Consider the following 113452-nt stretch of genomic DNA (forward strand, 5'->3'; position numbering starts at 1 on the left):
GGCCCAGGCGGGGCCGCTGCCCATCCCCCCCCGGACCGCCCGCGGCCGCCACCCCGGGCCCCAACGCCCCTGCATGGCCCACCCGCCCGGCCCCTGACAGTTTCCTGCGCGGCCCGCCACGGATTGGAAGAAGAAGATCAAAGGCAACAGCGGGTCGCGCGCTGCGCTTGCTCCTGCTCATGCTCCTGCGCTCGTGGGGTCAGATCCCTTTTCCAATGGAAAAGGGATCTGACCCCATCGGACAAACGAAAGAGGGACGCGGCGAAGCCGCGTCCCTCTTTCAAATTCCGTCCCGACAACCCAACCCGCCCCGCCAAGCGAGGCAATAACCCAGAGCCGCCTTTGACGTTGCAGTTGCAGTTAAGCCTGCCGCAGGCAGCGCCCGCGGCCGCCGCCGCAAGCAAACCCCTTAAATCTTCTTCGCCAGCGACTCCGCCAGGCCGGTGTAGCTGCCCGGGGTCATCTCCAGCAGACGCTGCTTCGCATCGGCCGGCAGCTCCAGTCCCTGCACGAACGCGCGCATCGACTCGGCAGTGATGCCCTGGCCACGGGTCAGCGCCTTCAGCTGCTCGTACGGGTTCGGCAGGCCGTGGCGGCGCATCACCGTCTGCACGGCTTCGGCCAGCACTTCCCAGGCCGCGTCCAGATCGGCGTCCAGGCGCTGCGGGTTTACTTCCAGCTTGCCCAGGCCCTTGGCCAGCGAATCCAGCGCCACCTGGCTGTGGCCGAACGCGGTGCCCAGTGCGCGCAGCACGGTGGAATCGGTCAGGTCACGCTGCCAGCGGCTGATCGGCAGCTTCGCGCTGAAGTGCTCGAACAGCGCGTTGGCGATGCCGAAGTTGCCTTCGGCATTCTCGAAATCGATCGGGTTGACCTTGTGCGGCATCGTCGACGAACCGACTTCGCCTTCCTTGAGCCGCTGCTTGAAATAACCCAGCGAGACATAGCCCCAGATGTCGCGGGCCAGATCGATCAGGATGATGTTGGCGCGACGGGCCGCGTCGCCGATCTCGGCAATGTTGTCGTGCGGCTCGATCTGCGTGGTGTACGGGTTGAACACCAGGCCCAGGCCGGTGACGAAGCGCTCGGCGAAGGCCGGCCAGTCCACGTCCGGGTAGCTGGCGATGTGGGCGTTGTAGTTGCCGACCGCACCGTTGATCTTGCCGGTCAGTTCGACCGCGGCGATCTGCCTGCGCTGGCGCTCCAGGCGCGCGACCACGTTGGCCAGCTCCTTGCCCAGCGTGGTCGGCGAGGCGGTCTGGCCATGGGTGCGCGAGAGCATCGGCTGGCCGGCCTGGGCGTGGGCGAGGGTGCGCAGGGCGTTGGCGATGCCGTCCAGTGTCGGCAGCAGCACCTCGCGGCGGGCCTGTTCCAGCATCAGGCCGTAGCTGAGGTTGTTGATGTCTTCGCTGGTGCAGGCGAAATGCACGAACTCCAGTGCCGGGGCCAGTTCGGCATCGTCCTTCAGCTGTTCCTTGATGAAGTATTCCACCGCCTTGACGTCATGGTTGGTGGTGCGCTCGATCTCCTTCACGCGCGCGGCCTGGGCCGGGCTGAAGTCGGCGGCCAGTGCACGCAGGCGGGCGATGGCGGCGCTGGAGAACGGGGCCAGTTCGACGATGCCCGGCTCGGCGGCCAGCGCCAGCAGCCATTCCACCTCGACCACGATGCGGGCCTTGATCAGGCCGTATTCGGAGAAGATCGGGCGCAGGGCGTCGACCTTGCCGGCGTAGCGGCCATCGAGCGGGGACAGGGCGAGCAGGGCGGAATCGGACATGTCGGCAGGGCTGGGACGAGCGGCGGGGCCGATATTCTACGACGTGCCGGTGAGGTAGTGCCGGCCGCTGGCCGGCAACCCATGGAATCGCGGGCGCGGCGCCGTTGGCGGCCAGCGGCCGGCACTACCCTTGCGCGCGCAACGGCCGTGCAGACGGAATGATCTGGCCCGTCCTCGTCATCCCATGCTGCGGGCAAGGGAGTATCGTTACCGCAGCCGCCAGCCCCGGGAAGCGACACCCTGCCAGCCGCCGCTTCCCTTTCCCCAACTGAAGTAGTGCGGAGTCGATGCAATGAGCAAAGCTGCAAGCAAGGGTGGAACCCCGGGGTTCCGGATCGAACATGACAGCATGGGCGAGCTGCAGGTGCCTGCCGACGCCCTCTGGGGCGCACAGACCCAGCGTGCCGTACAGAATTTCCCGGTGTCGGGCCAACGCATGCCGCGCGGTTTCATCCGTGCGCTGGGCCTGGTCAAAGGCGCCGCGGCCGGTGTCAACGCCGAGCTGGGGCATCTGCCCAAGACCGTGGCCAAGGCCATCCAGACCGCCGCCGCTGAAGTGGCTGCCGGTGACTGGGATGCGCATTTCCCGATCGACGTCTACCAGACCGGATCGGGCACCTCCTCGAACATGAATGCCAACGAGGTCATCGCGACCCTGGCCAACCGCGCCGGCAAGGCCGGCAAGACCACGGTCCACCCCAACGACCACGTCAACCAGGGGCAGAGCTCCAATGACGTGATTCCGACCGCGCTGCGTGTGTCGGCGGTGCTGGCGACGCATGAGCAGCTGCTGCCGGCGCTGGTGCATCTGCGCAAGACCCTGGACAAGAAGGGCCGTAGCCTGCGCAAGGTGGTCAAGACCGGCCGCACCCACCTGATGGATGCGATGCCGCTGACCTTCGAACAGGAATTCGGCGCGTGGTCAGCGCAGCTGGCCTCGGCCCAGGAGCGCATCGAGGACAGCCTCAAGCGCGTGCGCCGCCTGCCGCTGGGTGGCACCGCGATCGGCACCGGCATCAACGCTGATCCGCGTTTTGGCACGCAGGTGGCCAAGGCGTTGAAGCAGCAGACGTCCTTCAAGTTCGACAGTGCCGACAACAAGTTCGAAGGCCTGGCTGCGCAGGACGATGCCGTCGAATTGTCCGGCCAGCTCAATGCGCTGGCGGTGGCCCTGATCAAGATCGCCAATGACCTTCGCTGGATGAACGCCGGTCCGCTGGCCGGGCTGGGTGAGATCGAACTGCCGGCGCTGCAGCCGGGCAGCTCGATCATGCCGGGCAAGGTCAATCCGGTGATTCCGGAAGCGACCGTGATGGCCTGCGCGCAGGTGATCGGCCACCACACCGCGATCACGGTGGCCGGCCAGACCGGCAACTTCCAGCTCAACGTCACCCTGCCGTTGATCGCGGTGAACCTGCTCGATGGCATCGGCCTGCTGGCCAACGTGTCCACGCTGCTGGCCGACAGCGCCATCGCTGGGCTGAAGGTGCGCGAGGACCGCGTGGCCGAGGCGTTGGCGCGCAACCCGATCCTGGTCACCGCGCTGAACCCGATCATCGGCTACGAGAAGGCTGCGGCCATCGCCAAGCGTGCCTACAAGGAACAGCGCCCGGTGCTGGATGTGGCGCTGGAAGACAGTGGCCTGGATGAAGCCGAACTGCGTCGCCTGCTGGATCCGACCGCACTGACTGCTGGCGGCATCCATGCCGGCGGTGGCGGCGGTGGTTGACCGGTCGGTTGGGTAGCGCCGGGCCATACCCGGCGGATTGCCGGATGGCCGCGCGCTGCGCTCGCCGGGCGTGGCCAGGCGCTACCGGATCAACAAGAAACGCCGCCCTTGAGGCGGCGTTTTTTCAGCGACGGTCGGCGACGATGTTGCCGAAGGTGTCGGTGTAGTCCTTGAACTCGGGGATGCGCTGGATCAGGTCCGCCGGGATCACCTCCATGCCGTCCGGCGGCTGGATCTTCACCGGCTGCATGTTGGGATCGGCCGGTGCGGCGACCAGGGTGTTCTGGCGCAGCACCTGCAGCTTGCCGAACATCGTCTGCAGCATCTGCTTCTGGGCGTCGTCCAGCGGGATCTGGATCTCGTCCATCTTCATCGTGCCATCGCCGAGGATGATGATGTTCGGCGCGGGCGGACGACGCACGGTGACCATGCCTTCGCTGACGGAAATCTTGGGCTTGCCGCGCTCGGCGCGGTGGTTGCGGTAATCCTTGTCACAGCCGACCAGGCCCAGGCAGAGCAGGGCGGCCAGCAGCAGGAACAACTTCTTCATGGCGTTCGGTTCGGGGCATCCGGGGCGGTCATTGTAAGCCGGCCGGCGCGCGCCGGCCGGCAGCGCGATGCCACTGCCGGCCGGGTGCGCTGAAGTGTCACAGGCCTAGCGCAGAACCACGGTGTCCTTGCCGCAGTCGTCCACATCGCTCTGGTCCATCGTGGCGTAAGGCTTGAATGCCGGCAGCTCGCGCGCCAGCGCCTGCTGGCTGGCCAGCATCGCCGGCAACCGCTCGCAGATGCGCTTGGCCTGGGCCTCGATCTTGGCGGCTTCGGCGTTGATGCGCTTTTCAACCCCTTCGCTGTCGCCGCTGAAAATGCCCTTCAGGGCTTCGCCCGCTGCGTTGGCGCCAAGTTTGGCACCCGCCAGACCGACATCCATGCCGTCCAGTGCGATGGCCACCACATGGCCCCGGTAGGTCAGCAGCTGGCGGCGCTGCGCATCGTTGGCTGGCACATCCTTGCCGTCGATCAGCAGATGGCCATCCGGAGTGATCTCCGCGCGCGGCTGCTTGTCGGCGGAGACCTTGATGTTGCCTTGGGCGATGTCCCTGCGGGCCTCGTCCATGGTTTCCTTGACCTTCGTGCCGACGCCGCTGGTGGCGTCAGCCACGCTCTTGCCGACCGAGGTGTCGGGGGTGGACGAGGTGCCGCCGCAGGCGATCAGCGGCAGGCACAGCAGGGTGGCGGGCAGCAGGCGCAACAGCTTCATGGCATTCCCCTCGAATCGGTTGGATGGGCGTTACTTGTTGCGCGGCAGGGTGACCCTGCCGCTGACATTGCGGTGCCCCACATCACCGCTGCCGCTGTGGTCGACGGTCAGGCTGCCACGCACGCCATTGACCTGGATGTCGCCCGAGCCATGGCTGCGCACATGCACGCTGCCTCCGATATCGGCCAGATCAACACCGCCGGAGCCGACCACGCCGACCTCGACGTTGCCCTGCACGCGCTTGAACTCGATGTCGCCCGAGCCGACCGTCTCCAGCCGGGCGTTGCCACGGACATCGCTGATCTTCAGGTCGCCGGAGCCGACGGTGCCGGTGGTCGCGTCGCCGCCGATGTTGCGGGCCTTGACGTCGCCCGAGCCCAGCGACAGCAGGTCCAGCGAGGCACCGCCGTCGATGTCGAGGTCGCCCGAGCCCACCGCGGCGTGGACGCTGCCGCGGGTGCCGCGGGCGATGGCATCACCGGAACCGACGTCCACGCTGAGCGACTGGGCGTTTTCCACGCTGGCATCGCCGGAGCCGACCTTGAGCTGCAACGGCAGGTTGTCCGGCACGCTGCCGCGGATGTCCAGCCAGGCGTAGCTGTTGCCCAGGTTGATGCCGCTGTGGCGACCCTCGCGGCGCAGGCTCACCACCAGCTTGTCGCCGACCCGCCGCTGGTCCAGCACCAGCTGCTCCAGCCATTCCTGGCTGGAGGCGCAGGCGCGGCCATCAAGCTGGCCGCCCCCCTTGCTGGCGACGACCTTCAGGTCATGCTGATTCACTTCGAAGACCACCGCCTTGGCCCCCGCCACGTCCAGCTTCAACGCGCGCGCAGCAGTGAACTTGCAGTTCGGTGCATCGGCGGCGAGCGCCGACAGTGGCAACAGCAACAACGCAGAACAAGCGAGCAGGGAACGCATGGGTGGTGCCTCCGGGTGGATGGGGTCAGATCTCGCCGGCGCGCTTGCGCAGGCGGATGGCAAGGAAGATGAACACTGCGCCGACGGCGGCGCCGATCCACAGTTCCGGCATCGCCAGCGACTTCAGCTGCGAGGCCGGCGACATCAGGCTGACCACCGATTCGAGATCGCGGCGCGAGCCTTCCTCGGCGCTGAGGCGATACACCAGGTCCGTGCCCGGTACGCCGCCCAGCAGCAGCCGGCCGACGATGTTCTGCCAGAACCAGCCCGTGGTCAGTCCGATCAGCGGCATCACCTTGGTGGTGCTGACAATGACGCCGGCGAACAGCGGCAGCATCACTGCCCACAGGAACGGCTTGGTACGGGCCCAGGCCGAGCACAGCAGCAGCCAGCCGGCGGTGGGCAGGGCCCACAGGGCGTAGACCGGAATCCAGGCCAGGTGACCGGCGGCCAGGGTCAGCGGGCTGGCCGGGCCCCAGATCAGGGTCATCGGGCTGCCGCCATGCATCAGCGCGACGATGCTGATGACCAGCATGAAGCCGAACATGGTGATGATGCCGGCGATCACCGCGATCAACGGGGCCACGATCAGTGCACTGATCACCTTGGACAGCACGGTCTGGGTGTCCGACAGCGGCAGCGATTTCCAGAACAGGATGCTGCGGTCACGGCGATCGTCGTACAACGCGCCCAGGCAGTAGAAGAACACCACGAAGGCCAGTACCAGGAACGGCCAGGCTGAGCTGAGCACCAGGGTCAGGTCGAGGCCGTTGCCCAGGTCGGACAGGTCCTTGGCGCTGATGTCGCGGGTCAGCAGGGCCAGGTCCAGGCCGTTGATGTTCACATTGTCGCCGTCAACGCGAAGGCCGCCATCGCGTGCGGCACGATGCAGGGCGAACAGGCCGAAGGCGATGCCGACGGTGCTCATCACCAGCGAGATCAGGCCGGCGATCAGCGGGGCATACAGGAATCCGCCGCGGTTCTCCCAGTACTCGCGCTTGAGCAGCCAGCGCAGGGTGCCCATCGGGCTGACGGGATGGTTGACGGCGTTCATGCGTAGGTCCCCTTCATGATGGCGACGAACAGGTCGGCCAGGCCCGGGCTGCGGGTCTCGCCAAGGGTGGAGAGCTGGGCGCGCGGCACGCCATCGAACAGCATCACGGTCTTGCCGAAGGCCAGGCTGCGCTCGTCGATCGGCTTCAGCGCGCGGGCGGTGTCCAGCTGGTCGGCGTTGACCAGCAGTTCGGTGTAGCGCTGGCCGACGTCGTCCATTTCCGCATCGAGGACGATGCGGCCGTCGCGGATGAACATCACGTCGCTGAGGATGTGCTCGATTTCCTCCACCTGGTGGGTGGTGACGATGATGGTCTTCTGCTCGTCGAAGTAGTCCTCGAGCAGACGCTGGTAGAACTCCTTGCGGTACAGGATGTCCAGGCCCAGGGTCGGCTCGTCCAGCACCAGGATACGGGCATCGATGGCCATCACCAGCGCCAGGTGCAGCTGCACGATCATGCCCTTGGACAGTTCGCGCACGCGCTGCTTCGGCTGCAGCTTGGTGTTGGCCAGGAAGCGCTCGCAGCGGGCGCGGTCGAAACGCGGGTGGACGCCGGCGACGAAATCGATCGCCTCGCGCACCTTCAGCCAGCGCGGCAGCACGGCGACGTCGGCGATGAAACAGATATCGTTCATCAGCTCGTCGCGGTGCAGGCGTGGGTCGCGACCCAGCACGCTCAGCTCACCTTCCACCGAAGTCAGGCCGAGGATGGCCTTCAACGCCGTGGTCTTGCCGGCGCCGTTGGGCCCGATCAGGCCAACAATGCGTCCGCTCGGAATGCTGAAGCTGGCATTGTCGAGGGCGACCGTGGTCTTGTAGGCCTTGCGCAGGCCGCGGGCAGTGATGACCGCTTCGCTTGCAGTGCTATTCATCAGACTTTCCCCTGGGGCAGCAATTCGTCGAGGCTCAGGCCCAGGCGCTGGATGCGCTCCAGCACCGCCGGCCATTCTTCGTTGAGGAAGCGCTCGCGCTCGCTGCTGCGCAGCTGCGTGGCCGCCTGCTCGGTCATGAACATGCCCAGGCCGCGGCGCTTCTCGACCAGGCCTTCGTCAGCCAGTTCCTGGTAAGCGCGCGAAACGGTGATGGGGTTGAGTTGATAATCGGCGGCCACCTGGCGCACCGAGGGCAGGGCATCGCCCGGCTTGAGGATTCCGTCGAGCATCATGGCGATCACGCGCTCCTTCAACTGACGGTAGATGGGAGCGCCGTCGCTCCACTGGATGTCGCTCATATTCAGCTCCGTGGGGTCAGCGGCTGGGCGAACGAGAAGTACGGCATGGACAGGGAGCTGTGCAGCCGACGCGGGGGAGGGGGGGGAGGATCGGCGATGCTTGCCGGTGAAACGGTCGCGTCCTGCGCACTGTCCGCCGAGGCCGGGGAGGTTGGCATGGCCAGCCAGGCGACCACGAGCAGGGTCGAGACGGCAGTGACCGCAGGTGCGGTGAGCGTGCGACGCATCCGGGTGTTCATGGCTTCCCCCTGTCTCAGGTGACTGGTGTTGTATGCAACTATAACACCGGCACGCCGGCGTGCAACCCCTTGCCGGCCCCAACTGATGGCAGGGGTGGTCATGACACCGAAATATCCATCTAATTGATTGATTTTCATTGGAAATAAATCTGTCGTCCGGGCGGATCCGGGCGCATGGTCCATTCAGTGTTGTCCACGTTTTGTCATCACTGCGCCGCTGCCGCTGGGGGGCGGGAAACGCCACGCCCTGCAAAGCCGGCATCGCCCGCCGCGGGAGGGCCGGCCAAGGCCCGGTGCTATAGTTCGGCCGATGCCCGGCCGGAACCGGTCGGCCCCTGTGAATGGCTACTGCGGACTGCTCCCGATGCCCCTGCCGACCGTTTCTCCGCGCCGTCTGCGCGGCCTGTCCCTGCTCACCCTGCTGGTCGCCGGCCTGGCCGGTTCGGCCCATGTGCTGGCTGCGGACCTTCTCGACCTGGACTACCGCCCGCTCGCCGGCAAGCAGCAGGTCAACCTGCAGCAGCGCTATCACGGGCAGGTGCTGCTGGTGGTCAATACCGCCAGCAAGTGTGGCTACACCCCCCAATACGAAGGGCTGGAGGCGCTGCAGAAGCGCTACGCCGGCCGGGGATTCGCCGTGCTCGGTTTCCCGTCCAACGACTTCAAGGGCCAGGAGCCGGGTGACGAGAAGCAGATCCAGGATTTCTGCACGCTCACCTACGGCGTCAAGTTCCCGATGTTCGAGAAGGTGCACGTCATCGGCGCCGAAGCGACGCCGCTGTACCAGCGGCTGACCGCGGCCACCGGCGTGGCGCCGGGCTGGAACTTCCACAAGTACCTGGTCGGCCGCGATGGCAAGGTCATCGCCCAGTTCGCCAGCAAGGTGACGCCGGACGATCCGCAGCTGACCGCTGCCATCGACAAGGCGCTGGCAGCTGCCGCCACGCATTGATATCCGGCACGGATGCCTCGACATCGTCGGCATGCGTGCGACAATGTTTCTTTTCGCGCCGACGTCGGCGCCCAGACACTTCCAGGAATGCAGCGAATGAAGATGGGAATGCGCGGCGCAGCGGCGTCGGTTCTGATTCTGGCGATGGGCACTTCGGGTGTCGCTCTGTCGCAACAACCGGCTGCCCCCGCAGCCGCCAAGGAGACCGCAACCTTGAATTCCCCCAAGCAGAAGCTCGGCTACGCCATCGGCCTGGACGTGGCCAAGTCGTTCGCCCCGATCGCCGATGAGATCGATGTGGCTGCGCTGCGTACCGCCGTGGAGCGTTCGTTCGAAGGCCTGCAGCCGCAGATCACCCAGGAACAGGCCAAGGCCACCGATGCCGCGCTGCGTCAGGTCGTGATGGCCCGCAGTGGCCAGCAGGTGCCGGGCATGGCGCCGGGTTCGCAGCCGGCGAAGGTTGATCGCGTCAAGGTGTCGCAGATGATCGGTTCCTACTCGGTGGGTCCGTCGCTGACGCAGCTGAAGGACGATATCGATGTCGCCTCGCTGTTTGACGCGATCAGCACCGGCCTGAGCAAGGGCCAGCCGAAGATGACGGAAGCTGACGCGACCGCCACCATCCAGGCCTTCATGGGCAGCAAGCAGGCCGAAATGCAGGCCAAGGCCGCCCAGGCCGCGCAGACCAACCGCCAGGAAGGCAATGCGTTCCTGTCCAAGAACAAGACCCAGCCGGGCGTGGTGACCACCGCGTCGGGCCTGCAGTACCAGGTAATCCGCCCGGGCAGCGGCGAGCGTCCGCTGCCGAGCAGCAAGGTGCGCGTGAACTACGAAGGCAAGCTGCTCAACGGCACCGTGTTCGACAGTTCCTATGGCCGTCAGCCGGCCGAGTTCGGCCTGGACCAGGTGATCAAGGGTTGGACCGAAGGCGTTGCGCTGATGCCGGTCGGTTCCAAGTACCGCTTCTGGATTCCGGGCGAGCTCGCCTACGGCGAGAACGGCACCCCGGGTGGCCCGATTGGCCCGAACGCGACTCTGACGTTCGACGTCGAGCTGCTGGGCGTCCTGCCGTAAGCGACCACGGAGCCTGCACGGACATGCGCGTTGCGATTTTCGGTACCGGTTATGTGGGATTGGTGACCGGTACCTGCCTGGCCGACGTTGGCCATCAGGTGGTCTGCGTCGATATCGACCAGGCCAAGGTCGATGGCCTCAACCAGGGCATCATCCCGATCTATGAGCCGGGTCTGGAGCCGATGGTGAAGGCCAACCATGCCGCCTCGCGGCTGGCGTTCACCACCGATGCCGCGGCCGCGATCGGTCACGGCCAGGTGCTGTTCATCGCCGTCGGCACGCCGCCGGACGAGGATGGCAGCGCCGACCTGCAGTACGTGCTGGCCGTGGCCCGCACCATCGGCCGGCACATGAGCGTGCCGACCGTGGTGGTCAACAAATCGACGGTGCCGGTCGGCACCGCCGACAAGGTGCGTGCGGCGATTGCCGCAGAGCTGGCCGCACGTGGCGAGGACATCGCCTTCGACGTGGTGTCCAACCCGGAGTTCCTGAAGGAAGGCGACGCGGTGGCCGACTGCATGCGTCCGGACCGGATCATCATCGGTGCCACCAGCGATGAGTCGGTGGCAGTGATGCGGCGCCTGTACGCACCGTTCAACCGCAACCACGACCGCGTGGTGGAAATGGACGTGCGTTCGGCCGAACTGACCAAATACGCCGCCAACGCGATGCTGGCGACCAAGATTTCGTTCATGAACGAAATTGCCAACATTGCCGAGCGCGTGGGTGCCGATGTCGAGCAGGTCCGTCAGGGTATCGGCTCGGATCCGCGTATCGGCTGGCATTTCATCTACCCGGGCGCTGGATACGGCGGTTCGTGTTTCCCCAAGGATGTGCAGGCATTGGCCCGCACCGCGCAGCAGGCCGGCTTCGAGCCGAAACTGCTGAATGCGGTGGAAGCCGTCAATGACGCACAGAAGGGTCACCTGTTTGCCCTGATCCAGCGTCATTACGACAAGGGCGAGGACGAAGGCGTGCGTGGCAAGACGTTTGCCGTGTGGGGCCTGGCGTTCAAGCCGAACACCGACGACATGCGCGAAGCCTCCAGCCGCCGCCTGCTGGCGCAGCTGTGGGAAGGCGGTGCGACGGTGCGCGCGTATGATCCGGAGGCGATGCACGAATCGCAGCGCATCTTCGGCGAGCGCGATGACCTGGTGTTCTGCAGCAATGCCAGCGAGGCGCTGCAGGGCGCTGACGCACTGGTGGTGGTGACCGAGTGGAAGCAGTTCCGCAGCCCCGATTTCCAGAAGCTGCGGGAGCAGTTGAAGGATGCGGTGGTGTTTGACGGTCGCAATCTGTATGACCCGGCTGAAGTGGAAGCTGCAGGCCTGGCCTACTACGGGATCGGCCGGGGGCGCTCGCTGCATGTCTGATCTGCTGCCCACCGAACGCGAGCAGGCGCTGGAAGCGCGCCTGGTCGAGCTGGAAATGCGTGTGTCCTTCCAGGAACACGCATTGGCCGAACTGAGCGATGCGCTGGCCGATGCCCGCATGCAGGGCATGCGCAATGCCGATGTGCTGGGCGTGCTGCTGGAAGACCTGGGCAAGGTCCGCAACGCACTGAATTCTTCCGATCCGGCGAGCGAACCGCCGCCGCCGCACTACTGATCCGAATCCTATGAGCGATACCCTCCGCGACCAGCTGATGGGCCTGGGCTTCAAGCCCGTACCCAAGCCCGAGCGCAAGAATGATGCCCCCCGCCGTGATGGTCGCCCGCAGGGCAAGGGTGGCAATGGCAATGGAAGGCCGCAGGGCGCTGGCAAGGGCGAACACACGCCCGGCGGACGTCGTGGGCAGGGTCCCGCTGGCCCGGGCAAGCCCGGCGGCCCGTCGCGTGGCCACGGCCAGCAGGGCCCGCGCAAGCCGCGCAGTGCCGAAGAGATGGATCTGGCCAAGGCCTATGCCATCCGTGCGCAGAAGGAAAAGGAAGAGCGCATCGAGACCGAGCGCCTGAAGCAGGAAGAGGCGCGCGTGCGTCGCGAGGCCAAGGCCAAGCTGGAAACACTGCTGAAGGACAAGGGCCTGAACGCGGAGGCGGCCGATATCGCCCGCCACTTCCCCTATGGCGGCAAGATCAAGCGCATCTATGTGACGGCCGAACAGCTGACCGCGCTCAACGCCGGTGAGCTGGGCGTGGTCCAGCTCAATGGCCGCTACCTGCTGGTGACCGCCGAAGTGCTGGCACAGTCTGAAGCGGTGTTTGCCGCGTCGGTGGCGCTGAAGGTCGATCCGAACGCACCGGCCGAAGAAGATCCGTACGCCGATCCGCAGTTCCAGGTGCCGGACGACCTGGTCTGGTAAACGTGTGACCGCCACGGCCCCCTGCCGTTGCGGCAGGGGGGGGGATGACCGCTGATCCGAGCCGCGGCTACGTGCCGCACATCGACGGCCTGCGCGCGATCGCCGTGCTGGCCGTCATCGTGTTCCATCTGGACCCAGCCTGGCTGCCAGGTGGATTCACCGGCGTGGACGTGTTCTTCGTCATCTCCGGTTTCGTGGTCAGCGCGTCTGTGCACCGGCTGCCGCCATTGTCACTGGGGCAGTCGATGCTGCGCTTCTATGCGCGCCGTATCCGCCGCATCGCGCCGGCGCTGCTGACGTGCCTGTTGCTGACTGCCCTGGCCAGCGTGCTGTTCATCCCCGAGTCCTGGCTCAGCGAAGCCAGCGACAAGACCGGGTTGATGGCCTTCTTCGGTTTCAGCAACTGGGTGCTGGCGGCCATCGGCAACGATTACTTCGCGCCCAAGGCCGAGTTCAATCCGTATACGCATACCTGGTCGTTGGGCGTGGAAGAGCAGTTCTACCTGCTGTTCCCGCTGCTGTTCCTGGCCTGGGCGCGAGGGGTGCGCGGGCGCTGGATCAGCCTGGGCCTGTTTGCGCTGGTGAGCGTCGCGTCGCTGCTGCATGCCGCTGTGCTCGGCATGCGTGATGCGCCTCCGTCGTGGGCGTTCTATGCCACCAGCACCCGCCTGTGGCAGCTGGGCGTGGGCGTACTGTTGTTCCAGCTGCTGCATGTGCGCGACACACAGGATGCAGCGACCGCGCAGGCACTGAAGCGCGCTGCACCGGCGTTCTCCCTGCTGGCAGTCGGGGCGCTGGCCCTGCTGGGCTGGGCACTGTGGTCCGCACGCGCTGGCCGCTCACCCTGGCCCGACGGCCTGTTGCCGGCCTTCGCCACCGCTGGCCTGCTGTGGTCGCTGCATCACCACCCGCAGGCGTGGGTGGCGCGCCTGCTGGCCAGTGCGCCGATGCGCCGCGTCGGCCTGCTCTCCTATTCGCTGTACCTGTGGCATTGGCCGGTGTTCGTGTTGATGCGTTGGACGGTGGGGCTGGATACGCCGTGGCAGATGACCTTCGCAATGGCGATGGTGTTGTCGCTGTCCTGGGCGTCATGGCGCTGGGTGGAACAACCGTTCCGTGGACCATTGGCGCAGCGCCTGCGTCCAGGGCGTTGGGTGCTGGCGGGCGCAGCCGTGCTGCTGCTCGCAGCCGGTACCCAGGCATTGCTCTATCTGCAGGCGCCGCGGCTGTCGCTGAGCACGGTCAGCCGGCATCCGGCTGATTGGTACCCCAACGGCAAGAGCGTGGCCGGTGACTATCCCGGTTGTGCACTGGTGGCTGCCAAGCACCGTTTTGAAGGTGGCAGTGCACGCACCTATGCCCGGGGAAGCTGCGATCGCCCGTTGCCGGCCGGTGCGCCGAAGCGGGTGTTCGTTGCCGGTGATTCTCATGCGATGGCCTACATCGAGCTGCTGCAGCGGCTCGCATTGGAAACCGGCTCGGAGGTGTCCCTCTATGGCCGTGGTGGATGCCCGCAGGTGAGCCTGCAGAAGTGGCGTGGTGCAGGTGCCGGGTGTGCCGATTTCGACGCAGCAGTGTTCGCCGACATCACGCGGCGTGCGCAGCCGGGTGATGCCGTGGTACTGGTCTCGCTGCGGGTTCCGCGCCTGTCTGATCAGTTCGTGTTGTTCGATGCGCAGACGCAGCTGGCGGGCGAACTGACCGCGGAAGCCGCAGCGGGGCGTGAGGTTGAAGTGGCAGAGGCGATCTCGCAGTGGCGGCCACTGGCCGAGCGCGGCGTGCGCATCGTGCTGGAGGCTCCCAAGCCGGTGCTGCCGGCCCCGCCCTATCGGTGCTCGGATCGCTTCAATGCGCGCAACGATGTCTGCCGGAACGGTCTGGACAGCACGCGCGAGGCAATGGAAACACTGCGCGCACCGATGCTGGGCAGCCTGCGGCAGGTGGCCGATGGCCTGCCGGGCGGCGTGCTGTGGGACCCGATGCCGGTGCTGTGCGACGAAGTGCTCTGTCCGGCGCAGCGTGATGGCCGCCCACTGTTCTTCGATGGAGACCACCTGAGCGCGCACGGCAACCGTGTGCTGCTGCCGTCGCTGCAGCAGGTGCTGCTGCAGCGCTGAGCCGACATGTGTTCAGTGTGTGCGGCCGTTCCGCCGCGCACGGATCAACGGCAGACTGAGTGCGAAGAAGCACAGCAGGGCGCCCACCAGGGCGAAGCCACTCCCGGCCAGGAACGCGGTGCGGCCGTCATCGATCTTCCAGAGCTGGCCGGCGATGAGCGCACCCAACACGCCGCCGACGCCGGACGAGAATCCGTACAGCAGCCCCTGACCATGCCCGTTGAGCCGGCCCGGGAAATAAGTGGCCAGCATCTGCATCGCAGCTGCGAAGAACGCGGCAAAGCCCAACGCATGGGCGGTCTGCGCCACCAGCATCACCGGCAGGTTCTCCGGGAACAGTGCGGTCACCGCCCAGCGCAGGCAGGAACTGATCAGCGCGATCAGCAGCATCCAGCTGGCGTCGTAGCGGCGGAAAAAGCGACCGATGGTGAAGAACACGCCCACCTCGAACACCACGCCGATGGTCCACAGCAGGCCGAGGGTGGAGGTGCGGTAGCCGTGGTGATCCATGTAGACCGAGAAGAACGTGTAGTACGGCCCGAACGACAGCTGTTCCATGAACGCGGCCAGGAAGAACGCCAGTACCGGAGGCCGGCGCACGATCTGCCAGAAACCGCTGGCATCGCCCGCGGTCTTGCCGATATCGCGTGCGTAGTGATTGCTGAAGGCAGAGGCCACCATCAAGGCGAACAGCGGCAGCATCATCCACGGCAGCAGTCCGGCGCGGCTGGCCGTGCCGTCGCCTTCGATCAGCCAGCCGAACAGGGTGACCACGGCGATGAAGCCAAGTGAGCCCCAGACCCGGATCAACCCGTAACGATGGCTGTCATTGCCGAGATGGGTCAGGGTGATCGACTCGAACTGCGGCATCACCGCGTTGTAGAAGAAGCAGAACACCACCATCGCCGGGTACATCCACGGCAGTGGCAAGGGCAGCAGGAACACCGCGAAACTGAGCAGGGCCAGCACGCAGCCCAGGCGCAGCAGCCGGATGGGGCGCGGCGAGGCGGCTGCCAGCGAGGTCCAGGTACTGGGGGCGATCACGCGGGTGGCATACCACAAGCCCATCATCACGCTGATCGCGGTCACGCTCATGCCGCGCGCGGTCAGGAACAGGCTCCAGTACGGGGTGAATGCACCGAGCGCTGCGTAATAGAACAGGTAGAAGCTTGAGAGGCGGGCAACAGGAACGGTCATCGCGGGAATAGTGCACGGTAGCGCCGGGCCATGCCCGGCGAAAGGGAGTTTACGCCGGCATGGCCCGTCGCTACCGCCTCATTCGGGGTCGTAGTCGAGGTTGGAGGCCAGCCAGCGTTCGGCCTGGGCACGATCCACGCCCTTGCGCCGGGCGTAGTCGCTGACCTGTTCGCGGCTGAGGCGGCCGACCACGAAGTACTGGCTCTGCGGATGGCTGAAGTAGTAGCCCGAGACAGCGGCCGTGGGCAGCATTGCGAAGCTCTCGGTCAACTCCATGCCGGCGTTCGCTTCGGCCTGCAGCAGGTCGAACAGGCGGCGCTTTTCGCTGTGCTCCGGGCAGGCGGGATAGCCTGGAGCCGGACGGATGCCGCGGTACTGCTCGTCGATCAGTGCCTCGTTGTCCAAGGTCTCGGCATGGTCAAAGCCCCAGAATTCAGTGCGCACGCGCTGGTGCAGGCGTTCGGCCAGAGCTTCAGCGAAGCGGTCGGCCAGCGCCTTCAGCAGGATCGCGTTGTAATCGTCGTGCTCGGCCTCGAAGCGTGCCACATGTGCATCGATGCCGATGCCGGCGGTGACCGCGAACGCACCGATCCAGTCCTGGCGGCCGCTGTCGACCGGGGCGATGAAGTCGGCCAGGCAGAAGTCCGGGCGCTCGGCCGGCTTGTCCACCTGCTGGCGAAGGAAGTGCAGGGTGGTTTCACCCTGCGGGTGTTGTACGCGCACGTCGTCGCCAACGCTGTTGGCCGGCCACAGGCCGAACACCGCCTTGGCGGTCAGCCACTTGTCGCCGACGATGCGATCGAGCATCGCGCGGGCATCCTTGTACAGCTCGCTGGCCTGGGTGCCGACGATGTCGTCGGTGAGGATGGCCGGGTACTTGCCGGCCAGCTCCCAGGCCTGGAAGAACGGCGTCCAGTCGATGTAGTCGACCAGTTCGGCCAGCGGGTAATCGTCGAGCACGTGCAGGCCGGGCTGGTTCGGCACTGGAGGGGTGTAGCTGTCCCAGCCGCCCTGGAACTTCTGCCCGCGCGCGTGCTCCAGAGTCACCAGGCGCTTGGCATCGCCACGGTTGCGGTGGCGCGCGCGGATCTCGGCATAGTCGGCTTCATTGGCGGCGACGAAGGCCCCGCGCAGGTCGCGGGAGATCAGCGACTGCGCCACGCCGACCGCGCGCGAGGCGTCCTTCACCCATACTGTGGGTGCGTGATAGTGCGGATCGATCTTCAGCGCAGTATGCGCACGTGAGGTGGTGGCGCCGCCGATCAGCAACGGCATGTCGAAGCCCTGGCGCTGCATCTCGCGGGCGACGTGGCTCATTTCTTCCAGCGACGGTGTGATCAACCCGGACAGGCCGATCAGGTCGGCGTTGTGCTCGCGCGCGGCGTCGAGAATCTTCTGCGCCGGCACCATCACGCCCAGGTCGATCACTTCGAAGTTGTTGCAGGCCAGGACCACGCCGACGATGTTCTTGCCGATGTCATGCACGTCGCCTTTCACCGTGGCCATGATGATGCGGCCGTTGCTCTTGGCGGTGTCGCCGCTGCGCGCCTTCTCCGCTTCGATCCAGGGCAGCAGGTAGGCCACCGCCTTCTTCATCACGCGCGCGGACTTCACCACCTGCGGCAGGAACATCTTGCCGGCGCCGAACAGGTCACCGACCACGTTCATGCCGTCCATCAGCGGGCCTTCGATCACATCCAGCGGACGGCTGGAGGCCTGCCGGGCCAGCTCGGTATCTTCCTCGACATAAGCGTCCAGGCCGTGAACCAGTGCATGCGCCAGGCGCTGTGCGACCGGCTTCTCGCGCCAGGCAAGGTCTTCGGTCTTCGCCGCACCCTTCTTGCCCTTGTAGCGCTCGGCGATCTCCAGCAGGCGCTCGGTGGCATCGCTGCGGCGGTTGAGGGTCACGTCTTCAACGCGCTCGCGCAGTTCTGGATCGAGCTCGTCGTAGATCGGCATGGCGCCGGCGTTGACGATGCCCATGTCCATACCGGCCGCGATGGCGTGGTAGAGGAATACCGAATGGATGGCCTGGCGCACCGTTTCGTTGCCGCGGAACGAGAACGATACGTTGGAGACGCCACCAGAGACATGACAGTGCGGCAGGGTCTGCTTGATGATGCGGGTGGCTTCGATGAAGTCCACCGCGTAGTTGTCGTGCTCCTCGATGCCGGTGGCAACGGCGAAGATGTTCGGATCGAAGATGATGTCCTGCGGCGGGAAACCGATCTCGTCAACGAGGATGCGGTAGGCACGTGTGCAGATCTCGACCTTGCGCGCACACGTGTCGGCCTGGCCGCTTTCGTCGAAGGCCATCACCACCGCGGCGGCGCCATAGCGCAGCACCTTGCGTGCGTGTTCGCGGAACAGCGCCTCGCCTTCCTTCAGCGAGATCGAATTGACCACGCTCTTGCCCTGCAGGCACTTCAACCCGGCCTCGATCACGCTCCACTTGGAGGAGTCGACCATCACCGGTATACGGGCGATGTCCGGCTCGGACATGATCAGGTTGAGGTAGCGGGTCATCGCCGCTTCCGAATCGATCAGGCCCTCGTCCATGTTGACGTCGAGGATCTGCGCGCCGCTGGCCACCTGCTGGCGGGCCACATCCACCGCCTCTTCGTAGCGCCCTTCCTTGACCAGCTTGCGGAACTGCGCGCTGCCGGTGACGTTGGTGCGCTCGCCGACGTTGATGAACAGCAGGTCCGGGGTGATGACCAGAGGTTCCAGGCCGGACAGGCGGGTAGGGCGGACAGGCGTCATGGCAGGCGGCGGCTCAGCGGCAATAGGGTGGGACGTGCGGAACGGTGGCGGCGACGTTCATGCGGCCCGCACCTGGGCGCCGGGCAGCGCACGCGGTGGCAGTCCGGCCACTGCCTGGGCGATCGCGCGGATGTGGTCGGGCGTGGAGCCGCAGCAGCCGCCGACCAGGTTCAACAGGCCATCGGCGGCGAAGCCGCGCAGGGTGCTGGCCATTTCCTCGGGGGTCTCGTCGTACTCGCCGAAGGCATTGGGCAGGCCCGCGTTGGGATGCGCGCTGACGTAACAGTCGGCGACCTGCGAAAGGGTTTCCACATGCGGGCGCATCGCATTGGCGCCCAGTGCGCAGTTCAGGCCGATCGACAACGGCCGCGCATGCGCCAGCGAGGCATGGAAGGCCTCGGCGGTCTGCCCGGACAAGGTACGCCCGGAGGCATCGGTGATGGTGCCGGAGATCATCACCGGCAACCGCGCACCGCGCGCATCGAAGGCTTCTTCCAGCGCGTACAGCGCGGCCTTGGCGTTGAGCGTGTCGAAGATGGTCTCGACCATGAGGGTGTCTGCGCCACCGTCGATCAGGCCCTCGATGGCTTCGCGGTAGGTGTCGCGCAGCTCGTCGAAGCTGGTGTTGCGGAAGCCTGGATCATTGACGTCGGGGCTGATCGAAGCGGTGCGGCTTGTTGGGCCGATCACCCCGATCACGAAGCGTGGTTTGCCCGGCGTGGCTGCGGCGGCCGCATCGCAACAGCTGCGTGCAACCGCAGCACCGGCCTTGTTCAGTTCGTACACCAGGTGTTCGAGGTGGTAATCGGCCTGGCTGACCGAAGTGGCATTGAAGGTGTTGGTCTCCACCAGGTCCGCGCCGGCCTCCAGGTAGGCGGTGTGGATATCGGCGATGATCTGCGGCCGGGTCAGCAGCAGCAGATCGTTGTTGCCCTTGAGGTCATGCCCTTCTGGCGTTGCGTGATCGCAGCCAGGGCCATGTGCATGGTCGTAGCCCCCGACGAAGCGCTCGCCGCGATAGTCGTCTTCCTGCAGGCCATGGCGCTGGATCATCGTGCCCATCGCACCGTCGATGATCAGGATCCGCTCACGCAGGGCGTCGAGCAGGGCGTTGGCACGATCAGGATGCAACCAGGGCAGGGCGGTCATGGCGGACTCGGGCTCAGGGCTTGTTGGCGATCAGCGAGATCACTTCGAAATGCGGCGGGCGCTTTTCGCGCGTGACCGTCTCCAGGCTGGACACCTGCAGGCCCGCCTTGTCGACGAACTTGCGCAGTTCCTTGTCGCTGAAGCCGAGGTTGACGTGGCCGAAGGCCTCCACGGCGGCCTTGTGCTCGTGCCGGGCCAGGCTGCACAGCAGCAGGCGGCCGCCCGGACGCAGCACGCGTGCCGCCTCGGTCACTGCCTGCGCCGGCTTGCTGGCGTAGGTCAGCGCATGCATCAGCACCACCAGGTCGAAGCTGCGGTCCTTGAACGGCAGCGCGTGCATGTCGCCCTCGCGCACTTCCACGTTCGGCAGGCGGCGCAGGCGTTCGCTGGCCGCGGCGACCACGCGGGCACTGGTATCGATGCAGACGTAGCGATGCGCGTGCGGAGCGACCAGTTCGGCCAGCACGCCATCACCGGAGGCGATGTCGAGCACGTCGCCGGTTTCCAGCAGCGGCAGCGCGGTGCGCGCGAGCGCCTCCCAGGTACGGCCCGGGGAGTAGTGGCGCTCCATGTCGCCGGCCACGCTGTCAGCCCAGTTCTGGTCGGAGGCGCGGTGGGCCAGCACGGAGGCGACCCGTTCGGCATCCTGCCGAAGCAGCGGATCGTCACTCCCGTTGCTCAAGGCATGCCACAATGCGCGCTGCGCCGGGTCCAGCTGGGCCTCGTCGAAGCGGTAGTAGGCCGAAACGCCGGCACGGCGGTCGCGGACCAGACCGGCTTCCTTCAGGCGCGCCAGGTGGGTCGACACGCGCGGCTGCGCCAACCGTGTGATCGCCGACAGTTCGGCCACGGTCAGTTCCTCCTGCTCCAGCAGCGCCAGCAGGCGCACACGGGTAGCGTCGGCGAACACCTTCAGTCGGGTCGACCAGTCTTCCAGATCCATAAATATCTACCTATCGCGATATAGAGATATATTCGCCGAGAAGGCCTGCCGGGGTCAAGTCGCTGGCGTACGGAAGCCCTTGGGCCCCGGTACAATCGGGACACCTGGGCGCGCGGTGCGCGGCCCATAACCTCATGTACCCGGGAGGGTGTTGTGGATTTCAGCTTTACCGAAGAGCAGTTGATGCTGCAGGACGTGGCGCGGCGCATCGCGCAGGAAAAGATCGCCCCGAGCGCGGAGCACCATGACCGCACCGGCGAATTCCCTCTGGAGAACATCCGCCTGCTGGGCGAGAACGGCCTGATGGGCATCGAAGTGCCGACTGAATACGGTGGCGCGGGCATGGACCCGGTGGCGTACGTGCTGGCGATGGTGGAGGTCGCCGCCGCTGACGCTGCGCACTCGACCATCATGTCGGTCAACAACTCGCTGTTCTGCAACGGCATCCTCACCCACGGCAGCGAGGCACAGAAGCAGAAGTATGTGCGCGCCATCGCCGAAGGCGAGGCCATCGGCGCGTTCGCGCTGACCGAGCCGCAGTCCGGCTCCGATGCCACCGCCATGCGATGCCGCGCGGTGAAGCAGGCCGATGGCAGCTTCATCATCAACGGCAAGAAGAGCTGGATCACCTCCGGCCCGGTGGCCAAGTACATCGTGCTGTTCGCGATGAGCGAGCCGGACAAGGGTGCGCGTGGCATCAGCGCCTTCCTGATCGACACCGACAAGGCCGGTTTCGGCCGCGGCAAGACCGAGCCGAAGCTGGGCATCCGTGCCTCGGCCACCTGCGAGATCGAATTCAACGATTATGTGGCGCAGGCGGACGACGTGCTGGGCCAGGAAGGTGAAGGCTTCAAGATCGCGATGGGCGTGCTGGACGCCGGTCGCATCGGTATTGCTTCGCAGGCGATCGGCATTGCCCGTGCCGCCTATGAAGCGACGATCGAGTACGTGAAGGAGCGCAAGGCGTTCGGCGCGGCCATTGGTACCTTCCAGATGACCCAGGCCAAGATCGCCGACATGAAGTGCAAGCTGGACGCAGCGCTGCTGCTGACCCTGCGCGCGGCGTGGGTGAAGGGCGAGGGCAAGCGTTTCAGCAACGAAGCGGCCATTGCCAAGCTGACCGCCTCGGAAGCGGCGATGTGGATCACCCACCAGGCCGTGCAGATCCATGGCGGCATGGGCTATTCGAAGGAAATGCCGCTGGAGCGCTACTTCCGTGATGCCAAGATCACCGAGATCTACGAGGGTACCTCGGAGATCCAGCGTCTGGTGATCGCGCGCAACGAGACCGGGCTGCGCTGAGTCCGACCGGCCGCGTCGCTGCAACGGCGGCGCGGCCAGTAGATCCACGCCATGCGTGGATGCGCTGTTCTCTGGTCGGCTGTGGCGCCGAGCCCACGCTCGGCTCCGGCAGAAGCAGCCGAGCATGGCTCGGCTTTACAGAAAGCAGAAAAAAAGGCCCCGGATCGCTCCGGGGCCTTTCTCGTTTCAGTGCACCACCGGATCAGCGGTCCGGACGGTGTGCGGCATCCGCGTCACGCTGGCGTTCGGTGAACTCCTTGGAGGGTTCATCCAGCTTGTCACCCAGCATGCGGCGCACGACCACGAAGAACACCGGAATCATCAGCAGGCCGAGCAGGGTGGCGAACAGCATGCCGCCGATCACGCCGGTACCGATGGCGTGACGGGAGTTGGCGCCGGCACCGGAGGAGATCGCCATCGGAATCACGCCCATGATGAACGCGAACGACGTCATCAGGATCGGGCGGAAGCGCAGGCGGGCTGCTTCGATGGTGGCATCGCGCAGGGTCTTGCCCGCCGCACGTTGCTCCACCGCGAACTCGACGATCAGGATCGCGTTCTTCGCCGCCAGGCCGATCACGGTGATCAGGCCGATCTTGAAGAACAGGTCGTTGGGCAGGCCACGCAGCATCGACAGGCCGAGGGCACCCAGCACGCCCAGCGGAACCACCAGCAGCACCGCCACCGGGATCGACCAGCTTTCATACAGGGCTGCCAGGCACAGGAACACCACCACGATGGACAGCACCAGCAGCAGGGTCGCGGCGTTGCCGGCCAGGATTTCCTGGTAGGACATGCCGGACCAGTCGTAGCCGAAGCCGGCCGGCAGGTCGTCGTTGACGATTGCTTCCATGGTCTGCATCGCCTCACCGGAGCTGGTGCCCGGCGCCTGCGAGCCGACGATGTTGATCGCCGAGTAGCCGTTGTAACGGCTCAGTGACGGCGGAGCAGACACCCACTCGGACTTGACCACCGTGTTGAGCGGGATCATCGCACTGGTGCCATCGGCATTGGTGGTGAGGCTGGACGGGCTGTAGAAGCTCTTCAGCGACTCCTGGCCGGTGCGGTATGGACCATCGGCCTGCATGGTCACGCGCTTGATGCGGCCTTCGTAGAAGAAGTCGTTGACATACACCGGCGCCAGCATCAGCTGGATGGTGCTGTACACGTCCGACACCGACATGCCCATCGACTGCGCCTGCACGCGGTCCACGTGCAGCTGCAGCTGTGGTGCGTTCTCCAGGCCGTTCGGACGTACGCCAACCAGGTGATCCGGCTTCTGTGCGGCCTGGCCGAGCAGGATGTTGCGCGCCTGGGTCAGCTGTTCGTAGCCGGCACCACTACGGTCCTGCAGCCACATGTCGAAGCCGCCGAACTGGCCAAGACCCTGCACCGTGGGAAGGTTGACCACGAAGATCTGCGCTTCCTTGATGCCGTAGAACGCGCCGTTCATGTTCTGGATGAACTCCGGCGCGGTGAACTTGCGTTCTTCCCACGGCTTCAGGCGGATGAAGCCCATGCCCACGTTCTCGCCGGAACCGACGAAGCTGAAGCCGGCCACCTGCAGCATGCCTTCATAGCCGTCCTGCTTTTCCAGGATGCCACGCATCTGCGCGAAGGCTTCGTTGGTCTGGCCCTTGGTCGAACCCGGCGGCAGCTGCACGATCGCCAGCGCATAGCCCTGGTCTTCTTCGGGCAGGAAGCTGCCGGGCATGCGGGTGAACAGGAAGCCGCACAGCACGGTGAGCACCACGAACAGGATCATCCAGCGCGGCGCATGGCGCACCGCCGAGGTGATGTGGCCCACATAGGTGTGGCTGATCTTGTCGTAGTACTTGTTGAAGGTGCGGTAGATGATGTTCGGGTTGTCGTTGTGCGTCGGCTTGAGGAACGTCGCGCACAGCGCCGGGGTGAAGCCCAGCGCCAGGAACGCCGAGAACGCCATCGAGATGGCGATGGTCAGCGCGAACTGCTTGTAGATCTCACCGGCCGCACCGCCCTGCAGGGCGGACGGAATGAACACCGCGGCCAGCACGACGGTGATGGCCACCACCGCGCCGGTGATCTGGGTCATCGCCTTCTGCGTGGCCGGCTTCGGCGCCAGGCCTTCCTCGGTCATGATGCGTTCGACGTTCTCGATCACCACGATCGCGTCATCGACCACGATGCCGATCGCCAGCACCATCGCAAACAGTGTCAGCTGGTTGATCGTGAAGCCGATCATCCACATGCCCAGGAAGGTACCCAGCAGAGCCACCGGGATGACCAGGGTCGGGATCAGGGTGGCGCGGAAGTTCTGCAGGAAGATCAGCATCACCAGGAACACCAGCAACACCGCTTCGAACAAGGTCTTGACCACTTCCTGGATCGAGATCTTGACGAAGGTGGTGCTGTCATACGGCGAGAACCAGGTCACGCCGGACGGGAAGCTGGGCTGCAGCTCGTCCATCTTGGCGCGCACGGCATCGGCCACGTTCAGGGCGTTGGCACCCGGCAGCAGCTGGATGGCGAAGGCGCCGGTCGGCTTCCCGTTGTACTGGGTATCGAAGCCGTAGTTGTTGGCACCGAAGGCGACCCGGGCGATGTCCTTGAGCAGCACGCGCGAGCCGTCAGCATTGGCGCGCAGGATGATGTTCTCGAACTCCTGCGGCGAGCTGAAGCGGCCTTCGGCCGAGACCGTGGCGGTGAAGTGCTGGCCTTCCGGCGAGGGGTCGGAACCCAGCGCACCGGCAGCGAACTGCACGTTCTGCGCACGCACCGCCGCCAGCACCTGGCTGGCCGACAGGCCGTAGCCCTGCATCTTTTCCGGGTTCAGCCAGATGTTCATGGCGTACTCGGAACCGAACTGCTGGGTGCTGCCGACGCCGGGGATACGCGAGACCTGGTCGAGCACGCGCGAACCGACGATGTCGTTCAGGGCGTCACGGTTGATGGCCGGCGTATCGGACTGCAGCGCGATCACCATCAGGAAGCCGGCGTTGGCCTTGGCCACCACCACACCCTGCTGGGTCACTTCCGAAGGCAATCGTGGCGTCGCCAGCGAGACCTTGTTCTGCACCTGCACCTGGGCGATGTCCGGATCGGTACCGGTCTCGAAGGTCAGGGTGATCGAGGCACGGCCGTTGGATGCGGACGAGGAGCTGAAGTACAGCAGGTGATCGATACCGGTCAGCTGCTGCTCGATCACCTGGGTGACCGATTTTTCGGTGGTGTCGGCACTGGCGCCCGGGTAGGTCGCCGACACGGTGACCTGCGGTGGGGCGATGTTGGGATAGGACTCCACGCCCAGGTTGAGGATCGCGATCACGCCGCTGAGCGAGATCAGGATCGCTACCACCCAGGCGAAGACTGGATGTTCGATGAAAAATTTAGGCATGACGGAAGGTTCCCGTTACTGCTTGTTCGAATCGGTGGCCGCCGGCTTGGCCGCATCGGCCTGCCCCGTCTTGGCCGCATCAGCCGGCGCCTTGCCTGCTGCCGGGGCCGCCGCGGCGCCCGCCGGAGCGGTGCCGCCTGCGGCAGGCTTGCCGTTGGCGTCCTGGCCCGGGGTCCACGGCTTGGCCACCGCCGGCGTGCCTTCCTTGACCTTCTGCACCCCGGCCACGATGACCTTGTCACCGGCGGCCAGGCCGTCGCTGACCAGCCAGTTGCCGTTCTGCGCGCCATCGGTGGTCACGTTCTTGCGCGCGACCTTGCCGTCGGCGCCGACCACCATCACGTAACCGCCGGTGGTGTCGCGCAACAGAGCCTGCTGCGGCACCAGGTAGGCATTGTTGCGCTCGCCCAGGTTGGCCTGGAAGCTGACGAAGGCGCCTGGCAGCAGGATCTGCTGCGGGTTGGGCAGCAACGCACGCAGTGATACCGCGCCGGTGGCCGGATCGACCGTGGTCGAGGAGAAGTCGAGCGTGCCTGGCTCGCTGTAGGTGCTGCCGTCGGCGAGCTTGACGTTCACCGTGGCCTTGCCATCGCCGGACAGCGCCAGTGCGCCCTTGGCCTGCTGCGCGCGCAGCTGGGTCAGCTCATCCACGCTGAGCGAGAAGTTCACGTAGAGCGGGTCGAGCTGGTCGACAGTGGTCAGCAGGGTCACATCGCCCTGGCCGACCAGCGCACCTTCGGTGACCTGCTGCTTGTTGGCCACGCCACTGATCGGCGCGGTCACTTCGGTGTAGCCCAGGTTGATGCGGGCGGAGGTGACCGCCGCTTCGGCCTGCTTGACCGCGGCCAGCGCGGTGCGCTCGGCCGACTCGGCGTTGTCCAGGTCGGCCTTGGAGACGAACTGCTGCGGCGCCAGCGAACGGGCGCGGTCGGCAGCGACCTTGGCATTGGCGTAGGTCGCGCGCGAGGAGGCCAGCTGCGCCTCGGAGGCGTTGAGCGAGGCACGCAACGGCGCCGGGTCGATCAGGAACAGGGTCTGGCCCTGCTTGACCTGCGAGCCTTCCTGGTAGACGCGCTTGAGCAGCACGCCCGGCACGCGCGCACGCACGTCGGCGCTGCGGAACGGCGACAGGCGGCCGACCAGCTCACGCTGCAGCGGCAGGGTCTGCGGCTTGGCGTCGATCACGCCCACCTCCGGCGGCGGGGGCATCTGCTGTTCCGGCTTCTTGCAGGCAGCCAGCGCGACAGCAACGGCGCACGTCAAGGCAAGGGTGCGGAGTGGGGCGGTCATCAGGAGGAACTCCGGGGTTGGTTTGTAGGCGGGGCCGGCGACGGCGGAGGCGCGAACGCGCGCAGGAAGCTGTCAACGGAGAACTCTGCCCAGCGCCGACGCAGGAGCGCGTCATCACGATGGGGGGTATGAAAGCGCTGTTTGTCGAAATCCTGACCGGCAATCATGCTCAGCAGCAGCTCGGCCATGAAGTGCGGGTCGTCATGGCGAAGCTGGCCCTGCATGCAAACGGTTTCAATCCATTCAGCAAGATGAAGCGTCAGCGCGCCGGCACCATGCCGGTACAGCGTACGCGCCTCTTCAGGAAACTGCGCGGCGTCGGCGGCGATCAGCCGGCAGGCCTGTCCCACGTGCGGTTGGTTGAAATGCTCCAGGAAGTCGATGGCGAACTGGAGCAGGCTGGCACGCAGGTCGTCACTGCGGAGTGCACGCAGCATGGCGCCGGTGGCGTGGCCGACATGGCGCTGCATCACCCGGCGCAGCAGTTCCTGCTTGTTGCCGTAGCGCGAGTACAGGGTCTGCTTGGAGCAGCCGGCATGCTGGGCCACCGCGTCCATGCTCATCTGCATGCCCTGCTGGGCCAGCAGTTCACGCACGGCATCGAATACGCGCTCATCGCGCGCGTCGAGGGCAACGGGGAGGTAGGCCGGGTTCACGCGGTGGACTATACCGTCCAGTTCAGGATTGTGGAATCGCATTGGCGTCGCCGTGTGTGTCTTCCGGTAACACGCTTTGCCGATCCTGTCGGCAGCGCTGCGCGCCACGTCCGTTCCATACCGGAGCGAACTGAATAGGCGTCTAAACCGCAGCAAACCCGAATCTACTTATTCCGTCCTGCAGCAAGGCCTTTTCGTGCGGTGGGGCTACAATTTCATTTTCCCAACTGAGCAAGCGCATCGCTCTGCCATGAAACCGCAAAAAACCGCAGCCAAGACCGTGAAAAACAAGACCAAACCAGCAGAGTCGGAGGTCGCAGTGACCGCTGGTTTCTCCCTGGAGCCGGTGTACACGGCTTTGCGCAAGCGCTACCCCGCGGCCGCACAGGCCGAAGCAGTGGCCTTCGCCACTGGCTTCTACAAGCGCATGGAGTCGGACGAGTTCCCGCACCACAGCGCTGAAGAGTGGGCCGCTCTCGCGGCTGAGACGCTGGAATTTGCCCGTGCCCGCAAGGCCGGCAAGGCCAACGTCCGCGTGTTCAATCCGACTGCGAAGGCCAACGGTTGGGAATCGCCGCATACCGTGCTGCAGATCGTCAACGACGACATGCCGTTCCTCGTCGATACCGTCACCATGTCGCTGGCCGAGCAGGGCGTGGGCGTCCACGTGCTGGGCCACCCGGTGCTGCGCTTCAGCCGCGACAAGGCCGGCAAGCTGGTCAAGGTCGGTGAGGGTGATGCCGAGTCGGTGATGCTGCTGGAGATCGACCGCCAGCCGGCCGAAGCCATGGCCGCCATCGAGCAGGCCATCAACAAGGCGCTGGATGAAGTGCGTGCGATCGTGCGCGACTGGCAGCCGATGAAGGACAAGGCGCTGGCACTGGCCGACGACCTGGGCAGCCGCCAGCTGCCGGTCGACGATGCCTCGCGCAAGGAAGCACAGGAATTCCTGCGCTGGGCCGCCGACAACCACTTCACCTTCTTCGGCTACCGCGAGTACCGCGTCGAGAAGCAGGGCAAGGAAGAGGTGCTGGCGCCGCTGAACGATACCGGCCTGGGCCTGATGCGCGGCAAGGACAAGTCCGCCGCCCGTCCGGTCAAGACCCTGGCCGCACAGGGCCTGAATACCACGTCCGGGCTGAAGGACGCGCTGATCCTGACCAAGACCAATGCCCGTTCGCGTGTGCATCGCGCCGGCTACATGGACTACATCGGCGTGCTGGAATTCGACGCCAAGGGCAAGATCATCGGCGAGCAGCGCTTCCTTGGCCTGTTCACCTCCAGCGCCTACAACCGTCGCCCGTGGGAAATCCCGCTGGTGCGCCAGCGCCATGAGCACGTGATGAAGCAGTCGGGCCTGGCCCCGGCCAGCCACAGCGGCAAGGCCCTGCGCCACATCCTGGAAACCCTGCCGCGCGAAGAACTGTTCCAGTCCAGCGAGGACGAACTGCTGCGCACCGCGATGGGCGTGCTGGGCCTGCAGGAGCGCGTGCGCAGCCGCCTGTTCCTGCGCCGCGACAAGTACAGCCGTTTCATCTCCGCGCTGGTCTACCTGCCGCGCGAGCGCTTCAACACCGACGTGCGTCTGCGCATCGAAGCGATGCTGAAGGACGCGCTGCACGGCGAGTACGTCGACAGCTCTGTGGTGCTGGGCGAATCGCCGCTGGCCCAGGTGCACCTGATCGTGCGTCCGAAGCCGGGTGAAATGCTCGACGTCGATACCGCCGAACTGGAGCAGAAGCTGGCCCAGGTGCTGCGCAACTGGCAGGACGACCTGCGCGAAGCGCTGGTGTCCCGCCACGGCGAGACCGAAGGCCTGCGCATCGCCGCCCGCATCGGCAAGGCGCTGCCGGCCGGCTACATCGAAGACAACAGCACTGCCGTTGCCGCCAACGATGTCAGCCAGCTCGACGCGCTGACCGGTCCGGACGACCTGCGCCTGAGCCTGCAGGCCGTGCCGCGCGAAAGCGGCGATGGCCTGCGCCTGAAGCTGTATCGCCAGCTGGACGACATTCCGCTGTCGGACGCGCTGCCGATGATGGAAAACATGGGCCTGCGCGTGATCGCCGAGCGTCCGTACCGCCTGTCGGTCGACAACGCCCCGGTGTACGTGCAGGACTTCGAGGTCGAATCGACCGCCGGCGCGATCGATGCCGCCAGCGTCGATGAAGCGTTCGGCGAGACCTTCGCCCGCGTCTGGCACGGCGATGCCGAGAACGACGGCTTCAACCGACTGGTGCTGGCTGCCGGTCTGCACTGGCGTCAGGTCGCCATGCTGCGTGGCTACTGCAAGTACCTGCTGCAGACCGGCGTGCCGTTCTCGCAGGCCTATGTGGAAGGCACGTTCGCCCGCTACCCGCTGCTGGCCCGCTTGCTGGTCGAGCTGTTCGAAGCCCGCTTCGATCCGGCCACCGGCCACGAAGGCAAGGATGACATCGCTGCCGGCCAGGCCCAGCTGAAGGCTCACTTCGATGTGCTGGCCGCCGGTGATGACGCCACCCTGAAGGTGCTCAAGACCGTGGTCGACGCCCGCAAGGGTGACCGCGATGCGCAGATGCAGGCCGCGCGCGATGCGCTGCTGAAGCTGATGGACCGCGTGTCCAGCCTGGACGAAGACCGCATCCTGCGTTCGTTCATGGGCGTGATCGACGCGACCCTGCGTACCAGCTACTACCAGACCGATGCCAACGGCCAGCACGGCCATGTCATCAGCTTCAAGTTTGATTCGGCGCTGGTGCCGGACCTGCCGAAGCCGCGCCCGTACCGCGAAATCTTCGTCTACGGCCCGCGCGTGGAAGGTACCCACCTGCGCTTCGGCGCGGTGGCCCGTGGCGGCCTGCGCTGGTCGGATCGTCGCGAAGACTTCCGTACCGAAGTGCTGGGCCTGGTCAAGGCGCAGATGGTCAAGAACACCGTCATCGTGCCGGTCGGCGCCAAGGGCGGCTTCTTCGCCAAGACCCCGCCGGTGAACGGCGACCGCGACGCGGTCTTCGCCAACGGCGTGGCCTGCTACAAGCTGTTCATCCAGGGCCTGCTGGACATCACCGACAACATCGTCAACAACAAGATCGTGCCGCCGGTGGATGTCGTGCGCCACGACATGGACGATCCGTACCTGGTGGTGGCCGCTGACAAGGGCACCGCGACCTTCTCCGACATCGCCAACGGCCTGGCCATCGCGCACGGCTTCTGGATGGGTGATGCGTTCGCCTCCGGTGGTTCGGTCGGTTACGACCACAAGGGCATGGGCATCACCGCACGCGGTGCGTGGGAGTCGGTCAAGCGCCACTTCCGTGCGCTGGGCCGTGACAGCCAGAGCCAGGACTTCACCGCGGTCGGTGTCGGCGACATGTCCGGCGACGTGTTCGGCAATGGCATGCTGCTGTCGCGCCACATCCGCCTGCTGGCTGCGTTCGACCACCGCCATATCTTCCTGGACCCGAACCCGGATGCGGCCACCACGTTCGTCGAGCGTGAGCGCCTGTTCACCGTGCCGCGTTCGAGCTGGGCGGACTACGATGCCAAGCTCATCAGCAAGGGCGGCGGCGTGTACCCGCGCAGCCTGAAGTCGATCGAGATCACCCCGCAGGTGCGTGAAGCGCTGGGCCTGGACGACAACGTCAAGGCGCTGTCGCCGAACGATCTGATGAGCGCGATCCTGAAGGCGCCGGTCGACCTGCTGTGGAACGGCGGCATCGGCACCTACGTCAAGGCCGCCAGCGAGCAGCACAGCGATGTCGGCGATCGTGCCAACAACGCGCTGCGCGTGAACGGTGGCGAGCTGCGCTGCAAGGTGGTGGGCGAGGGCGGCAACCTGGGCATGACCCAGCTGGGCCGCATCGAAGCCGCCCAGGCCGGCGTGCTGCTCAACACCGACTTCATCGACAACTCGGCCGGTGTCGACACCTCCGACCATGAAGTCAACATCAAGATCCTGCTCAACGATGTGGTGCGGGCCAAGAAGCTGACCGTCGAGCAGCGCAACAAGCTGCTGGCCTCGATGACCGATGAAGTCGCCGAGCTGGTGCTCAACGACAACTACCGCCAGAACCAGGCGCTGAGCCTGATGGAGCGGATGGCGGTCAAGCGCCTGGGTTCCAAGCAGCACTTCATCCGCACCCTGGAACAGCAGGGCCTGCTTGATCGCCAGATCGAGTTCCTGCCGTCCGATGCCGAGCTGTCGCAGCGCAAGGCACGTGGCCAGGGCCTGACCCGTCCGGAACTGTCGGTGCTGTTGTCGTACTCCAAGCTGGTGGCGTTCGCCCAGCTGCTGGATTCGGACATCCCGGAAGATCCGTACCTGTCCAAGGAGCTGCAGCGCTACTTCCCGACCCCGCTGCAGAAGAAGTACGCCGACGCGATGGAGCGTCACCGCCTGAAGCGCGAAATCATCGCCACGGCCGTGACCAACCAGACCATTAACCGCATGGGTGCCACCTTCCTGATGCGCATGCAGGAAGACACCGGCCGTTCCATCGCCGAGGTCGCCAAGGCCTACACCATCAGCCGCGAAACGCTGGATGCGCGTGCGCTGTGGGCGCAGATCGATGCCCTCGACGGCAAGGTGCCGGAGTCGGTGCAGATCGACGCACTGGAAGTGATCTGGAAGCTGCAGCGTTCGTTCGTGCGCTGGCTGCTGTCGCGCCCGGGCGCGATGCCGGGCATCACCGAAGCGGTCAACCGCTACCAGGGTCCGTTCAACGACATCCGCGTTGCCTCGGGTGTGCTGCCGGATTCGCAGCGTCCGACCTACGAAGCCCTGGTGGCCGAGTGGAAGGAAAAGGGTCTGCCGTCCGCCCTGGCGCAGCAGCTGGCCGAACTGCACTTCCTGGAGCCGGCGTTCGACATCATCGAACTGGCGCGCACCCGCAAGCTGAAGCCGGTCGACGTGTCCAAGGTCCACTTCCGCCTGGGCGATGCTCTGCAGCTGCCGTGGCTGTTCGAGCAGGTCGACGCGCTGGAGGTCAACGGCCGCTGGCACGCGGTGGCACGTGGCGTGCTGCGTGACGAACTGGCGGGCAACCACCGCAACCTGGCGGGCCAGGTGCTGGGCACCAAGGGCACCAGCGCTGAAGCCAAGGTGGCGGCCTGGATGGGCCGTGACGACAACAGCCTGCGCTTCACCCTGGCGATGCTGGCCGAACTGGCCGAGCAGAAGACCCTGGACTACCCGACCGTCTCGGTCGCGGTGCAGCGCCTGGGCCAGCTGGCGGCACACGGTGCGTAAGTGATGTAGTGCCGGGCCATGCCCGGCATGCGTGAACCGGAACGGCCCCGCGCAAGCGGGGCCGTTCTGGTTTTTGGCCGCGCTCGCCGGGCGTGGCCCGGCGAGCGCAGCGGCGCTCGGTTATGCTCTTGACCAGTTCCCCCCGGATCCACCGATGAGCGACTCCCCCCGTATCGCTTTCCTGGCCAGCAGCACCGAACCGGCGCAGATGGCGCGCGCGGCGATGGTCTCGCGCTACGGCGACTACGCGCCCGAGCAGGCCGACGTGCTGTGCCCGCTGGGCGGTGATGGCTTCATGCTGCAGACCCTGCATCGGCACGGACACCTGGGCAAGCCGGTGTTCGGCATGAAGCTGGGCACCGTTGGCTTCCTGATGAACCAGTACCGTGGCGACGATGACGTGCAGGCCCGCATCGCCCGTGCCGAACCGGCCAACCTGCGCCCGCTGGAAATGGTGGCGCTGACCGAGTCCGGCACCAGTACCGGGTCGCTGGCCTACAACGATGTCTCGCTGCTGCGCCAGACCCGCCAGGCGGCGCATATCGGCATCGACCTCAACGGCCAGGAACGCGTGGCCGAACTGATCGGTGATGGCGTGCTGGTGGCGACCCCGGCCGGCAGCACGGCCTACAACTATTCCGCGCACGGTCCGGTGCTGCCGCTGGGCTCGCACACCATCGCATTGACGCCGTTGGCCCCGTATCGACCCCGGCGCTGGCGCGGCGCCATCCTCAAGGCCGACACCGAAGTGCGCTTCCGCGTGCTCGATCCGTACAAGCGCCCGGTCAGCGTCACCGCCGATTCGCACGAGACCCGTGACGTGGTCGAGGTGACCATCCGCGAATCCAAGGACCGCCGGGTCACCCTGCTGTTCGACCCGGAGCACAACCTGGAAGACCGTATCCTGAGCGAACAGTTCGTTTTTTGAGGACAATAGGCCGCCGGCCCCGCCGATCGCTTGAAGGACCCCACCGATGGGCGACAATTCCCCCCGTTTGCTGACCGTCGCGGTGACCTCGCGCGCCCTGTTCGACCTGGAAGAAAGCCACGCGCTGTTCGAGAGCGATGGCGTGGCCGCCTATGCCGAATTCCAGCGCCAGCACGAGGACGACATCCTCGGTCCCGGCGTGGCGTTTCCTGTGGTGCGCAAGCTGTTGGCGCTGAACCAGGGGGCCAGCCCGGAGAATCCGCGGGTCGAGGTGATCCTGCTGTCGCGCAATTCGGCCGATACCGGCCTGCGCATCTTCAACTCGATCCAGCACTACGGCCTGGGCATCATCCGCGCCACGTTCACTGCGGGCGAGCCGACCTGGCCCTATGTGAAGCCGTTCGGCACCGACCTGTTCCTCTCGGCCAACCCGGAATCGGTGCGCAGCGCGCTGCGCCATGGCATCGCCGCAGCGACCATCCTGCCCAAGCCGCCCGGCGAGACCGCCGCTGCGGCGGCCGACCAGATCGACACCGGTCGCCCGGCGGGCCAGCTGCGCATCGCGTTCGACGGAGACGCGGTGATCTTCGGCGACGAGAGCGAGCGCATCTCGCGCGAGCAGGGGGTGGAAGCGTTCGGCCGCCACGAGCGGGAGCGCGCCCGCGAGCCGCTCAGCGGCGGTCCGTTCCGTGGTTTCCTGTCGGCCCTGCACACACTGCAGGAAGTGTTCCCGGCCGGCGAGAGTGCGCCGATCCGCACCGCGCTGGTCACCGCGCGTTCGGCGCCGGCACACGAGCGGGTGATCCGCACCCTGCGCGAGTGGGGGGTACGCCTGGACGAGGCGCTGTTCCTGGGCGGACGGCACAAGGGGCCGTTCCTGCAGGCGTTCGGTGCCGACATCTTTTTCGACGATTCACAGCACAACATCGACAGCGCCCGCGAGCATGTGGCGGCGGGGCATGTCCCGCACGGCGTCGCCAACGAAGGGTAGGGTCTGGTAGTCGCCAACCGTGGTTGGCACCGCGGTGAAACCGCGCCCACCAAGGTGGGCGTCTACCGGAGCGTGGCTACGGGCTGTCCGACATCCCCAGCTGCAGGTCGACCACCTTCCAGCGCAGGCCCTGCGGTTCCAGCACCACCTTCAATGGCGGCTGGCCGGGGCCGCGATCGACATCGACCACGAAGCGGTCCAACGCCTCGAAATGATGCTCGGCGTTCTTCAACGGCCGCGCCGGTTCGGTCGCGCCGAAGGCATCGTCGCCCTGCAGCTCATTGCGGCCACGCTTCCACAATACGTGGCCTTGCAGCATCGCGCCGATCCCGGTGGGCGTCACCATCGTGTCCACCGCCGCACCACCGAGCTGGTCGCCCAGGCCATACAACAGGGCGCCGAACGGGCTGGCCGCCATCTCCGGGCCGGCCTGGCGGACCAGGTAGTCGTTGAGCTGGGCGCGCAGACTGCTGCGCACACGCGGGAAATCGACGTAACGCTCCATGCGGGCGGTGTCGCGCTGCTCAATGGCCTTGGATAGGCCATTGATGGTCAGGTACGGACCGCCGAACCACCAGGCCGCCAAGGCCAGGATCAGCAGCGCGGCAAGTGCAATGAGTTTCTTCATGCCGACCAGACTGCCGCAGCGGCGGCCTTGGCGGGTGAAGACTTACTGACTGGGCGAGCCGCGGCCATCACCGAAGGCCTCGACCAGCTGCTGCCGCTCGGCCGCACTCAAGGCCTGCAGCTGCGTGGCCAGCACCTCGTCCAGGCTGCGGATGCGGGTGGTGCCGAGGATGCCACTGGCCACGCCAGGATGGCCCAGCGTGTAAGCGAAGGCGGTCTGGGCGGGGCGTTGGCTGCTGATCGCGGCCACCGCCTGGCGCATCTGGCGGGCACTGCGCATCAGCTGCCGGCTGCTGGGCTTGAGCCAGGCACGCGCCAGGTACCAGCCGTCGGCCAGCCGTGGCAGGCGAGGGCGCGCGGGCAGCAGATGGCCTTGTGCCAGCACGGTGCCAGCCAGCACACCAATGCCGACCGCCTGCAGCTGGTCGATCAGCGGTTCGCGGTCCTGCTGCAGGGCGTTGTAGTCCAGCAGCACCACATCGAAGGCGTCGGGATGGGCGATCATCCAGCGCAGGGTCGAGGCCGAGTGGGTGTTGATGCCGGTGTGCCGGATCAGCCCACGCTCGCGCAGGCGTTGCAGCGCGGCCAGCAGATCATCGTTGATGTCGTGTTCGCTGGCGCCATGCAGCTGGTAGATGTCCAGATGGTCCAGGCCGAGGTTGCGCAGCGAGGCTTCGCAGCTGGCGGTGATCGCCGCCGCCGAGAAGTTGCGCTGTTCGGCACCGCTGATGCCGGCCTGGCCGGTCAGCGTGCCGCCCTTGCTGGAGATCACCAGCGCGTCGCGCGGGTACTGCTTCAGCAGCGGGCGAAGAATGCGGCCCAGACGCGGTTCGGCATGGAAGCCGGCGTAGTTGTGGCCGGTATCGAGCAGGTTCACGCCATGGGCCAGGGCATGCTCGACCACGGCCGCCGCAGCTTCTTCGGAGAAACGGCGATGGCCCCAGAATCCGGAACACCCCAGGCCGATGGGTGAGACCGCCAGGCCGGTACGGCCCAGCACACGCCGCTGGCGTGCCAGCGGAAGATCCTGCGACATCAGAACTCCAGATCCAGCGCGGCGCACAGGTAGTCGACGAACGGGCCCAGCGTGGCCAGATCCTTGCCCAGCGTGGACAGCAGATGCGGGCCGGACATGGTGGCATCGTCCAGCGAGCGCCACATCACCCAGTTGCGGTGCTTGAGGTCGTCAATGAATTCGAAGTCGGCCGGGAAGCCGCGCGGTGGGCGCACCAGCTTTTCGCTTTCCTCGAAATCGAAGCGCTTGCGCAGGGCCGGTGCATGCGCGGCGGCCTTCCAGCTGCCCGGGTTGTCGAGGATGAAATGGCGTACGCGGCGCTGGGTCTCCGGTTCCGGATGCCACAGGCCGGCGCCGACGAAGCTCTCGCCCGGCTGCAGGTGCACGTAGAACGAGGGCGCGGCCACCTCGCGGCGGCGCTCATGGAACAGGCGCGCGCCCTGCCAGGTTTTGTACGGCGACTTGTCGTTGGAAAAACGCGCGTCGCGATGGATGCGGAACAGTGAACCACCGACACCACGGGTATCGGCGCGGAAGTGGTCGCTGACCTCGGCCAGCACCGGCTGCAGGTCGCCCAGCAGGCGCAGGAACGGCTGCCGCACATGGTCTTCATACTGCTGGCGGTGGTCGTTGAACCACGCCTTTTCGTTGTGCCGCGCCAGGCTGCGCAGGAACTTGAAGCTGGCGTCCGAGAAATAAGTGCTCACAGCGTCTCCTGCAGGTGCTGGCCCCAGTCACGCAGCGATTGAAGCAGGGCCTGGCGCCGGGTGTCATCGGGCGCTTCGGCGGCCAGTGCATCGAGCTGCTGCTGGTACTGGGGCAGGTTGAGTTCGCCCAGCCCGCCATCGCCGAGCAGGCGCTGACGACGGTAATCCTGCCAGCGCTGGCGTTCAGCCGGCGCGAGGCTGTCGGGATGGTTGCGTGCCCGGTAACGGAACAGCAGCTCCGGCAGGCGCGGGTCACGGAAGCGGCCTTCCAGGGAGGCCAGCTGATCGGGTGCGGTGGTGCGTGCCAGCGCCAGCAGCGGCTTGTCGCCGTTGCCGAGGAAGCCGTCGTACAGCGACGCATCGACGTCGGCCACGGTGGCCACGCGTGGCTGGTTGTAGACCTGGCGTGCCTTCTCGGCGAGCTGCGGGGCGAAGGCGCGCAGGCGCTCAACCTTGGCCTCGATCGCCGCCACATCCAGGCCAAGCCGCGCATGGTCGTCGGCGCGCAGATGGTTCCAGGCAATCAGCGCCGGCACCTTGTTCAGATGCACTTCCTTCAGCGGCACCCGCGATACGCCCTCGGGCAACTCGCTGGCGCGCATGTACAGGCGCTGCGCGATCACCTCGGCTGGAAGCTCCAGCAGGTCATCGATGTCGCCGTCCAGGTCGAACACGATCACCCGGTTGTTGATGGTCGGGTGCACCGACAGCGGCAGCACCGGCGCCGCGCACAGACGGCTGGCCGGGTAGCGCATGGAAACGTGCAGCACCGGCTTCAGCGCCGCCACGTCCAGCAGGCTGCCGACAAAGCGCTTGTCGCGCAGTTTCAGTGCGTAGTCCCACAGGCGCGGCTGCGACTGCTTGAACAGGCGTGCCATGCCGATGGTGGCGCGCACGTCCGACAGCGCCTCGTGCGCATCGCCTTCGCGTACGTTGTTGGCTTCGGCCAGGTGTTCGAGCTTGAACGAGGTGGCGCCGTCCTCGCGCAGCGGCCACTGGATGCCGTCCGGGCGCATCGCGCGCATCAGCCGCAGCATGTCCAGCAGGTCCCAGCGTGAATTGCCGTTGCGCCACTCGCGTTCGTACGGGTCGTGGAAGTTGCGGAACAGGCCATAGCGGACGAACTCATCGTCGAAGCGCAGCGTGTTGTAGCCCAGCGCGCAGGTGCCGGGGCGCGACAGCTGTTCGTTGATGCGGTCGAAGGCCTCGGCTTCGCTGATGCCGTCGGACAGTGCCTGCTGCGGGGTGATGCCGGTGACCAGGGTGGCCATCGGCGACGGCAGCAGATCGTCGGCAGGGCGCACGAAGAAGCTGACCGGCGTGTCGATCTCGTTGAGATCGGCGTCGGTACGGATCGCCGCGTACTGCGAGATGCGGGTGCGTCGCGGGTCCTGGCCGAAGGTCTCCAGGTCGTAGAACAGGAAGCTGTCGGCCATCAGTGTGCGCCCTCCAGGATCGGCAGCTGCGCGTGGATCTGCGCTTCGAGCGTGGCCCAGTCGATGGTGTCCAGTGACGTGTGGCCGGCGGTGGCCGCGACCAGCATGTCACGCTGGAGTTCGGTGCGGCGCAATGCCTCGACATACGGTGTGTGCAGGAACGTGACCATCGTGTAGTGCGGCACGAAGCGGGTCGGCCAACGCCGCTGAAGCGCCTGTTCCAGCTCGCGCTGCAGCAGGAACGCCGGATCAGCCACGCGGTCGCGCATCTCAAGATAGTTCTCCAGCGCCATCTGCTGGATCGCGCGCGCGTTGGGCTTGCGCTCGGCCTCGAATGCGGCGAACGCACCGTCCAGGTCTTCGGCCTCCATCAGGTGACGGGCCAGTGCCACGCAGTCCTCGAACGCGCAGTTCATGCCCTGGCCATGGAACGGCACCATCGCGTGCGCGGCATCGCCAATCAGCACGGCACGGCCTTGCTGGTGCCAGCGTTCAAGGGTGAGCGTACCGAGCAGGCCCGGCGGGTGCTGCTCCCAGTCCGCGCGCAGGTTCGGGATCAGCGGCAGGGTGTCGGCGAACTCACGTGCGAACAGCGCTTCGGCCTGCGCACCGGTGTTGACCGTGGCGAAGCTGGGGTCGCCCTGGTTGGGCAGGAACAAGGTGACGGTGAAGGTGCCTTCGTGGTTGGGCAGGGCAATGCACATGTAATGGCCACGCGGCCAGATATGCAGTGCATTGCGTTCGATACGGAAGCCACCATCGGCCGCAGGCGGGATTTCCAGCTCCTTGTAGGAATGATCGAGGAACGCGATGTCTTCACCCAGCGGCGCGCGCCGGTTCATCGCCGCACGCAGCGCGGAGCCGGCACCATCGGCACCGATCAGGGTATCGAAGCGGATGTCATGCGGACTGTCGTCGCGGTCATCGATGAAACGGGCGTAGCCGGCATCGAAATCGACGGTGTGCAGACGTCGATGGAAATGCACGGTGGCGCCGGCCTGCTCGGCCAGTTCCAGAAGCGTGGTGTTCAGGTCGCTGCGGTGGATCGACCAGATCACCTCGCTGTCATCGCGGCCATAACGCTGCAGCTGTGGTTCGCCTTCGCGCGGATGCACCATGCGCCCGCGCATCATCACCGCGCGCGCCATCACCTCGTCTTCCACGCCAGCCTGGCGCAGCGCGTTGCGCCCACGTTCGGCCAGGGCCAGGTTGATCGAACGGCCGCTTTCGTAATCGGCGATGCGCGGGTCGCCGCGGCGTTCGTACAGGGTGATGCGCCAGCCCTGTCGCGACAGCAGGATGGCCAGCAGGGACCCGGCGAGGCCGGCACCGATAATGCTCAACGAGCGGGAAGCGTGTGCGATCAACGAACTGTCCAGCAGTAGGGGAGGGGCGGGCTCAGAGGCCGGCCCAGGCTTCGACTTCCTCGACGAAGTGGTGCACGTCCAGGTAGCGGTTGTAGAGCGGGGTAGGCGAGATGCGGATAACGTCCGGTTCGCGCCAGTCACCGAGTACGCCGATGCCGCGCAGGTGTTCGAACAGTGCGCGGCCACGCTCGCGGCCGCCGATTACCCGCAGCGAGAGCTGGCAGCCACGGCGCTGCGGATCGGCCGGGGTGATGATGTCCAGCACGTTGGACAGGCGCGCGCGCACCAGCGCTTCAAGCATGCCGGTCAGCGCCAGCGACTTGCTGCGCAGTGCGTCCATGCCAGCGCGTTCGAACAGGTCCAGCGAAGCCCGCAGCGGCGCCAGGCCAAGAATCGGTGGATTGCTCAACTGCCAGCCTTCAGCACCGATGGCCGGAACGAACTGCGGCGCCATCTGGAAGCGGGTGGCTTCATCGTGGCCCCACCAGCCGGCAAAACGGGGCAGGGTGGTATCTCGATGGTGGCGTTCGTGCACAAAGGCGCCGGCGACTGCGCCGGGGCCGCTGTTGAGATACTTGTAGTGGCACCACACGGCGAAATCGGGAGCGACGTCATGCAGGCGCAGCGGCAGGTTGCCTACCGAGTGCGCCAGGTCGAAGCCGATGCGTGCGCCCTGCAGGCGGGCGGCGCGGGTGATCGCATCCAGGTCGAAGGCCTGGCCGGTGCGGTACTGCACGCCCGGCCACAACACCAGCGCCAGGCGCGGGCCGTGTTCAGCGATGGCGCGTTCGATCGCGGTCAGCGAGATCGTGCCGTTGGCCTCATCCGGCTGCACTTCCACCAGGCAATCTGCCGGGTCGAAGCCATGGAAGCGGATCTGCGCTTCCACCGCATGGCGATCGGTCGGGAATGCGCCGGCTTCCATCAGGATGACCGGCCGGTCTGCCGTGGGCCGGTAGAAGCTGACCATCATCAGGTGCAGGTTCACGCTCAGCGTGTTCATCGCCACCACTTCGCTGGGCAGCGCGCCGACCACACGGGCCAGCTGCGCGCTCACCAGGCGGTGGTAGGACAGCCACTGCGTCGGGCCGGTGAAGTGGCCTTCCACGGCCAGCTCGCCCCACTGCTTCATCACCTCCTGCACCGCCGCCTGCGCACCGCGCGGCTGCAGGCCCAGCGAGTTGCCGACGAAGTAGGTCTGCTCACCGCCGCCGTGGCGCGGAATCAGGAACTCATTGCGCAGCGGACGCAGCGGATCGGCGGCGTCCAGGGCGATGGCGTGGGTGCGGTTGAGCAGGTCGGACATGGTTGGCAACAGGCTGCAACGGGGCTGCCAGTGTAGCGCCTGGGGCATGCGCGGTGCCGCGCGGCGCGCTCGCCGGGCATGGCCCGGCGCTACCCGGAGGCCACGCACATCGGTAGCGCCGGGCCATGCCCGGCGGGTGTGTCCGTAATCGCCATCCCGGTGGAAACGTTCAGCCCATCGCTGGTGCCGGCAACGGGTCCACGTGCCCACACTGGCTGCAGGTGCGCAATTCCACGCTGGCCTGATACCTGGCAAAGACCTTCGGCAGGTCGGTCTCGATGTTCTGCAGCGTGAAGTACTCTTCGTACAGCTTGTGGTTGCAGTGCTCACAATGCCAGATCACGCCATCGCGTTCGTGAGCCAGGCGCTTGCGCTCCACCACCAGGCCGATCCCGCCCGGCGGTCGCCGCGGCGAATGCGGCACTTTGGCCGGCAGCAGGAAGATCTCGCCGGCGCGGATGGGGATGTCGCGCACCGCGCCATCCTCCTGCACTTTCAGCACCATCTCGCCCTCGAGCTGGTAGAACCACTCCGGACCTTCATCGTAGTGGTAGTCGGTGCGCGAGTTCGGCCCGCCGACCACCATCACGATGAAATCGCCGTTGTCGATCATCTTGTTGCCCACCGGCGGCTTCAGCAGGTGGCGGTGTTCTTCGATCCAGGCGTGCAGGTTGATCGGCGAGGCGAGCATGGTCGTGGTCCGTAGGGAGGTCAGTCGCGCCGGCCCTGGCGCGGGACGAAGGACAGTGCGTTCTCATAGGCCTGCTTCAGCTCTTCCGGTGCGCCGACGTCGATGCCCATTTCGCTTACCCGGCCGTCCTTCAGGCTGTAGACCCAGCCGTGCACCATCAGCTTCTGGCCGCGGGCCCAGGCGTCCTCGACGATGGTCGAGCGGCACAGGTTGGCAACCTGCTCGATCACGTTCAGTTCGCACAGGCGGGCGTGCTTGAGCTCGTCATCGTCGATCGCATCCAGGATGCCCTGGTGCTTCTGCACCACATCGCCGACATGGCGCAGCCAGTTGTCGGCCAGGCCGACGCGGGTGTTGTGCAGGCAGGCGTGCACGCCGCCGCAGCCGTAGTGGCCGACAACGAGGATGTGCTTCACCTTCAGCTGGTCCACCGCGTACTGCACCACGCTCAGGCAGTTCAGGTCGCTGTGCGCGACCACGTTGGCGACGTTGCGGTGCACGAATACTTCGCCCGGCGCCATGCCGATGATCTGGTTGGCCGGCACGCGCGAGTCGGAGCAGCCGATCCACAGGTATTCGGGGTGCTGCTGCTTGGCCAGCTGGTGGAAGAATTCCGGATCTTCCTGGGCGACACGGTCGGCCCAGTCACGGTTGTTCTGCAGCAGGCGGCGGATGTCTTTCATGTGCGGTATCCCTGGCGTCGGGTGGGGGGCAAGGCGCGGCCGTGCGGGTCGCGCCGTCGCAGGAAGCGGAGGCGTTCAGGTGCCGGTGGCGTGCTGTTCGCGGTGCCAGCGCATCCACTGCGCCAGTTCCTGGGAGGACGGGGTGGCGAGTGCGTCCAGCGCAGTGATCACGGCGCGCTGGTTGGCCTCGGGATGGTTCTGGCTGAGTTTCAGCTTCAGCTGCACCTGTTCGACCTGGAAGCGGAAACCGACGATGGCGCGCAGTTCCGGGCCATGTTCGGCGCGGCTGGGATCGAACTGCCAGCCTTGGCCGACGCTGGCTTCGAAACGGTCGCTGATCGCGCCGACCAGCTCAGACAGTGCATCGGTATCGTCGAATGTCTGCAGCTGGCCGCGCAGTTCCGCCGCCGCGTAGTTCCAGGTGGGCACCCGCGCGGCGGGCTCCTTGTCCGGGTACCAGCTGGCCGAGACGTAGCCGTGCGGTCCATCGACCAGCACTTTGGCCGCGCCGTTGTGGCGCGATTGCGGATTGGCGCGGGCCCAGTGGCCACGCAGTTCGATGCGTTCGGCGTCGCGCTGGTACAGCACCGGTATCCGGGTCAGTTCCGGCAGGCCGTCGCTGCCAGTGGTAAGCAGGGTGACGAACGGGTCGCGCGCCAGCAGGCGGTCCAGCCAGAGCAGTTCGGTCTCGGCGAAGGTGCGCGGGGTGAACATGCCCGGGTCAGGCGCGTCCGCCCAGCGACTGCACCATGCGGCCGCGCAGGCTGTCATCGCTGCCGGCCTGCGGCGGTTGCACTTCGTGCAGGCTGAAGCCGCGCACCAGCGCGTCTTCTTCGTCCAGTCCGTCGTACTCGACGAATTCGGCATCGAACAGCTGCGAACGGGCGGTGTCTTCGCTGTCATAGCTCAGCGTGTTGCCATCGCTGTCCAGCACTTCGGCGGTGCCTGCTTCGCGCACGCGCAGGCGGGCCCAGATGAGGGTGTTGCCGAGGCTGGCCAGCCACCAGCTGTCGCGGGTATTGGAAAGGTCATTCATGGGTGTGTTACCAGAGCGAGGCCAGCCAGAGCAGGGCGGCCATGCCCAGTCCGGCCAGCAGGGTCAGCAGCGATACCCAGGCCGGCGTCGCCAGCCCGGACAGCGAACGGTCCGGCTGCTGGCGGTAGTCTCGGCGCAGCAGCCAGGCCAGGGCATCGGGCTTGAGGAAGGCGCCGCTGCCGAAGCGCGCGGCGAGCGCCGGATGGCGGTCGCGCACGTGCACCAGGGTCAGCGGCCAGAAGATCACGAAGGCACTGAACCCGGCCACTGCAACGCCGACGAAACAGAGGGCGAAGAACAGGGTCATGGGGGCAGTACCTCCGTGGTCGTGTGCAGTGGCTTAGAAGTCCGCGCTGCCCGGGGCGCGCGGGTAGGGGATCGCATCGCGGATGTTGGACAGGCCGCAGACGTAGACCACCAGGCGCTCGAAGCCCAGGCCGAAGCCGGCATGCGGCACCGAACCGTAGCGGCGGAAATCGCGGTACCAGCTGTAGTGTTCACGATCCAGGCCGAACTGGGCCATGCGCGCGTCCAGCACATCCAGGCGCTCTTCGCGCTGGCTGCCGCCGATGATCTCGCCGATGCCCGGGGCCAGCACGTCCATCGCGGCAACGGTCTTGCCGTCGTCGTTCAGGCGCATGTAGAAGGCCTTGATGTGCTCCGGATAGTTGGTCACCACCACCGGGCGGCCGACGTGTTCCTCGGTCAGCCAGCGCTCGTGTTCGGTCTGCAGGTCCAGGCCCCATTCGACCGGGAAGTCGAACTTCTTGCCGGACTTCTGCAGCAGGGTGACCGCATCGGTGTAGTCGATGCGCTCGAACGGCGCATTGATGAAGTCTTCCAGCTTGGTGATCGCGTTCTTGTCCACGCGCTCGGCGATGAAGGCCAGGTCGTCGCTGCGCTCGTTCAGCACCGCGCGGAACAGGTACTTCAGGAACTCTTCGGCCAGGCGCGCGTCTTCGGCCAGGTCGGCGAAGGCGATTTCCGGCTCGATCATCCAGAACTCCGCCAGGTGGCGGGTGGTATGGCTGTTCTCGGCACGGAAGGTCGGGCCGAAGGTGTAGACCTTGCTCAGCGCCAGGCAGTAGGCCTCGACGTTCAGCTGGCCGGACACGGTCAGGAAGGTTTCCTTGCCGAAGAAGTCGCGGCTGAAATCGATCGCGCCCTTCTCGTCACGCGGCAGGTTCACCATGTCCAGGGTGGACACGCGGAACATCTGGCCGGCGCCTTCGGCATCGGAGGTGGTGATGATCGGGGTGCTGATCCAGTTGAAGCCGTTCTCGTGGAAGAAACGGTGCACGGCCTGGGCCAGGCAGTTGCGGATGCGGGTGACCGCGCCGAACAGGTTGGTGCGCGGGCGCAGGTGTGCCACTTCGCGCAGGAACTCCGGCGACATCGGCTTGGGCTGGATCGGGTAGGTGAGCGGGTCTTCGACCCAGCCGACCACTTCCAGCGCACTGGCCTGGATCTCGAACGACTGGCCCTTGCCCTGCGACTTCACCAGGGTGCCGGTGGCGATGACCGAGCAGCCGCTGGTCAGGCGCTTGATTTCGTCGAAGTTGGCCAGGCTGTCGCCGGCCACGACCTGGATCGGGGCGAAGCAGGAGCCGTCGCTCACATTCACGAAAGCCAGATTCGCTGAACCGCGCACCGTGCGCACCCATCCGCGTACCGTGACTTCGCCGCCTTCCGGGATCTTCCCGGCAAGCGCATGTTCAACGCTGACCACCGTCATGACTTGAATCCTCTGCTGATCGACTCGATCTGTGAACACGGGAGTTTACCGGTTGCAGCGTTCCGCTTGCGAGGCATTTTTCGCAGCCCAAGGCTCCTTATAATGTCCCCGTACCTTTGGAGTAGCCCCATGGCCGTCAGCCTGACCCCCATTGCCTTCGAGCGCGTGCAGCGCTTTGTCGCCCAGACCCCGGGTGCGCTGGGCCTGCGTTTCGGTGTGACCAAGACCGGCTGCTCGGGCTGGGGCCACGTGACCGACCTGGCCCGCGATGAGCGCGAGGGCGATACCGTGTTCGACCAGGAGGGCGTGAAGATCTACGTGGACGCCAGGAGCCTGGCGCTGGTGGACGGCACCGTGATTGATTTCGGCAAGCACGGCCTGAGCGAGACCTTCACGTTCAGCAACCCCAATGCCACCGCCGAGTGCGGATGCGGCGAGAGCTTCACCACCGACGCCGACAAGGCCTGAGGAATAGCGGGGCCTGGCCCCGCTTTGGTAGCTGCCGACCTTGGTCGGCACGGCGTTGTGGTTCCGCCGGACATGGCCCGGCGCTACCGGGGTCGGCACGTCACGGTTCAGGTTGTCACCTTGCCGCTAGGTTGCCCATCCCGCCCAATCTGCGCCATAATGCGCGGCTTCCTGCCTTCCTGGCGGGAATCCTTGCCCCACCGCGGTCTCAACGGCGGGGGGCTGTCCGGCCGCAAGGCCACATCCGAAAGGTAGAAAAAACATGAGTCGTCATTACGAAATCGTGTTCATGGTCCACCCGGACCAGAGCGAGCAGGTCCCGGCCATGATCGAGCGCTACAAGTCGCTGGTCGAGAACGGCAACGGCACCATCCACCGTCTGGAAGACTGGGGCCGCCGCCAGCTGGCGTACCCGATCCAGAACCTGGTGAAGGCGCACTACGTGCTGCTGAACATCGAAGCCGACCAGGCCGTGCTGAACGAACTGACCGAAAGCTTCCGCTTCAACGACGCCGTGCTGCGCAACCTGGTCATCAAGCGTGACGAGGCTGACACCGAGCAGTCGCTGATCATGAAGAGCAAGGACGAGAAGGGCGACAAGCCCGAGCGTGGTGAGCGTCGTCGTCGTGATGACGAAGAAGGCGAAACCACCCCCGCCGCTGACAACGATGCCGGCGACGACGCCGCTTCGGCCGCCTAAGGAGCACTGACATGTCCAAGTTCTTCCGTCGCCGCAAGTTCTGCAAGTTCACGGCCGAAGGTGTCAAGGAGATCGACTACAAGGATCTCAACACCCTGCGCCAGTACCTGACCGAGAACGGCAAGATCGTGCCGAGCCGCGTCACCGGTACCAAGTCGAAGTACCAGCGTCAGCTGGCGACCGCCGTCAAGCGCGCTCGCTTCCTGGCCCTGATTCCGTACACCGACAACCACGACGTCTGATGCCGGCGGGGCGGCCACGTGCCGCCCCCGCTGTGCCAGCTATTCGGACAGCCTTTGTTGCGGGGCCATCGCCTCGCTAACGAATAACTTATCTGGAGCAATACTATGCAGCTGATCCTTCTGCAGAAAGTCACCAACCTCGGCAACCTGGGCGACCTGGTCGACGTGAAGCCGGGCTACGGCCGTAACTTCCTCGTGCCGCAGGGCAAGGCCGTTCCGGCCACCGAGAGCAACAAGGCCGAGTTCGAAGCCAAGCGCGCCGAATACGAAGCCAAGGCACAGTCGATCCACGCCGACGCTGAAGGCCGCAAGGCCAAGCTGGAAGGCGCGAGCGTGACCATCGCCGCCAACGCTTCGACCGAAGGCAAGCTGTACGGCTCGGTCGGCGCGCGCGAAATCGCCGATGCCTTCACCGCTGCCGGCCTGGAGCTGAGCAAGAGCGAAGTCATCTTGGGCGAAGGCGCCTTCCGCAACATCGGTGAGTACGACGTCCTGGTGCACCTGCACGCAGACGTGGAAACCACCGTCAAGGTTGTGGTCGAAGCCGAAAAGGCCTGATCCCACGCCGAAAGGCCTGGTATCACTGCAGAACGGGCGCCCGCGAGGGTGCCCGTTTTGTTTTGGGGGGTGCCGGTCCGATCGCTGCGGGCCATGCACGGCCGGATTCGTGCCTGCGCCATGTTCCACGCCCATTCGTAGAACACGGCCACATCGGTATACTCAGGACGTCACACCCGTTCCACGGCCGGCGATCCCAGCAGGATCAATGACTTGGAGGGTAAGCAGGCCGCTTGCCGGCCCCTGTCCGGAACCCCTATGCGTCTTTCCACGATCAAACTGTCCGGCTTCAAGTCGTTCGTCGATCCAACCACCCTGCACCTGCCGACCAACATGACCGGCGTAGTGGGACCCAATGGCTGCGGCAAGTCGAACATCATCGACGCCGTGCGCTGGGTCATGGGTGAGAGTTCGGCCAGCCGCCTGCGCGGCGACTCGCTGACCGACGTGATCTTCTCCGGCTCCAACGCCCGCAAGCCGGTTTCGCAGGCGACCGTCGAACTGATCTTCGACAACTCCGATCACACGATCTCGGGCGAGTACGCCTCGTTCAACGAGATCTCGGTCAAGCGCACGGTCAGCCGCGACGGCACCAGCAACTACTATCTCAACGGCACCAAGTGCCGTCGCCGCGACATCACCGACCTGTTCCTCGGCACCGGCCTGGGCCCGCGCAGCTACTCGATCATCGAGCAGGGCATGATCAGCCAGATCATCGAGGCGCGCCCGGAGGACCTGCGCGTGTACCTGGAAGAGGCCGCTGGCATCTCCAAGTACAAGGAGCGGCGCAAGGAAACCGAAACCCGCATCCGCCATACCCGCGAGAACCTTGACCGCCTGGGCGACCTGCGCGACGAGATCAGCAAGCAGCTGGAGCACCTCAAGCGCCAGGCCCGGCAGGCCGAGCAGTACCAGGCACTGCAGGAAGAGCGCCGGGTCAAGGATGCCGAGTGGAAGGCGCTGGAGTTCCGTGGTCTCGACGGTCGGCTGTCGAAGCTGCGCGAAGGGCTGTCGCAGGAAGAGACCAGACTGCAGCAGCTGATCGCCGACCAGCGCGATGCCGAGGCCCGCATCGAGACCTCGCGCGTACGCCGCGAAGAGGCCGCCGACGCTCTCAATTCGGCGCAGGCCGCGGTTTATCAGGTGGGCAGCACGCTGGCCCGCGTGGAACAGCAGATCCAGCACCAGCGGGAGCTGTCGCAGCGCCTGCACAAGGCGCGTGATGAAACCCGCCAGGCACTGGCCGAGCTGGGCCAGCACATCAGTGGTGACGAATCCAAACTGAGCGTGCTGCGCGAAGCAGTGGACACCGCCACGCCGCAGTTGGAAGAGGCGCTGGAAGAAAACGAGATCAAGCAGGAAAGCCTGCGCGAGGCCGAAGACCGGCTCGCCAGCTGGCAACAGCGCTGGGAACAGCACACCTCGCAGAGTTCGGAAGCCTCACGCGCCGGCGATGTCGAGCGTACCCGCGTGGACTACCTGGACAAGCAGGTCCTTGACGCCGACCGGCGCCGCGAGGCCTTGGCCGCCGAGCGCGCCGGGCTGGACGTGGACGCGCTGGAGGAAGCCTTCGAGCAGCTGCATCTGCAGCACGATACGCAGAAGACCGCGCTGGATGAGCTGGGCGAGGACGTCGAGCACCGCAAGCAGGGCGTAGCCGCCGTGCAGGAACAGCAGCGCAACGGCCAGAACGAACTGGCCGAACTGCGCAAGCAGGCCAACGGCCTGCGTGGCCGCCTGGCTTCGCTGGAAACCCTGCAGCAGGCCGCACTGGGCCAGGAGCAGGGTGCGGCCGTGGCCTGGCTGAAGGCACGTGGGCTGGATTCGGCGGCACGTGTCGGCGAACGCCTGGACGTGGATGCTGGCTGGGAAAATGCGGTGGAAAGCGCGCTCGGCCAATTGATCGAAGGCGTGCTGGTCGATGACCCGGGCAGCCTGGTCGAAGCGCTGGGCGAACTCGGCGAGGGTCACATCGCACTGGTCGCCAATGGTGGTGCCGAGCTGAAGGTCGCGCCGACCTCGCTGGCCGCGCGCGTGCGGGGCCCGGCGGCGATCCGTCGGCTGCTTGCGCATCTGCATGGCGCCAAGGATCTTGCCGAGGCCAAGGCACTGCAGGCCGGCCTGCCCGAGGGCGATTCGATCATCACCCAGGGCGGCGAGCGCCTGGGCCGGGGCTGGCTGCGCGTGTCGCGCTCCGGTGCGGCCCAGCAGGGCGCGTTGCTGCGCGAACGCGAGATCAATGAGCTGCGCGAGCAGATCGAGCAACTGCAGGACCGCGAGGCCGAGCTTGAAGAGCAGCTGTCCGGATTCCGCGAGCAGCTGCTGTCCGCTGAGCAGCAGCGCGAAGACGCGCAGCGTGCGCTGTACCAGGCGCACCGTGCGGTGTCCGAGCTGGCCGGCCAATTGCAGGGCCAGCAGGGCAAGGTGGAGGCGGCGCGTACCCGCATCGACCGCATCGAAGGCGAACTGAAGCAGCTGCAGGAAACGTTGGAGGCCAACAACGCGCAGGCGCGTGAAGCACGTTCGCGGTTGGAGAACGCGGTCAGCAGCATGGGCGACCTGGAATCGACCCGGCAGCGGCTGGAGGGCGAGCGCCGCCAGCTGACCGAGGCCCGCGACCTGGCCCGCGACGCCGCGCGTGCGGTGCGCGAGCGTTCGCATTCCCTGGCGCTGACGCTGGAATCGCAGCGTGCGCAGCTGGCGTCGCTCACCCAGGCATTGGAGCGCATGGGCACCCAGCGAGGGCAGCTCGATTCACGCCTCGGTGAACTGCATTCGCAACTGGATGAAGGCGATTCGCCGGTCGAGTCGCTGCAGGCCGAACATCAGAATGCGCTGGAAGAGCGTGTGCGGGCCGACCGCGTGCTGACCGAGGCGCGTACGCTGCTGGATGGCATCGACGCCGAGCTGCGGCATTACGAGCAGACCCGCCACCAGCGCGACGAACAGGCGTTGGCCCAGCGCGAGCGTATTTCCCAGCGCAAGCTGGATCAGCAGGCGCTGGTGCTCAGTGCCGAGACCCTGCAGGGCGCAGTGGAAAAGGCCGGTTTCGTGCTCCAGGACGTGCTCAACGCGCTGCCTGAAGACGTGCGCCTGGGCGATTGGGAGCAGGCCGTGCACCAGATCGACGGGCGCATGCGGCGGCTGGAGCCGGTCAATCTGGCCGCCATCCACGAATACGGAGAGGCCTCGCAGCGTTCGGAGTATCTGGATGCCCAGCATGTGGACCTGACCACCGCGCTGGAAACCCTGGAAGACGCCATCCGCAAGATCGACCGCGAGACCCGCGGCCGCTTCAAGGACACCTTCGACCGCGTCAATGCCGGCGTGCAGGCGCTGTATCCGCGCCTGTTCGGTGGCGGCCACGCTTACCTGGAATTGACCGGTGAAGACCTGCTCGACACCGGCGTGACCATCATGGCGCGCCCACCCGGCAAGCGCGTGTCCAGCATCTCGCTGTTGTCCGGTGGCGAGAAGGCGATGACCGCGGTGGCGCTGGTGTTCGCCATCTTCCAGCTCAACCCTGCGCCGTTCTGCCTGCTGGATGAGGTGGACGCACCGCTGGATGAAGCCAACGTCGGCCGCCTGGCCAACATGGTCAAGGAAATGAGCGAAAAGGTGCAGTTCCTGTTCGTCAGCCACAACAAGGCGACGATGGAGGCTGCGCACCAGCTGTCGGGCGTGACCATGCGCGAGCCGGGCGTCAGCCGCCTGGTCAGCGTGGACCTGGAAGAGGCCGCGCGATTGGCGGGCGCGGCCTGACGTGCCATCCTAATTACCTGAATGAACTAGCCGGAGAACCTATCGAATGTCCGACACGGCACTGTTGCGCATCGGCATCCTGGCCGCCGGCCTGCTGTTGATCGCCGCGATCTTCCTGTTTGGCCGTCCGAAGAAAAAGCCCCAGGGGCGCCGCGTGGAAGGCGCGGAACCGACCAGCGGCGAGCGCCGCGAACCGGTGCTGGGCGAAGACGGCGTCACCGTGGCCGAGGGCCGCCTCGAACCAGGCATGGCCGGGGAGGGCGAGCAGGCCGAACTGGGCCTGGACGGCACCGACCCCGGTGCGGCCAGCGACCTCGGCAAGCGCGCCAGCCAGGATTTCGACAAGATCGTCTCGCTGTTCGTGGCCGCTCGCGCCGGCGAGCAGCTGCGTGGCGAGGATATCGTGGTGGCAGCCGAGAAGACCGGCCTGGTGTTTGGCCATATGAACGTGTTCCACCGCCTGGTGGAAGGCCACCCCGAGCGCGGCCCGATCTTCTCGATGGCCAGCATCATGAAGCCGGGCAGCTTCGACATGGCCAACATCCGTGCCATGGAAACCCCGGCCATCGCGTTCTTCCTGACCCTGCCAGCGCCGCTGACTGCGTTGGATGCCTGGGAGAAGATGCTGCCGACCGTGCAGCGCATGGCCGAGCTGCTCGACGGCGTGGTGCTGGATGACAGTCGCAATGCCCTGGGCCGCCAGCGCATTGCGCACATCCGCGACGAACTGCGTGCCTACGACCGCCAGCACCAGGCGCCGCCGTTGACCAAGACCCCGCGCTGGTAAGTGCGGCATGCCTTGGCGTGCCGACCAACGGTCGGCACCCACCCTGGTAGATCCACGCCATGCGTGGATGGGATCAGGCCGTTACGCCGGCCACCTTCGCGAACGCAGTGCGGAATGCCGTCATCTCGTCTTCGGTGCCCACGGTCACGCGTACACGCTGCGGCCAGATCGGCCAGCTGCGGCCGATCACCACGCCGTTGTCTGCCATCGCCTTGGCAAAGGCCGCGCCATCGCGCTGCACATCCACCACGAAGCAGTTGGCCTCTGATGGCAGGCAGCTGAAACCACGTTTGCCCAGCCAGGCGATGGTGCTCTGCCGTGCTCTGGCATTCTGCAGGCGCCGCTGCGGGATCAGCTGCGGGTCGCGCAGGCTCGCCAGTGCCGCCGCCAATGCCGGCACCGGCAGCGGGTTGTCGCCCAGGCTGGCCAGCTCACGCAGTCGCTCAGGATGGGCGGCCGCTACGCCCAGGCGCAGGCCGGCCATGCCGTACAGCTTGGAGAACGTGCGCAGCACGATCAGGTCGTCGCGCTGCGTGACCTGCGCGATCAGGCTGGGCTGCTCGCTGTACTGCAGATAGGCCTCATCCACCAGCACGCGGGTGGCTGCGGGCTTGTGGGCCAGCAGCCAGGCGAGCTCGTCCGGTGGACTGATCGAACCGGTCGGATTGTTCGGATTGCACACATACAGCAGGCCGGTGGGGCGTGCATGCGCGGCGGCCACCATCGCGCGCAGGTCATGCGCGCCGTCATCGCGCAGCGGCACCTTCTGTACCTGCGCACCGTGCGCGGCCGCGACCTCGCCCAGCGTCTCAAAGGTCGGGTCGGCCACCACCAGGCCGGCCTGCGGGCCGGTCCACACGATGGCAGCACGATTGAGCGGCTCGCTGGAACCGGGGTACAGGCGCACGTGGCCGGCCGGAATGCGGGCCTGCGCGATGAAGGCATCGCGTACCTGTGCGGCCAGCGCGAAGCGGTAGCGGCCGCAACCGGCGATGCTGTCGCGGGCGGCCTGCTGCGCTGCAGGCGAGGGGCCATAGGGGCATTCGTTGAAGTTCAGCAGCACTGCGCCGTCCCCGGGCGCCGGTGCAGTGGCGGCCGCAGGCTGCGCCAGGCCGAGCCGGGGCAGGCTGCTACCGGTGACGGCGAGGCCGGCACCGGCCAGTTGCAGGAAGCGTCGACGGGAAGCAGGCAGGGTCACAGGCAGGACTCAAAAAGGGCGGCCAAGGCACGCTAGCGCTGGAGGTGGCGCGCGGCAAGCTCGCCGTTTGTGGAGGCGAGCCATGCTCGACTCTGCAAGGGCGGGGCGTTACAGGGCCTGGCGCCCGGGCGCGGTAGAATCCCCGGCCATCCCAGAAGCACCCGATCCCGATGAGCCCCAGCCCCGCCGAACGCGCCGAAGACCTTCGCCGGCAGATCGCCCAGGCCAACCACGCCTACCATGAGCTGGATGCGCCGGAGATCCCCGACGTCGACTACGACCGGATGGTGCGCGAGCTGGAAGCACTGGAGCGCGAGCATCCGGAACTGGCGCGCGCCGACAGCCCGACCCAGCAGGTCGGTGCGCGTCCATCCGGTCGCTTCGCCGAGGTGCGCCATGCGGTGCCGATGCTGTCGCTGTCCAATGCCTTCAGTGACGAGGAAGTGGCTGATTTCGTGCGCCGCATCGACGAGCGCCTCGGCCGTCGCAGCCTGCAGTTCTCGGCCGAACCGAAAATGGACGGCCTGGCGATCAGCCTGCGTTACGAAGAGGGCCATTTCGTGTTGGGCGCGACCCGGGGCGATGGCAGTACTGGCGAGGACGTGACGGCCAACCTGCGCGAGATCGGCGACATTCCCAAGCGTCTGCACGGCAAGGACTGGCCGGACGTGCTGGAAGTGCGCGGCGAGGTCTACATGGCCCGCGCCGACTTCGAGGCCTACAACGAACGTGCGCGCCTGCAGGGCGGCAAGGTGCTGGCCAATCCGCGCAACGGCGCGGCCGGATCGCTGCGCCAGCTCGATCCGAAGATCAGTGCGCAGCGCAGGCTGAGCTTCTTCGCGTATGGCACCGGCGAAGTGCAGGGCGGCGAGCTGCCCGATACCCATTCGGGCACGCTGGCGCAGCTCGGTGCCTGGGGCTTCCCGGTCAGTGCACTGTGCAAAGTGGTGGAAGGTACTGATGGCCTGCTCGGTTATTACCGTGATATCGGTCAGCGCCGCGACGACCTGCCGTTCGATATCGACGGCGTGGTCTACAAGCTGGACGACCGTGCCGGGCAGCAGGCGATGGGTTTCGTCTCGCGTGCCCCACGTTGGGCGATCGCGCACAAGTTCCCGGCGCAGGAACAGAGCACCACGGTGGAGGCGATCGAGATCCAGATCGGCCGTACTGGTGCGGCCACCCCGGTCGCGCGGCTGGCGCCAGTGGCGGTGGCCGGCGTGATCGTCTCCAATGCGACCCTGCACAACGCCGACCAGATCGCGCGGCTGGACGTGCGCGTTGGCGACAACGTGATCGTACGGCGTGCCGGCGATGTGATCCCGGAAGTGGTCAGCGTCATCCTCGACCGCCGCCCGCAGGGCACCACACCGTGGCAGATGCCGACGCGCTGTCCGGTGTGTGGCTCGGAGATCGTGCGCGAGGAAGGCGCGGCCGCGTGGCGTTGTTCGGGCGAGCTGTCCTGTCCGGCGCAACGCAAGGAGGCCATCGCGCATTTCGCCTCGCGTCGCGCGATGGACATCGACGGCCTGGGTGACAAGTACATCGAGACCCTGGTCGATGCCGGCATCGTCAAGAGCGTGGCCGACCTGTACCGGCTCAACCGCGACCAACTGCTGCACCTGAAGTTGGTGTTGGATGCCGAAGACCCTTCGGCGCTGGCCGCTGCGCTGAAACTGCACCTGCCCGCCGAAGGCAGTGGTGCGGTGCTCAACGCGGTGCTCAAGCTGGACGGCAACGATCCGGGCTGGCGCGCGCAGGCGCTGGGGCAGCCGGCCCGCTTCGAATGGAACACGAAGAAGATCGCCACCAAGTGGGCCGACAACCTGATCGCGGCGATCGACGCCAGCCGTGCCGCCACACTGGAGCGCCTGCTGTTCGCACTCGGCATCGAACACGTGGGCGAGAGCACCGCCAAGGCGCTGGCGCAGTGGTTCGGTGACCTGGAACTGATCCGCCACCTGCCGTGGCCGCTGTTCAAGCGCGTGCCCGACATCGGCGGTGAAGTGGCGCGTTCGCTCGGCCACTTCTTCGAACAGCAGGGCAACCAGCAGGCCATCGACGACCTGCTGCAGGTCGGCCAGGTGCGCATCAGTGATGTGCACGCGCCCAGCGCCAGGCTGCGCGAGGGCCTTGATCTGGCGCAGCTGCTGGTCGAATCGGAAATTCCCGGCATTACCCGCCTGCGCGCGGAGAAGCTGGTGGCCGTGCTTCCGGGTGCGCAGGCGGTGCTCGATGCCGAGCATGGCCAATTCGTCAACGCCGGCCTGCCCGATGACACCGCGCGTGGTCTGGCCGAGTGGCTGGACGCCGATGGCCACGGCGCGATGCTGTTGGCGGCCGAGAAGGCGATGAAGCTGCTGCTGGCCAAGGCGCCGGCGCTGGCCGAGATCGTCGCCGGTCCGCTGGACGGGCAGACCGTGGTGCTGACCGGCACCCTGGCCCAGCTGACCCGCGATGCCGCCAAGGAGCGCCTGGAGGCACTGGGCGCCAAGGTCTCGGGCAGCGTCTCGAAGAAGACCAGCTTCGTGGTGGCCGGTACCGAGGCCGGCTCCAAACTGGACAAGGCGCAGTCGCTGGGCGTGCCGGTGTGGGATGAGGACCGTTTGCTGGCCTATCTCGCCGAACACGAATGATGACCCCGCCGGGTGCCGTCGCACCCGGCATGAAGCACAAAAGGAACACCGATGCAGACCGCTCCGCTGGATTTCCGCCTGGCCACGCGTGCCGACGAGGAACTGTTGATCGCGTTGATGCGCGAGTTCTATGCCGAAGACAAGATCGATTTCGATGACGCACGCGTGCGTCGCGGCGTCGATGCACTGCTGGTCGATCCGCGCAATGGCGAAGTGCTGCTGTGGCTGGATGAGGTTGGCGAGGTGGTGGGCTACGCGGTGATCGCGATGGGCTTCAGCCTGGAGCAGGGCGGCCATTTCATGCTGCTCGATGAGCTGTACCTGGCCCATCGCGCGCGCGGTCGTGGGCGCGGCAAGCAGGCCCTGGCCATCTGCGAGCAACGTGCGCGCGGCCGTGGCGTCAGCCGCCTGCGGCTGGAAGTGAACCATCACAACGAGCTGGCCCGTCGCCTGTACCTGGCCAGCGGCTACATCGATGACACCCGCGACCTGCTGACCCTGCCGCTGGACCATCCGCGCCCGGAGGGCATCCTGTGAGCGCGGATCTGCTGCGCACATTGCAGCAGCGCGCTGCGCTCAACACGCTGGTACGCGGCTTCTTTGCCGAGCGCGATGTGCTGGAAGTGGAAACGCCGATCCTGTCGGTGGCCGGCAATACCGAGCCGAACATCGACAGCTTCCATACGGATTTCACCGGGCATGTCGATGCAGGTGGACGCCGCCGCTGGCTGCGTACCTCGCCGGAGTATCCGCTCAAGCGCCTGCTCGCCGCCGGTGTTGGCGACTGTTATGAACTGGGCCGGGTATTCCGCAATGGTGAGGCCGGTGGCCGCCACAACCCGGAATTCACCCTGCTGGAGTGGTACCGCGTCGGCTGGGATCACCATCGCCTGGTGCAGGAAACCGCCGCGCTGGTCGGCCAGGCGCTGGCCCTGGTCGGACGCAACGCGACCCTGCAGGTCGTGAGTTATCGCGAACTGTTCCAGCAGCACGTGGGCGTGGACCCCTTCGACGCCGACGAGACTGCGCTACGTGCCGCACTCGGCGAGGTGCACATCGATCCGGTGGGACTGACCCGTGACGACTGGCTGGATCTGTTGATGACCCACCGCATCCAGCCGCATTTCGATGATGCGGTCATGACCGTGGTCCACGATTGGCCGGCCAGCCAGGCGGCGTTGGCGCGTATCCGCCCCGGCACGCCGCCGCTGGCCGAACGTTTCGAGCTGTACCTGGGGTCGGTGGAGCTGGCCAATGGCTATCACGAACTGAATGACGCGCAGGAGCAGCGTGCACGCTTCCAGCGTGACCAGCAGCGTCGGCATGAACGCGGACAGGTGCAGCCGGCGCTGGATGAGGCGTTGCTGGCGGCACTGCCAGCGCTGCCGGCGTGTGCGGGCGTTGCGGTGGGCATCGATCGTCTGCTGATGGCGATGAACCGCACGCCCCGCATTGCCGATGTGCTGGCGTTCGACTTCGCCCACGCCTGAGCGTCGCGTTTCTGAACATCGAAGACTGAACGGATTGCCGGTTTTACGCGCTTGCGTCGGTAAGCAGGATGATGCTCTTATCACGGCCAATGCCGGACACTGGCATGCAGTTCATCCATTCCTGTCGGGGAAGGCTTTGGTCAAGTGGTTCGCGGTCGTTGCTGCACCGGTGTACTCCATTGCGCTCTGGGGTGCCTGGCTGCCGTCATCAGCGTCGGCCCAGTCCGTGGGTTATGACGGTGAAGTTGTGACGTGCGAATCGCGTGACATGGGCTGGGTGCACTGCGATATCGACGTTGCCAACGGCGTCGACCTGGTGCGCCAGTTGTCCAGCAACAGCTGCATCCGCGGCAGCGAGTGGGGTACCGACCGCAGTGGCGTGTGGGTCACGCTGGGCTGCCGTGCTGAATTCCGCGCCCGTCGCGCGGCGGGTGCGAGCGTGCCGGTCGACGGCACTGGCAAGCGCCTGGTCCGCCGCGTGGTGCGTTGTGAATCCAATGGGCGCCCGCAGAGCTGCCCGGTCCGCCTCGATGGCGCCCCCGTGCGACTGCTGCGCCAGCTCTCGGTACTGCCGTGCCGCGAAGGGCAGGGGTGGGGCTACAAGCGCAATGAAGTCTGGACCAGTCGTGGCTGCCAGGGGGACTTCGAAGTGGCCGATGATGACGGCCGTTTCGTCGACATGCCGCGTCGCCTGACCTGTGAATCGAAGTCGAAGAAACGGCGCTTCTGCGGTGCCAGCATCTCCGTGGGTGCGGTGGTGTCCGAGCAGTTGTCCAGCACGCCATGCGAGGAAGGCAGCACCTGGGGCTGGAGCCGCAACGGGATCTGGGTGGACGGCGGCTGCCGCGCCGAATTCTCGGTGAATTGAGCCCTAGCAGGCTCCAACCCTGCAGGAGGTGGCCCTACAATGGGCCCATGAACACTGCCTCCGACATCGACTACGCCCGCTACGACCACATCCGCCCGATCCTGTGGACCGGCGATGCCCTGCAACTGCTGGACCAGCGCAAGCTGCCGTTCGTGGTCGAGCACGTGGCCTGCCATGACAGTGACGAGGTTGCCGCCGCCATCCACGCGCTGACCGTGCGTGGCGCGCCGGCCATCGGCATTGCCGCCGCCTGGGGTGTGGTGCTGGCCGCGCGTGATCTGCAGGCCGCCGACGGCGCGCACGCCCTGCAGCAGCTGGAGCCGGCCCTGCAGCGCCTGAACGCCTCGCGCCCGACCGCGGTGAACCTGGCCTGGGCACTGGCGCGCATGCGCCGTTGCCTGACGGTCGCCGGCCCCGATTGGAAGGCGCTGCTGGAAGCCGAGGCGCAGGCCATCGCCGAGGAAGACCTGGCCGCCAACCGTCACATGGGGGCGCTGGGCGCAGGCCTGATCGACGCCGGAAGCGGCGTGCTGACCCACTGCAACACCGGATCGCTGGCCACCGCCGGCTTCGGTACCGCGCTGGGCGTGATCCGTGCCGGCATGGCCCAGCACCGCATTGCCCGCGTGTTCGCCGGCGAAACCCGGCCGTGGCTGCAGGGCGCACGCCTGACCGTGTGGGAGCTGCAGCAGGACGGCATCGATGCCACCCTGATCGCCGATTCGGCCGCCTCGCACCTGATGAAGACCGGTGCCGTGCAGTGGGTGATCGTGGGCGCGGACCGCATCTGCGCCAATGGCGATACCGCCAACAAGATCGGCACCTATCAGCTGGCCATCGCCGCCCGCCATCACGGCGTGAGGTTCATGGTCGTGGCGCCGTCCTCGACGGTGGACATGGACACTGTCGACGGCAGCCAGATCGAGATCGAGCAGCGTGACCCGGGCGAGCTGTACGGCGTGGGCGGGACCCGCACCGTAGCCGAGGGCATCGCGGCCTGGAACCCGGTGTTCGACGTCACCCCGGGCGAGCTGATCGACGCCATCGTGACCGAACGCGGCGTGATCCTGAACCCGACCGTCGAGAACATGCGCGCCGCCTTCGGTGGCTGAGGCACGCGGGGTCGGATCCCTTTCCGCAGGAAAGGGCTCTGACCCCAGCCCTCGGTAGTGCCGGTCGCCTGCCGGCAGCCTTTCCCTAAGTTCCTGATTTGTGCCGGTAAAATCCCCGTAAAGGGAGGCGGGAAACCGCCTGTTGTGGTAGTATCCACCGGTTGAATCGAGGTTCCGGCACGACCCCCTCCCGCAGAGGGCTGCGCCGGACTGGACCGCTACCAGACAACGGAACCCGAATGGCAGAAACCGCCAAGGAAATCATCCAGGTCAACCTGGAAGACGAGATGCGCAAGAGCTACCTCGATTACGCCATGAGCGTGATCGTGGGCCGCGCGCTGCCAGATGCGCGCGATGGCCTCAAGCCGGTGCATCGTCGTGTGCTGTTTGCGATGAATGAACTCAACGCGCACAGCAACAAGCCCTACTTCAAGTCGGCGCGTATCGTCGGTGACGTCATCGGTAAGTACCACCCGCATGGCGATCAGTCGGTGTACGACACGCTGGTGCGCCTGGCACAGCCATTCTCGCTGCGTTACATGCTGGTCGATGGCCAGGGTAACTTCGGTTCGATCGATGGCGACTCCGCCGCGGCGATGCGATACACCGAAGCGCGCATGTCGCGCCTTGCGCACGAGCTGATGGCGGATATCGACAAGGAAACCGTCGATTTCCAGCCCAACTACGACGAGAAGGAACTGGAGCCGACGGTCATGCCGACCCGGTTCCCGAACCTGCTGGTCAACGGTTCGGCCGGTATCGCGGTGGGCATGGCGACCAACATCCCGCCGCACAACCTGAGCGAATCGATCAATGCCTGCATCGCGCTGATCGACAACCCGGAGATCGATGTCGACGGCCTGATGGAGTACATCCCGGGTCCCGATTTCCCGACCGCGGGCATCATCAATGGCACCGCCGGCATCGTCGCCGGCTACCGCACCGGCCGTGGCCGCGTGCGCATCCGTGCCAAGGCCGATATCGAAGTGGCCGACAACGGCCGCGAATCGATCATCGTCACTGAAATTCCTTACCAGGTGAACAAGGCGCGTCTGATCGAGAAGATCGCCGAGCTGGTCAAGGAAAAGAAGATCGAAGGCATCAGCGAGCTGCGCGATGAGTCCGACAAGGACGGCATGCGCATCTACATCGAGATCAAGCGCGGTGAATCTGCCGAGGTTGTGCTGAACAACCTGTACCAGCAGACGCAGATGGAATCGGTGTTCGGCATCAACATGGTGGCGCTGGTCGATGGCCGCCCGCAGTTGATGAACCTCAAGCAGATGCTGGAGGCGTTCGTCCGTCACCGCCGCGAAGTGGTCACCCGCCGTACCGTGTTCGAGCTGCGCAAGGCGCGCGCCCGTGCCCACGTGCTGGAAGGCCTGACCGTCGCGCTGGCCAACATCGACGAGATGATCGAACTGATCAAGACCTCGCCGAACCCGGCCGAAGCGCGCGAACGCATGCTGGCACGCGTGTGGGAGCCGGGCCTGGTCGGCTCGATGCTCGGCGCCGCCGGTGCCGAGGCCTCGCGTCCCGATGACCTGCCCAAGGGCGTGGGCCTGATCGAGGGCGGCTACCAGCTGACCGAGATCCAGGCGACGCAGATCCTGGAAATGCGCCTGCACCGCCTGACCGGGCTGGAGCAGGACCGCCTGACCGAGGAATACAAGCAGCTGCTGGAAGTGATCGCCGGGCTGATCCACATCCTGGAAGATCCCGACCGCCTGCTGCAGGTGATCCGCGAAGAGCTGCTCAACGTCAAGGCCGAATTCGGTGACGAGCGCCGTACCGAGATCCGCCACAGCGAAGAAGATCTGGACATCCTCGACCTGATCGCGCCGGAAGACGTGGTGGTCACCGTGTCCCACGCCGGCTACGTGAAGCGCCAGCCGGTCAGCGTGTACCGTGCCCAGCGTCGCGGCGGTCGCGGCCGCAGCGCAGCATCGACCAAGGAAGAGGATTTCATCGAGCAGTTGTGGCTGGTCAATACGCACGACACACTGTTGACCTTCACCAGTTCGGGCAAGGTGTTCTGGCTGCCGGTGTACCAGCTGCCCGAAGCCGGTTCCAACGCCCGCGGTCGCCCGATCATCAACTGGATTCCGCTGGAACCGGGCGAGCGCGTGCAGGCCGTACTGCCGGTGCGCGAATACGCCGACGGCCAGTTCGTGTTCTTCGCCACCCGCAACGGCACGGTGAAGAAGACGCCGCTGAGCGAATTCGCCTTCCGCCTGGCCCGCGGCAAGATCGCGATCAACCTCGACGAGGGCGATGCCCTGGTCGGTGTCGGCCTGACCGATGGCGAGCGCGACATCCTGCTGTTTGCCTCCAACGGCAAGACCGTGCGCTTCGGCGAGGACAAGGTCCGCTCGATGGGCCGTACCGCCACTGGCGTGCGCGGCATCAAGATGCCGGCCGGCGAGGAAGTGGTCAGCCTGATCGTGGCCGAAAGTGCCGGTGGCATCGAGGACGAGAACGAGGACGACAACGGTGTCGAGGAATCCGCGGCCAATGGCGATGCGGTGATCGACGGCGCCGATGACGCCAGCGTTCAGTACATCCTGACCGCCACCGAGAACGGCTACGGCAAGCGCACTCCGCTGCCGGACTACCCGCGCAAGGGCCGTGGCACGCAGGGCGTGATCGGCATCCAGACCACCGAGCGCAACGGCAAGCTGGTTGCCGCGGTGCTGATGGGCTCCGGCGACGAGGTCCTGCTGATCTCCGACGGCGGCACCCTGGTGCGCACCCGTGGCTCGGAAATCAGCCGCGTCGGCCGCAACACCCAGGGCGTGACCCTGATCCGTCTGTCCAAGGACGAAAAGCTGCAGGCGGTGGAGCGCATGGATGCCTCGATCGATGAGGACGAGGACGAGGTGGCTGCCGCTGCCCCGGCCGCGACCGAAGCCACCCCGGCGGCCACCGGCAACGAGGACGCTGTGCAGGAGTGATCCTGTCACCACGTTGAGGTACCCGACGACGCCGGCCTTGTGCCGGCGTCGTCGTATCCGGATGCAATACATACGCGCGCGCTTCACGTCGGCGGTGGGATAACGGCGCATGCTGCCCCCGGAGATCGACGATGTCCGCCACGCCGCCGTCCGCTCCTGCTCCTGTCCGCGCGCCCCGCCATCCCCTGGTCACCGTACTGTCGCTGCTGCTGGTTGTACTCGGCCTGGTCATCGGTGGTCTGGGTGCGTGGCTGCTCAGCCTTGGCGGATCGGCGTACTACGTCATCGCCGGGTTCGGTCTGCTGGCCAGCGGCATCCTGTTGTTCGGCAACCGCCGCAATGGCGCGCTGCTGTACGCGCTGGTGTTCGTCGGGACGCTGTTGTGGGCCTGGTGGGAGTCGGGCAGCGACTACTGGCGCTGGGTGCCTCGGCTGGGCCTGGTGACCGCACTGGGCATCGTGCTCGCCTTGATGGCGCCGACCCTGCATGCGCCGGTATCCAGACGCCTGTCGCGCAGCGTTGCCGGCGTGCTGATGCTCGTGTTCGTGGTGGCCTTCGGCCTGGCGTTCGCACCGCATGGCGAAGTGGACGGGCACCAGCCGTTCCCGGAAGGTGCGGTGGGTGCCGGTCTGGAGCCGACCCGTGACACCACCGGCCTGCAGCCGGCCGACGAGCCGGCTGACGGTGATTGGCCAGCCTGGGGCCGCAGCAATGCGGCCACCCGCTACTCGCCGTTGCAGCAGATCACCCCGGCCAATGTGGCTACACTGCAGCCGGCCTGGCAGTTCCGGACCGGCGACCTGCCAAAGAAGCGCTGGGGCGCGGAAACCACGCCATTGAAGGTCGGTGACCGGCTCTACCTGTGCACGGCACGCAATCGCCTGATCGCGCTCGATGCCGGCAGTGGCAAGGAGCTGTGGCGCTTCGATCCGAAAGTGAAGGACGCCTCGATTCCGTATACCGCTGCCTGCCGGGGCGTGAGCTATTACGAGCAGCCGAGCATGCCGACGATCGCCGATGCAGCGCTGGCCGATGTCGCCGCCGATCTGGCCTTGCCCGAGCCGCCGCCGAGCGTTACCCGCAGCGCCGCGCCGGGCAGCCGTCCCGCATGCTGGGCACGCGTCATCGAAGGCACGCTGGACGGCCGCATCATCGCGGTGGATGCGGACAGCGGCCGCCCGTGTGCCAATTTCGGCAACAATGGCCAGGTCGACATCACCCTGGGCATGGGCGAGGTGCCGTCGGGCTATGTCTCGATCACCTCACCGCCGGCGATCGTGCGCGGTGTGATCGTCACCGGCCACCAGGTGCTCGATGGCCAGCGCCGCGACGCGCCCTCGGGCGTGATCCAGGCCTACGACGCCGTCACCGGCAGACTGCGCTGGGCCTGGGATATGGACCAGCCCGATCGCAATGGCCTGCCGCCGCGCGAACAGACTTACACGCGCGGCACGCCGAACATGTGGACCATCGCCACCGGCGATGATGCGCTGGGCCTGGTCTACCTGCCGCTGGGCAATTCCGCCGGCGACTACTGGAGCGGCTCGCGCACCGAAAACCAGAACCGCTATTCGACATCGCTGGTGGCGATCGACGTGGCCACCGGCAAGCCGGCCTGGCACTTCCAGGCGGTACGCAAGGATGTGTGGGACTACGATCTGGGATCGCAGGCCAGCCTGATCGATTACCCGACGGCCGCCGGCAAGGTGCCGGCGCTGTTGCTGCCGACCAAGCAGGGCGACTTGTACATTCTCGACCGCCGCAATGGCCAACTGCTGAGTGCAGCGGAAGAGCGCAAGGTGCCCGTCGGTGGCGTCGAGCCCGAGCAGCGTTCGCCCACCCAGCTGTTCTCGCTGTACCACACGCTGCGCCGCGAGCATGACCTGACCGAGCGCGACATGTGGGGGCTGACCCCGATCGACCAGCTCGTCTGCCGCATCCAGTTCCGCAAGGCCTATTACGAAGGCTTCTATACGCCGCCGAGCAGTGGCCGCCACTCCATCCAGTACCCGGGCTACAACGGCGGTTCGGACTGGGGCAGCGTGTCCATCGACACGCGCCGTGGCGTGATCGTGGCCAATTACAACGACATGCCCAACTACAACCGGCTGGTGCCCCGTGCCGAGGCCGACCGGCTGGGCTGGCTGCCGCGCGAGAAGATCCGCGCTGACAAGGGCGCTGGCGAAGGCGCCGGTGATCCGCAGGTAGGCACGCCGTATGGCATCCAGGTCAATGCCGGCTGGCGGCTGCCGTTTACCGGTCTGCTGTGCAAGCAGCCCCCTTATGGCGGCATCCGCGCCATCGACCTGCGCACCGGCAAGCTGCTGTGGGACCGCCCATTCGGCAGTGCGCGTGGCAATGGACCGTTCGGCATCCGCTCCGGCCTGCCGATCGAGATCGGTACGCCGAACAACGGCGGTTCGGTGATCACCGCCAGTGGCCTGATCTTCGTCGCCGCCGCCACCGATGATCTGCTGCGTGCGATCGATCTGAAGACCGGCAAGGAGCTGTGGCACGCCAAGCTGCCAGCGGGCGGGCAGGCCAACCCGATGGTGTACGAACAGGGCGGCCGTCAGTACGTGGTGATCATGGCCGGCGGCCACCACTTCATGGAAACCCCGAAGGGTGATTACGTGATGGCCTACGCGCTGCCGGCAGGGCGGAAATAGAGGCGGCCATCGGCCGCCCCCATTGCATGACGTCGGATCACACCGCTACTACCACCTTGCCGATCTGCTCGTTCGATTCCAGGTAGCGGTGTGCCTCCTGGATCTGTGCGAACGGGAACACCTTGGCGATCATCGGTACCAGCACGCCCTTGTCCAGGCCGTCGACGATGAAGGCCTTGGCACGGGCCAGCGCCGCATCGTCGGAGACGATTTCCGAGTACAGGTAGCCCTTCAACGTCAGTGACTTGCCCAGCACGTTGAACAACGGGAAGGGGGTCGGTTCGCTGCTCAGCGCGCCGTACTCCAGCAGGATGCCGCCGCGGGCCATGGCCTCGGTCAGCGGCACGAACTGCGGGCCGCCGATCGGGTCGAACACCACGCGGGCACCGGCGCCATCGGTGATGCGTGCCACTTCGGCAGCCAGTTCCTGTTCCTGCGTGGCAATGACGTGGGCCGCGCCGGCATCGAGCAGGGCCTGGCGCTTGCCGGCACCGCGGGTGACCGCGATGGGCGTGGCGCCCACGGCGTTGGCGATCTGGATGGCGGCCAGGCCGACGCTGCTGCTGGCGGCAGTGATGATGACGAAGTCACCGGCAGCCAGCTTCGCCTGCTCCAGCAGCGCGCCCCAAGCGGTGACGTACTGCATCCATACCGCTGCGGCCTGCTCGAAGCCCAGCGACGTCGGATGTTTGACCACCAGCCGCGCCGGCACGTTGGCCAGTTCGCCATAGGTGCCCCAGCGGGCGATATCCAGCGGCGGCACCACACTGACCGCATCGCCAGCGGCGAAACCGCTGACGGCGCTGCCCACCGTTTCGACCACCCCAGCTGCTTCGTATCCCAGTCGGCTGGGGAACTGCGCCTGCTGCAGGTACGCGCCGTTGCGGAACATCACCTCGGCGCGGTTCAGGCCGATCGCCTTGACCCGGATCTGCACCTCGTCGGCGGCGGGGGCGGGAACGTCGATCTCGTCGATGCGCAGCACTTCGGCGCTGCCATATTCGTGGATGCGGACAACCTGACTCATGGGGGCTCCAGGGAAGGGCCGGCGATCGGGCCGGCGGGAAAGTGGCGGCCACTATGCGCGTGGTCTGCATCCAGAATAAGGGGTAATCTGGCGTTTCATTGGAAAATATTCGTTTGCAATGGACCTGATCGCTCCCCTCCGGACCTTCGCCAAGGTGGCCGAGGTCGGCTCGTTCGCCGCCGCCGCCGACGCGTTGGACCTGTCGCCGCAGCTGGTCGGCAAGCATATCCAGGCGCTGGAACAGCATCTGGGGGTGCGCCTGCTCACCCGCACCACGCGCAAGCAGAGCCTGACCGATTTCGGCCAGGCCTATCTGGTGCGGGCGCGGGTGATCCTGGAGGAAGTGGACGGTGCCGAGCAGCTGGCCGAGGTGGCTCGCGGACGGCCGATGGGGCGCCTGCGCATCAGTGCACCGGTCACCTTCGGCGTGCATGCACTGGGCCCGGCGGTGGTGGCGTACATGCAGGACTATCCGGACGTGCAGGTCGATCTGAATCTGTCCAACAGCCTGGTCAACATCGTCGAAGAAGGCTACGACCTGGTGTTCCGCACAGGTGACCTGGCCGACAGCGGATTGGTGGCGCGACGGTTGGGTCCGTATCCGCTGGTACTGTGCGCGGCGCCGGCGTACCTGGCGTCGCGTCCGCCGATTGCCCATCCGAGCGACCTGAGCCGGCACGAGTGCCTGGGCTTTGCGCATTCGATCATCCGCACCCGCTGGAGCTTCCGCGATCCCGATGGCAGCGTATTGAGCGTGCCGGTGTCCAGCCGCTTCATGGTCAACCAGGCCGAGCCGTTGTTGACAGCAGCGGTGGGGGGCTTGGGGCTGATCCTGCAGCCGTACGAAATGCTGGCAGCCGCACTCACGCGCGGCGAACTGGTGGAAGTGCTGCCGACGTTCGTGCCGGTGTCGACCTGGATCAATCTGGTGTACCCGCGCGACCGCCAGTTGACGCCCAAGCTGCGCAGCTTCCTGGATTTCTGCGTGGCGCGCTTCAGCGAGCAGAGCATGGCGCGGCGGTAGCGCGGGCATCGGTTAGCATTTCTTCGACTACCTGCGAAGGATCGCCCTGTGATGTCTTTTCTGCTGTTCCAGCAAGCCGCCGGCTTTCTGCTGCTGGCGTCGTTGTCCGGCGGCAGCGAGGCCGCAGAGCCGCCCCCTGCGCAGGCGCTGGCCGAGTGGGAGGTCCAGGGGCGCGCCGACGGCCTGGCGCGACCCGATACCCAATGCCAGGATTTCCTGCAGGCGATGGGGCGCAAGCCTGCAGGGTTGGAGTACGTGGGCTGCCGCCAGGACGACGCGTCCTACATCAAACCCATGGAAGCCCATTACCGCGTTGCAGGCGCCCGGGCCGAGCAGGTCGAAGCGTATCTGCATGCGATGTTCGGCATGCCGATGTTGCGCTACACCTGCTGTGGCTGGAGCAATGGCGCGCCATACACCTGGCGCGAAGGTCCGGATACGGTGAGGTACCAGATCGGCATGGGCGTGGAATCGCTGCCGCATGCACGGGATGAGTGGCAGCGCATCGAAGCGTTCAACGTCACGGTTGAGGTGCTGCGGCAGAGCCCGTAGCGTGGATGCGGCGGGCGGATCCTTGGTCTAGGATGCGTACAGGGATCTCGGCAAAGGAACTGCGATGAGGGCTGTCGAACGTCTGCTTCTCTGCACTGCGCTGGCCTGCCCGGTTCTGATGGGCGCGCCGGTTTCTCTTGCAGTTGCCGCAACCGCCTCCGAGCGTGCACATCCGCATGCGCAGGACGCCATCGATGACTGGCTTGTTGCCTTCAACGCAGGCAGCCTCGATGCGTTGCAGGCATTCGCCGACAGGTATGCGAAGAAGGAGGGCAGCGGTCCCAAGGACTATCTCGAGTTACGTGAGAGTGCCGGCCCGCTGCGCGTGCTGGAAAAACGCGAGAGCGCGCCCGGTCGCGCGAAGCTGCTGGTGATGGGCCAGCTGAACGAACGCGCGATGTGGGTAACGGCGGATATGGACCCGGACCGTCCGGCGCACCTGAAGCTGTTTCAGATCGAAGGCACCGAAACACCAGACAAGTACAAGCCGAAACGCGTTGCGTTGGCGGCCCTGATGGCTGACGTCAGGACGAAGCTGGAGGTGCTGCGTACTCAGGACGCGTTGTCGGGAGCGCTGCTGGTGGCGCGCAATGGCAAGGTGCTGTTGGATTGGCGGGGTGGCGAGGCGGATCGAGAAGACGGGATTCCGGTAGGGGCGGATACGCGCTTCCGGCTGGCATCGTCCAACAAGATGTTTACCGCAGTTGCGATCCTGCAGTTGGTGCAGGCCGGCAAGTTGGGGTTGGACGATACGATCGGCAAGCGCCTGCAGGACTACCCGAACAAGGCCGTCGCCGATGAGGTGACCGTTCGCCAACTGTTGACCCATACCAGTGGCCTCGGCGATTTCTTTGGCGATGATTTCGACCAGTATTCGGCCTCGCTGAAAACGCTGGACGACTACGTGCAGCGCTTCGCCAAGGATGCACCGCAGTTCACGCCCGGCAGCCAGGACAGCTACTCCAACTACGGCTTCATCGTGCTTGGGCGCATCATCGAGGTCGTATCCGGGCAGTCGTACTACGCCTATGTGGAAGACCACATCCTGCATCCGGCTGGCATGAGCGGCACCGGTTTCGTGCCGGAAGCGGTGAAGGTGCCGCAGCGTGCCGTCGCCTATACGAAGACGAATGGGCAATGGACGCGTGAAACGAAGTCGCTGCCCTGGCGCGGCATGTCCGCCGGCGGCGGTTACAGTACGACCACCGACATGCTGAAATTCGCCGAGGCGCTGCGCAGCGGAAAACTGGTCTCGCCGCGCTTGCTGCAGCAGGCCACCACAGCACAGAACCACAAGCGCTGGTATGGCTTTGGCTTCGTGGTGCAGGGCGAGGGCAGGGAACACCAGTACGGCCACGAAGGCGGTGCGCCTGGGTCGAACAGTGCCATCGTGGTGATGCCTGCGCAGGGTTATGTGGTCGTTGGCCTGGCCAATGTCGATCCGGATGCGATCGGCAACGTGGTCAACTACATCGCGCGCAGGTTGCCGTTGTAAATGTGACGGGTATCGGTCATTCCGGTACCCGCACCATCCTCGTCATCAGGTGTTCCACCACACCGGCCGGATCGGCGGTGCGGCCGACGTGCGTGCTCGACATCTGCACGATCGAACTGCGCTTGGCGGTGAGGAAATGAAAGCGCGCGCGCGCCGGCAGCTGCGCGATCGGTCCAGCGGTGGCATCGCCACGGCAGATTGCCACGATCGCATCCAGCCACGGTTGCAGTGCCTCCAGATCCAAAGCCGGCGCGAAGGCGTACAGGCGCGCCGGATCGATCTCGATGGCCGCTTCCAGATGCCGTGCACCTGGACAGGACACGATCACTCCGACGTTGATGAACTCTTCGCGCTCCACCCGCGGCACTACGCGGATGACCGCATAGTCATACGTGTGCAGCGTGGGCACGGATGGCCTCCTGCACAAACACGGCACGCACCTTCAGACGGTGCTTGAGGTAGTCGATGTAGCCCTGGCGATAGGCCTGCGGGCTGTCGAACGCCGGTTCGTCCACCAGCCAGCTGTCCGGCACCAGGCCGACGATGCGCTCGATTTCGGCATCGGTCAGGTGTGCGGCCAGCTCGGCATCCACCTCGCCGATGCGGCTGGCGAACGACAGCAGCACATGGTCACGGATCAGCACGAACGGCTTCTCGCAGGCATCACCGGCGTTGGCCCAGTCGTGGTGGAAGTACATCGCCGCACCGTGGTCGATCAGGTACAACCTGCGGTGCCACACCATCAGGTTGGGGTTGCGCGTGGTGCGATCAACATTACTGGTGAACGCATCGAACCAGACGATGCGGGAGGCGAGGTCGGCGTCCACCGGCATCGCTGCCGGGTCGTAATTGATCGCGCCCGGCAGGTAGTCCAGGCCCAGATTCAGGCCCTCGCTGACACGGATCAGCTCCTGGATCTCCGGGTCGGGTTCGGTGCGGGCGAACTCGCGGTCCAGCTCGACGAACAGGATCTCCGGAATAGGCAGGCCCAGCGTACGCGCCATCTCGCCGGCGATCAGCTCGGCGATCAACGCCTTGGGGCCCTGACCGGCGCCGCGGAACTTCAATACGGCCATGCCGTCGTCGTCGGTCTCGACCACGGCGGGCAAGGAGCCGCCTTCCCGCAAAGGGGTGATGTAGCGGAGGGCATGTACGGTGCGCATGGGCGCATTCTAGCGTGGCGCCCAGGTCGAGTGCCTGGGCGGGAGCGCCGGGCAATGCCGCGACGGCTCCCCCTTCTTTCCTCAGTGCGACAACGCGCCGCGCTGCTGTTCCTGCACCTGTTCGCGCTGGCGGGCCTGCTCCTGCGAGGCATGCTCGGCCTGCCGCTGGTTGACCACGGCCAGGTTGTCCAGGCTTTCCTGCACGGGGCGCTGCGCCGCCTCTACGGTGGGCGAGTGCGCCCGCAGCGAGGATGGATCATCCAGCGGCCCCTTCACCACGAAGATGTGCTGCGCGGCGGCGGCATCAGGCGTCTGGCGGCTCAGCACCACATGGTCGACACGGTCTAGCCCGTTTTCGCGGGCCAGTACCAGCAGGCTGGCGCTGAGGCGTTCGCTGGAGGCATCGAAACTGCGACCATTGGCGGCGTCCAGTTCGGCCACCTTGCCGCGGATCTGCTCATGCAGGGAACGGTCACGTCCTTCTGCAAGCGGCGCGGGCGCGCTGTCACCCTGTGCGGTGATGGGCACGTGGACGTGCGTGCTGTCGGTGTGGTCGAAATAGTGCAGCGTGGACGGCGAGGTGCTGGTATCGAAGTAGGGCTGACGTGCCGGCGAACCTTCGCCGAGATACAGGCCATTCTGTTCCAGCAGGCTTTCGTGCAGGCCCAGCTGCTTCATGTTCACTTCCATCCGGCTGATGCCATCGGGTGCCGGGTTGAGCGCTTCGTACTCGCAGGCGCGGCCGATGGCGTAGGCCCCGTAGTAGTTCTGGTAGTCCGAGTTGCTGTTGTGGCCCAGTCGTGAGGTCACACCCTCGTCGTAGTAGTGCTTGCCCATGCCTTCGATGTTGGCCGCCGTCGCGGTCATGCTCAGATCATCGTTGAGCGTCAGGTCCGGATGGGCGGCATAGGTGATCGGCGGGCCGGGCTGCAGGCGAACGAACTGATGCGATCGCGTGTTCGCGTCGTACAGATCCTGCAGTGTCGCTTCCGGTTTGGCCGTCTGGACCCGGCTGACCAGCGCGTTCCAGCCCTCGATGTTGGCCGCGGCCTCGTCGCGACGGTTGGCGGCCAGCAGGGTGCTGATCGCCTGGGTGTAGTCGTGGCCGGTGGTACGGCCGGCCACCTCCACAAGATCGGCTTCGAACTGCTCGCCGGCGCGCTCGGTACCCGCATGGTTGAAGCCATGCTGGATCTCGTGGCCCAGTACAAAGGTCAGTTCCGCCGGATCCAGCGTGGACAGCGAGGCAGCAGGCAGTGCGATCGTCTTCGTATCGCCGAGATAAGTGCCTCCGGCGCTGGTTGCGGCCGGCTGCAGTTCGAAGTGCTTCAGGTGTCCGGCCGCGATGGCGGCGTCGACCTGCTTTGCCAGGACCGGGGACTCGGTGATGATCCTGCGCAGGTTGTCGACCTGGTCGGTGGTGACGTCGGGCTTGCCGGCGAACTCGCCCAGCAGGCGTTCCGTCTCTGCTGAAAGGGTCGTCATTGATGTCTCCCCCTGTTACTGCACGGTCACGAGGCGCACGCAGGCATGCGTGGCGTCGCCGTTGGCATCGGGATTCCCGGGCATCGTGTCGACCTTGATGCTCAGCTGCGGTCGATTGAAGCGCTCATGGATCACCCGGCCGTGCTCGCCGCGCACCGTCTCGCGCTTGAAACCTGCGGCAGCCAGTGCCGAGGCGAACTGGTTGAAGTCGATCTGGCAGACCGGTGCTGCCGAGGCCTTCTGGTCGGTGCTGGTGTCGATGAAGTTCAGGTCCAGCCGGGCATCGGCTGCGCCGGCCCGCTTCACTTCCAGGCCGTAGCCCCATTCCGGCGTCAGTGTGCCGCCATAGCCGAAGTGCCCGGGGCCGAAGGTCTGCGCCGGTGCCTGCATTGCGGCAGACAGGCGTTCGGCGGTGAATTCGCGGGTGGACGTCGTGGCCTTGATCAGGTCCAGCAGGCGCAGCAGCAACTGCTTGGCATCGAGCGGGGAAGACGCAGCGGTCTCGGATAAGGAGGAGGGCATGGTATCGGTTCCTTGAGAAGTCGGCGTGCGGTCGGCGGCATGTGCGCAGGCGCTCAGCGCGGCCACAGACAAAGCGATGGTCCACGGTCGTATGAATGCGTACCGGGGCATGTGCGTTCCTTGCAGATTGAGGGCTGACCCTAGGGCCGGCGGGGTGAAGCAGAGGTTAAGCGCAATCGAGCAGCAGGAAAACGGGTGGAAAGAGGAAGTGAGGCGCAGTCTTCACTTCGCCCTTCCGCCGGCGATGGCAGCATCTGATTCCACGGAGCATCAACCCCGCGTGTGACCTTCAACAGGAGGCCGTCATGCCGCTACAGCGCAGCTGTCACGCTTCACCCTGCATGCTATGCAACGCGTGGTGTTGACCCTGGCCTGATACGGTCACTTCGCCGGCAAGGATGGCCGCCGTGCGCAGCACCTGCCCACATTCACCCATTGCGGATCCGGCACTTCGGTGTAGGCGCCACAATGAAAACACCTGCCCGCTTCCAGCGTGCCCAGCGATGCTGCCGGAGATCCCCGCGCGTGCAGGGCGCCTTAGTCCACGATGTTCCTGCAGGCTTTTGGAGGTGCACCGATGAGCGACGAATTCAATCCCATGCTGCCGCCCCTGGACGATGCCAAGGTCGAGGAGATGATCGGCAAGGTGGTGCTGGTGGGCGTGACCCGCTACGGCGGCGACGGCCAGGTGCAGGGGCTGGAGCAGTACGCAGGCACCGTGCTGCGCATCAGTGTCGACGAAGGCGTGGTGCTGGCCGACGGCAACGATGGCCATGAACGCTACCTGCCGCCGATGCTCGACCAGTACCAGCCTGCCGCGCCGGGCGAGTACCGCATGCGCAGCAGCGGCGGGATCGTGATCGATCCGGACTACCTGGCCACCTGGGACATGCACGCCCAGCAGTAGTGCCAGGCCATGCCTGGCAGGTGCCGGGCTGTGATCGGCAGCCGCCGGACCTGCACTTTGCCCCATCCGGCCACTAGCCCTTCCGGCCCATTCACGCACACCCCTGCGGTGCTAGATTCGGGTCCATGCCCGATGCCGGGTACCCATTCACACACAGGGGATAAGGATGCTGATCCGTCGAACCTCGCTGGCGGCGGCCGTTGCCGTTGCCACCGTCGGCCTGCTGGCCGCTGGCCCGGCGCTTGCCGACTACGCCAAGCCGCCCGAACACCTGCTCAAGGTGCTCAAGGCCCCGCCGCCGCCGGCACCGAACGTGGCCCCGGGCGGCCAGCGCCTGCTGCTGACCACCGCGCAGACCTATCCCTCGATCAGCCGCGTCGCCCAGCCGTACCTGAAGCTGGCTGGCGTGCGCCTGGAGCCGAAGAACCGCAGCCGCCACGACACTCCGGGTGGCTATGGCATTCCGGCCTGCGTGGCCGACTTCACCCTGGTCGACATCGGCAGCAGCAAGGAAACCAAGGTGAACCTGCCGCAGGGCTGCGCCACCGGCGCGCTGTGGTCGGCCGACGGCAGCCACTTCGCTTTCCAGAATGCGGTCGATACCAGCGTGCAGCTGTGGGTGGGCGATGCCGCCACCGGCCAGGTGAAGCAGGTGCCGAACGTGCAGCTGAACCCGATCTTCGGCTACACCGTGCAGTGGCTGGGTAGCAGCCAGAATCTGCTGGTGAAGCTGGTTCCGGCCAACCAGGGCCCGGCGCCATCCGATGGTGGCGTGCCGACCGGCCCGGATGCGCAGGAGTCGCTGGGCAGCAGCGGCGAAAGCAGCACCTATGAAGCCCGCGACACGCTGACCAGCGTGCATGACGAAAAGCTGTTCGCCTACTACGGCGCTTCGCAGCTGGCCGTGGTGGACACCGCCGCCAACAGCGTGCGTCCGGTCGGTCAGCCGGCACTGTTCAACGAAGTCAACGCCGCGCCCGATGGCGTGCACGTGCTGACCGAATCGATCAAGGCACCGTATTCGCACGCGGTGACCTACCAGCGTTTTGCCAACGACGTGGCCGTGCTGGACATCGCCAGCGGCAAGGCCACACCGATCGCCAGCCTGCCGCTGGCCGACCGCGTGCCGGTGCATGGCGTACCGGAAGGCCCGCGTGGTTTCGACTGGCGTGCCACCGATGCGGCCACTCTGGTCTATGCCGAAGCGCTGGACAAGGGTGACTGGAAGGTCAACGTACCGCATCGTGACCGCGTGCTGATGCTGAAGGCGCCGTTCAACGGCAAACCGACCGAAATCACCCGCACCGTGCAGCGCTTTGAAGGCTTCGCGTGGACGGCCGATCCGGCCGTCGCCTTCCAGTACGAGAACGATGAGAACCGCCACTGGATGCAGACCCGCATCGTCGATGTGGACCAGCCGAAGCAGGAAGGCCGCCTGCTGTGGGACATGTCCAGCGATGAGCTGTACGGCAATCCGGGCAACCTGGTGTTTACCCGTCTTCCGAATGGCGCGCAGGTGGTGCGTCGCGACGGCAACCATGTGTTCCTCAGCGGCCGGGGTGCTTCGCCGCAGGGCGACCGTCCGTTCCTGGATCGGCTGGATCTGGGCACGCTGAAGAGCGAGCGTCTGTTCCGCAGCAATGCCGATGCCTACGAGCAGTTCCTCGGCTTCAGCAACACGCCAGGCCGCTACCTGACCTGGCACCAGTCGGTGATCGATCCGCCGAATGCCTTCATCCGCGCGCAGGGCGAAGCCATCGCCGATGCGAAGGCCGGCGAGGCGCAGTTCGCCTCCACCGCGACCGCGCTGACCAAACTGGTCGACCCGACCCCGGAAGTGCGCCAGATCAAGAAGCAGCTGGTGACCTACAAGCGCGCCGATGGCGTGGACCTGTCGTTCACCCTGTACACGCCGCCGGGCTACAAGCAGGGCCAGCGCGTGCCGGCGATCCTGTATGCGTACCCGGCCGACTTTGCCAATGCTGCCCAGGCGGGCCAGGTGTCCGGCTCGCAGCAGACCTTCACCCGTCTGCAGCCGTACCGGCTGATGCTGCTGGCCGGCTACGCGATCATCGACAACGCGTCATTCCCGATCGTGGGTGATCCGAAGAACGCCTACGATACTTACCTGGAGCAGCTGGAAGCCGACGCCAAGGCGGCGGTGGACAAGGCCGTGGACATGGGCGTGGTCGATCGCAACCGCATCGGCGTGACCGGTCACAGCCATGGTGGCCTGATGACCGCCAACCTGATCGCCCACACCAAGCTGTTCAAGGCCGGCGTGGCGACCAGCGGTTCTTACAACAAGACCTTCACTCCGTTCGGCTTCCAGAACGAGCGCCGCTCGGTATGGCAGGCGCAGGATGTGTACCTGAAGGCCTCGCCGTTCTTCTACGCCGACAAGATCAAGCTGCCGCTGCTGCTGGTCCACGGTGAGGATGACGCCAACCCGGGCACCGAGCCGTTCCAGTCGCGCAAGCTGTACCAGGCGATCCGTGGCAACGGCGGCACCACCCGCCTGGTGATGCTGCCCAACGAGCCGCACTGGTACACCGCGCTGGAGTCGAACGAACAGCTGGTGTCTGAGATGCTGAACTGGTTTGATACCTATGTGAAGAACGCCAAGTAGAGTCGAGCTTGCTCGACTGCTTTGCACAAGGCCGCCTGCGGGCGGCCTTTCTGCATCCCATGGAACCGAGCCCACACTCCGCTGCTGTCCGCCCGAGGTAAGGAAGCCCGATGAAGACGTGGTTGTTGGCACTGGCAATGTTGAGCGTTTCACCCGCCGCGATGGCCACGCCGTCACCGGTGAGCGTCCACGTGACGTACGACTGGTATGGCGGGGGCAGTGTCTCGGAACGTTGGCTCATCCAGCGCGATGCGCGTGGCGTGGTCACCCGCGTAACGATTGCCGGCACACCTGGTGCCAAAGCGCGATTGCCGGTGCCGTTGTCGGCCGGTGCGATGGCCGCGTTCGAGGCAGCGCTGCAGGCGCCTGCGCTGAGCAGGGAAGCCACCATGGATCGGATTGCCGCGCGCTTGGACCGACCGACGATGCTGGCGCTGGATCCCAGCCTGCGCAGCATTCCGGGGTCCAGGTGCTCGTTTCCCCAGCAGCAGGAGTGGGCCCGGCAGGCACTGGCCACGCAGGGGCTGCAGTGGCGCGTGGCACGGCATTTCGAAGGGATGTGGACCGATGACGTTCCCTTGATGACCGTGGTAGTGAAGCGACCGGGGCGCCCGGACGTGGTGCTTGTATCGACGTCGCAGAAGCTGATGATGCTGCCGTGGAAGCGGTTGTCGTCGCCCAACTTCGATCAACAGGTATTGGCGCGTACGCCGGATGAATGGCGGCCGGCCTTGAGCGAGGCGCTGAATGCGCTGCTGCCCAAGGGCGAACGCTCTCGCCAGCGTTTCCAGATCGGGTGGCTGCAGGGCCGGCTGCGCAACGATCTGGCCTTGGAGGCGTTGGGCTGTGTCCCGCCGCGCAGGGGAAGTGCCGGATAAGTCTCCTGGCGTGTTCTGAAGTCGTCTGTGGAGACTCGGTAACGACGTGTTACCAGCACATTCGCCCGTCATGCAAATGGGCTAGGCTGAGCCCGTGTGCTTGTTCCAGGTCGATGCAATGAAAGCCATCATTCTTGCTGCAATGCTGTCGTTGGTCCTGGTTTCAACCGCCCATGCGCAGCCACTGCCCGTAGAACTGGCGCAGCTGGGTATCGTTGCCGGCATGCCCTACGCCAAGGCCAAGCGCCTGCTGGATGCCGCAGGCTGGCAGGCCCGGCGGGCAACGGGTGCCCCGGAGTCGCTGGAAGGCTTTCCGGAAGTGGGATGCCAGAAGGGCGCAACCGGCTGTGCGACGACCTTCGAAAAGGGCGGGCAGCAGGTCGCGGTGCGGCTGGGCACTACCCTGGCAGGGCAGCCGTTCGTGCAGGGCGCAGACTGAGCGCCCGCGCCCGCGCCCGCGCTCACGCCAGCGGCAGGCGATCCTGCGCGTGCGACAGCCGGTCGTGCAGGTCGCGCACATGCTCGGCCTTGGCGTGCACCCGCGCGGTATCACCGAAACTGCGCAGATAGGCGCAGGCCGCGAAGCCGGTGCTCTTCTTTTCGTAATCGGCAATCCAGGCCAGGCGGTCGGGATTGTTGGCCTGTTCGGATGACCATGCCGCCACCGGCGGACGGATGCGATACCTCAGGCCCACACGCCATGGCTTCGGTGTCAGTCGTGCACGGAAGCAATGCTGCAGCCGGCACATGCGCGCGTACAACACATCGGTGCCCAGCGCCTTGAAGAACTCCTGCAGCTGTGCATCTTCGGGAGAGAACGTGGCGTGCATCGCCAGCACGCGCAGCCCGGCGGGCGTGCGGTAGGCACGCAGGTGCCAGTCCGGATGCTGTCCGCTGAAGGATTCCACGCGCTTCAATGCCAGTCCTTCGGCGCCGCCGGCGGCCGCCAGGCGCTGCCGGCGCCGCATCAGCAGCGCCGCATTGACCAGCACCACGGCCGCCACGCCGAGTACCAGGCCCACCAGCCAATGCCAGAGCAGGGTGCCGGTGATTGCGCCGGCCAGCAGCACAACCGCAGCGATGATGGCAGGTATCACGCAGCCTGCCGGTGGCTGCGCATGGTCGATGTCGGCGAACAGTACCTCGGGGCTGTTCAAGCACAGCGCGCCATAGCTGTTGCGGGTGATGATGACATCGCCGTCGCGCTGCACGATCTGCTCGCGGATCGGCACGCCCTCCACACCGTAGTTACTGCGCACCTCGCGGCGCGGCAGCGCCTGTCCGGCGATGATGGCGTTGAGCGCTTCGTGGGCGCGTGCATCGGCGTGCGATTGGGCTTCGGCCGGGCCCTCGTCGGACCAGCCGAAGCGGCGCACGACCACCGGCCGGCCACGGAAACGGGCCTGCAGGCGGGCTTCGGCCCAGTACGCGGGAACGATCATCATCGTGCGGTGCTCCATCATCCGTGGCAGGTGCCAGAGTGAGTCTGGCACAGCCCCCGCAGGCCCGCATCCACCCTCTGCGGGGGGCGGACGGAATGATAGATTGCGCGCTTCGAATGCACTCCACCAAGGACGGAGCGATGTCCATTCCCCTGCGTTGCCTGCTTGCCCTGGCCTGTGCCGGGGCGGTTGGCGTGGCTTCGGCGGGTACACCGCCGGGGCCGCAGATCGTCACCACCGATGCCAGCCGCTTCTACGAACTCTATGACAGCACCGGCGGCAAGCCCAGCGTTGCCCAGCTCGGTGGCTACCTGACCGAAGGAACCACCGGCCTGGCCGCCCTGGCGAAAGCGCGGAAGGTCACTCCCGAACGCATTGCCGAGGCCCTGGCGGGCCAGCCCGCGCTGTATGCGCAGGGACGCAGCTGCCTGACCGAGCTTCCGGCGGTGAAGCAACGGCTGGTGCAGGTGTTCGACAACCTGCAGGCGATCTACCCGCAGGCGGCTTTCCCGCCGGTGACGATCGCGGTCGGTCGTGGCCGGCCGGTGGGGCTGACCTCGAAAAGCGGCGTGATCATCGGCCTGGAAGCGCTGTGCGCCGCCGATTTCATGAACCCCAACGTGCAGGACCGCTTCGTACATGTGATCGCGCACGAGTACGTGCACATCCAGCAGACCGGCGTGACCGACCTTGAGCCGGGTGACCCGCGCGCGACGGTGCTGCGTGTTTCGCTGGGCGAAGGTATCGCCGAGTTCATCGCCGAGCTGATTTCCGGCAACGTCGGCAACGGTCGCCATGCCGCCTGGACCCGTGGCCGGGAAGTGCATATCGAAAGTGCGTTCGCGCTGGACGTGGACAGCACTGATCTGTCGCCGTGGTTGTTCAACTACAGGCCCGGTTCGCAGGCGCCTTACGATCTGGGCTACTGGGTGGGTTACCGCATCGCCAAGGCCTACTACCTGCAGGCCAAGGACAAACGGGGTGCGGTGCGCGCGCTGATCCAGCAGGACAACCCCAAGGCGATCCTGGCCGCCAGTGGCTGGACGCCGGGCATGTGGATGCCGGCGAAGGTGACCGGGGTGGCAGCGCGGTCGGCAGCGCGGTAAGCGCCGCGGCGCGCGCTAGACTGGGGCGGATGTCACCGGGAGAGTGCGCATGCGTTTGTTGTCCGGCGGCCTGGCCGCCGTTGCCTTCGGTATCGCACTGGCCGCCCACGTGGCGGCGGCCGATGCGCCTGCAATCAACCCGCTACTGCTGAAACCCGTCGAACAACTACGGCCGGATGAAGTGCGCTTCATGCAGCAGCGTCTGGCCGATTGGCCACAGTTACAGCGCTATCGTGACGCCAACGCGCGACTGCCTGGCGCCGTGCTGGGTCAGCCGCGCGTGGTGTTCTTTGGTGATTCCATCACTGAAGGCTGGGGCAAAGAAGGCAGTGCTTCGTTCTTCCCCGGCAAGCACTGGCTCAACCGTGGAATCAGTGGCCAGACCACTGCACAGATGCTGCTGCGTTTTTCGCAGGACGTGCTGGCGCTGCAACCGCAGGTGGTGGTGATCCTGGCCGGCACCAACGACCTTGCCGGCAACACCGGCCCCGCCACGCAGGCGATGATCGAAGACAACCTGCATGCGATGGTGGATCTGGCACGCGCGCATGGCATCGCTGTGGTGCTGGCATCGGTGCTGCCGGTCAGTGACTACCCGTGGATGCCGGGCACCACGCCTGCGCCCAAGGTGCGCGCGTTGAATACCGCATTGAGGCGCTATGCCGGTGCGAAGCAGCTGGTCTATCTGGACTACTACACGCCGATGGCCAATGCCGCCGGTGGACTGGATCCGCAGCTGGCCGACGACGGCGTGCATCCAACGGCGAAGGGGTATGCGCTGATGGCGCCACTGGCAGAAGCAGCCGTCAAGCGCGCACTGGCGCAGAAGTAGTCACAGCCGGCAGAGTCGCCAGCAGCCACTCACAGAAGCTGATCACCAGCGGATCGGCCGCGCTGTCCTCGTGCACCAGCCAGCTCCAGCGCGGGCCGCGCACGCGCGCGTCATCCAGTGGCTGCAACATGCCCTGATCGCACGCGCGGGATGCCAGCAGCTCGCTGACCAGGGCGATGCCCAGGCCCTGGCAGGCGGCATCCAGCAGCTGCCCTGGCTCGGAGAAATTCATGCCTTCGCGGCGCTGGCCGACATCGGCGCCGCCCTGTACCTGCCATTGGCTCCAGTCCATTTCGCGCTCGCCATGCAGGGTCAAGCGCTTGTGTGCGGGCGTGGCAAGCAGGGCTGGATGACAGGCCGGATAGAGACGGTCCTGCAGCAGCACACGGTGCTGGCACTGCGCCTGAGAGTCGAGGTCATCGCGTACGGCCACGTCCAGCGTCTGCGTGGTCATGTCCGGTGCCTGCTCACTGGTCAGCAGCCACAGGTCGACACCGGGATGCAGGCGATGGAACCCGGCCAGGCGCGGTACCAGCCAATGGCGGGCGAAGGCCGGGCTGGTGTTGACGATCAGTTGATTCGGCTTGCGGTACTGATCGAGCCGGCGGATGCCGCTGGCCAGCTGCCGCAGCAGGGACTGGGTGGTTTCCAGCAGGTCGACGCCGGCGTCGGTGAGAGTGACACTTCGGCCTTGGCGGAAGAACAGCGGCTGCTGCAGCGCGTCTTCCAGGCCACGGATCTGCTGGCTGATGGCGGACTGGCTCAGATGCAGTTCCTCGGCCGCGCGGTGGAAGCTGCCCAGCCGGGCGGCGGCTTCGAAGCCACGCAGGGCGTTCAGCGGGGGCCAGTGCTTCAGCATTTCAGATAAGTAAAACTGTTCAATTGATGGCTGAATCTATCGTTTGTTCTTATCGATTTGCAAGCGCAGCATAGCTTCCATCCCACACCGGCCTTGGAGCCCGTCATGAGCAGCCGTCGTCACTTCCTTACCCAACTGGCGGGCGCCGCCGGTCTTGGCGGCCTGGCCGCGCTGGGCCTGGCCGGCTTGCCGGGCCGCGCCGTGGCGGCCGGGCCGGGCGCGGGCGTCTGGCGCATGCCCGACGAGCACGGCCCGCAGGAACGGGTGTTCCTGGCCTTCGCCGCGCAGCCGCGGGTATGGGGCGCGCAGGCTGATGCGGTGAACAGCGCCGTGGCCCGGCTGGCACGCACCATTGCCGGCCACCAGCCGGTCAGCGTGCTGTGCCGCCCGGCGCAGCGGAAGCAGGCCCAGGACCGCTGTGGCCGCGACAACATCGAGTTCCTGGACGTGCCGTTGGATGACATCTGGGTACGCGACTACGGTGGCTGCTTCGTCACCGACGGACAGGATGGGCTGGGGCTGGTCGATTTCAACTTCAATGGCTGGGGCGGCAAGCAGAGCGCACGCAACGATGGTGCGGTGGCCCCGTGGCTGGCGCAGGTGACCGGCGCGACGCTGCTGGAAAGCGATCTGGTGGGCGAGGGTGGCGGCATCGAAGTCGATGGCCACGGTACGGCCATCCTCACCGAAAGCTGCTGGGTGAACCGCAACCGCAATCCAGACTGGTCGCGTGCGGACATCGAGGCGGAGCTGAAGCACCACCTCGGCCTGCGCAAGGTGATCTGGCTGCCGGGCATTGCCGGCGAGGACATCACCGATGCGCATGTGGATTTCTATGCGCGTTTCGTGCGCCCGGGCGTGGTGATCGCCAACCTGGACAACGATCCGGAGTCCTACGATTACGACCTGACCCGCGAGCACCTGGACATTCTGCGCGAGGCCACGGATGCAGATGGTCGTCGCCTGCAGGTGCACACGCTGCCGCCGCCGCTGGACGGGCGCGACAACGCGCATACCCGCGACAACGACGATCTGGCGATGGGCTACATCAACTACCTGCCGATCAACGGCGCAGTGGTCGCGCCGCAGTTCGGCGACGACGAAGCTGATGGATTCTGCCGGGAGCTGCTGGAGGAGATGTATCCGGGACGTACGATCGAGCAGGTGGACATCGATGCGATCGCCGGTGGCGGTGGCGGCATCCATTGCGTGACCAAGAACATGCCGAAGGTCGGCTGACCTGCCTCAGGCATCGTCCTGCTTCAACGCGGCATCGGCCGCCAGCAGCGCTTCGGCAGCAGCGCTGAGCGGCGGCGAGGGTGGGGCGATCACGCCGATCGCTTCCATCATCTGTGGCATGCCCAGGAACTGTCGTGCGCGACGGTCGTAGATGCCGGTGACCAGCAGCGCGCGGGTGGCGATTTTCTGCTCGGCACCGATCAGCACGCGCTGCTCCATGATGCCGCGTGAACCGACCCAGCCGACCAGTCGCGTTTCCAGAGTGAAGCGCTGGAATGGCTTCAGTTCGCGGCGGAACTGGATGGTGCCGGCGCCGACGATCGGCGCCCACTTTTCGCGCAGCGCCACCCGGCCCAGGCCCATGCGCAGGATCAGGTCCAATCGCCCCAGGTCGAAGATGTTCCAGTAACGGCCGTTGGTCATGTGCAGGTTGCTGTCCAGGTCATTGGGCAGCACCCGGAACTGCAGGCGCGAGACCCCGAACGGCGCGTCGAGCTTTGGCCGGAACAGGCTGCACAGCAGCAGATGGAGCAGGCGGAACCAGAGATTCATGACTATGACGACTGTTATAGAACGGCCGGTACGCTAATCTATGACGACTGTCTTAGCAAGGAGCCCGCTGTGAGCCCGCGACCCTCGGATGCCCCGCAACGCGTGATCGATGCCGCCGCACAGATGCTGGCGCGGGTGGGACTCAATGCCACCAGCATCCGCGAGGTGACCAAGCTGGCCGAGGCACCGTTGGGCTCGACCTACCACCACTTTCCCGGTGGCAAGCAGGAACTGCTGGCGCGCGCCACGCACATGGCCGGCGACAAGGTGGAAGCGCTGCTGGTGGAGTTGCTGAAGGGGGGAACGGTAGAGGGTCTGCAGCAGTTTCTGGCGATGTGGCGCGAGCGTCTGCTGCGCTCCGGGTTCCGCGCCGGCTGTCCGGTGCTGGCCGCTGCCGTGGAGGAGCCGGTGGAGGCGGCGCCGAGCCAACCCCGCGCGGCTGCCGCCGAGGTGTTCGCGCGCTGGCAGGGGCACCTCGCCTCGGCGTTCGTTGCCGATGGGCATACGCCGGCCGCCGCCGCTGAACTGGCCAGCCTGGTCATCGCCAGCGTCGAAGGCGCAGTGGCGATGTGCCGCGCGCTGCAGGACATTGCCCCGTTCGACCAGGTGGCCGCGCAGTTGTTGAAGGCGGCTGCACCCCCTTGATCCGGAATCCGCTGGACCCGCGCCACGCATGGATGGATGGGCGGGGGGCGGGGGCACTGTCTGATCGATGATGCGGTGCCGCCTCTGGACGCGGCACCGCGTCGCGGTAGAATCCGGCCACTACCGCCTACGCGTGCCCGGCAAGGATGTCCGCATGCAGTATCAGGTTCCTGAGGTCCCTGGCCGCGATGCCTCCCGCCCCTTGGCGGTTGCATGAAGCGCTCGCGCCACTTTTCCAGCAGTGCATTGAAGTTGCCGATGAACCACGGCAACGAAGTCGTGCGTGCGCGCCGGCACCTGCAGCAACGTGGCTGGCCGCGGCTGCAGATGGCCTTGATCGTCGCGTTGACCGGAGCAGCCGGCTTTCTCGCCTCGCATATGCTGCGTCTGGCGGGTGTTGACGCGATGCTGATGCGCTACCCGATGGCGGTACTGCTGGCCTATGGCGTGTTCCTGCTGCTGATGTGGCTCTGGATCCGCTGGCGCTGGGACAACGTGCTGGATGGTCTGTCGTCGGAGGTGGGCGGTGGCACCCCGCCGGCCCGCGGCAGCGCCGTGGAATCACCGTGGAGCGGCGCAGGCGGCCGCTCCGGTGGGGGCGGTGCGTCGGCGTCGTGGAATGAGTCTGCTTCGGCGGGCGAGGGCGATGCAGGCGAACTACCACTGGCCGCTCTGGCCGATGACGAAGCCGGGCTGCCATTGCTGGCCATTCTCGGCATCGCCGCGCTGGTGGCGACCGTCCTTCTGGCCAGCGTGTGGGTGGTGTGGTCGGCGCCTGTGCTGATGGCCGAACTGCTGGTGGATGCAGCCATTGCCGGCGGCCTGTACCGGCGCATGCAGGGCATGCAGGAGCGGGGGTGGTGGCGGGTATGCGTGACGCATACGCTCTGGCCGTTGTTGGGCCTGCTGCTGTTCTTCGCAGTGCTGGGTTGGCTTGCGCAGGAATTCGTGCCAGGCGCGACTCACCTGCTGCAGGTCTTCCAGGCGTTGTAAAAACGGCTGCGCCGAACGATTTCCCATTTCGCTGCATTTGCTCCAGGAACCTCATGCGACAGCACATTGCACGCAAGCGAATCCTGACGACAGCTGTCGCTCTGCTGGTGATTGCCGGCCTAGTGTTGATGGCCTGTATGCGCCCGCAATGGCAACAGGAGGTCGGTGCACCGCCGATCAATCTGGGAACTGCGCAGATGCAGGCCGAAGTGATGGCGGAGCTGATCGATCTGAACGCGGTGCCCATTCCGAAGATCCCGGTGAATCTCCTTCCAATGCCGATCGCGCAGGGCGGGTCACACCAAGCTACTGCTCCCGTGCCAGTACCGGAAGGGATACCGCAGGCGAAGTTTGATCCGCCCGACTGGGCGTCAGGCGCCACCATCGCCGTGATGGATATGACATTGCCCTACTGCAACGAGGGATTGGAACGATGGGTCTGCCAGGATCGCGACAGTGTCACCAATTGGGCGGATGGAGAAAGCCAGGCATCGTTCCATTTCCGTCGGCAACTGGAGACGATGCTGCACGCTGTGAACCGGCGTGCGACGCGCGTGCCGGACCGCGCGCTGGAGCTGGCAGTGGCCAATGCATACCGGATGTCGCGGCAGGAGCTCCGGCAACGGCGTGCCCGGGGCAACGCAGGTTGCGAGGTCCATGGCTACGATTTTGGCCTGGCGGTGATCTACCTGGACCGGCCGGTGTTCAGCGTTGATGGACAGTGGGCGTTGGCGTCGGTTGCTTTCGACACCTGCAGCGGTGGAACAAGCGGCCGCATACTTTTTCTGCTTCATCATGAAAACGGCAGATGGACCCGGACATGGGTCGAGCGCGGCGGCCCGATCCGCAATGGTCGTGGTCTCTGGCCGAAGCTGCCATGGTCATGGTCAGAGTGACGAACGCCGCACGCGCATCTGCCGGTGGTCGTTGGCCCCGGATCGCCTGGCGGCGCACCGCTGGCGGCGGGAATGTCGGCTTCGGCGATGATGGCGGCCATCTGCAGCCTGCAGCCGCGGTTGACCGATCCTGTCCTGCAGGAAGTATTGGCGATGGCGAAAACAGAGGCCGATCAACGACGTATGGATACTCCCCTTCGAATGACCCGTTCGTCCGCCTGTTCCGGTCCTTTTCAGCGGCAATGGACAGTGGGCTATGATCGCGGTCGCCTGGGATTCGAGTTCCGGTGATTTCGTCTACCGGGAGCTTGTCGTACTGCATCGGGAACAGGGACGCTGGATGTCCGAACGCCCGGAACAAGGTCTGGGCAGCGTATGGAACGGCCGTGTACTGCGGCCCTGAGACACACAACCACTGACGAGGAAGAGCGCATGGATGTCGCTGCACGCAGGAACAGGACGTTGTTTCGTTGGATGATGGTGACGCTGCTGGCGGTGTTGATGCCGTTTGCGGCACTGGCGCAGCCCGCCGCCGGCCAGGTCGATGGCACCGAAGCCGCAACCGCGGCGGAAGAGGCGCAATGCCGCGCCTGCACTTATGAACGCATCCGGCCCAAGGTCGATATCGGCCTGGTGGCACTGGTGTCGCTGCTGGTGGTGGGCCTGCTGGTGGCGGCGTCCCGTGAATGGGGCACCACTTCGCAACGTTGGACCTGCCGCACGCTGGCCCTGCTGCTGTCGGGCATCGGCGCGGCGTTGCTGTGGTGGGCCGGCAGCATCGTCTACCTGGGCTACAACCCCTGGCAGGAGCAGTTCGCACCCAGCAACGGCTCGCTCAGCAGCACCCTGCTGAGCACGTCGCCGAAGTGGCTGGCGGCGCTGGTGATGATCGGCTTCGCACCGTCCATCTGGAAGCGCAGCGAGCGCCTGCCGGCCTGGCGTATCGGCTGATGTGGCTTCGGCGGCACCGGATCAGCTCCGGCGCCGCCGACAGCGATCAGTCAAAGCGCCAGCGCACACCCGCGTAGACACCTCTGCCTTCGCCCGGCGTCGAGCGCGCCACGTCCTTACCGGCATCGTCGTAACCCGGCGTAACCGTGGCAGCGTAGTGGCGGTTGCCGAGGTTGCGCATTTCCGCCCAGGCCTGCCAGCGGCCACCGGGTGCGTCGTAGCCGATGCGGCTGCCGAAGATCACATGGCTGTCGGCCCAGTAGCTGTTGGCATAGTCCACCGCGATGCGCGAGGCATATTCGGTGTTGAGCGCGGCGTACAGGCCCGATGCGTGATCGAAGCGCAGTTCGGCCTGGTAGCTGTGGCGCGGCAGGCCGGGCAGGCGGTTGCTGCCGAAGCGTGCATCGTGGCGGTAACGGAAGTCGCTGAAGGTGTATGCCTGGCGCAATGACAGGCGCCCCGGAGCGGCCTGCCACAGTGTGCTGTCCAGCCCGGCTTCGATGCCGCGGTGTACGGTGGGGCTGGCATTGTTTTCCGCAATGAACAGGTTCGGCACCGGTTGCAGTTCCACGCTCAGCAGCTCGTGGTTGACGTGCGCGTAGTAGCCGGTCAGTTCCCAGCGGCCCAGTGCCGCGTCGCCGCGCGCACCCAGTTCCAGCGTGGTGGCGGTCTGATTCTGCATTGGTACCGGCGCGCGCTGGCGGCCGCTGGACGGGCCATTGCCCGGCCCGAAGTACTGGTTCGAGCCCCAGATCATCGACCAGGGATGCGGCGCCTCCACCGAGCGGCTGAGGTTGCCGAACCACTGTGTCTGCGCACTGTGCTGCCAGGTGAAGCCCAGGCGCGGTGCATAGTCCCAATCGTGGCTGCGCAGGTGGCCGCCGCTGCTGGGCCAGGTCACCTGCACATCGCGGCGGGTGTTGATCAGTGCCAGGCCTGTCTGCATGCGCAGGCGGTCGCTCAAGGCGAGCGTGTTGCTGACGTGCAGTGTGCTGTCGGTGCCGTGGTGGCGGAAGTCGCGCGTGCGCGTGCCCGCTGCATAGCCATTGCTGGCAAAGCGCAGCGACTCACGCACGTCAGCGTCCAGGTCGTGGGTCACCCGCAGGCCGATCGCGGTATCGCTGTCCAGCCCGAACAGCGTGTGGCGATGGCGATAGTCCAGCGTGGCGTTGAGGTTGGCGTAGTCCAGCTGCTGGCGGTACAGGCTCTCGTTCAAGTCCATCGGGTATTTGTGATAGACCAGCCCGGCCTGCAGCGAGGAATCCTCATCGATCTGCAGCGTGGTGACATTGCCCACCCAGGTACTACCCGGCTGCGGGCGACGCGCATCGATGGCCAGGTTGGCCGCGTTCGCCGCGTGCGGGTCGTTGCGGATCTGGTCGCGGGTCAGGCGCCCGGGCGTTTCGTGGTTGGTCTCGCGATAGCGCACGAAGAAGCGCGTCTGCAGGTCGGGCGTGATCTGCCAGCCGATGTTGGCCATCGCGCCCTTGCCGTCGCCGCGCGCATGGCGCTGGTAGCCGTCGAATTCGGTGTCGGTGTAGGCCAGGAAGTAGTCGATATCGCCACTGACGCCGCCCCAGCTGAGGCCGCGCTTCTGGTAGCCACGGCTGCCGGCTTCGTAATGCAGCTGCAGGCCGGCCGAGTCACGCCCGCTGCGGCTGACGTAGTCGATGGCACCGCCCAACGCCAGTGCGCCGCGCTCGAAACCGTTCGCGCCGCGCAGTACTTCTACGCGCGACAGCCACAGCGGCTCCAGCAGCTCGTACGGCGTGCCACCTGGGCCGGTCAGTGGCAGGCCGTCGATCGACACCGCGATGCCCGACGCATGCGCGCCAGGGCCACGGTTGATGCCCGAGCCACGGATCGACACCTTGGTGCCTTCGTTGCCCGGCGACTGCGCGCTGATGCCGGGCTGGTAGGCCAGTACATCGGCGCTGCTGGCCAGGCGGCTGTCGGCCTTGGCCACGTCGATGACATTGCTGGCGCCGGGTACACGCTTCAGCGCCTCGCGCGCCTGTGCGCTGGCATCGGCCGCGGTGACCCGCACGGCATCGAGGGTGGTGGCCTGCGGAGCGGCGTGGACGGAAGAGGCGAGGCCCAGGGAAATGGCCAGGAACAACAGCGACGGGGTGGGACGGGACGGCGAGAGCGACATGCAGAAATGCTGTAAACCACAAAAGTGGCGCGCAAGTTAACAGGTCGGTGGCCCCACGTCACCCTCCACCTGCGTATGGCCGTCTGCAGCGTCCCTGCAGAGCCGAGCCCGCGCTCGGCTATCGCGCGCAGCGCGGGTTTTCCGCAATCGCAACGAAAAGCAGCCGAGCATCGCCTTGGCTCTACGGAACGGGCTATCGCGAGGGTTTGGCCAGCGCCTTCGATTTCGCATACAACCGATCAGCCGTCTCCTTCTCGCCCAGCGCCGCATGGCACTCGGCCAGGCTGTCCCAGGCGTTGGCCGAATCCGGATACAGCTCGGTATTAAGGGAAAACACCTTCAGCGCCTTGCGCGCACCCAGGCTCTCTCGGATGGCATAGCCGCTGGCATTGATCGCACGTTCCAGCTCGCTGCCGGCAATGCGGGTGTCGTCGCGCAACCTGTCCCGCATCGCGTGCGCAGCGTCTGCATCCTCATCCAGCGCATAGACGATCAGTTGCTCGGACAGCACGGTACGCGGGAACTCCTCCGGTGCGGCCACCGCCATCGTGCTTTCCACCAACGTGCTCGACCATACATTGCGGGCGCTGCCATTGGTCAGGTATACGAATATCCAGTAGCCGCTGGCCAGCGTGTCCTTGTAGGCCAGCCGCGCACGCACGCGGGTGCCGCCGTCGTGGCCGACCTGGGTGTAGCCATCGCTGCGGGTCGTGTCCCAGCCGGTGGAGAAGAAGTTGCTGCCGCCACCACTCAGTTTCTGCGGTTGCCAGAGTCTTTCCAGCGTGGCCGTGCGCAGCAGCTTGCCGGTCGCCAGCGCCTGCAGGAAGCGGTTCATGTCACCCACCGTGGTCTGCAGATCGGCGTGGCCCCAGCCGTAGTCCGGCCAGGGTTCTTCGTTGGCCGGCTGCAGCATGCCGTCCTTGCCGGTGTACGCCACCGCCGCACGCTGCGTCGGCACGCTGGCCACGCCCCACGAGGTGCTGGCCATTTTCAGCGGTTGCAGGATGCGTTCGCGCGCGATGGCCGGGTAGGGCTTGCGGTAATGCGCTTCCAGCAATGCGGTCAGCACCAGGTAGTTGGCCTGGGTGTACTGCACGCGGCTGCCGGTGGCGAACTGCATCGGCGCGGCAGCGGCCACCTTCAACGCAGCAGCAAGATCCGGAGCCACACCGGTGTAGCCCTTGCTGAGCAAACGATTGTCCACCCGGTCGTAGTACTCGCCGATACCCGAACTATGATTGAGAAAGTCGCGCACGGCGATCGCCTGCCAGACGGCCGGCAGATCCGGCACATAGCGGCTGGCCGGCGCATCCAGATCCACCTTGCCTTGGTCCACCAGCTGCATCACCAGCGTGCTGGTCAGCAGCTTGGCCATCGACTGCGCAGTGAAAATGGAATCGACGGTGGCAGGTGCGTGGGTGGCCGGGTCGCGTTCGCCGCTGGCGCCCTGGTACAGCACTTGGCCGTTGTGAGCGACCAGTACCGCCTGGCCGGCAATGTCGTAGCGCTCGCGGTTGGTCTGCAGCTGGGCATCGAGCTGGGAAGAGAGGTCGGTACGGACGTCACGCGCCGAAGCGGGCAGGGCGATGGTCAGGGCACAGAACAATGCGGCAGCAAGGGTGCGGTACATCGCGGGGATCCGTCAGCGGCGATGGCGCATCTTGGTCACGTCGGCAAGTGGGGTCAAGAGCGCCGATTCCCGTATCAGGCAGAGCCGGCCAGCGGCCGGCACTGCCACATGTTCACGGTAGTGCCGGCCGCTGGCCGGCAACCCTGTATCAGCCCAGGATGATCAGCCCAGAATGCCCGGCAGATCCAGTCCCTTTTCCTTCGCGCAGTCGATCGCGATCTCATAGCCCGCATCGGCATGGCGCATCACGCCGGTCGCCGGGTCATTCCACAACACGCGGCCAATGCGCTTGGCTGCCGCCTCGGTACCGTCACAGACGATCACCATGCCGGCGTGCTGCGAGAAGCCCATGCCCACGCCTCCGCCATGGTGCAGCGACACCCAGGTCGCGCCGCTGGCAGTATTGAGCAGGGCGTTCAGCAGCGGCCAGTCGGATACTGCATCCGAACCGTCGGCCATCGCTTCGGTTTCGCGGTTCGGCGAGGCCACGCTGCCGCTGTCGAGATGGTCGCGACCGATCACCACCGGTGCCTTCAATTCACCGTTGGCGACCATCTCGTTGAAGGCCAGGCCCAGTCGATCACGATCACCCAGGCCCACCCAGCAGATGCGCGCTGGCAGGCCCTGGAACTTGATCTTCTCGGCAGCCATGTCCAGCCAGCGGTGCAGGTGCGGGTTGTCCGGAATCAGTTCCTTCACCTTGGCATCGGTCCTGGCGATGTCTTCCGGATCGCCGCTCAGCGCCGCCCAGCGGAACGGGCCGATGCCACGGCAGAACAGCGGGCGGATGTAGGCCGGCACGAAGCCGGGGAAGTCGAAGGCATTGGCCACGCCTTCCTCCAGCGCCATCTGCCGCAGGTTGTTGCCGTAGTCCACGGTCGGCACGCCCAGCGCGTGGAAGCCGAGCATGGCGCGGATGTGGTTGGCCATCGACGCGCGCGCAGCATTCTCGACGTCCTTCGGCGCGGACACGCGCTTTTCGTCCCACTGCTCGACGGTCCAGCCCTGCGGCAGGTAACCGTTCACCGGATCGTGCGCGGAAGTCTGGTCGGTCAGCAGGTCCGGCTTGATGCCGCGTTCGAGCAGTTCGGCCAGTACATCGGCCACATTGCCGAGCAGGCCCACCGACTTCGGCGTGCCGGCCTGGCAGGCTTCGTCGATCAGGCGCAGCGCTTCGTCCAGGTTGTCGGTCCAGGTGTCCAGATAGCCGGTGCGCAGGCGCATGTCGATGCTGCTCTTGCGGCATTCCACGGCCAGGCAGGAGGCACCGGCCATGACGGCGGCCAGTGGCTGTGCGCCGCCCATCCCGCCGAGGCCACCGGTGAACAGCCACTTCCCGCTCAGGTCGCCACCGAAGTGCTGGCGGCCCATTTCCACGAAGGTCTCGTAGGTGCCCTGCACGATGCCCTGCGCGCCGATGTAGATCCAGCTGCCAGCGGTCATCTGGCCATACATGGCCAGGCCCTTCTTATCCAGCTCGTTGAAGTGGTCCCAGTTGGCCCAGCGCGGCACCAGGTTGGAATTGGCGATCAGCACGCGCGGCGCATCTGCATGCGTGCGGAACACGCCTACCGGCTTGCCGGACTGCACCAGCAGGGTCTGGTCATCGTCCAGCCGCTTGAGGGTTTCGACGATGGCGTCGAAGCTCTCCCAGTCGCGTGCAGCGCGGCCGATGCCGCCGTAGACCACCAGCTCCTGCGGGCGCTCGGCCACGTCCGGGTGCAGATTGTTCATCAGCATGCGCAGCGGCGCTTCGGTCAGCCAGCTCTTGGCGGTGAGCGTGGTGCCGGTCGGCGCGGCGATGGTGCGGGACGGGTCGTTGCGGGTCATGCGGCGCTCCGGTTGGTCGCGAATTCAAGGCAGGCGTTGAGCACCTGCGCCAGGGTGTGGCGCAGCGGTGCGGCGTGGTCGGGGTCGAGTGGGGTGGGCCAGCTGTGTTCGTCCACCTGGTCGGGCAGCGGCTCGTGCATGTAGCCGCGGCAGGCCAGCTCCATCTGCAGCGAATGCACGCCGCCACCGATGTTGCTGTAGTGGCGGGTGATCCAGCCGCCCTTGAAGCGGCCGTTGCGCACCTGGCTCATGCCGCTGATCGTCAGCAGGTTTTCCACCACGTCGCTCAGTGCGTTGTCGCACGAGGTATCTGCCGCGCCGGATGGGCCGGCAGTGCCGAGGTTGAACTGTGGCAATTCGCCGTCGAACAGATGCGGGATGTGCGAGCGGATCGAATGCGCGTCGTACACCACGACGGTGCCGAACTTCGCGCGCAGGCGCGTGATCTGCGCGGCCAGCGCATCGTGGTAGGGCAGGAAATAGGTATCGCGGCGGCGGGCGATTTCCGCTTCATCCGGTTCGCGTCGGGCGTGGTACAGCGGTTGGTTGTCGAACGTGGTCAGCGGGCAAAGACCGGTGGTGTTCTGGCCCGGATACAGCGATACGCCACTGGGATCGCGGTTGAGGTCGATCACCGAACGCGAGATCGCCGAACGTACCGTGGTGGCTCCCATGCCGCGCGCGAAGTCGTACAGATCGTGCACCCACCAGTCAGCATCGCGGCGCGCCAGCCACGGCGAGTGGTAGTCGCCGATCAGGTCGTGAGGCAACTCGCTGCCGGTATGCGGAAAACTGACGATCAAAGGGGCATCGCCCTCGTGCACCGTCAGCCATTCGGGATGGGTCGTCATGCCTGCGGTTCCACGGTTGGCAGCAGCTCAGCCAGGCCCTGCGCCAGCGCGCCGCTGCGCACCAGGTTCGTGGCGGTCACCATGTCCGGATGGAAGTAGCGGTCTTCTTCCAGCGTCGGCACCTGTGCACGCAGGGTGGCACGCACGGTTTCCAGCGCGGCGCTGGAGCGCAGCGGTGCGTGGAAGTCGCAACCCTGCGCGGCGGCCAGCAGCTCGATGCCGATCACGTTGGCCGCGTTCTCGGCCATCTGCATCAGGCGGCGTGCGCCGTGCGCGGCCATCGACACATGGTCTTCCTGGTTGGCCGACGTCGGGATCGAATCAACGCTGGCCGGGTAGGCGCGCTGCTTGTTCTCGGACACCAGCGCGGCGGCGGTCACCTGGGGAATCATGAAGCCGGAATTGAGGCCCGGGCGCGGGGTCAGGAACGCCGGCAGGCCGGACAGTGCCGGGTCCACCAGCATCGCCAGGCGGCGCTCGCTGATCGAACCGATCTCGCACACCGCCATCGCCAGCATGTCGGCGGCGAAGGCCACCGGCTCGGCGTGGAAGTTGCCACCGGACAGCGCTTCGCCGGTATCGGTGAACACCAGCGGATTGTCGGACACGCCGTTGGCTTCGATTTCCAGCGTGGTCGCGGCCTGGCGCAGGATATCCAGCGCTGCGCCCATCACCTGCGGCTGGCAGCGCAGGCAGTACGGGTCCTGCACGCGCACGTCGTTGTCGCGGTGCGATTCGCGGATGCCGGAGTCCTGCATCAGGCTGCGCAGGGTCGCGGCGGTGGCGATCTGCCCGCGCTGTCCGCGGATGGCATGGATACGCGGGTCGAACGGCGTGTCCGAGCCCTTGGCTGCTTCCACCGACAGTGCGCCGGTGACCAGTGCGGCCTGGAACACGGTCTCGATCTCGAAAAGGCCCGCCAGCGCATAGGCGGTGGAGAACTGGGTGCCGTTGAGCAGCGCCAGGCCCTCCTTTGCGCCCAGTTCGATCGGCTGCAGGCCGGCACGTGCCAGCGCATCCAGCGCCGGCAGGCGCTCATCACCGATGAAGGCCTCGCCCACACCCAGCATCACACTGGCCAGATGCGAGAGCGGCGCCAGGTCGCCGGAGGCACCCACCGAACCCTGTGCCGGCACCACCGGCAGCACGCTCTTGACCAGCATCGCCTCCAACAGCAGCAGGGTTTCCTCGCGGATACCCGATGCGCCCTGGGCCAGACTGACCAGCTTCAGCGCCATCATCAGGCGTACTACGCTGGCCGGCATCGGCTCGCCCACACCGGCGGCATGCGAAAGCACGATGTTCCGCTGCAGGGTGGCCAGGTCCTCGCGCTCGATGCGCACGCTGGCCAGCTTGCCGAAGCCGGTGTTGATGCCATACACCGGCGCGCCCTTGGCGACGATGGCGGCGACTGCCGCAGCACTGGCGCGCACCACCGGCAGTGCGGCCGGGTCCAGTGCGAGCGGCGCACCGCGGTAGACCTGCCGCCACTGGGCGAGAGTGACATGGCCGGGGCGAAGAACCAGGGTGTTGCTCATGTGTTGCTCCAGGAGGCAGTCAGGTCGGGCTGTCCGCGCACCACGCGCGCGTGCAGCGGGTTGAATCCAATGCGATAGACCAGGTCGGCGGGGGCGTCGATGTCCCAGATCGCCAGGTCACAGTCCATGCCGACGGCGAGGCGGCCGATGCGGTCGCCATGGCCGAGGGCGCGCGCCGCTTCACGGGTGAAGCCGGCGATGCACTCGTCCACGGTCAGGCGGAACAGGGTGGCGCCCATGTTCATCGCCAGCAGCGGGCTGGTCAGCGGTGAGGTGCCCGGGTTGCTGTCGGTGGCCAGCGCCAGCGGCACGCCTGCCGCGCGCAGCGCAGCGATCGGCGGCAGAGTGGTATCGCGGGTGAAATAGAACGCACCGGGCAGCAGTACGGCGACGGTGCCCGCGGCGGCCATCGCGGCGATGCCGGCGTCATCCAGATGTTCGATATGGTCGGCCGACAGTGCGTCGAAGCCAGCCGCCAGTTCGGCGCCATGCTGGTTGCTCAGCTGCTCGGCATGGATCTTCACCGCCAGCCCGTTCGCACGTGCTGCCTCGAACACCTGCCGTGCCTGCGCGGGCGAGAACGCGATGTTCTCGCAGAACACGTCCACCGCTTCGGCCAGGCCTTCGGCGGCGATGGCCGGAATCATCACCTCGCACACCTCGTCGGTGTACTCCTGCGCCTCGCGGCCCGGCGGAATCGCGTGCGCGCCGAGGAAGGTGGTCACCACGTTGACCCGGCATTCCTCGCCCAGCGCACGTGCCACCTGCAGCTGCTTGCGCTCGTCGGCCAGGGTCAGGCCGTAGCCGGATTTGATCTCGATGGTGGTCACGCCTTCGGCGCGCATGGCCAGCAGGCGCGGGCGGCTTTCGCTGGCCAGCTGTTCCGGCGTGGCGGCGCGGGTGGCGCGCACGGTGGAGACGATACCGCCGCCGGCGCGGGCGATCTCGGCATAGCTGACGCCCTGCAGGCGCTGCTCGAATTCGTTGGCGCGGTTGCCGGCGTAGACCAGATGGGTGTGGCAGTCGATCAGGCCCGGCGAGATCCAGCGGCCCTCGCCATCGATGCGGGTGGTCGGCTGCAGGTGGGCATCGCTGCCGGTCGCGCCGACATGGACGATGCGGCCGTCGGCACAGGCCAGCACCCCATCGCGGATGACGCCCAGGCCCTCGCCATCGAGGGTGATCAGGTGAACGTTGGACCAGAGGGTATCGACGTGCATGGCATCCACAACGCGGCTGTGCTTATATGTCTATACAATATAGGCGTCCATTTCGGGTTGTCCAGCCATGTCCGATTCGCGTTCCCCGCACTGCTTCCATGCCGCCCACGCTCTGCTGGCCGACGGCTGGGCGCGTGATGTCCGCCTGCAGGTGCAGGACGGCCGCATCACCGCCATCAGCACGGGGCAGGGTGCGCACGATGGCGACACCCGCGTCGGCATCCTGGTGCCGGGCCTGCCCAACCTGCACAGCCACGCCTTCCAGCGCGGCATGGCCGGGCTGGCCGAGATCGGCGGCGGCGACGGTGACAGTTTCTGGAGCTGGCGCGAGCTGATGTATCGCTTCCTGGCCCACCTGTGCCCGGACGCGGTGCAGGCGATCGCCGCCCAGGCTTACATGGAAATGCTGGAAAGCGGCTTCACCCGCGTCGGCGAGTTCCACTACCTGCACCACGACGCCGACGGTCGCGCCTATGCCGACCGCGCCGAGATGAGTGCGCGCATTGCAGCCGCGGCGCAGCAGACCGGCATCGGCCTGACCCTGCTGCCTGTGTTCTATGCGCATGCCGATTTCGGCGGTGCCGCGCCCAATCCCGCACAGCGGCGCCTGATCCACGATGTTGATGCCTTCGCGCAGCTGCTCGATGCTGCCAGGCCGGCGTTGGCAGCGCTGCCTGACGCGGTGCTCGGCATCGCGCCGCACAGCCTGCGCGCCGTAACCGGCGAGGAGTTGAGTGCTTTGCTGCCGCTCACCGATGGTCCGGTGCATATTCACATTGCCGAACAGGTGCGTGAGGTCGAAGCGTGCCTGGCCTGGAGTGGCCAGCGCCCGGTGCAGTGGCTGTACAACCACGCTCCGGTGGATGCGCGCTGGTGCCTGGTGCATGCCACCCACATCACCGACGACGAGCGCCGTGCCATCGTCGCCAGTCAGGCAGTGGCCGGGCTGTGCCCGATCACCGAGGCCAACCTGGGCGACGGCCTGTTCCCGATGCAGGCCTTCGCGCGCGAGGGCGGGCGCTTCGGCGTCGGCTCCGATTCCAATGTGCTGATCGACGCGGCTGAAGAGCTGCGCCTGCTCGAATACGGGCAGCGCCTGGCCCTGCGCGGGCGCAACGTGCTGGCCCCGGATGCCACGCGCAGCAGCGGCCGCTTCCTGTTCGAAGGCGCACTGCACGGCGGTGCACAGGCACTGGGTGTGGCCGCCGGTCTGCAGGTCGGCGCCAGTGCCGACCTGGTTGAACTGGATGCTGCGCACCCCGCGTTGCAGGCGCGACAGGACGACGCATGGCTTGACAGCTGGGTGTTCGCCGCACGTAATGGCGCGCTGCGATCCGTCTGGCGTCATGGCCGCCAATGCGTGGCCGACGGCCGCCACCTGCAGCGCGAGGCGATCACTACTGCCTTTGCCGCCGCCCTGCGTGGCGTACTGGGCTGATCGCCTCCCGCCACCGAGACCCCACTACGTGAAGGCCAGCAAGTCCGCCACGCTCAACCAGCGTATCCGCAGCGATCTGGAAAGCCGCATCCTCAGCGGAGAGTGGGCGCCGGGTTTCCGCATCCCGTATGAGCACGAGCTGATGGAGCAGTACGGCTGCTCGCGGATGACGGTGAACAAGGTGCTGACCGCGCTGGCCGAGAGCGGCATGATCGAACGGCGTCGCCGCGCAGGCTCGTTCGTGGCGCGGCAGCCTCCGCATCTGGAGCAGGTGGCGCTGGAGATTCCTGACATTGCAATGGAGGTCGGCTCGCGCGGCCACCAGTACGCGTATCGCCTGCTGAAGCGCGAGCTGCGCCTTGCCGACGCCGGCAATGCTGGCGAAGTCGAGCTGGCTGGCCGCGAGCATCTGCTGGCAATGCGCTGCCTGCATCTGGCCGATGGTCGTCCACTGGCGCTGGAGCATCGCCTGATCAGCCCGGTGGGCGTGCCCGAGGTGCTGGAGGTCGATTTCAATACCACCGCGCCCGGCAGCTGGCTGCTGCAGAACGTGTCCTGGACACGCGCCCAGCACCGCATCAGCGCCTGGGGCGCAGACACCGCCAGCGCCAAGCTGCTGGACGTGAAGCCCGGCACCGCCTGCCTGGTGATCGAGCGCCTGACCTGGCGCGGCGAACAGCCGATCACCCGCGTGCGGCAGGTATTCCTGGGGGATGCCTGGGACCTGGTGGCACGCTTCGCGCCTGGCGCGCGGTAGGGGTTCCATCCACGGGTGGCGTGGATCTACTGGGCCGGAACGGCTGTCGTCTTGAACTCTGTTGGTGCGTGTGTACGATGTGTATCGTCCCTGCATGAAGAGCAGGGACCTCATCCGGGATCTGGAGGCGGCAGGTTGGACCTGTTGCAGGATTCGCGGATCCCATCATGTATTCATGCATACGCAGCGGCCTCACATCATCACCGTGCCTCACCCCAAAAAGGATCTGGGCAAGGGTCTGGTGCTGGCGTTGCGGAAGCTGGCAGGACTGACGTAGGAGGTCCCATGCGCTATCCAGTCTTGATTGAGGCGGGCGATGAACGCACCGCATGGGGTGTCATCGTTCCCGATCTGCAGGGATGCTTCTCGGCGGCCGACACGCTTGACGATGCACTCAGTGCAGCCGAGGAATCTGCGCTTGCCTGGATCGATGCGGCCCTGGATGAGGGGCGCTCGATTCCGAATCCTTCTGCGCCACAGAAGATCGTCGCCGAGGCTCCCAGTGGGACGGCCTGGATTCTTGCCTACATCTGCATTGATCCGGCGCTGCTGGACGACACCATCGAGCGGGTCAACATCAGCCTGCCGCGCCGGATCCTGGCCAGGCTGGATGCGCAGGCCAGGGCTGCCGGTGAATCGCGCTCGAGTTACATCGCGCATCTGGCCGCATTGGGCTGAGCAGGCGCCATTCTGCAAAGGCATCCACGCATGGCGTGGATCTACCAAAGGTTCGCGTATCGGGATTCAGTAGATCCACGCCATGCGTGGATGTTGGCTCATCAATACGTTGCGCACTGACGCCAGCGCACCGGCTCATCCACGCCGGGGCGGGCATTGAGCTGGATACGGACGTTGCGCAGAGCGGGGTAGTGCAGCACTTCCTCGCAGACCCGTGGCCACACCGCTTCCAGTTCGCCGGTGCGGTTGATCGCCAGCGTCTGCCGGGTCAGCCAGACACCGCTGGCGATGCCGGGCTTGCCGGCCAGGGCGCGGGCCAGGTCGGCCTGGTAGCGATCCAGGGTGGCCGCATCCGGGTTGGGGTTGCTGCGCGCGTCAGAGGCCGGGGAGACCGGTGCTGAGGGCGAGGGCGCGGCGGACGGCGCTGCCGTGGTCGGGGCTGGCTCGGTGGCAGGTGCAGGCGCAGGTGCCGCCACCACCGGTGCAGCGGTAGCCGGCGTGGCATCTTCCACGTGCAGGCCCTGCAGACCCAGGCCGACCAGCAGCCCGATCGTCACCGAACCCAATGCGGCAATCGCGATCCGGCGCAGCGCCTCGTGGCGTGCACTGGCTCGCACACGGGTTTCGATGTCATCGGGCAGGTAAGGCTGCAGCAGTGGCCACAGGCGTGGGCCGTCGAGCACTTCCACGGCCTGCTTCTCGGCCGCGCTGCGACCGTCGCGCTCGATCCTGCCTTCGGTCAGCAGTACGCCGCCCTTGGCACCGGCCAGGCGCGAGGCTGCGCCCAGTTCATTCACGGCGGCGGTGCCGATGCGGTAGGCCAGGCCATGCTTGCACGACACGAGCCACTGGTTGGGGCCATCGCTGAGCAGGAAGTCGCTGCTGGGTTCGCGCGCATCCTCTGCGGGGTCGTTCAGTTCACGCAGGCCGCGCTGTTCGCGCAGCATGCGCTTGACCAGCACCGAGAATTCGCGCCAATGCATGCCGGCCAGCGCCTGCAGGCCGAGTTGCATCTCCTTCTGTCGCCGTTTGATCCACCACAGATAGACGACGGCCAGGGAACAGGTAAGCAGGGCCGACAGCAGGGCCAGGATCCAAGGGAGCATGCAGGAGGTGCGCGGAAGGAGCGAGTGCGGAAGGCGACAGTGTAAAGGTCGCGCCGCCCGGCTGGGTCAGGAGGTTCCTGACAGTAAACGTGATGCAGCGCGCAGAACGGCGCAAGGCAGGCACGAAAAACCCGCCAATCCTGAAGCCGTGAGGGGAGGGAACAAACGGCAGCCGAAGCGATTGGCGGGTTCTACGCGATTGTCAAACAAATTTTATTGCGTTGCAACAATTGCCGGTCAGGGCGTGCTGCCTGGCGACTGGTGGCTGCCCGGTACCGGCGCATCGCTGTCGGAGGCGGCGCGGGTTTCAAGTTTGGCCAAGCGCGCGTGCAGGGCGTCGATACGGGCCTCCAGCGCCGTCACTTCATCGGCGGTGGGCACGTGCAGGCGCTTGAGCACCCCCTGCACCTGGTCATCGAAGGCCTGTTCGACCTTGTTCCAGGTTCCGGCGGCCTTTTCGCGCGCCTCGTCCAGCGACGATTCGACGTTGTCGCGCCAGCCAGGGCCCTGTTCACCGTTGCGTTCGCGGCGGCGCGACTCCCAGGCTTCGCCCTCCTTCACCAGGCCTTCAAAGAAGCGGCCGCCTTCGGCCTGGGCGCGGCCCAGTGCCCCCAGCCCGGCCAGCCAGACCTGCTGTGCCGAATTGCTGAGCTTGCGCGAGAAGCGCTCGGCCTGGTCGCCGAAAGAGGTGTCGTCGTCGCGGCGGTCGTCGTTTTCGTAACGGTTCATCGCACTTCCCGGGGGAGTTGGGCCTGCCCCGAGAGTAGCGCGCGCCGGCGTTGCACGGCCGTGACGGCCGCCGTCGGGGTTCAGCCCAGCTTTTCCTTCAGCACGCGCTGGATCTCGCCTTCGACCATGCCCTTCATCGCCGACAGCAGGAAGCCGAGCTTGGCGGTCACGCGCACGGCGCCCGGCTGCAGTTCGATCGCACCGTCCACGCCACTGCCGGAGAAGTTCAGCACGTCGGCGGCCCAGGACGACTTCAGGCCGAAGCGTTCGGACAACTTGGCGGCGACCTGTTCGATCGCTGCGCGCGCCTGTGCGTCGGGCAGGGCGTGGGCGTGGCGAACATCGATGGTGGACATGCAGGCTCCTGGCGCAGGGCGGGGATGATCAATGAGGGCGAGCATTGTGCGCATCGAGGGCCTTCGCGCCAAGCACTCATCGCCGGTTCTTCTTCGTTGGCGAGCAACCTGCTAGGCTGCGCCGCGTGCAGAACCTGCTTGTTCACTTCAGCCAACAACAACAGCCCGACCAGCCGCTGCGGCCCGGGGTGCAACGCATCGTGCGCCAGGCCAACGGCAGCGTGCGGCTGGGCGAGGGCGGCAATGGCGCCCTGTTGCTGGCCCAGTTCTGCATGGACGATCGCGGCCTCTGGCTGCAGGTCGGCAACGGCATCCGCGGCATCCACGTGAACGGCCGCCCGGTGCGGCGCATGGCCCTGCTGCGCGCAGGCGATGCGGTCTACGTCGATGGCGTGGAGATGGTGCTGCAGGGCGAGGTCGAGAGCCTGCTGCAGGCGCCGGTGCCCAGGAACGAGGACGGCACCGATGAGCAGCAGCGCCTGCTGCGCGGTGTCGGCGGCCTGCATCATGGCCGCAGTTTCACCCTGTCACGGCCCCGCCTGATCGGCCGTGGCAGCGAGGCCGACATCGCCATCGACGATCCGGCCTTCGCCGAACAGCACGCCCGCGTGGAAGTGCATGGCGAACGCGTGTTGCTGCGCGACCTGGGCAGTGCCGACGGCACCCGGGTCAACGGCGTGGCCGTGCGTCACTGCTGGCTGCAGCCTGGAGACCAGGTAGTGTTCGATGGCCAGCACCGGTTCGTGCTGGAAGTGCCGCACGATCCACACCGTCGCCCACTGCCGGAGGAAGATGACGCCAGCCAGGAGGCCGAACAGGCACCCATGCTGCCGGCCGCTCCGCGCAGGGTCCGGCGCTGGCCGTGGCTTCTGGTCAGTGCCCTGCTGCTGGCGGCGCTGCTCAGCCTGCTGCTCTGGTTCGGCGCGCGCTGAAGCAGGCCCGCCGGGCATGGCCCGGCGCTACCCACACGGCGCGTGCCTACCTGCTTCCGGTAGGTGCCGACCTTGGTCGGCACGATCTCCGCAGGCCGACCAAGGTCGGCAGCCGATGCGCGCCTGCGCCGGTCAATGGATACGGATGCAACCAAATTTCCCTTGCCGCACTAGGCCGCAAGGCTGGTGCACTGCGGCATACTAGGGGTCTTGCCCCACAGGTGTGACATGACGCGCGCGTTCAACTTCAGTGCCGGCCCTGCAACCTTGCCGGAATCGGTCCTGCGCCAGGCGCAGGCGGAAATGCTGGACTGGCACGGGTCCGGCGCTTCGATCGTGGAAATGAGCCATCGCGGCGCGGAATTCATGTCCGTGGCCGCCGAGGCCGAGGCCGACCTGCGTCGCCTGCTCGACATCCCCGACGACTATGCGGTGCTGTTCCTGTCCGGTGGCGCCACCACCCAGCAGGCGCTGATCCCGCTCAACTTCGCAGCCCCGGGCCAGCGCGCCGACTATGTGGTCAGTGGCCATTGGGGCAAGACAGCGGTGAAGCAGGCTGGCGTCTACGTGGACGTCAACATTGCCGCCAGCAGCGAGGCCAATGGCTATCGCGCGCTCCCAGCACGCACCGACTGGCAGCTCTCGCCGGACGCCGCTTACGTGCACATCACCGCCAATGAGACCATCCACGGCGTCGAGTTCCGTGACGTGCCCGACACCGGTGACGTCCCGCTGATCGCCGACTTCAGCTCGTCCATTGCCAGTGAACCGCTGGACGTGCGTCGCTACGGGGTGATCTACGCCGGCGCGCAGAAGAACCTGGGCCCGGTTGGCATCGCGGTGATGATCATCCGCCGCGACCTGCTCGAGCGCAGCGGTCAGCCGCGTGCGGACATCTTTGATTACCGCTCACACGTTGCCCGCGATTCGATGCTCAACACTCCGCCGACCTGGAACTGGTACCTGGCCGGCCTGGTGTTCAAGTGGATGCTGGCCGAGGGGGGCGTGGCCGGGTTTGCCAGGCGCAATGCCGCCAAGGCCGCGCTCGTGTACGGCGCCATCGATGGTTCCGGCGGCTTCTATCGAAACGAGGTCGAACATGCGGCGCGTTCGCGGATGAACATCCCGTTCTTCCTGCCCAGCGCCGACCTCGATGCGCGCTTTGTCGCCGAAGCCAAGGCCGCCGGCCTGCTGGCACTGAAGGGGCACAAGGTCGTCGGCGGCATCCGGGCCTCGCTGTACAACGCCATGCCGCTGGCCGGGGCCGAGGCGCTGGTCGCCTTCATGGCCGATTTCCAGCAGCGTCACGGCTGAGCAATGAACGGCGCGCACCGTCGGGTGCGTGCCCCGCAACAAGGAATTACGATGGCAAGCAGCGAATCCAGCAAGAAGGCGCCGAAGAAGGCCGAACCGGCCAAGGACAGCGCAGCACCCAAGAGCAAAGCGAAGTCCAAGGCCGCGTCGAACCCCGCGCCCACCCTGGCGCCATTGGCGCTGGCCGATGTGCGCACGAAGATCGACCAGATCGACCGTGACATCCAGAGCCTGATCGCCGAGCGCGCGCGCTTCGCCCACCAGGTCGGCAAGGCCAAGGGCAAGCTCGCCGCCGCCGTCGATTACTACCGCCCCGAGCGCGAAGCGCAGGTGCTGCGCATGGTGGTGGACCGCAACGAAGGCCCGCTCAGCGACGAGCTGCTGGTGCATGTCTATCGCGAGATCATGTCAGCCTGCCTGGCCCAGCAGGAGCCGTTGAAGATCGGTTACCTCGGCCCGGAAGGCACCTTCAGCCAGCAGGCCGTGCTCAAGCACTTCGGCCGCTCGGCGCTGGGCCTGCCGATGGCGAGCATTGAAGAAGTGTTCCAGGAAGTGGAAGCGGGCAACGCCGATTTCGGCGTGGTGCCGGTGGAGAATTCAGGGCAGGGCACCATCCAGATCACCCTGGACATGTTCCTGACCTCCAACCTGAAGATCTGCGGTGAAGTTGAACTGCGCGTGCAGCAGTACCTGATGTCGCGCAGCGGCCGCATCGAGGACATCGAGCGCATCTACGCCCATCCGCAATCGTTCATGCAGACCTCGGCCTGGCTGCGCGCCAACCTGCCCAAGGCCGAGAAGATCCCGGTATCCAGCAACGCTGAAGGTGCGCGTCGTGCGCGCAATGCAGACGACGCGGCGGCCATCGGTGGCGAAAGCGCCGGCCATGTGTACGGCCTGAAGAAGGTGGTCACCAAGCCGATCCAGAACGATGCCGACAACACCACGCGTTTCCTGGTGGTGGGCCGCAACATCTTCCCGACCTCCGGCCACGACCGCACCTCGGTGCTGGTGTTCATCCATGACAAGCCCGGTGCGCTGTTCGATGTGCTCAGCCCGTTCGCCCGCCACGGCATCAGCATGAACCGCATCGAGTCGCGCCCGTCGCACCACGGCAAGTGGGAGTACGGGTTCTTCATCGACCTGGCCGGTCACATCGACGACGTGCCGATGCAGGCCGCGCTGGCCGAACTGGAAGCGCACTCGGCGCAGATCAAGGTGCTCGGCTCCTATCCGGTGGCCGTGCCCTGAGTGCGGCTGTCGCGGTGGCCCTGGCCGCCGCCCCCTGATGCATCGCCGGCACTGCCGGCGTCTACGGAATGATCGAACGATGAGCAACGCGCAACACTGGATTGCCCGCAAGGGCCGGCCGCTGCAGGGCAGCCTGACCATTCCCGGCGACAAGTCCGTCTCGCACCGCTCGGTGATGTTCGCCGCGCTGGCCGATGGCACCTCGCATATCGACGGTTTCCTGGAAGGCGAAGACACTCGCGCCACCGCGCGCATCTTCAGCCAGCTGGGCGTGCGCATTGAAACCCCCAGCCCGTCGCAGCGCATCGTGCACGGCGTCGGCGTCGACGGCTTGCAGGCGCCCGATGCGGCGCTGGACTGCGGCAACGCCGGTACCGGCATGCGCCTGCTGGCCGGCCTGCTGGCGGGCCAGACGTTCGACTGCACGCTGATTGGTGATGAATCGCTGTCTGGCCGCCCGATGCGCCGCGTCACCGGCCCGCTGTCGCAGATGGGCGCGAAGATCGATACCCAGGATGACGGCACGCCGCCGCTGCACGTGCATGGCGGCCAGGCACTGTACGGCATCGACTTCGCCTCGCCGGTGGCCAGCGCGCAGATCAAGTCGGCCGTGTTGCTGGCCGGTCTGTACGCGCAGGGCGAAACCAGCGTGACCGAGCCGCACCCGACCCGCGACTACACCGAGCGCATGTTGTCCGCCTTCGGCGTGGATATCGAATTTTCACCGGGCAAGGCACGCCTGCGCGGCGGCCAGCGCCTGCGCGCCACCGATATCGTGGTACCGGCCGACTTCTCTTCGGCCGCGTTCTACCTAGTGGCCGCCAGCATCATTCCCGGCTCCGCGCTGCGCCTGAAGCAGGTTGGCCTGAACCCGCGCCGCACCGGCCTGTTGCACGCGCTGCGCCTGATGGGCGCGGACATCACCGAAGAGAATCCGGCCGAGCAGGGCGGTGAGCCCGTCGCCGATCTGGTGGTGCGCTACGCTCCGCTGAAGGGCGCACGCATTCCGGAGGCATTGGTGCCGGACATGATCGATGAGTTCCCGGCGCTGTTCGTGGCCGCCGCCGCTGCCGAAGGCCAGACCGTGGTCAGCGGTGCGGCGGAGCTGCGGGTGAAGGAGTCCGATCGTCTCGCTGCGATGGCCACCGGCCTGCGCGCGCTGGGCATGCAGGTGGACGAAACCGAAGACGGTGCCACCCTTCACGGCGGTGTGCGCCTGGGCAGCGGCACCATCGAAAGCCACGGTGACCACCGCATCGCCATGGCGTTTGCCATTGCCGGCCAGATCAGTGACGGCGAAGTACGCATCAACGACATCGCCAACGTCGCCACGTCCTTCCCGGACTTCGACGGGCTGGCCCGCAGCGCGGGGTTCAACCTGGCCTGATCGGCACGGCGTCCGCCGGGCCACGCCCGGCGAATGACGCGACCCGGTAGGTGCCGACCTTGGTTGGCACGAAAAGCCTCGCCTGGTAGGTGCCGACCTTGGTCGGCACGACGTTCCGCATAAAAAGACGGAGGCCGAAGCCTCCGTCGAAACATCACGAACCCCTCGTCCGCGATCAACGCTGCTCGGTGCGGAAATCCACCGGAACCCGCACCACGCTGGCCACTGCACGTCCCTCGTGCATTGCCGGCTGGAACTTCCAGTTCTGCACGGTGCCCAGCACCGCACGATCAAGATCGCGGCTACGCTCACCACTACGCGAAACGATCGCTGCAGTGGTCACGTTGCCACGGGTATCCACATTGAGGCTGGCTACCACACTGCCCTGTACGCCGTTGCGCAGCGCCGTCGCCGGATAGGTCGGCTTGCTGTTGCTGGCCAGCGGGCGAGCTTCCCGGTTGCGCACTGCCGGCGCCGCCTTGCGCTGGCTGTTGGCCGGTGCTGCCTGGCGAGCGGCCGGTGCCTGCGTGTCGGCAACCGGCGCCTGATCCGGCGCTGGCAGCATGCGTTCACCGACCGGCGCCGGCGCCACATCTTCCTGGCTGGAATGGCGCAGCCAGAGCAGGGCGGCCGCGAACATCGCCACGATCAGCGCGATCCACATCCAGGGGGACGTCGGCCGGTGCTGCTCGCTGGACTCACGCTGCAGCTGCGGCGAATGAAGGTCTTCGTGGGTGGTGGCGGTCATCGCAAACTCCTTCCGTCAATTGACGACGTGCAGAGTGTTGCTCGAGCCCGCGGTGCGAAGTGTCAGCACTGCGTCAACGCAACCGGCAGGGTTCAGTTTGCCTGCCTGGAAGCGTTCAGCTACTGCGTCTTGAAGTCGAACGGCACTTCAATGCTGCCCGGTACAGGCTGGCCGTTGCTCTGCGCCGGGGTAAAGCGCCAACGGCGCACGGCGTCGGTCGCGGCACGGTCGAGCTCGCGTGAACCGCTGCGCTGGATCACGGTGGCGTTGTTTGGGTAGCCGGTGGCATCCACGTCCACGCGGACCACCACGCTGCCGGTCTCGCCGGCGCGCAGGGCCGCAGCCGGGTAGGTCGGGGGCGGCGACTGCCCGGCAATCGGCATCGGCTGGCTGTTGCCGGTGGCGGCCGGGGCAGGGGCCGCTGCAGCCGGGGCCGCTTCGGCGATCGGGGCCGGCGGTGGCGGCGCGGTTTCCACCAGTTTCGGGGCTTCTTCCTCCACCGGGGCCGGCTTGGCATCGGGCATATCGCTGGAGCCGGCGGCGGCGGGCAGCGGTTCCGGCAGCGGTTCGACCTGGGCCGTTTCCTGCGGGGTCTGCGCGGCCGGGTCGGCGCGGAAAAACTCCTTGTCGCGGCCGGTCAGCCAGACCACGACGAACAGCAGCACGCCCACGCCGAAGGCGATGCCGGCGATCTTCAGGGCGTTGCGCGGGATATGCACGGTGAACGACTTGGCGGACGACGAGCGGGGTGCAGACATGGACCGGACCGGTACGGAATAGCCCGATTCTGCCACGGCGGGAATGAACCGGGCGGCAGAAATCCGTATAACAAGCGATAATCCCATCCCTGATACCCACCACGACACCCGCCATGCTTGATCCAGCCTTGCTCCGCCACCAGCCCGCCGACCTCGCCGAACGCCTGCGCACCAGCCGCGGCTTCGAGCTCGACGTGTCTGCCCTGGAGTCTCTGGAGGCCGATCGCAAGCGCATCCAGGTGCGGACCCAGGAGCTGCAGAGCCTGCGCAACAGCCGTTCCAAGGCCATCGGCCAGGCCAAGGCCAAGGGTGAGGACGTCTCGGCCATCATGGCCGAGGTCGCTGCTTTCGCCGACGAGCTGAAGGCGTCGGAAGTGGCGCTGGACGAGCTGCGCGAGAAGATCGACGCGATCTCGATGGGCATCCCGAACCTTCCGGCCGATGACGTGCCGGCCGGTGCCGACGAGAACGACAACATCGAACAGGCGCGCTGGGGTACCCCGCGCCAGTTCGACTTCAAGGTGCTCGACCACGTCGAGCTGGGCGCCCGCAACGGTTGGCTGGACGGTGAAACCGCCGCCAAGCTGTCCGGCTCGCGCTTCACCGTGCTGCGTGGCCCGATTGCGCGCCTGCATCGTGCCCTGGCCCAGTTCATGGTCGACCTGCACACCGGCGAGCATGGCTATGAAGAAACCAATGTGCCGCTGCTGGTCAACGCCGATTCGCTGCGCGGTACGAGCCAGCTGCCGAAGTTCGAGGACGACCTGTTCAAGACCGCCGTGGGCGATTCCACGCGCTACCTGATCCCGACCTCGGAAGTGCCGCTGACCAACATCGTGCGCGACGAGATCGTCGACGCCGAGCGCCTGCCGCTGCGCATGACCGCCCACTCGATGTGCTTCCGTGCCGAGGCCGGCAGTGGTGGTCGTGACGTGCGCGGCATGATCCGCCAGCACCAGTTCGAGAAGGTCGAGCTGGTCTCGATCAGCCGCCCGGAAGACAGCGACGCCGAACATCAGCGCATGACCCGCTGCGCCGAAGTGGTGCTGGAAAAGCTGGGCCTGCCGTACCGCAAGGTGCTGCTGTGCACCGGCGACATGGGTTTCTCGGCGGTGAAGACCTACGATCTGGAAGTCTGGCTGCCGTCGCAGGAGACCTACCGCGAGATCTCCTCGTGCTCCAACTGCGGCGACTTCCAGGCCCGCCGCATGCAGGCCCGCTGGCGCAACCCGGCCACCGGCAAGCCGGAGCTGGCGCATACCCTGAATGGCTCGGGCGTGGCCGTTGGCCGGGCAATGATCGCGGTGATGGAAAACTACCAGAACGCCGACGGCAGCATCACCGTGCCCGAGGCGCTCCGCCCGTACATGGGTGGCATCGAAGTCATCGCCTGAACCCGGTAGGTGCCATGCTTGCATGGCACAGCGCTGGCTTTGGTGGATCCACGCATGGCGTGGATCTACCCGGATGGCGCTGCACGCACGTCCGGTGCGAATCCATCGAAGCTCCAGTAGATCCACGCCATGCGTGGATGGCGCGAACCATCAGCTGGCTGCGCGTAGCTTCTCCACGGCACCCAGCTGGGCTCGCCGTTCTCCGGCACGCACCACGCAGCTGCTGCGGGGCTCCAGTAGATCCACGCCATGCGTGGATGGCGCGAACCATCAGCTGGTTGCGCGAAGCTTCTCCAATGGCACCCATCCCGGTTCGCCGGTCTCCGACTCGCACCACGCCCAACCATTGAGGGTACGCAGCCCGCGCAACTGCTGCCCCAGATCCACATCCAGCTCCCGCGCGCAGTAATCCTCCGTGGCGAACGCGTCACCGTGCGCATCGCGACCGATCATCGGCGCCGGCACGAAGCCGGGCTGCTGCCCCTCGGCCTCGCACAGGAACCAATCGTCCCAGCCTTCCGGGCCTTCATAGCGTTCGCCTACCACCAGGGCCTGGCCTCGGCGCAGGGTGATCGGATGCGGGAATTCGCTGCGATGCGCAGCGATCACGATGTAGTTCATGGGCCCAGCCTAACGCCGTGGAGAGCGTCATGGATGGGGCCGCATCCACGCATGGCGTGGATCTACCGGTGCACAAAAAAACGGCCCCGCAACGCGGGGCCGCCAGGGTGGGCCGGGATGGGGGAGGGAATCCCGGCCCGCGTTCAGCGCCCAGACGAGGAGAGAGGGGCGCCGAACGTTGGAACGCGTTACGCCGCAGCGGCTTCAGCGGCCTCATGCGACGGCAGGGCCGCAAGCGCGCCGGCAATGGCGTCTTCGCGATGCTGCGGCGAGTAGGCGATGCCTTCGGCACGCACGAACTCGATGTCATTGATGCCCCAGAAGGCGAAGGTCTGGCGCAGGAACGGTTCCTGGAAGTCGGCCGGCGAATCGGTGTAGATGCCACCTCGGCTGCTGACCACGATCACGCGCTTGCCACCGGCCAGGCCGACCGGGCCGTTCTCGGTGTACTTGAAGGTGCGCCCGGCCACGGCCACGCGGTCGATCCAGGCCTTCAGAGTGGAGGGGATGCTGAAGTTGTACATCGGCGCGCCGATCACCACGATGTCGGTTGCCAGGAACTGCTCGAGCACCTGTTCAGCATCGGCGGCTTCGACCGCGTCGGCCTTGGCCAGCGAGCTGCTGCGCAGATGCGGTACCGGATTGGCGTCAAGATCGCGATAATCGACCTGCAGGCCTTCGATCTGCTGCTTGAGCCGGGCCACCACGGCGGCGGTCAGGTGGCGGGAGACGGAGTTCTCGCCAAGCACGCTGGCGTCGAGATGCAGAAGCTTCATGGCAGTCACCTATGTTCTGGAAGGAAGAAGCGGGTAGGCCCCGCCGACGGAGAGAACGATAGGTTGTTGCAAAGGCGGGATAAAGGTGGTTGAATGCCACGTATTGTTCTATACATGGAACTCGGGCATGCATGACCTGAATGATCTGTACTACTTCGCGATGGTGGTCGACCACGGCGGATTCGCCGCCGCCGAGCGCGCACTGGGCATTCCCAAGTCGCGCTTGAGCCGCCGCATCAGCCAGCTGGAAACCGACCTGGGCGTGCGCCTGCTGCAGCGCTCCACGCGCCGTTTCGCCGTCACCGACGTCGGCACCAGCGTGCATCGCCACGCGCAGACCATGCTGGCCGAGGCGCAGGCCGCACGCGAAGTGGTGGACCGCCTCAGCGCGGAACCGCGCGGCGTGGTGCGTGCCAGCGTGCCGGTCTCGCTGGCGCAGATGCAGCTGCCCAAGCTGCTGCCCAAGTTCCTGGAGCAGTACCCGAAGGTGCGGCTGCAGCTGAACATCAGCAACCGCCGCGTGGACATCATCAATGAAGGTTACGACGTGGCCCTGCGCGTACGCTCGCGGCTGGACGACGATGGCAGCCTGGTGATGCGCAGCTTCGGCCAGGTGCAGGAACTGCTGGTGGCCAGCCCGAAGTACCTGGACCGCGCCGGTCGCCCCAAGGACCCGGAAGAGCTGACCCAGCACGTCACTCTCAGTATCAGCGAAGACGAAGCGCGCCAGCGTTGGGAGCTGCATGGCCCGGAAGGCGAGGTGCGCCGGGTGGACCTGCAGCCGCGCGTGGCCGGCTTTGACTTCCCCCTGCTGCAAAGCATGGTGAAGGACGGATTCGGTATCACCATGCTGCCGGAAACCGTGTGCGCCGATGCCGTGCGCAATGGCGAGCTGGAAGTGGTGTTGCCGGACTGGTCGCTGCCGCAGGGCGTGTGCCATGCCGTATTCGCCTCGCGCCGCGGTCTGTTGCCGGCGGTACGCGTGTTCATCGACTTCCTGGCCGAACACCTGCCGCCACAGCTGGAGGCGTCGCGCCTGCACTGCGATGGCGCCTGTGAGAAGGCCAAGGAGCGCATCAAGGCCAGCGCGCTGGGCGCGTTGGCGGTGGATGCCGGCTGAGGTTGGGAGCGGTAGCGCCGGGCTGTGCCCGGCGGTTACGCCGGTCTTGGGCAAATCGCCCGGTCGTGCGAGAATGCGTGCCCGGCCAGCAGGCTGGGCCGATACGGAGAGATGGCCGAGCGGTTTAAGGCACCGGTCTTGAAAACCGGCGAAGGGTTAAACCTTCCGTGGGTTCGAATCCCACTCTCTCCGCCAGCATCTTCAAAAAGCCCCTTGAGATAGGGGCTTTGTCGTTTCTCTGGTACTTGCTGCCCGCCCGCTTGCCCATCAACCTGCAATGGTCGGTTCTGCACGATCTGCTGCCGAATCCAGCCTTGCACCTCGGATTGCATCCACAGTGGGCGGCGCCCGATGCGGATGGAGCGCGGGAAGCGGCCGACCTGGATCTCTCCGTAGATGAAGGTGGTGCCCATGCCGGTCATCTGGCGCATGCGATCGAGCGAAAGCAGTTCTTCCAGTGGCTCAGCTGCGCCCATGACGACCTCCCATGGTCCTGGCCTTCGGTGCGCGCTCATGCGGCATTGGAGCGGGTCGAGAGGCCGCCGTGTCGATGCGGTTCAGCGGACCTTGATCTCCAACACGATCCCGGTGGGAGGCGTGAGTGATGGCGGGGTCGCACAAGAGCCGGCTCACAACATCGTCCGGTCCGGCCGCCATCGACGCCACATTTGGGCTGGTCGAAATCACGACGGCATGAAGCCGGATGCATCGGCCCATACGGATCGAATGGGCCTTGGATGATCATCTGGTTTCAATCAAAAGCGTTCTGCAAGCTTTTTGCTCCGAAAGGACTCTGCAAGATAGTCGACAAAGGCGCGGGTTTTCGCCGGCAAGAACTGCCGATTCGCGTAGTAGACCGATACAGGGCCACCCTCTGCGTGCCAGGCGGGGAGCAGTCGAAGGAGCTCGCCGCGATCAAGGTAGGGTAGGGCATGCGACGACGGAACGAAGGCGACGCCGAGCCCCAGGGCAGCGGCTCGACACAGCGCACCGGGATCATTGAATGCAATGCGCTCCCCTACAGGTGATGCGGCTTCGTTCCCGCGATCGTCACGGAAGACCCACTGGACAATGCGGCCCGTTCTGGTGGAGCGCATGTCAACCAAACTGAAAGCAGAAAGATCCTGCAGGGACTGTGGTGCTTGTCTGCCTTGCATGTATGAGGGGGATGCAACGGCAATGATGCGCACCTGCGCGAGAGTCTTGGAGACCGTGCCTGGAGGGAGTTCAGCGCCCCGACCGATCGCGGCGTCATAGCCTTCAGAGATCAGATCTACGTGTCGGTTGTCCAGCTGCCAGTCAATTCTGACCTTGGGGTGTCTGGCGAGAAAACCCGGCAGCATCGGGATCACGTAGTCGAGCCCAAAAACAGTTGCGATGCTGACTTTCAGCACACCCGACGGATCCTGTTGCTGATTTGAAACTTCAGCGATCGCATCGTGGAGGCCGTTGAGACTGGACTTGATCGAGGCTGCCAGCAGCTCACCCGCCTCCGTAAGCGTCAGTTTGCGCGTCGTCCTGTGGAAAAGGCGAACTGAAAGATTTCGCTCCAACATCGCTACATTGCGGCTGACGGCCGATGGGGTTAGCCCGAGCTGACGGGCAGCTCCGGAAAAGCTGCCAAGTGCCGCTGCTTTGGCAAAGCACTCGAGGTTTGAGAGGGTCTCCATATTTTTATTTTCAAGTAATAAGCACAAGTAATTCAAGCTATTTGTTACTACTGGGAACTGCCGGGGTGGGGGATCATCCCGCTGCCATCACTCGGATGGCCATTCACAAGCGAGGCGCTTCCTTGAATACGAATACCGAACATGGCTTCACCGAGCAGTCTTTACAGACTCGCGTTGTGCTTGATCGTCACCTGGAGGCATTTCGGCTCGGTGACGTGGAACTCACACTTCTCGACTACGCCTCGGATGCAGTCATCATCAATGGGACAGGGAAGATCATCCATGGCCATGACGAAATTCGGGAAACGTTCGTCCAGGTCTACCGGGATTTTTTTCCCGATGGCACTCGTAACATCACGATTGATGAGCTCGCCGTACACGGGGAGACTGCATACATCCGATGGCGAGCGAAGAACGCAGTCATGGCGACCGACACTCTTATTGTTCGTGGTGGAAAAATTGCGATTCAGACGTTTGCCGGATTGTTCCGGGAATGACGCCCGCCATGAGTGGCTTCACTGACCAATGAGTATGACTAAGCCAACCATTGATTGAGTTGGCTCGGAGAAAGGGTAAAGCGTCGGTCGCCTGGTGGTCGACGCTGCCCGTTCTGTTGGCTCTGTTCGAATGATCCGCGCAGGCCGTGTGAACCGGATCGCGCGGGCGCCCCATCCGGAAAGATTCGTGCGCCCATCCTGAACTTCCTTCTGTTCCTGCATTCTTCCCGGGAGACAAGGGATCTTGGATTGCGCCCATTGGCTCAGTCAAAATTGCCAGAGATTGCCGGAACGCTGCTGCAACCACTTAGCCGCTGTCATTCTCATGGCTGCGAGTGATTTGCGGGAAGGCCTGGTCCAAGGGTCGAGGCGAGCGACGGGCTTCTGATGGGTCACGAGCGGCACGCTTGGGGCACAATCCATCGCCTGGAGATAGCTGCGATGCGCTTCAATGATCTCGGTACTCATGGCAGGCTCGACAGGTGAGGCGCTTGGATGTCCCATGCACCGCTGCAAGCCAGCTACCTCTACAAGCAGATGGGTCGGCAAGTGGCGGGCAGCCGGCTCTTGGTCGGATTCCTGCAGCCGAACCAATCGATCGTGAAGGACCTCGAAGACATATGAAATCGGTGGAGCTAGAGGCAAGTGTCCCCGCTCGCGCAGGGACTGTTGCTCCTGAAACGGTCACACGGACTGCGTTGGCCGGCTACTGGCAGTAGAACTCTGCTGAAACTTCGTTGATCCTGTCGTAGTAGTCGTTGGGCATGTTCCCATTGCCGGAGTAAACGAGCTCTGCGCGCCGCATGTAGCTGATGGCGTAGGCCCCTGGCGTGTTACAGCTCGCTGGAATTGCTCCGGTGTACGTTTGACCGCCGAACGTGTGCGAGTACTCGGTGCAGGAGTAACCCCCACCGAGACTTTCGGGTTCCGGCCTGCAGTAGCCGACGCTCCCCGCCATATTTGCCGCCCAGCCCGT

At 66.2% G+C, this 113452-nt stretch carries 100 protein-coding genes, 1 tRNA gene and 1 pseudogene; 50 read left to right on the forward strand and 52 right to left on the reverse strand.

Translation table 11 applies throughout. The annotated features are described in order from the left end of the window. Window positions 1-409 precede the first annotated feature (409 nt). Window positions 410-1777, reverse strand: a complete 1368-nt coding sequence (gene purB, locus ABH900_RS14395; RefSeq protein WP_429623704.1) for an adenylosuccinate lyase — start codon at window positions 1775-1777, stop codon at window positions 410-412. Between the two features lie 292 nt (window positions 1778-2069). On the opposite strand from purB, the gene ABH900_RS14400 reads away from it, so the two are divergent. Further along, complete coding sequence (locus ABH900_RS14400) at window positions 2070-3506, forward strand: class II fumarate hydratase (protein ID WP_429623706.1); 1437 nt, start codon at window positions 2070-2072, stop codon at window positions 3504-3506. A 124-nt stretch (window positions 3507-3630) separates the two neighbouring features. Here the strand turns inward: ABH900_RS14400 and ABH900_RS14405 are convergent, their stop codons facing one another. From ABH900_RS14405 to ABH900_RS14435, 7 genes are all read right to left on the reverse strand, one after another. Continuing rightward, window positions 3631-4056, reverse strand: coding sequence for a hypothetical protein (locus tag ABH900_RS14405; RefSeq protein WP_429623708.1), 426 nt, complete (start codon window positions 4054-4056; stop codon window positions 3631-3633). 105 nt (window positions 4057-4161) lie between these two features. Continuing rightward, window positions 4162-4767, reverse strand: coding sequence for a hypothetical protein (locus tag ABH900_RS14410; protein WP_429623710.1), 606 nt, complete (start codon window positions 4765-4767; stop codon window positions 4162-4164). Between the two features lie 30 nt (window positions 4768-4797). Beyond that, the gene (locus ABH900_RS14415) at window positions 4798-5685 is read right to left on the reverse strand and encodes a DUF4097 family beta strand repeat-containing protein (protein WP_429623711.1); all 888 of its coding nucleotides are present in this window, start codon (window positions 5683-5685) and stop codon (window positions 4798-4800) included. A gap of 25 nt (window positions 5686-5710) precedes the next feature. Next, window positions 5711-6739, reverse strand: a complete 1029-nt coding sequence (locus tag ABH900_RS14420; RefSeq protein ID WP_429623712.1) for an ABC-2 transporter permease — start codon at window positions 6737-6739, stop codon at window positions 5711-5713. Beyond that, window positions 6736-7611 carry an ABC transporter ATP-binding protein gene (locus tag ABH900_RS14425; RefSeq protein ID WP_053460829.1) on the reverse strand — a complete coding sequence of 292 codons (876 nt, stop codon included), beginning with the start codon at window positions 7609-7611 and terminating at the stop codon, window positions 6736-6738. Before ABH900_RS14425 ends, ABH900_RS14420 begins: the two co-directional genes overlap by 4 nt. Continuing rightward, a complete protein-coding gene (locus tag ABH900_RS14430; RefSeq protein WP_005410261.1) occupies window positions 7611-7970 on the reverse strand; it encodes a GntR family transcriptional regulator in 360 nt (119 codons plus the stop codon). The genes ABH900_RS14425 and ABH900_RS14430 overlap by 1 nt, the downstream gene beginning before the upstream one ends. A 2-nt stretch (window positions 7971-7972) precedes the next feature. Then, window positions 7973-8209, reverse strand: coding sequence for a hypothetical protein (locus ABH900_RS14435; protein ID WP_429623714.1), 237 nt, complete (start codon window positions 8207-8209; stop codon window positions 7973-7975). 364 nt (window positions 8210-8573) lie between these two features. Between ABH900_RS14435 and ABH900_RS14440 the strand changes: the two genes are divergently transcribed. From ABH900_RS14440 to ABH900_RS14465, 6 genes are all read left to right on the forward strand, one after another. Continuing rightward, a complete protein-coding gene (locus tag ABH900_RS14440) occupies window positions 8574-9161 on the forward strand; it encodes a glutathione peroxidase (RefSeq protein WP_429623716.1) in 588 nt (195 codons plus the stop codon). A gap of 96 nt (window positions 9162-9257) precedes the next feature. Beyond that, entirely contained in the window at window positions 9258-10235 is a 978-nt protein-coding gene (locus ABH900_RS14445; protein ID WP_429623718.1) for an FKBP-type peptidyl-prolyl cis-trans isomerase N-terminal domain-containing protein, read from the forward strand. Between the two features lie 23 nt (window positions 10236-10258). After that, window positions 10259-11608, forward strand: a complete 1350-nt coding sequence (locus tag ABH900_RS14450; protein ID WP_429623719.1) for a UDP-glucose dehydrogenase family protein — start codon at window positions 10259-10261, stop codon at window positions 11606-11608. After that, a complete protein-coding gene (locus tag ABH900_RS14455) occupies window positions 11601-11843 on the forward strand; it encodes a SlyX family protein (protein ID WP_429623721.1) in 243 nt (80 codons plus the stop codon). Before ABH900_RS14450 ends, ABH900_RS14455 begins: the two co-directional genes overlap by 8 nt. Before the next feature lie 10 nt (window positions 11844-11853). Further along, complete coding sequence (locus ABH900_RS14460; RefSeq protein WP_429623723.1) at window positions 11854-12537, forward strand: DUF2058 domain-containing protein; 684 nt, start codon at window positions 11854-11856, stop codon at window positions 12535-12537. Window positions 12538-12581: 44 nt separating this feature from the next. After that, window positions 12582-14654 carry an acyltransferase family protein gene (locus ABH900_RS14465; RefSeq protein WP_429623724.1) on the forward strand — a complete coding sequence of 691 codons (2073 nt, stop codon included), beginning with the start codon at window positions 12582-12584 and terminating at the stop codon, window positions 14652-14654. A 12-nt stretch (window positions 14655-14666) separates the two neighbouring features. Here the strand turns inward: ABH900_RS14465 and ABH900_RS14470 are convergent, their stop codons facing one another. The 4 genes from ABH900_RS14470 to ABH900_RS14485 form a co-directional block, all read right to left on the reverse strand. Then, entirely contained in the window at window positions 14667-15851 is a 1185-nt protein-coding gene (locus ABH900_RS14470) for an MFS transporter (RefSeq protein WP_429623725.1), read from the reverse strand. A 78-nt stretch (window positions 15852-15929) separates the two neighbouring features. Continuing rightward, complete coding sequence (gene metH / locus ABH900_RS14475; protein ID WP_429623726.1) at window positions 15930-18614, reverse strand: methionine synthase; 2685 nt, start codon at window positions 18612-18614, stop codon at window positions 15930-15932. Between the two features lie 57 nt (window positions 18615-18671). Beyond that, the gene (locus ABH900_RS14480) at window positions 18672-19763 is read right to left on the reverse strand and encodes a homocysteine S-methyltransferase family protein (protein WP_429623727.1); all 1092 of its coding nucleotides are present in this window, start codon (window positions 19761-19763) and stop codon (window positions 18672-18674) included. Window positions 19764-19776: 13 nt separating this feature from the next. Continuing rightward, complete coding sequence (locus ABH900_RS14485; RefSeq protein WP_429623728.1) at window positions 19777-20706, reverse strand: ArsR/SmtB family transcription factor; 930 nt, start codon at window positions 20704-20706, stop codon at window positions 19777-19779. 153 nt (window positions 20707-20859) lie between these two features. Here ABH900_RS14485 and ABH900_RS14490 point away from each other — a divergent pair, with 153 nt between their 5' ends. Beyond that, window positions 20860-22008, forward strand: a complete 1149-nt coding sequence (locus ABH900_RS14490) for an acyl-CoA dehydrogenase family protein (RefSeq protein WP_429623729.1) — start codon at window positions 20860-20862, stop codon at window positions 22006-22008. 202 nt (window positions 22009-22210) lie between these two features. Here the strand turns inward: ABH900_RS14490 and ABH900_RS14495 are convergent, their stop codons facing one another. The 3 genes from ABH900_RS14495 to ABH900_RS14505 are packed head-to-tail and all read right to left on the reverse strand — an operon-like array spanning window position 22211 to window position 27330. Then, window positions 22211-25384: a multidrug efflux RND transporter permease subunit gene (locus ABH900_RS14495; protein WP_429623731.1), complete on the reverse strand. Its 3174-nt coding sequence runs from the start codon at window positions 25382-25384 to the stop codon at window positions 22211-22213. 15 nt (window positions 25385-25399) lie between these two features. Then, window positions 25400-26674: an efflux RND transporter periplasmic adaptor subunit gene (locus ABH900_RS14500; protein WP_429623732.1), complete on the reverse strand. Its 1275-nt coding sequence runs from the start codon at window positions 26672-26674 to the stop codon at window positions 25400-25402. Continuing rightward, window positions 26674-27330, reverse strand: a complete 657-nt coding sequence (locus ABH900_RS14505) for a TetR/AcrR family transcriptional regulator (RefSeq protein WP_429623956.1) — start codon at window positions 27328-27330, stop codon at window positions 26674-26676. The genes ABH900_RS14500 and ABH900_RS14505 overlap by 1 nt, the downstream gene beginning before the upstream one ends. 250 nt (window positions 27331-27580) lie before the next feature. On the opposite strand from ABH900_RS14505, the gene ABH900_RS14510 reads away from it, so the two are divergent. The 3 genes from ABH900_RS14510 to ABH900_RS14520 all read left to right on the forward strand — a co-directional run bounded on the left by ABH900_RS14510 (window position 27581) and on the right by ABH900_RS14520 (window position 34476). Next, window positions 27581-32557, forward strand: a complete 4977-nt coding sequence (locus ABH900_RS14510; RefSeq protein ID WP_429623733.1) for an NAD-glutamate dehydrogenase — start codon at window positions 27581-27583, stop codon at window positions 32555-32557. A 154-nt stretch (window positions 32558-32711) separates the two neighbouring features. After that, entirely contained in the window at window positions 32712-33485 is a 774-nt protein-coding gene (locus ABH900_RS14515) for an NAD kinase (RefSeq protein WP_429623734.1), read from the forward strand. A gap of 46 nt (window positions 33486-33531) precedes the next feature. Continuing rightward, the gene (locus tag ABH900_RS14520) at window positions 33532-34476 is read left to right on the forward strand and encodes a 5'-nucleotidase (protein ID WP_005410242.1); all 945 of its coding nucleotides are present in this window, start codon (window positions 33532-33534) and stop codon (window positions 34474-34476) included. Between the two features lie 76 nt (window positions 34477-34552). On the opposite strand, the gene ABH900_RS14525 is transcribed toward ABH900_RS14520, so the two are convergent. The 12 genes from ABH900_RS14525 to asnS form a co-directional block, all read right to left on the reverse strand. Further along, entirely contained in the window at window positions 34553-35104 is a 552-nt protein-coding gene (locus ABH900_RS14525; RefSeq protein ID WP_429623736.1) for a DUF2939 domain-containing protein, read from the reverse strand. 42 nt (window positions 35105-35146) lie between these two features. Continuing rightward, entirely contained in the window at window positions 35147-36139 is a 993-nt protein-coding gene (locus ABH900_RS14530) for an aldo/keto reductase (RefSeq protein ID WP_429623737.1), read from the reverse strand. After that, entirely contained in the window at window positions 36139-36825 is a 687-nt protein-coding gene (locus tag ABH900_RS14535) for a DUF2461 domain-containing protein (RefSeq protein WP_429623739.1), read from the reverse strand. The genes ABH900_RS14530 and ABH900_RS14535 overlap by 1 nt, the downstream gene beginning before the upstream one ends. Next, the gene (sbcB, locus tag ABH900_RS14540; protein WP_429623741.1) at window positions 36822-38261 is read right to left on the reverse strand and encodes an exodeoxyribonuclease I; all 1440 of its coding nucleotides are present in this window, start codon (window positions 38259-38261) and stop codon (window positions 36822-36824) included. Before sbcB ends, ABH900_RS14535 begins: the two co-directional genes overlap by 4 nt. Continuing rightward, window positions 38261-39628: an FAD-dependent oxidoreductase gene (locus ABH900_RS14545; protein WP_429623743.1), complete on the reverse strand. Its 1368-nt coding sequence runs from the start codon at window positions 39626-39628 to the stop codon at window positions 38261-38263. The genes sbcB and ABH900_RS14545 overlap by 1 nt, the downstream gene beginning before the upstream one ends. 31 nt (window positions 39629-39659) lie before the next feature. Then, complete coding sequence (gene kynU, locus ABH900_RS14550; RefSeq protein ID WP_429623745.1) at window positions 39660-40934, reverse strand: kynureninase; 1275 nt, start codon at window positions 40932-40934, stop codon at window positions 39660-39662. Between the two features lie 169 nt (window positions 40935-41103). Continuing rightward, on the reverse strand, window positions 41104-41625 hold the full coding sequence (locus ABH900_RS14555) for a 3-hydroxyanthranilate 3,4-dioxygenase (protein ID WP_429623747.1): 522 nt from the start codon (window positions 41623-41625) through the stop codon (window positions 41104-41106). Window positions 41626-41645: 20 nt separating this feature from the next. Next, entirely contained in the window at window positions 41646-42308 is a 663-nt protein-coding gene (gene can, locus ABH900_RS14560; protein WP_429623749.1) for a carbonate dehydratase, read from the reverse strand. 75 nt (window positions 42309-42383) lie between these two features. Beyond that, complete coding sequence (locus ABH900_RS14565) at window positions 42384-43022, reverse strand: FMN-binding negative transcriptional regulator (RefSeq protein ID WP_429623751.1); 639 nt, start codon at window positions 43020-43022, stop codon at window positions 42384-42386. A 7-nt stretch (window positions 43023-43029) separates the two neighbouring features. Then, on the reverse strand, window positions 43030-43344 hold the full coding sequence (locus tag ABH900_RS14570; protein ID WP_429623753.1) for a hypothetical protein: 315 nt from the start codon (window positions 43342-43344) through the stop codon (window positions 43030-43032). A gap of 7 nt (window positions 43345-43351) precedes the next feature. Continuing rightward, complete coding sequence (locus ABH900_RS14575) at window positions 43352-43651, reverse strand: hypothetical protein (RefSeq protein ID WP_005410232.1); 300 nt, start codon at window positions 43649-43651, stop codon at window positions 43352-43354. Between the two features lie 33 nt (window positions 43652-43684). Next, complete coding sequence (gene asnS / locus ABH900_RS14580; RefSeq protein WP_429623755.1) at window positions 43685-45079, reverse strand: asparagine--tRNA ligase; 1395 nt, start codon at window positions 45077-45079, stop codon at window positions 43685-43687. A 129-nt stretch (window positions 45080-45208) separates the two neighbouring features. Here asnS and ABH900_RS14585 point away from each other — a divergent pair, with 129 nt between their 5' ends. The 6 genes from ABH900_RS14585 to zipA all read left to right on the forward strand — a co-directional run bounded on the left by ABH900_RS14585 (window position 45209) and on the right by zipA (window position 51596). Further along, window positions 45209-45547 (forward strand): HesB/IscA family protein, encoded by a 339-nt coding sequence (locus ABH900_RS14585; RefSeq protein ID WP_429623757.1) that lies wholly within the window; start codon window positions 45209-45211, stop codon window positions 45545-45547. Window positions 45548-45809: 262 nt separating this feature from the next. Beyond that, window positions 45810-46247: a 30S ribosomal protein S6 gene (gene rpsF / locus ABH900_RS14590; protein WP_006376493.1), complete on the forward strand. Its 438-nt coding sequence runs from the start codon at window positions 45810-45812 to the stop codon at window positions 46245-46247. An 11-nt stretch (window positions 46248-46258) separates the two neighbouring features. Continuing rightward, window positions 46259-46489, forward strand: coding sequence for a 30S ribosomal protein S18 (gene rpsR, locus ABH900_RS14595; protein WP_002804494.1), 231 nt, complete (start codon window positions 46259-46261; stop codon window positions 46487-46489). A gap of 105 nt (window positions 46490-46594) precedes the next feature. Next, on the forward strand, window positions 46595-47047 hold the full coding sequence (gene rplI / locus ABH900_RS14600; RefSeq protein ID WP_429623759.1) for a 50S ribosomal protein L9: 453 nt from the start codon (window positions 46595-46597) through the stop codon (window positions 47045-47047). A gap of 258 nt (window positions 47048-47305) precedes the next feature. After that, the gene (gene smc / locus ABH900_RS14605) at window positions 47306-50809 is read left to right on the forward strand and encodes a chromosome segregation protein SMC (RefSeq protein WP_429623761.1); all 3504 of its coding nucleotides are present in this window, start codon (window positions 47306-47308) and stop codon (window positions 50807-50809) included. Window positions 50810-50855: 46 nt separating this feature from the next. Further along, the gene (gene zipA, locus ABH900_RS14610) at window positions 50856-51596 is read left to right on the forward strand and encodes a cell division protein ZipA (protein WP_429623763.1); all 741 of its coding nucleotides are present in this window, start codon (window positions 50856-50858) and stop codon (window positions 51594-51596) included. Between the two features lie 73 nt (window positions 51597-51669). Here the strand turns inward: zipA and ABH900_RS14615 are convergent, their stop codons facing one another. Beyond that, the gene (locus tag ABH900_RS14615) at window positions 51670-52794 is read right to left on the reverse strand and encodes a pyridoxal phosphate-dependent aminotransferase (RefSeq protein WP_429623765.1); all 1125 of its coding nucleotides are present in this window, start codon (window positions 52792-52794) and stop codon (window positions 51670-51672) included. 164 nt (window positions 52795-52958) lie between these two features. On the opposite strand from ABH900_RS14615, the gene ligA reads away from it, so the two are divergent. The 7 genes from ligA (at window position 52959) to ABH900_RS14650 (ending at window position 64523) form a co-directional block, all read left to right on the forward strand. Then, window positions 52959-55430 (forward strand): NAD-dependent DNA ligase LigA, encoded by a 2472-nt coding sequence (gene ligA / locus ABH900_RS14620; protein ID WP_429623958.1) that lies wholly within the window; start codon window positions 52959-52961, stop codon window positions 55428-55430. 51 nt (window positions 55431-55481) lie between these two features. After that, window positions 55482-55967 (forward strand): N-acetyltransferase family protein, encoded by a 486-nt coding sequence (locus ABH900_RS14625; RefSeq protein ID WP_429623767.1) that lies wholly within the window; start codon window positions 55482-55484, stop codon window positions 55965-55967. Then, window positions 55964-56920: an EF-P lysine aminoacylase EpmA gene (epmA, locus tag ABH900_RS14630; protein WP_429623769.1), complete on the forward strand. Its 957-nt coding sequence runs from the start codon at window positions 55964-55966 to the stop codon at window positions 56918-56920. The genes ABH900_RS14625 and epmA overlap by 4 nt, the downstream gene beginning before the upstream one ends. A 136-nt stretch (window positions 56921-57056) precedes the next feature. Next, entirely contained in the window at window positions 57057-57788 is a 732-nt protein-coding gene (locus ABH900_RS14635; RefSeq protein WP_429623770.1) for a DUF3011 domain-containing protein, read from the forward strand. 47 nt (window positions 57789-57835) lie between these two features. Next, complete coding sequence (gene mtnA, locus ABH900_RS14640) at window positions 57836-58900, forward strand: S-methyl-5-thioribose-1-phosphate isomerase (RefSeq protein ID WP_429623772.1); 1065 nt, start codon at window positions 57836-57838, stop codon at window positions 58898-58900. Between the two features lie 239 nt (window positions 58901-59139). Beyond that, entirely contained in the window at window positions 59140-61854 is a 2715-nt protein-coding gene (gyrA, locus tag ABH900_RS14645; protein WP_429623774.1) for a DNA gyrase subunit A, read from the forward strand. Window positions 61855-61985: 131 nt separating this feature from the next. Further along, entirely contained in the window at window positions 61986-64523 is a 2538-nt protein-coding gene (locus ABH900_RS14650; protein ID WP_429623776.1) for a membrane-bound PQQ-dependent dehydrogenase, glucose/quinate/shikimate family, read from the forward strand. A 37-nt stretch (window positions 64524-64560) separates the two neighbouring features. Here ABH900_RS14650 and ABH900_RS14655 read toward each other — a convergent pair whose 3' ends face one another. Beyond that, window positions 64561-65550, reverse strand: a complete 990-nt coding sequence (locus tag ABH900_RS14655; protein ID WP_429623778.1) for a zinc-dependent alcohol dehydrogenase family protein — start codon at window positions 65548-65550, stop codon at window positions 64561-64563. Window positions 65551-65668: 118 nt separating this feature from the next. On the opposite strand from ABH900_RS14655, the gene ABH900_RS14660 reads away from it, so the two are divergent. The 3 genes from ABH900_RS14660 to ABH900_RS14670 all read left to right on the forward strand — a co-directional run bounded on the left by ABH900_RS14660 (window position 65669) and on the right by ABH900_RS14670 (window position 68621). Then, window positions 65669-66574, forward strand: coding sequence for a LysR substrate-binding domain-containing protein (locus ABH900_RS14660; protein WP_429623779.1), 906 nt, complete (start codon window positions 65669-65671; stop codon window positions 66572-66574). Between the two features lie 51 nt (window positions 66575-66625). Then, a complete protein-coding gene (locus ABH900_RS14665) occupies window positions 66626-67126 on the forward strand; it encodes a DUF4952 domain-containing protein (RefSeq protein ID WP_429623781.1) in 501 nt (166 codons plus the stop codon). A 64-nt stretch (window positions 67127-67190) separates the two neighbouring features. Then, the gene (locus ABH900_RS14670; RefSeq protein WP_429623783.1) at window positions 67191-68621 is read left to right on the forward strand and encodes a serine hydrolase domain-containing protein; all 1431 of its coding nucleotides are present in this window, start codon (window positions 67191-67193) and stop codon (window positions 68619-68621) included. A 16-nt stretch (window positions 68622-68637) separates the two neighbouring features. Here ABH900_RS14670 and ABH900_RS14675 read toward each other — a convergent pair whose 3' ends face one another. The 4 genes from ABH900_RS14675 to ABH900_RS14690 form a co-directional block, all read right to left on the reverse strand. Then, window positions 68638-69030, reverse strand: coding sequence for a DUF3037 domain-containing protein (locus ABH900_RS14675; RefSeq protein WP_429623785.1), 393 nt, complete (start codon window positions 69028-69030; stop codon window positions 68638-68640). Continuing rightward, window positions 69008-69784, reverse strand: a complete 777-nt coding sequence (locus ABH900_RS14680) for a HipA family kinase (RefSeq protein ID WP_429623787.1) — start codon at window positions 69782-69784, stop codon at window positions 69008-69010. Before ABH900_RS14680 ends, ABH900_RS14675 begins: the two co-directional genes overlap by 23 nt. Before the next feature lie 81 nt (window positions 69785-69865). Then, on the reverse strand, window positions 69866-71269 hold the full coding sequence (locus tag ABH900_RS14685) for an XVIPCD domain-containing protein (protein ID WP_429623789.1): 1404 nt from the start codon (window positions 71267-71269) through the stop codon (window positions 69866-69868). Between the two features lie 15 nt (window positions 71270-71284). Further along, window positions 71285-71791, reverse strand: a complete 507-nt coding sequence (locus ABH900_RS14690) for a hypothetical protein (protein WP_429623790.1) — start codon at window positions 71789-71791, stop codon at window positions 71285-71287. 577 nt (window positions 71792-72368) lie between these two features. Here ABH900_RS14690 and ABH900_RS14695 point away from each other — a divergent pair. From ABH900_RS14695 to ABH900_RS14710, 4 genes are all read left to right on the forward strand, one after another. After that, window positions 72369-72698, forward strand: coding sequence for a hypothetical protein (locus ABH900_RS14695; protein WP_429623792.1), 330 nt, complete (start codon window positions 72369-72371; stop codon window positions 72696-72698). Window positions 72699-72864: 166 nt separating this feature from the next. Continuing rightward, a complete protein-coding gene (locus ABH900_RS14700; RefSeq protein WP_429623794.1) occupies window positions 72865-75327 on the forward strand; it encodes a prolyl oligopeptidase family serine peptidase in 2463 nt (820 codons plus the stop codon). A 110-nt stretch (window positions 75328-75437) separates the two neighbouring features. Further along, window positions 75438-76205 carry a hypothetical protein gene (locus tag ABH900_RS14705; protein ID WP_429623795.1) on the forward strand — a complete coding sequence of 256 codons (768 nt, stop codon included), beginning with the start codon at window positions 75438-75440 and terminating at the stop codon, window positions 76203-76205. Between the two features lie 118 nt (window positions 76206-76323). Further along, the gene (locus ABH900_RS14710; protein WP_429623797.1) at window positions 76324-76644 is read left to right on the forward strand and encodes a hypothetical protein; all 321 of its coding nucleotides are present in this window, start codon (window positions 76324-76326) and stop codon (window positions 76642-76644) included. Between the two features lie 22 nt (window positions 76645-76666). Here ABH900_RS14710 and ABH900_RS14715 read toward each other — a convergent pair whose 3' ends face one another. Next, window positions 76667-77650 carry a hypothetical protein gene (locus ABH900_RS14715; RefSeq protein ID WP_429623798.1) on the reverse strand — a complete coding sequence of 328 codons (984 nt, stop codon included), beginning with the start codon at window positions 77648-77650 and terminating at the stop codon, window positions 76667-76669. A gap of 137 nt (window positions 77651-77787) precedes the next feature. Between ABH900_RS14715 and ABH900_RS14720 the strand changes: the two genes are divergently transcribed. Beyond that, entirely contained in the window at window positions 77788-78753 is a 966-nt protein-coding gene (locus tag ABH900_RS14720; RefSeq protein WP_429623799.1) for a DUF2268 domain-containing putative Zn-dependent protease, read from the forward strand. A gap of 49 nt (window positions 78754-78802) precedes the next feature. Beyond that, window positions 78803-79585 (forward strand): SGNH/GDSL hydrolase family protein, encoded by a 783-nt coding sequence (locus ABH900_RS14725; RefSeq protein WP_429623800.1) that lies wholly within the window; start codon window positions 78803-78805, stop codon window positions 79583-79585. Here ABH900_RS14725 and ABH900_RS14730 read toward each other — a convergent pair. After that, a complete protein-coding gene (locus ABH900_RS14730; RefSeq protein ID WP_429623801.1) occupies window positions 79560-80444 on the reverse strand; it encodes a LysR family transcriptional regulator in 885 nt (294 codons plus the stop codon). The genes ABH900_RS14725 and ABH900_RS14730 overlap by 26 nt on opposite strands. A gap of 105 nt (window positions 80445-80549) precedes the next feature. Between ABH900_RS14730 and ABH900_RS14735 the strand changes: the two genes are divergently transcribed. Then, entirely contained in the window at window positions 80550-81683 is a 1134-nt protein-coding gene (locus ABH900_RS14735; RefSeq protein WP_429623803.1) for an agmatine deiminase family protein, read from the forward strand. A gap of 6 nt (window positions 81684-81689) precedes the next feature. On the opposite strand, the gene ABH900_RS14740 is transcribed toward ABH900_RS14735, so the two are convergent. Beyond that, complete coding sequence (locus ABH900_RS14740; protein ID WP_429623804.1) at window positions 81690-82235, reverse strand: thioesterase family protein; 546 nt, start codon at window positions 82233-82235, stop codon at window positions 81690-81692. 69 nt (window positions 82236-82304) lie between these two features. Here ABH900_RS14740 and ABH900_RS14745 point away from each other — a divergent pair, with 69 nt between their 5' ends. The 4 genes from ABH900_RS14745 to ABH900_RS14760 all read left to right on the forward strand — a co-directional run bounded on the left by ABH900_RS14745 (window position 82305) and on the right by ABH900_RS14760 (window position 85720). Beyond that, entirely contained in the window at window positions 82305-82880 is a 576-nt protein-coding gene (locus ABH900_RS14745; RefSeq protein ID WP_429623805.1) for a TetR/AcrR family transcriptional regulator, read from the forward strand. A 213-nt stretch (window positions 82881-83093) separates the two neighbouring features. Next, entirely contained in the window at window positions 83094-83873 is a 780-nt protein-coding gene (locus tag ABH900_RS14750) for a hypothetical protein (RefSeq protein WP_429623806.1), read from the forward strand. A gap of 53 nt (window positions 83874-83926) precedes the next feature. Further along, window positions 83927-84769: an energy transducer TonB gene (locus tag ABH900_RS14755; protein WP_429623808.1), complete on the forward strand. Its 843-nt coding sequence runs from the start codon at window positions 83927-83929 to the stop codon at window positions 84767-84769. Between the two features lie 432 nt (window positions 84770-85201). Beyond that, window positions 85202-85720, forward strand: coding sequence for a hypothetical protein (locus tag ABH900_RS14760; RefSeq protein ID WP_429623809.1), 519 nt, complete (start codon window positions 85202-85204; stop codon window positions 85718-85720). A gap of 46 nt (window positions 85721-85766) precedes the next feature. Here ABH900_RS14760 and ABH900_RS14765 read toward each other — a convergent pair whose 3' ends face one another. The 6 genes from ABH900_RS14765 to hutI all read right to left on the reverse strand — a co-directional run bounded on the left by ABH900_RS14765 (window position 85767) and on the right by hutI (window position 94944). Then, window positions 85767-87875, reverse strand: a complete 2109-nt coding sequence (locus tag ABH900_RS14765) for a TonB-dependent receptor family protein (protein WP_429623810.1) — start codon at window positions 87873-87875, stop codon at window positions 85767-85769. A 193-nt stretch (window positions 87876-88068) separates the two neighbouring features. Further along, window positions 88069-89505, reverse strand: a complete 1437-nt coding sequence (locus ABH900_RS14770) for a serine hydrolase domain-containing protein (RefSeq protein ID WP_429623811.1) — start codon at window positions 89503-89505, stop codon at window positions 88069-88071. Window positions 89506-89667: 162 nt separating this feature from the next. After that, the gene (gene hutU, locus ABH900_RS14775) at window positions 89668-91335 is read right to left on the reverse strand and encodes a urocanate hydratase (RefSeq protein WP_429623812.1); all 1668 of its coding nucleotides are present in this window, start codon (window positions 91333-91335) and stop codon (window positions 89668-89670) included. Further along, on the reverse strand, window positions 91332-92186 hold the full coding sequence (gene hutG / locus ABH900_RS14780; protein ID WP_429623814.1) for an N-formylglutamate deformylase: 855 nt from the start codon (window positions 92184-92186) through the stop codon (window positions 91332-91334). Before hutG ends, hutU begins: the two co-directional genes overlap by 4 nt. Beyond that, a complete protein-coding gene (hutH, locus tag ABH900_RS14785) occupies window positions 92183-93724 on the reverse strand; it encodes a histidine ammonia-lyase (RefSeq protein ID WP_429623815.1) in 1542 nt (513 codons plus the stop codon). Before hutH ends, hutG begins: the two co-directional genes overlap by 4 nt. Continuing rightward, a complete protein-coding gene (hutI, locus tag ABH900_RS14790) occupies window positions 93721-94944 on the reverse strand; it encodes an imidazolonepropionase (protein ID WP_429623816.1) in 1224 nt (407 codons plus the stop codon). The genes hutH and hutI overlap by 4 nt, the downstream gene beginning before the upstream one ends. Window positions 94945-95011: 67 nt before the next feature. On the opposite strand from hutI, the gene ABH900_RS14795 reads away from it, so the two are divergent. The 4 genes from ABH900_RS14795 (at window position 95012) to ABH900_RS14810 (ending at window position 97817) form a co-directional block, all read left to right on the forward strand. Then, entirely contained in the window at window positions 95012-96382 is a 1371-nt protein-coding gene (locus ABH900_RS14795) for a formimidoylglutamate deiminase (RefSeq protein ID WP_429623818.1), read from the forward strand. A gap of 28 nt (window positions 96383-96410) precedes the next feature. Further along, complete coding sequence (hutC, locus tag ABH900_RS14800) at window positions 96411-97139, forward strand: histidine utilization repressor (protein ID WP_429623820.1); 729 nt, start codon at window positions 96411-96413, stop codon at window positions 97137-97139. Window positions 97140-97233: 94 nt separating this feature from the next. Next, on the forward strand, window positions 97234-97416 hold the full coding sequence (locus ABH900_RS14805; protein ID WP_429623822.1) for a type II toxin-antitoxin system HicA family toxin: 183 nt from the start codon (window positions 97234-97236) through the stop codon (window positions 97414-97416). Window positions 97417-97424: 8 nt separating this feature from the next. Further along, window positions 97425-97817 carry a type II toxin-antitoxin system HicB family antitoxin gene (locus ABH900_RS14810; RefSeq protein ID WP_429623824.1) on the forward strand — a complete coding sequence of 131 codons (393 nt, stop codon included), beginning with the start codon at window positions 97425-97427 and terminating at the stop codon, window positions 97815-97817. A gap of 101 nt (window positions 97818-97918) precedes the next feature. Here ABH900_RS14810 and ABH900_RS14815 read toward each other — a convergent pair whose 3' ends face one another. From ABH900_RS14815 to ABH900_RS14825, 3 genes are all read right to left on the reverse strand, one after another. Continuing rightward, a complete protein-coding gene (locus ABH900_RS14815; RefSeq protein ID WP_429623825.1) occupies window positions 97919-98923 on the reverse strand; it encodes a restriction endonuclease in 1005 nt (334 codons plus the stop codon). A gap of 237 nt (window positions 98924-99160) precedes the next feature. Then, window positions 99161-99652, reverse strand: a complete 492-nt coding sequence (locus ABH900_RS14820; RefSeq protein WP_429623827.1) for a phasin family protein — start codon at window positions 99650-99652, stop codon at window positions 99161-99163. An 80-nt stretch (window positions 99653-99732) separates the two neighbouring features. Further along, window positions 99733-100008, reverse strand: coding sequence for a polyhydroxyalkanoic acid system family protein (locus ABH900_RS14825; protein WP_005410185.1), 276 nt, complete (start codon window positions 100006-100008; stop codon window positions 99733-99735). 125 nt (window positions 100009-100133) lie between these two features. Here ABH900_RS14825 and ABH900_RS14830 point away from each other — a divergent pair, with 125 nt between their 5' ends. The 4 genes from ABH900_RS14830 to aroA all read left to right on the forward strand — a co-directional run bounded on the left by ABH900_RS14830 (window position 100134) and on the right by aroA (window position 104892). Beyond that, window positions 100134-100940 (forward strand): FHA domain-containing protein, encoded by an 807-nt coding sequence (locus ABH900_RS14830; RefSeq protein ID WP_429623828.1) that lies wholly within the window; start codon window positions 100134-100136, stop codon window positions 100938-100940. A gap of 228 nt (window positions 100941-101168) precedes the next feature. Next, entirely contained in the window at window positions 101169-102254 is a 1086-nt protein-coding gene (serC, locus tag ABH900_RS14835; protein ID WP_429623830.1) for a 3-phosphoserine/phosphohydroxythreonine transaminase, read from the forward strand. Between the two features lie 51 nt (window positions 102255-102305). Further along, window positions 102306-103505 carry a prephenate dehydratase gene (pheA, locus tag ABH900_RS14840; protein WP_429623831.1) on the forward strand — a complete coding sequence of 400 codons (1200 nt, stop codon included), beginning with the start codon at window positions 102306-102308 and terminating at the stop codon, window positions 103503-103505. A 79-nt stretch (window positions 103506-103584) separates the two neighbouring features. Then, entirely contained in the window at window positions 103585-104892 is a 1308-nt protein-coding gene (gene aroA / locus ABH900_RS14845; RefSeq protein WP_429623832.1) for a 3-phosphoshikimate 1-carboxyvinyltransferase, read from the forward strand. 175 nt (window positions 104893-105067) lie between these two features. On the opposite strand, the gene ABH900_RS14850 is transcribed toward aroA, so the two are convergent. Both ABH900_RS14850 and ABH900_RS14855 read right to left on the reverse strand, forming a co-directional pair. Then, window positions 105068-105640 (reverse strand): energy transducer TonB, encoded by a 573-nt coding sequence (locus tag ABH900_RS14850; RefSeq protein WP_429623833.1) that lies wholly within the window; start codon window positions 105638-105640, stop codon window positions 105068-105070. Window positions 105641-105759: 119 nt separating this feature from the next. Then, complete coding sequence (locus ABH900_RS14855; RefSeq protein ID WP_429623834.1) at window positions 105760-106398, reverse strand: TonB family protein; 639 nt, start codon at window positions 106396-106398, stop codon at window positions 105760-105762. Between the two features lie 113 nt (window positions 106399-106511). On the opposite strand from ABH900_RS14855, the gene serS reads away from it, so the two are divergent. Beyond that, a complete protein-coding gene (gene serS / locus ABH900_RS14860; RefSeq protein WP_429623836.1) occupies window positions 106512-107792 on the forward strand; it encodes a serine--tRNA ligase in 1281 nt (426 codons plus the stop codon). A gap of 270 nt (window positions 107793-108062) precedes the next feature. Here the strand turns inward: serS and ABH900_RS14865 are convergent, their stop codons facing one another. Further along, on the reverse strand, window positions 108063-108413 hold the full coding sequence (locus ABH900_RS14865) for a ligand-binding protein SH3 (protein WP_429623837.1): 351 nt from the start codon (window positions 108411-108413) through the stop codon (window positions 108063-108065). A 188-nt stretch (window positions 108414-108601) separates the two neighbouring features. Continuing rightward, the gene (locus ABH900_RS14870; RefSeq protein WP_429623838.1) at window positions 108602-109189 is read right to left on the reverse strand and encodes an FMN-dependent NADH-azoreductase; all 588 of its coding nucleotides are present in this window, start codon (window positions 109187-109189) and stop codon (window positions 108602-108604) included. 127 nt (window positions 109190-109316) lie between these two features. Here ABH900_RS14870 and ABH900_RS14875 point away from each other — a divergent pair, with 127 nt between their 5' ends. Together ABH900_RS14875 and ABH900_RS14880 are read left to right on the forward strand one after the other, a co-directional pair. Further along, a complete protein-coding gene (locus tag ABH900_RS14875) occupies window positions 109317-110309 on the forward strand; it encodes a LysR family transcriptional regulator (protein WP_049429058.1) in 993 nt (330 codons plus the stop codon). A gap of 105 nt (window positions 110310-110414) precedes the next feature. Next, window positions 110415-110504: transfer RNA gene (locus tag ABH900_RS14880), tRNA-Ser, on the forward strand. 170 nt (window positions 110505-110674) lie between these two features. Here ABH900_RS14880 and ABH900_RS14885 read toward each other — a convergent pair. Together ABH900_RS14885 and ABH900_RS14890 are read right to left on the reverse strand one after the other, a co-directional pair. Further along, window positions 110675-110824: pseudogene (locus tag ABH900_RS14885) on the reverse strand (hypothetical protein); the annotation flags it as partial. A gap of 240 nt (window positions 110825-111064) precedes the next feature. Continuing rightward, a complete protein-coding gene (locus ABH900_RS14890) occupies window positions 111065-112015 on the reverse strand; it encodes a LysR family transcriptional regulator (protein ID WP_429623839.1) in 951 nt (316 codons plus the stop codon). A gap of 86 nt (window positions 112016-112101) precedes the next feature. Here ABH900_RS14890 and ABH900_RS14895 point away from each other — a divergent pair, with 86 nt between their 5' ends. After that, the gene (locus ABH900_RS14895) at window positions 112102-112476 is read left to right on the forward strand and encodes a nuclear transport factor 2 family protein (RefSeq protein WP_429623840.1); all 375 of its coding nucleotides are present in this window, start codon (window positions 112102-112104) and stop codon (window positions 112474-112476) included. Window positions 112477-112743: 267 nt separating this feature from the next. Here ABH900_RS14895 and ABH900_RS14900 read toward each other — a convergent pair whose 3' ends face one another. Beyond that, entirely contained in the window at window positions 112744-112944 is a 201-nt protein-coding gene (locus ABH900_RS14900) for a hypothetical protein (RefSeq protein ID WP_429623842.1), read from the reverse strand. Between the last annotated feature and the right edge of the window lie 508 nt (window positions 112945-113452).

It is taken from the genome of Stenotrophomonas sp. AN71 (assembly GCF_050435725.1).
Taxonomy (GTDB): domain Bacteria; phylum Pseudomonadota; class Gammaproteobacteria; order Xanthomonadales; family Xanthomonadaceae; genus Stenotrophomonas.

Excerpts from the sequence above, each read along its gene's own strand:
- purB (WP_429623704.1), bottom strand. The coding sequence starts at position 1,777 with ATGTCCGATTCCGCCCTGCTCGCCCTGTCCCCGCTCGATGGCCGCTAC.
- ABH900_RS14400 (WP_429623706.1), top strand. The coding sequence starts at position 2,070 with ATGAGCAAAGCTGCAAGCAAGGGTGGAACCCCGGGGTTCCGGATCGAA.
- ABH900_RS14405 (WP_429623708.1), bottom strand. The coding sequence starts at position 4,056 with ATGAAGAAGTTGTTCCTGCTGCTGGCCGCCCTGCTCTGCCTGGGCCTG.
- ABH900_RS14410 (WP_429623710.1), bottom strand. The coding sequence starts at position 4,767 with ATGAAGCTGTTGCGCCTGCTGCCCGCCACCCTGCTGTGCCTGCCGCTG.
- ABH900_RS14415 (WP_429623711.1), bottom strand. The coding sequence starts at position 5,685 with ATGCGTTCCCTGCTCGCTTGTTCTGCGTTGTTGCTGTTGCCACTGTCG.
- ABH900_RS14420 (WP_429623712.1), bottom strand. The coding sequence starts at position 6,739 with ATGAACGCCGTCAACCATCCCGTCAGCCCGATGGGCACCCTGCGCTGG.
- ABH900_RS14425 (WP_053460829.1), bottom strand. The coding sequence starts at position 7,611 with ATGAATAGCACTGCAAGCGAAGCGGTCATCACTGCCCGCGGCCTGCGC.
- ABH900_RS14430 (WP_005410261.1), bottom strand. The coding sequence starts at position 7,970 with ATGAGCGACATCCAGTGGAGCGACGGCGCTCCCATCTACCGTCAGTTG.
- ABH900_RS14435 (WP_429623714.1), bottom strand. The coding sequence starts at position 8,209 with ATGAACACCCGGATGCGTCGCACGCTCACCGCACCTGCGGTCACTGCC.
- ABH900_RS14440 (WP_429623716.1), top strand. The coding sequence starts at position 8,574 with ATGCCCCTGCCGACCGTTTCTCCGCGCCGTCTGCGCGGCCTGTCCCTG.
- ABH900_RS14445 (WP_429623718.1), top strand. The coding sequence starts at position 9,258 with ATGAAGATGGGAATGCGCGGCGCAGCGGCGTCGGTTCTGATTCTGGCG.
- ABH900_RS14450 (WP_429623719.1), top strand. The coding sequence starts at position 10,259 with ATGCGCGTTGCGATTTTCGGTACCGGTTATGTGGGATTGGTGACCGGT.
- ABH900_RS14455 (WP_429623721.1), top strand. The coding sequence starts at position 11,601 with ATGTCTGATCTGCTGCCCACCGAACGCGAGCAGGCGCTGGAAGCGCGC.
- ABH900_RS14460 (WP_429623723.1), top strand. The coding sequence starts at position 11,854 with ATGAGCGATACCCTCCGCGACCAGCTGATGGGCCTGGGCTTCAAGCCC.
- ABH900_RS14465 (WP_429623724.1), top strand. The coding sequence starts at position 12,582 with ATGACCGCTGATCCGAGCCGCGGCTACGTGCCGCACATCGACGGCCTG.
- ABH900_RS14470 (WP_429623725.1), bottom strand. The coding sequence starts at position 15,851 with ATGACCGTTCCTGTTGCCCGCCTCTCAAGCTTCTACCTGTTCTATTAC.
- metH (WP_429623726.1), bottom strand. The coding sequence starts at position 18,614 with ATGACGCCTGTCCGCCCTACCCGCCTGTCCGGCCTGGAACCTCTGGTC.
- ABH900_RS14480 (WP_429623727.1), bottom strand. The coding sequence starts at position 19,763 with ATGACCGCCCTGCCCTGGTTGCATCCTGATCGTGCCAACGCCCTGCTC.
- ABH900_RS14485 (WP_429623728.1), bottom strand. The coding sequence starts at position 20,706 with ATGGATCTGGAAGACTGGTCGACCCGACTGAAGGTGTTCGCCGACGCT.
- ABH900_RS14495 (WP_429623731.1), bottom strand. The coding sequence starts at position 25,384 with ATGCCTAAATTTTTCATCGAACATCCAGTCTTCGCCTGGGTGGTAGCG.
- ABH900_RS14500 (WP_429623732.1), bottom strand. The coding sequence starts at position 26,674 with ATGACCGCCCCACTCCGCACCCTTGCCTTGACGTGCGCCGTTGCTGTC.
- ABH900_RS14510 (WP_429623733.1), top strand. The coding sequence starts at position 27,581 with ATGAAACCGCAAAAAACCGCAGCCAAGACCGTGAAAAACAAGACCAAA.
- ABH900_RS14515 (WP_429623734.1), top strand. The coding sequence starts at position 32,712 with ATGAGCGACTCCCCCCGTATCGCTTTCCTGGCCAGCAGCACCGAACCG.
- ABH900_RS14520 (WP_005410242.1), top strand. The coding sequence starts at position 33,532 with ATGGGCGACAATTCCCCCCGTTTGCTGACCGTCGCGGTGACCTCGCGC.
- ABH900_RS14525 (WP_429623736.1), bottom strand. The coding sequence starts at position 35,104 with ATGAAGAAACTCATTGCACTTGCCGCGCTGCTGATCCTGGCCTTGGCG.
- ABH900_RS14530 (WP_429623737.1), bottom strand. The coding sequence starts at position 36,139 with ATGTCGCAGGATCTTCCGCTGGCACGCCAGCGGCGTGTGCTGGGCCGT.
- sbcB (WP_429623741.1), bottom strand. The coding sequence starts at position 38,261 with ATGGCCGACAGCTTCCTGTTCTACGACCTGGAGACCTTCGGCCAGGAC.
- kynU (WP_429623745.1), bottom strand. The coding sequence starts at position 40,934 with ATGTCCGACCTGCTCAACCGCACCCACGCCATCGCCCTGGACGCCGCC.
- ABH900_RS14555 (WP_429623747.1), bottom strand. The coding sequence starts at position 41,625 with ATGCTCGCCTCGCCGATCAACCTGCACGCCTGGATCGAAGAACACCGC.
- can (WP_429623749.1), bottom strand. The coding sequence starts at position 42,308 with ATGAAAGACATCCGCCGCCTGCTGCAGAACAACCGTGACTGGGCCGAC.
- ABH900_RS14565 (WP_429623751.1), bottom strand. The coding sequence starts at position 43,022 with ATGTTCACCCCGCGCACCTTCGCCGAGACCGAACTGCTCTGGCTGGAC.
- ABH900_RS14570 (WP_429623753.1), bottom strand. The coding sequence starts at position 43,344 with ATGAATGACCTTTCCAATACCCGCGACAGCTGGTGGCTGGCCAGCCTC.
- ABH900_RS14575 (WP_005410232.1), bottom strand. The coding sequence starts at position 43,651 with ATGACCCTGTTCTTCGCCCTCTGTTTCGTCGGCGTTGCAGTGGCCGGG.
- asnS (WP_429623755.1), bottom strand. The coding sequence starts at position 45,079 with ATGACGGTGGTCAGCGTTGAACATGCGCTTGCCGGGAAGATCCCGGAA.
- ABH900_RS14585 (WP_429623757.1), top strand. The coding sequence starts at position 45,209 with ATGGCCGTCAGCCTGACCCCCATTGCCTTCGAGCGCGTGCAGCGCTTT.
- rpsF (WP_006376493.1), top strand. The coding sequence starts at position 45,810 with ATGAGTCGTCATTACGAAATCGTGTTCATGGTCCACCCGGACCAGAGC.
- rpsR (WP_002804494.1), top strand. The coding sequence starts at position 46,259 with ATGTCCAAGTTCTTCCGTCGCCGCAAGTTCTGCAAGTTCACGGCCGAA.
- rplI (WP_429623759.1), top strand. The coding sequence starts at position 46,595 with ATGCAGCTGATCCTTCTGCAGAAAGTCACCAACCTCGGCAACCTGGGC.
- smc (WP_429623761.1), top strand. The coding sequence starts at position 47,306 with ATGCGTCTTTCCACGATCAAACTGTCCGGCTTCAAGTCGTTCGTCGAT.
- zipA (WP_429623763.1), top strand. The coding sequence starts at position 50,856 with ATGTCCGACACGGCACTGTTGCGCATCGGCATCCTGGCCGCCGGCCTG.
- ABH900_RS14625 (WP_429623767.1), top strand. The coding sequence starts at position 55,482 with ATGCAGACCGCTCCGCTGGATTTCCGCCTGGCCACGCGTGCCGACGAG.
- mtnA (WP_429623772.1), top strand. The coding sequence starts at position 57,836 with ATGAACACTGCCTCCGACATCGACTACGCCCGCTACGACCACATCCGC.
- gyrA (WP_429623774.1), top strand. The coding sequence starts at position 59,140 with ATGGCAGAAACCGCCAAGGAAATCATCCAGGTCAACCTGGAAGACGAG.
- ABH900_RS14650 (WP_429623776.1), top strand. The coding sequence starts at position 61,986 with ATGTCCGCCACGCCGCCGTCCGCTCCTGCTCCTGTCCGCGCGCCCCGC.
- ABH900_RS14655 (WP_429623778.1), bottom strand. The coding sequence starts at position 65,550 with ATGAGTCAGGTTGTCCGCATCCACGAATATGGCAGCGCCGAAGTGCTG.
- ABH900_RS14660 (WP_429623779.1), top strand. The coding sequence starts at position 65,669 with ATGGACCTGATCGCTCCCCTCCGGACCTTCGCCAAGGTGGCCGAGGTC.
- ABH900_RS14665 (WP_429623781.1), top strand. The coding sequence starts at position 66,626 with ATGTCTTTTCTGCTGTTCCAGCAAGCCGCCGGCTTTCTGCTGCTGGCG.
- ABH900_RS14670 (WP_429623783.1), top strand. The coding sequence starts at position 67,191 with ATGAGGGCTGTCGAACGTCTGCTTCTCTGCACTGCGCTGGCCTGCCCG.
- ABH900_RS14680 (WP_429623787.1), bottom strand. The coding sequence starts at position 69,784 with ATGCGCACCGTACATGCCCTCCGCTACATCACCCCTTTGCGGGAAGGC.
- ABH900_RS14685 (WP_429623789.1), bottom strand. The coding sequence starts at position 71,269 with ATGACGACCCTTTCAGCAGAGACGGAACGCCTGCTGGGCGAGTTCGCC.
- ABH900_RS14690 (WP_429623790.1), bottom strand. The coding sequence starts at position 71,791 with ATGCCCTCCTCCTTATCCGAGACCGCTGCGTCTTCCCCGCTCGATGCC.
- ABH900_RS14695 (WP_429623792.1), top strand. The coding sequence starts at position 72,369 with ATGAGCGACGAATTCAATCCCATGCTGCCGCCCCTGGACGATGCCAAG.
- ABH900_RS14700 (WP_429623794.1), top strand. The coding sequence starts at position 72,865 with ATGCTGATCCGTCGAACCTCGCTGGCGGCGGCCGTTGCCGTTGCCACC.
- ABH900_RS14705 (WP_429623795.1), top strand. The coding sequence starts at position 75,438 with ATGAAGACGTGGTTGTTGGCACTGGCAATGTTGAGCGTTTCACCCGCC.
- ABH900_RS14710 (WP_429623797.1), top strand. The coding sequence starts at position 76,324 with ATGAAAGCCATCATTCTTGCTGCAATGCTGTCGTTGGTCCTGGTTTCA.
- ABH900_RS14715 (WP_429623798.1), bottom strand. The coding sequence starts at position 77,650 with ATGATGATCGTTCCCGCGTACTGGGCCGAAGCCCGCCTGCAGGCCCGT.
- ABH900_RS14720 (WP_429623799.1), top strand. The coding sequence starts at position 77,788 with ATGTCCATTCCCCTGCGTTGCCTGCTTGCCCTGGCCTGTGCCGGGGCG.
- ABH900_RS14725 (WP_429623800.1), top strand. The coding sequence starts at position 78,803 with ATGCGTTTGTTGTCCGGCGGCCTGGCCGCCGTTGCCTTCGGTATCGCA.
- ABH900_RS14730 (WP_429623801.1), bottom strand. The coding sequence starts at position 80,444 with ATGCTGAAGCACTGGCCCCCGCTGAACGCCCTGCGTGGCTTCGAAGCC.
- ABH900_RS14735 (WP_429623803.1), top strand. The coding sequence starts at position 80,550 with ATGAGCAGCCGTCGTCACTTCCTTACCCAACTGGCGGGCGCCGCCGGT.
- ABH900_RS14740 (WP_429623804.1), bottom strand. The coding sequence starts at position 82,235 with ATGAATCTCTGGTTCCGCCTGCTCCATCTGCTGCTGTGCAGCCTGTTC.
- ABH900_RS14750 (WP_429623806.1), top strand. The coding sequence starts at position 83,094 with ATGAAGCGCTCGCGCCACTTTTCCAGCAGTGCATTGAAGTTGCCGATG.
- ABH900_RS14755 (WP_429623808.1), top strand. The coding sequence starts at position 83,927 with ATGCGACAGCACATTGCACGCAAGCGAATCCTGACGACAGCTGTCGCT.
- ABH900_RS14760 (WP_429623809.1), top strand. The coding sequence starts at position 85,202 with ATGGATGTCGCTGCACGCAGGAACAGGACGTTGTTTCGTTGGATGATG.
- ABH900_RS14765 (WP_429623810.1), bottom strand. The coding sequence starts at position 87,875 with ATGTCGCTCTCGCCGTCCCGTCCCACCCCGTCGCTGTTGTTCCTGGCC.
- ABH900_RS14770 (WP_429623811.1), bottom strand. The coding sequence starts at position 89,505 with ATGTACCGCACCCTTGCTGCCGCATTGTTCTGTGCCCTGACCATCGCC.
- hutU (WP_429623812.1), bottom strand. The coding sequence starts at position 91,335 with ATGACCCGCAACGACCCGTCCCGCACCATCGCCGCGCCGACCGGCACC.
- hutG (WP_429623814.1), bottom strand. The coding sequence starts at position 92,186 with ATGACGACCCATCCCGAATGGCTGACGGTGCACGAGGGCGATGCCCCT.
- hutH (WP_429623815.1), bottom strand. The coding sequence starts at position 93,724 with ATGAGCAACACCCTGGTTCTTCGCCCCGGCCATGTCACTCTCGCCCAG.
- hutI (WP_429623816.1), bottom strand. The coding sequence starts at position 94,944 with ATGCACGTCGATACCCTCTGGTCCAACGTTCACCTGATCACCCTCGAT.
- ABH900_RS14795 (WP_429623818.1), top strand. The coding sequence starts at position 95,012 with ATGTCCGATTCGCGTTCCCCGCACTGCTTCCATGCCGCCCACGCTCTG.
- ABH900_RS14805 (WP_429623822.1), top strand. The coding sequence starts at position 97,234 with ATGAAGAGCAGGGACCTCATCCGGGATCTGGAGGCGGCAGGTTGGACC.
- ABH900_RS14810 (WP_429623824.1), top strand. The coding sequence starts at position 97,425 with ATGCGCTATCCAGTCTTGATTGAGGCGGGCGATGAACGCACCGCATGG.
- ABH900_RS14815 (WP_429623825.1), bottom strand. The coding sequence starts at position 98,923 with ATGCTCCCTTGGATCCTGGCCCTGCTGTCGGCCCTGCTTACCTGTTCC.
- ABH900_RS14820 (WP_429623827.1), bottom strand. The coding sequence starts at position 99,652 with ATGAACCGTTACGAAAACGACGACCGCCGCGACGACGACACCTCTTTC.
- ABH900_RS14825 (WP_005410185.1), bottom strand. The coding sequence starts at position 100,008 with ATGTCCACCATCGATGTTCGCCACGCCCACGCCCTGCCCGACGCACAG.
- serC (WP_429623830.1), top strand. The coding sequence starts at position 101,169 with ATGACGCGCGCGTTCAACTTCAGTGCCGGCCCTGCAACCTTGCCGGAA.
- pheA (WP_429623831.1), top strand. The coding sequence starts at position 102,306 with ATGGCAAGCAGCGAATCCAGCAAGAAGGCGCCGAAGAAGGCCGAACCG.
- aroA (WP_429623832.1), top strand. The coding sequence starts at position 103,585 with ATGAGCAACGCGCAACACTGGATTGCCCGCAAGGGCCGGCCGCTGCAG.
- ABH900_RS14850 (WP_429623833.1), bottom strand. The coding sequence starts at position 105,640 with ATGACCGCCACCACCCACGAAGACCTTCATTCGCCGCAGCTGCAGCGT.
- ABH900_RS14855 (WP_429623834.1), bottom strand. The coding sequence starts at position 106,398 with ATGTCTGCACCCCGCTCGTCGTCCGCCAAGTCGTTCACCGTGCATATC.
- serS (WP_429623836.1), top strand. The coding sequence starts at position 106,512 with ATGCTTGATCCAGCCTTGCTCCGCCACCAGCCCGCCGACCTCGCCGAA.
- ABH900_RS14865 (WP_429623837.1), bottom strand. The coding sequence starts at position 108,413 with ATGAACTACATCGTGATCGCTGCGCATCGCAGCGAATTCCCGCATCCG.
- ABH900_RS14870 (WP_429623838.1), bottom strand. The coding sequence starts at position 109,189 with ATGAAGCTTCTGCATCTCGACGCCAGCGTGCTTGGCGAGAACTCCGTC.
- ABH900_RS14875 (WP_049429058.1), top strand. The coding sequence starts at position 109,317 with ATGCATGACCTGAATGATCTGTACTACTTCGCGATGGTGGTCGACCAC.
- ABH900_RS14900 (WP_429623842.1), bottom strand. The coding sequence starts at position 112,944 with ATGAGTACCGAGATCATTGAAGCGCATCGCAGCTATCTCCAGGCGATG.